Here is a 111,809-nt window from a genome sequence, read left to right as displayed (position 1 = left end):
TTAATTACAGCGCTGAAGAGCTGGATTCTGTTATCCGCGTCCTCGGCGAAAATGGCCAGGAAGCGGTCGGCTCAATGGGTGATGATACCCCGTTTGCCGTGCTCTCCAGCCAGCCACGCATCATTTACGATTATTTCCGCCAGCAGTTTGCGCAGGTGACCAACCCGCCAATCGATCCGCTGCGCGAAGCGCACGTGATGTCGCTGGCCACCAGTATCGGTCGCGAGATGAACGTCTTCTGCGAAGCCGAAGGCCAGGCGCACCGCCTGAGCTTTAAGTCGCCGATTCTGCTGTACTCCGATTTCAAACAGCTCACCACCATGACTGAGGAGCACTACCGCGCCGACACGCTCGATATTACTTTCGACGTGACCGAAGCGAGCCTCGAAGAGACGGTGAAAGCCCTGTGTGATAAGGCCGAGCAGATGGTTCGTAACGGCACCGTTCTGCTGGTGCTGTCTGACCGTAACATCGCTAAAAACCGTCTGCCGGTTCCGGCTCCGATGGCGGTGGGCGCCATTCAGACCCGCCTGGTGGATAAGAGCCTGCGCTGCGACGCCAACATCATTGTTGAAACGGCAAGCGCCCGTGACCCGCACCACTTCGCCGTGCTGCTGGGCTTCGGTGCGACGGCTATCTATCCGTACCTGGCTTACGAAACGCTGGCGAAACTGGTCGACGGCCATGCCATCGAGAAAGATTACCGTACCGTGATGCTGAACTACCGTAACGGCATCAACAAAGGTCTGTACAAGATCATGTCCAAAATGGGCATCTCGACCATCGCCTCTTACCGCTGCTCGAAACTGTTCGAAGCGGTCGGTCTGCACGATGATGTCGCAGATCTCTGCTTCCAGGGCGTGATCAGCCGTATCGGCGGTGCCGGATTCTCTGACTTCCAGCAGGACCTGCTGAACCTGTCCAAACGCGCATGGCTGGCGCGCAAACCGCTGGATCAAGGCGGTCTGCTGAAATACGTTCACGGCGGCGAATACCACGCTTACAATCCGGACGTGGTGCGCACCCTGCAACAGGCGGTTCAGAGCGGCGAATACAGCGATTATCAGCAGTATTCCAGACTGGTTAACGAGCGCCCGGCGGCCACGCTGCGCGATCTGCTGGCGGTGAATCCAAACGGCGAAACCGTCAGCATTGATGACGTTGAACCGGCCAGCGAACTGTATAAACGCTTTGATACTGCGGCGATGTCCATTGGCGCACTCAGCCCGGAAGCCCACGAAGCGCTGGCCGAAGCGATGAACAGCATCGGCGGTAACTCGAACTCCGGCGAAGGCGGTGAAGATCCTGCACGTTACGGCACCAATAAAGTATCGCGCATTAAGCAGGTGGCTTCTGGTCGCTTTGGCGTGACGCCAGCGTACCTGGTCAACGCCGACGTGATTCAGATTAAAGTCGCGCAGGGTGCGAAGCCGGGCGAAGGCGGTCAGTTACCGGGTGATAAAGTCACGCCGTACATCGCCAAACTGCGCTACTCCGTCCCGGGCGTAACGCTGATCTCTCCTCCGCCGCACCACGATATTTACTCTATCGAGGATTTGGCGCAGTTGATTTTTGACCTGAAACAGGTCAACCCGAAAGCGATGATCTCCGTGAAGCTGGTTTCCGAACCGGGCGTGGGCACGATCGCCACCGGTGTGGCAAAAGCCTACGCGGACCTGATCACCATCGCAGGTTATGACGGCGGGACAGGCGCAAGCCCACTCTCCTCCGTGAAATACGCGGGTTGTCCGTGGGAGCTGGGCCTTGTGGAAACGCAACAGGCGCTGGTGGCTAACGGTCTGCGTCACAAGATCCGTCTGCAGGTGGATGGCGGCCTGAAAACCGGTCTCGACATCATCAAAGCCGCGATTCTCGGCGCAGAAAGCTTCGGCTTTGGCACCGGGCCAATGGTGGCGCTGGGCTGTAAATACCTGCGTATTTGTCACCTGAATAACTGCGCTACCGGTGTGGCAACTCAGGACGAAAAACTGCGTAAGAACCATTACCACGGTCTGCCGTTCAAAGTGACTAACTACTTTGAATTCATCGCCCGCGAAACTCGCGAGCTGATGGCACAGCTGGGTGTGAAGCGTCTGGTCGATCTGATTGGCCGTACCGACCTGCTGAAAGAGCTGGAAGGGTTTACCGCCAAGCAACAGAAACTGGAGCTGTCCCGTCTGCTGGAAACCGCTGAGCCGCACGCAGGCAAAGCCGTTTACTGCACCGAGAACAACCCGCCGTTCGACAATGGCGTGCTGAACGCGCAGCTGCTGCAGCAGGCGAAATCGTATGTTGATGACAAACAGAGCAAAACGTTCTGGTTTGATATTCGCAACACCGACCGCTCCGTAGGCGCTACGCTCTCTGGCTATATCGCGCAAACCCATGGCGATCAGGGGCTGGCTGCCGATCCCATTACCGCGCACTTCAGCGGTACGGCGGGTCAGAGCTTCGGCGTCTGGAACGCCGGCGGCGTTGAGCTGTACCTGACCGGCGATGCCAATGACTACGTTGGCAAAGGCATGGCGGGCGGTCTGCTGGCGGTGCGTCCTCCGGTTGGTTCTGCGTTCCGCAGCCACGAAGCGAGCATCATCGGTAACACCTGTCTGTATGGCGCGACGGGCGGACGTCTGTTTGCCGCAGGCCGTGCGGGCGAGCGTTTTGCAGTACGTAACTCCGGTGCCATCACGGTGGTTGAAGGTATCGGCGATAACGGCTGTGAATACATGACCGGCGGGATTGTCTGCGTAATGGGCAAAACCGGCGTGAACTTCGGCGCAGGCATGACGGGCGGTTTCGCCTATGTCCTGGACGAAGACGGTGAGTTCCGTAAACGCGTTAACCCGGAACTGGTAGAAGTGCTGGACGTTGAAACACTGGCGATCCACGAGGAACATCTGCGCGGTCTGATTACCGAGCATGTGCAGCATACCGGTTCTTCGCGCGGCGAAGAGATCCTGGCGAACTGGCCAGCATTCTCGGCGAAATTCGCGTTGGTTAAACCGAAGTCCAGCGATGTTAAAGCACTGTTGGGTCACCGTAGTCGTAGCGCAGCAGAGCTGCGTGTGCAGGCGCAGTAAGGGGTAGCAATGAGCCAGAACGTATACCAGTTTATCGACCTGCAGCGCGTTGATCCGCCAAAGAAACCGCTGAAGATCCGTAAAATTGAATTTGTTGAAATTTACGAGCCGTTTTCAGAAGGCCAGGCCAAGGCGCAGGCAGATCGCTGCCTGTCCTGCGGCAACCCGTACTGCGAATGGAAATGCCCGGTCCACAACTACATTCCGAACTGGCTGAAGCTGGCCAACGAAGGGCGTATTTTCGAGGCCGCCGAGCTGTCGCACCAGACCAACACCCTGCCGGAAGTATGTGGCCGCGTGTGTCCGCAGGATCGTCTGTGCGAAGGTTCTTGTACGCTGAACGACGAGTTTGGCGCGGTGACCATCGGTAACATCGAGCGCTATATCAACGATAAAGCGTTTGAGATGGGCTGGCGTCCGGACATGACCGGCGTGCGTCAAACGGACAAACGCGTGGCGATCATCGGCGCAGGTCCGGCAGGTCTGGCATGTGCCGACGTGCTGACCCGCAACGGCGTCAAAGCCGTGGTGTTCGATCGTCATCCGGAGATCGGCGGGCTGCTGACCTTCGGTATTCCGGCCTTTAAGCTGGAAAAAGAGGTCATGACCCGTCGTCGCGAAATCTTCACCGACATGGGTATTGAGTTCAAACTGAACATCGAAGTCGGCCGTGATATCCAGATCGACGATCTGCTGAAGGATTACGATGCCGTGTTCCTCGGCGTCGGCACCTATCAGTCGATGCGCGGTGGGCTGGAAAACGAAGACGCTCCGGGCGTGTTTGACGCCCTGCCGTTCCTGATTGCCAACACCAAGCAGATGATGGGCTTCGGTGAAACCCCTGCTGAGCCGTACGTCACGATGGAAGGCAAACGCGTGGTGGTGCTGGGCGGCGGTGATACCGCGATGGACTGCGTGCGTACCTCAATCCGTCAGAACGCGACGCACGTTATCTGTGCCTACCGTCGTGACGAAGAGAACATGCCTGGCTCGAAACGCGAAGTGAAAAACGCGCGTGAAGAGGGCGTTGAGTTCCAGTTCAACGTTCAGCCATTAGGCATCGAAGTGAATGCAAACGGCAAAGTCAGCGGCGTGAAGATGGCGCGTACCGAAATGGGTGCACCGGATGCCAAAGGCCGTCGTCGCGCAGAAATCGTGGCAGGCTCCGAGCATGTGGTTCCGGCAGATGCGGTCGTGATGGCATTTGGTTTCCGCCCTCACAGCATGGAGTGGCTGGCGAAACACAGCGTTGAGCTGGATTCCCAGGGCCGCGTGATTGCGCCAGAAGGTAGCGAAAACGCCTTCCAGACCAGCAACCCGAAAATCTTCGCCGGCGGCGATATCGTTCGCGGTTCCGATCTGGTGGTTACAGCAATTGCCGAAGGCCGTAAAGCGGCGGATGGGATCATGAACTACCTGGAAGTGTAAAAGCGAACCGGATGGCGATGCCATCCGGTTTTTTTTATGCGCCGACCAAACTGGCGCGCACTTTCACCACCACTTTCTTAATCTCTTCAATTTCCTTCACTCTACACCCTGGTTTATGCGGTTCGCCGGGCATAAAGATGGCGTACATACCGGGTTTCAAATCAAGCTGCTGCACACCTTCAATGACGCTACACAGCTGATAATCCTCCTCAATATGCCTTTCCTCGCACTGTCGCGCAGAGCCAGCTACGCCGTACAGGATGCGTTCGTCGCCCGCCAGCAACAGCTGGATATCGATATACTGCTCGTGCAGCTCCGCTTTTTTCTGCTCTGGTTCCTGCGTGGCGAACGTCATCACGTTCATAAAGATATCGTCGCCTTGCAGTTCATAACGCCCCGGCGCTTTGTCCTGCGGCCAGGCCGCGATGGCCTGTGTCAGCGCCTCCGCCAGCACGGGATGTAATCCCGGCAGCGCGCTCGCTTTGCCCATCATCATGATGTTGCTCCTGTAGCCAGTCTTGCCGCGCCCAGCAAACCGGCATCGTGGCGATAATACGCCGGGCGAAGTTCGACGTGATAAACCGCAGGCTCCTGCGCAAGAAACTCAGCGACCTGCGATAAATATCCCTCAGCCAGCCCGACGCTGCCACCAACGACAACGGTCTGACAATCCTTTACTGCTTTGACATCGGCGATGAGTCGCGCCAGCGTTTGGGCCGAATGAGCGACCAGCGCGCGGGCGGGCTGATGCCCGCGCTGCGCATGGTCGAAGATCGCCTTCGCATCGAGACCCGCCAGCTCGCCCTGCGCCCGGGCAGCAATCGCCCGTCCGGAGGCAATCGCTTCCACACACCCTGTACGACCGCAGCCGCAGACTGGACCCTGAGGATCGGCCAGCGTATGCCCCAGATGCCCGGCAAGCCCGCCCGCCCCCGTCTGCAACTTGCCATTAAGTACCACGCCCCCGCCGACCCCTGTAGAGACGGTGATGAAAACCATATCCGGCGCATTGATGCCAGGCGCATGGTACTCCGCCCACGCCGCAGCCTGCGCATCATTCACCGCCATTGCGGGCAGTCCGGTTATCGACTCCAGCGTCTGTACCAGCGGGAAATGCAGCAGGCCGCCAAGATTGTGAGGATTAATCGACAGCAACGTGCCTTCGCGGATAATTCCCGTTGAGGCGATTGCCACCCGCTGCGCCGCTGACATTATCGGTTCCACCAGCGATTTTAGCGCTGCGCGCAGGGCGTCCGGCGTTTTGCTGGCAGGTGTCGGCTGTTCGCGCCGCTCGCGGATCTGAAAGTCATCGTCGATCAGCGCAGCGGCCAGTTTGGTGCCGCCAATATCGATCGCCAGCGTCGTCATTTCACCGCCTCACGCTCGTTTTTAATACTGCCAAATGGAACGGCGCCGCTGAAAGGTTTACCGTCGATAGCATCGTGAGTACGCAGGGCTTCCGGACGGATCCAGCGCTGCACGCGGGATGGCATATCCAGACCAATCAACAGGATCACCACAAACGTCAGGCCGAATGACAGGGTTCCCAGCGCGGTACCCAGCTCAAGCCGCTGTGCCAGCAGAGCGCCGATAATCGGGGCAATCGCGCCGCCCAGGGCGCCGACGTTGTAGGTAAAGCCCAGCCCGGCAGCACGCTGATCCGTATCGAAATAGCCACCAATCAGCTTCGGTAAAATCCCGGAAATCCCCTGCCCCAGCATCTGCTGGAAGAAGAGCAGCAGGCCCAGCACCCAAATATTTGACCCGCCGATGGCGAACACCGGAATAATCAGCAGCTGAGAGGCCAGCAGGCTGCAAACGTACGCTCTGCGGGTGCCCAGCCAGTCGCCGAGGAAGCCGCCGACGCAGCAGCCCACCGCCGCACCAAAGCCGCTAAAGAACAGCACATGGGCGACCGTCATCGGATCGTACGCCAGATCCGTTTTCAGATAAGTGGGCAGCAGCGCCTGAATAGGCCACGAGTAGAGGAATGCAAAGAGCACCACGACCATCAGGGTGACACCCGTCGGCCAGCGCTTACCGCTGCTTTGCACCATAAAGCTGATAAAGACGCAGGCGCATAACAGCCCAAGAATCACCACCAGCCCGGCGTTGTTTAGCTCACCGGCAAAGCAGAACCATAGCGCGATACCAGCAAATAGCGTCATGACGATATTGATCAGGCGGTGCTTGCCGCGATAGAGAATGTCGACCATCGTGCGCACCGGCGCTTTGCCTTCGTGCTTCGCTTTCCAGTCTTCCGCTTCCGGGATATTTTTACGCAGCCACAGGGCGAAAATGATTGGCAAAATACCGATAAGGAACAGCGCTCGCCAGCCCCACGCGGGAACAACCACGCTGTAAACCTGCGCCGCAACCACGGCACCGACAGAAAAACCGGAGATTAAAAAGCCGCTGGCTTTATTACGCAGATGCTTCGGCCAGCTTTCAATCACATAGGTTGCACTGGAGCCGTATTCGCCCGCCATACCCATGCCGATCACCATACGGGCAATAAACATGGTGACGTAGCCTGGCGCAAATCCGCATGCCAGCGTGCCACAGGAGAAGAGAACGATACTGGTGATCATGGCCAGTTTGCGACCGTAGCGATCGCCCATCGCGCCCAGCAGCAAGCCGCCAAACCAGCGCGAGATAAAGGCGGCCGAAATCAGGCTGGCTGCTTCGACCGTCGTTAAACCAAATTCACTTTTGACTTCTGTTAATACCAACGCCATCAATACAAAATCAAAGCCATCAAGCAAATACCCCAGCCAGGCGGCGGAGAATGCGCGCCACTGTGGGCGGGTCAGATGGCGGTACCACGGGATGCTTTGGGTAGAAATACTCATAACACTCTCCCGACGATTTTTTGTCGTATTGCCGGATGGCGGGTTCACCATCCGGCTTACATATCGTGTTTTGTCTTTGCCGGATGCGCTTCGCTTATCCGGCAATGCATTAGCGGTTCTCAGCCAGCAGCTGTTCTGCGAGGGTCTTCAGCTCCGGCAGATACTGCTCTGCCACCGGAGCAAAAGGCTTACGGCATAGCGGAACGGAGACCACGTCCATGTAGTGCAGGACGGTTTTCAGGCCACGGAACACGCCGACTTTAATCAGCAGATCGATAACCTTGTTGCACTCGCTTTGCAGATGCTGCGCGGTTGCGTTGTCCCCTTCGCGGATCGCTTTGGCGATCGCCTGATAGCGCGCGCCCATGATGTTGTAAGTGCTGCCGATCCCGCCGTCTGCGCCTGCCAGTAAACCGGAAGCGAAGATCTCGTCGTAGCCGTTATAAAGCACCAGATCCGGATGCGCCCGGCGGATCTGCTCCATCTGGAAGAGATCGCCAGAGGTCTGTTTCAGGGCACCTACACCCGGCAGCGTCACCAGCGTATTGATTTGATCGAGGGATAACTTCACGCCGCTCAGCGCCGGGATGTTGTACACCACCATCGGCAATCCATCCGATGAATCAATGATTGCACGGTAGTGGTCACAATGTTCTTCGAAGCTGAAGGGATAGTAGAAGGGTGTGACCGCCGACACAGCGTCGAAGCCGATCCGGCTTGCCGCCGCCGCGAGCTGCTGGCTTTCCGCTGTGCTGACGCAGCCGACATGGGCGATCAGCGTCACTTTGCCCTTCGCCTCTTCCGCCACGATCTCCAGCACCTGCTCGCGCTCGGCGAGGCTTTGTACGAAGGCTTCACCCGTTGAGCCGCCGACATACAGACCGTCGATTCCCTGTTGAATGTTGAACTGCACCAGGCGGCGCAGACTTTCTTTATCCAGCGCCTGCTGTGAATTAAACGGAGTCAGGAGTGCGGCCATCACGCCACGTAATTGCTTTGCCATAGATACCTCAAGTGGTTATTGATCTGCTTTTTGATATACCTTTATACCTGTTATACCAGATCAAATAAGCAGCACCCCATACAGAACGCTTATATTGCGATCTGCTTCACTAAAGGATCGTTATTTTTTCTTTTGGGATCCCTGGCCGAATGCGTGCCAGGTTGCGGAAACGCTGTTGAGATGGGTTTGCAGCGCCCGATCGGCTTCATCAGGATCGCGGCGGCGGATGGCGTCAACAATAGCAATATGCTGCTGATAGCTGACATCGTTGTGCTGGTACAGCTCAGCGTCGGAGACTTTCGGACGAGCGGCTATCAGCCAGTCGAGCAGTGCGACGTGGATCGCCATAAAGATTGGGTTGCCGGGGATCTCCGCCAGCACACGGTGGAAATCGACATCCGAGCGGATGAAAAGCGCGTTATCGCTGAGGGACTGGCTGTTAATTTCCAGCGCTTTCGACAGGCGCTCAACCTGTTCGTCCGTGGCGTATTCTGCCGCGTAACGCACCAGGCTGGATTCGAAAAACAGACGCAGCTGTTCAAAGTGGGTAATGCCGCCCGGCTGGGTGAGGAAATCTTTCGCCATGCCGGAGAGTTCACTAATGATGGTATCGGCCGAAGGCATCGAGACGCGGGCGCGTTCGCCGTTGTTGATTTGCACCAGGCCTTTTCGCTTCAGGGCGGCCAGCGCTTCACGTACCGATGGGCGGCCCACGTTGAAGAACTCCATCAGCTCACGCTCGGAAGGGAGTTGTTCGCCCTGGGCAAACTCCTGACGACGGATCATCTGCTCCAGCTCTTCTTCCACCATATCGGAAAGTTTTTTACGCGCCAGCGGGCGACGACGCAAACTGCGACCAAGGGTTTCGGTTGAATTTTCCGCCTGAAGATCAAATGGTTTCATAAAGACTCGGGTCAGAAGAGTGACAATCAGTGACAACGACTCATCATAACACAGGATTTTTGGCTGGGCGAAAAGCCCTGAATAGCAAAACAGGCCCATCGGGCCTGTTCAATTATTTCACAACGCGTAACGCTGGACGGCCACCGCGCGGCGGCGGATCGTCATCAGGGTCGTTGTCATTGTCGTGATCGGGCTTATCGCCGTCGATAATGGACATCACCGTTTCGCTTTCGCTGGCGGTAGAACCGTCTTCATCGTTGAGGCTGGCGACATCTTCGTCATACGCCGCTTCCGGCTCAAACATCGTACCTGCACCGTTTTCACGCGCATAGACTGCCAGCACGGCAGCGAGCGGAACAGAGACCTGACGCGGTACGCCGCCGAAACGCGCGTTGAAGCGCACTTCGTCGTTTGCCAGCTCAAGATTACCCACCGCGCGTGGCGCGATGTTCAAAACGATCTGACCATCACGCGCGTATTCCATCGGAACGCTCACGCCCGGCAACGTCACATCCACTACCAGGTGCGGCGTAAGCTGGTTGTCCAGCAGCCATTCATAGAAGGCACGCAGCAGATACGGACGGCGTGGAGATAGCTGTGACATTTCCACAATCGTTAACCTCGACCAAGACGCATTTCGCGTTCCGGTTCTGTCAGAGAAGCAAGGAAAGAGTCGCGCTCAAATACGCGAGTCATGTAGCCTTTCAGCTCTTTCGCGCCAGGACCGCTGAACTCTACGCCCAGAGCCTGCAGACGCCACAGCAGCGGAGCCAGGTAGCAATCTACCAGACTGAACTCGTCGCTCAGGAAGAACGGCTTTTGACCGAATACCGGCGCAATGGCCAGCAGTTCTTCACGCAGTTGCTTACGGGCAGCGTCTGCTTCTGAGGATGAACCGTTCACAATGACGTTCATCAGGGTGTACCAGTCTTTCTCGATACGCTGCATGTACAGGCGGCTTTCACCACGCGCAACCGGATAAACCGGCATCAGCGGCGGATGAGGGAATCGCTCATCCAGATATTCCATAATGATGCGGGATTCCCACAGGGTCAGCTCGCGATCCACCAGCGTTGGTACGCTCTGGTTCGGGTTGAGATCGATCAGATCCTGAGGTGGGTTATCCTTTTCCACATGCTCGATCTCAAAACTGACACCTTTCTCGGCCAGCACGATACGAACCTGATGGCTATAAATGTCAGTAGGACCAGAAAACAGCGTCATTACCGAACGTTTGTTGGCAGCGACAGCCATGAAAACCTCCAGGTATATTCAGAATATTACTGCTACCGGCCCGTGGGCCAGCCAGATGATTTGTTACCCATCCCAGGAACAAACTCAATCGCTCAAAAATCGAACAAAAGTGGTGTATTCACTGACATTTGGGCAGAAAATTGGATGATAGTTTACCAGATTTTGCAGGGTTTGTGGTGAGGGGATTCTGGAAATGCTGAAAAAGAGCTGATAATCAAATAAATACTGTGGATAACCGTCGGATTATCCATAAAAAAAACCCGCCGAAGCGGGTTTTTCGCCAATCTTTCTGCCGAAGCAGAAAATAGATTAACGTTTGGAGAACTGAGGACGACGACGTGCTTTACGCAGGCCGACTTTCTTACGTTCAACTTCACGAGCATCACGAGTAACGAAGCCAGCTTTACGCAGTTCGCCACGCAGGGACTCGTCGTACTCCATCAGAGCGCGGGTGATACCGTGACGGATCGCACCAGCCTGACCAGAAGTACCACCACCTTTAACGGTGATGTACAGATCGAATTTCTCAACCATATCAACCAGTTCCAGCGGCTGACGAACTACCATGCGGGCAGTTTCACGACCGAAGTACTGTTCCAGAGAACGTTGGTTGATTACGATTTTACCACTGCCCGGTTTGATGAACACGCGAGCGGCGGAGCTTTTGCGGCGACCAGTGCCGTAGTATTGATTTTCAGCCATTGCCTATAATCCCGATTAGATGTCAAGAACTTGCGGTTGCTGTGCCGCGTGGTTGTGCTCGTTGCCTGCGTAAACTTTCAGTTTACGGTACATAGCACGACCCAGCGGGCCTTTTGGCAGCATGCCTTTAACCGCGATTTCAATCACACGCTCAGGACGGCGGGCAATCATCTCTTCAAAGGTCGCTTCTTTGATACCACCGATGTGGCCGGTGTGGTGGTAATACATTTTGTCTTCGCGCTTGTTGCCGGTTACAGCAACTTTTTCTGCGTTCAGAACGATGATGTAATCACCAGTATCAACGTGCGGAGTGTATTCCGCTTTGTGCTTACCGCGCAGGCGACGAGCCAGTTCGGAAGCAAGACGACCCAGAGTTTTACCGGTCGCGTCAACAACATACCAGTCGCGTTTTACGGTTTCTGGTTTAGCTGTAAAAGTTTTCATTAAAAGCTTACCCAAATAATAAGTTACACGTTGGTGAACACCCAAACGTTTAGTCAGTTGAGGCTCACACGACAAAGTCCGGCAAACCTACCCCTTCGAATAGCCTGTGCCAGCACATAGAAAGTTTTGGGAAAAAAACCTTCTCGTAACGTGGGGTCGCAAGATTATAGAGAAGTCGAGGTCAAAGATCGACCCTTAAATGTGATTAGTCGCAAGGTTTTCGCTGGGGAATTGCCGGGTGGCGACAACGCCTTCCCCGGCCTGCGGCACGGTGCGGCATTTACGGCATGTGCGCGCGTTTCAAATACTCTTCGCTCTGCATTTCCTGCAAACGCGACAAACAACGCTGGAATTCAAACTTCAGCCGCTCGCCCTGGTAGATCTCATAGAGCGGCACGGCGGCACTCACCACCAGCTTCACATGGCGTTCGTAAAACTCATCTACCAGTGCGATAAAGCGGCGGGCTTCACTCTCCATCAGCGGCGTCATCACCGGCACATCAAACAGCATTACCGTATGAAACAGACGCGAGAGCGCAATGTAGTCGTGCTGGCTGCGGGCATCGACGCACAGCGTGGCAAACGAAACCGCCAGCGTCTGGTTTTCAACCCCCAGGGTTGGCAGAGGACGATGATTAATTTCCAGCTCTGGGGCTGTAACGCGCCTGGCGCCCGCCAGAGCCAGCCAGAGATTGTTCATCTTACCGCGCGTCTCTTCATCTAAGGGTGAGAGCCACAGATGCGCCTGGGTCAGCGTGCGCAGACGATAATCTACGCCCGCATCGACATTCATAATGTCGCAGTGTTCTTTGATCGCCTCGATTGCCGGCAGGAAACGCGCGCGCTGCAAACCGTTGCGATAGAGATCGTCCGGCGGAATGTTAGACGTCGCCACCAGCGTAATGCCCCGCGCAAACAGCGCTTTCATCAGGCCGCCCAGCAGCATGGCGTCGGTGATATCCGAGACGAAAAACTCATCGAAACACAAAACGTCGGTTTCGGCTTTAAAACGCTCGGCGATGATATCCAGCGGATCGGTATGACCTTGCAGCGCGTTAAGCTCTTCGTGGACGCGCAGCATAAAGCGGTGGAAGTGCAGACGCTGTTTACGCGTGCCCGGCAGGCTCTGATAAAACATGTCCATCAGCCAGGTTTTCCCCCGGCCCACGCCGCCCCACATATATAAGCCGCGAACGGGCGCTGCGGTCTGTGGCTCTTTTTTTCCCAACAATCGGCCAAATGCCGCTTTCAGTCCGCCGCTCTGTGCGGGGGCGGGCATCTGCTGAGTCAACTCCTGGTAGATCACATTCAGGCGATTAACGGCTTCACGCTGAACGTCGTCGGGCTGATGAGTGCCCTCATCAAGGGCCTGTTTGTAACGCGATGTGGGGGACAGATTTTGCATAATCTTGTTGTTATTCCTTCAATTAAACCTCACCAGCGGGCGCGACTGGCGAAAAAAAGGCCGTTCTACAGTACGCGATGATGCGTCAGGATTCCACTTCTGAAGAAATAGCGGTTATAGTGGCATAATCAGGCACAGGCAGGAGCCGAGCCACTACCCTACGGAACAACAAGACAACGGGAGAAGTTCATGACCTGGGAATATGCGCTAATTGGTTTAGTCGTCGGTATCGCCATCGGTGCCGTGGCCATGCGTTTTGGTAATCGCAAATTGCGTCAGCAACAGTCGCTGCAGTATGAACTGGAAAAGAACAAAGCTGAGCTGGAAGAGTATCGTGAAGAGCTGGTCAGCCACTTTGCCCGTAGCGCCGAACTGCTGGACAATATGGCGACCGATTACCGTCAGCTTTATCAGCACATGGCAAAAAGCTCCAGCAGCCTACTGCCGGAACTGAGCGGTGACACCAACCCGTTCCGCAACCGTCTGGCGGAGTCTGAAGCCGGTAACGATCAGGCACCGATTCAAATGCCGCGTGATTACTCTGATGGTGCATCAGGCCTGCTGCGCGGTGGCGTAAAACGCGATTAATCGCACATCTACGATTTATTTCACGGGCGCACACCTCGCGCCCGTCCTTTCTTTCCCTTCCCAGCTATTATTTAGTCAATTACCTCATTGTTCAGTGGTTTGAAATTCAATAACATCAGACTGTTTTTGGGCCGATTTTCCTTTACTCCAGGCAACGAGAGCCAGCATCAATGAAGAAAAAAAACCAGCTGTTAAGCGCGATAGCGTTAAGTGTCGGGTTATCTTTGACGGCGTCCTGGCCTGCGGCCGCGGCGCTTCCTTCGCAAGTGCCTGGTGCGGCTGCCATTCCGAGCCTGGCGCCGATGCTTGAAAAAGTGCTGCCTGCGGTGGTGAGCGTGAAGGTGGAAGGCACCGCCGCGCAAAGCCAGCGCGTGCCGGAAGAGCTAAAAAAATACTTTGGCGAAGAAGGCCCGGACCAGCCAGCGCAACCTTTTGAAGGGCTTGGCTCCGGCGTGGTGATCGACGCGGCGAAAGGCTACGTGTTGACCAACAACCACGTCATCAGCCAGGCCGACAAAATCAGCGTGCAGATGAACGATGGTCGTGAGTTTGACGCCAAACTGATTGGCGGCGATGACCAGAGCGACATCGCGCTGCTGCAAATACAAAACCCCAGCAATCTGACGCAAATTGTGATCGCCGACTCCGATAAACTGCGCGTCGGAGATTTTGCCGTGGCCGTCGGTAACCCGTTTGGTTTAGGCCAGACCGCGACTTCCGGGATTGTCTCGGCGCTTGGCCGCAGCGGGCTGAACCTTGAAGGGCTGGAGAACTTTATCCAGACCGACGCCTCCATTAACCGCGGCAACTCCGGCGGTGCCCTGCTGAACCTGAACGGCGAGCTGATCGGGATTAACACCGCGATCCTCGCACCGGGCGGCGGCAGCATTGGCATCGGTTTCGCCATCCCCAGCAATATGGCGAAAACCCTGGCGCAACAGCTGATTGAGTCCGGCGAAATCAAACGCGGGCTGTTGGGTATCAAAGGCATGGAGATGAGCGCTGATATTGCGAAAGCGTTCAATCTTAACGTCCAGCGCGGGGCGTTCGTCAGCGAAGTGCTGGCCAATTCCGGCTCGGCTAAGGCGGGCGTGAAATCGGGCGATGTGATTGTAAGCCTGAACGGTAAACCGCTGAACAGCTTTGCGGAATTGCGCTCGCGCATCGCCACCACAGAGCCAGGCACCAAAGTGAAACTCGGCCTGCTGCGCGACGGTAAACCGCTCGACGTGGAAGTGACGCTGGATAAGAGCACCTCTGCATCGGCCAGCGCCGAGCTGATCGCCCCTGCCCTGCAAGGCGCGGCGCTGAGTGACGGGCAGCTCAAAGACGGCACCAAAGGCATCACCATTGAAAGCGTCGAGAAGAGCAGCCCGGCCGCACAGGCTGGCTTGCATCAGGATGACGTGATCATCGGCGTGAACCGCAACCGCGTGCAGTCGATTGCAGAAATGCGCAAAGTGCTGGAGAGCAAACCGACGGTGATTGCGCTGCAAATTGTTCGCGGCAACGACACGCTTTACATCTTATTACGCTAAGCACTGACCCCGGACATCACCGCTGCGTGTGATGTCCGGATAAGTCATGTTATGCTGCAACCGTTTCTCAATTAACGACGCCCGCATCATGGTTCTTAAGCTATTTCGCTCCGTCGCCATCGGATTGGTCGTTGGCGGTTTATTACTGGCTGCAATGCCCTCATTACGTCAGTTCAATAAGCTGGCGGCGCCTCAGTTCGACAGTACGGATGAGACGCCAGTGAGTTACAACCAGGCCGTTCGCCGGGCGGCACCCGCCGTAGTGAACGTCTATAACCGCGGCCTCAACAGTTCCGCCAATAATCAGCTGGAGATCCGCACCCTCGGATCCGGCGTAATTATGGACGAGCGCGGCTACATCATTACCAACAAGCACGTTATCAACGACGCCGATCAGATTATTGTGGCGTTGCAGGATGGCCGCGTTTTTGAAGCCCTGCTGGTCGGTTCGGATAGCCTGACGGATCTGGCGGTATTGAAAATTACCGCCAGCGGTGGCTTACCGGTGATTCCAATTAACCGCAAGCGCACGCCGCATATCGGCGACGTGGTGATGGCAATCGGTAACCCCTATAACCTGGGCCAGACCATTACCCAGGGGATTATCAGCGCCACCGGTCGTATTGGCCTGAACCCGTCAGGACGACAGAATTTCCTGCAGACGGATGCCTCCATCAACCACGGAAACTCCGGCGGCGCGCTGGTGAACTCCCTCGGCGAACTGATGGGCATCAACACCCTCTCCTTTGATAAGAGCAACGACGGCGAAACGCCGGAAGGCATCGGTTTTGCGATCCCGTTCCAGCTGGCGACCAAAATCATGGACAAGCTAATCCGCGACGGTCGCGTGATCCGTGGCTACATTGGAATTGGTGGACGTGAAATCGCGCCGCTGCATACGCAGGGTGGCGGTATCGATCAGATTCAGGGCATCGTCGTGAACGAAGTCACCCCAGGTGGCCCGGCTGCGGCGGCAGGACTGCAGGTTAATGACGTGATTGTGTCGGTGAACGGTATCCCGGCAGTATCCGCGCTGGAGACAATGGACCAGGTGGCAGAGATTCGCCCGGGTTCTATCATTCCGGTGGAAGTCATGCGTAATGATAAGAAGCTGACCATTCAGGTCACTATTCAGGAATACCCGTCCACCAACTAAGCGGCATAAAAAAACCGGAGCCATGGCTCCGGTTTTTTATCGCCTGGCATTCGTTTATTTGTTAACGAACTCTTCGCCCAGGGTAATATCTTTCTTCAGCGTATCGAGCATGCCTTCCATCGCTTGTTGTTCAAACGCGCTCAGCTTGCCGATTGACTGACGTTCTTCAACGCCGTTTTTACCCAGCAACAGCGGCTGTGAGAAGAAACGGGCGTGCTCGCCGTCACCTTCCACATACGCACATTCCACTACGCCTTTCTCGCCTTGCAGCGCGCGAACCAGAGACAGACCAAAACGTGCAGCCGCCTGGCCCATAGACAGGGTTGCAGAACCGCCACCCGCCTTCGCTTCCACCACTTCGGTGCCCGCGTTCTGGATGCGTTTGGTCAGGTCAGCCACTTCCTGCTCGGAGAAGCTCACGCCTGGGATCTGGGACAGCAGTGGCAGAATTGTCACGCCAGAGTGACCACCGATAACCGGCACTTCGATGTCGGAAGGCTGTTTGCCTTTCAGTTCAGCCACGAAGGTGTTGGAACGGATGATGTCCAGCGTGGTCACGCCAAACAGTTTGTTCTTATCGTAAACGCCGGCTTTTTTCAGCACTTCTGCTGCGATAGCAACCGTGGTGTTGACCGGGTTAGTGATGATACCGATACAGGCTTTCGGGCAGGTTTCTGCGATCTGCTGGACCAGGTTCTTCACGATACCGGCGTTGACGTTGAACAGATCGGAACGGTCCATACCAGGCTTACGTGCAACACCCGCGGAGATCAGCACGACGTCTGCGCCTTCGAGCGCCGGGCGTGCGTTTTCACCGGAGAAGCCTTTGATTTTCACAGCTGTTGGGATGTGGCTCAGGTCAACCGCCACACCTGGGGTTACCGGAGCAATATCATACAGAGAGAGTTCTGAGCCTGAAGGCAGTTGGGTTTTCAGTAGTAGGGCAAGCGCCTGGCCGATACCACCAGCAGCGCCGAGGACTGCAACTTTCATCCTAAACTCCTTATTATGGTTAACTTTAATATCTGTTACTCCGTTGCGGCGACATTAATTCAGCAGGTAAATAATTACAATTTTCGTAGCTAAAGAATTTGAGGTCACGCGTCTTTCACCTTTGCCAGAATGCTTCCAGCAAACTGCGGCAACGAAGTAGCCAATCAAGACGGTGGTTACAATACACCCTCACTCGCCAGCAAAACAACATCATTTTGATAACATTTAGTTTACTTTTGAGGTTATTTACGCGCCGTGATGTAGGCATGTTTTCTGATAACGAAATTTGATAAAATCACTCCCTTTCATAACATTATTTCAGCCTGGTTCAGGGCAGAATATTTGCATAAAAATTCATCCACATGCATAATAATGTTGTTTCTATCGTCATATTCCGGGTGACTTATGCGAAGCTCGTCAAAACAAGAAGAATTAGTGAAGGCGTTTAAAGCGCTGCTCAAAGAAGAGAAATTCAGTTCTCAGGGAGAGATTGTTCTGGCTTTACAGGAACAAGGTTTCGAGAACATTAATCAGTCGAAAGTCTCCCGTATGCTCACCAAGTTTGGCGCGGTGCGTACTCGCAACGCCAAAATGGAAATGGTTTACTGCCTGCCAGCCGAGCTGGGCGTGCCGACCACCTCCAGCCCGCTGAAAAACCTGGTGCTGGATATTGATTACAACGACGCGGTGGTCGTGATCCATACAAGTCCGGGTGCGGCGCAGTTAATCGCCCGCTTGCTCGATTCACTGGGTAAAGCGGAAGGGATCCTCGGCACCATCGCGGGGGATGACACCATCTTTACTACGCCGGCGAACGGTTTTTCCGTTAAAGATCTCTACGAAGCTATCCTGATGCTGTTCGAACAGGAGCTGTAATCCCCTTCCCTGCTGCTCAGGCAGCGGGGAATGTTCTGCCCCCCGCCTTGTTTACGTCCCCATTCTGTTGTGCTTACTTTTGCAAATAGTGCTTTTACCTGCCTCTTTTCATTCATCCAGCGAATGATCTATCAACAGATCGCACAAAAAATCAAAGTTCGTTATGTCTATGATTTACTTATAGATCGACTAGCATTGTGACCAAAAAACGGTCAATTCTATGCATTTTAGTTATAAAAACGTGACCAGTTAACACGTAATTACCCATGAAACAATTAGCGTGGTATTAATATTTAGCGTGATTAGTGTATACTTGATTTTGTGATGAGGGTCACGAAACGAAAGACCCCAATAAATTCGACGAGGTAAACAATCATGAAAATCAAAACAACTGTAGCGGCTCTGAGCGTCCTGTCTGTCCTGTCATTCGGTGCATTTGCTGCCGACTCTATCAACGCTGATCAGGCACAATCTCGCCAGGCCATCGGCACCGTTTCCGTAGGTGCAATCGGTACGTCTCCGATGGACATGCACGAAATGCTGAATAAGAAAGCCGAAGAGCAGGGTGCGTCTTCTTATCGCATCATCGAAGCGCGTTCTGGTGACCACTGGCACGCAACGGCTGAGCTGTACAAATAAGTTTTATCAATAGTAAGTAGTAACGACATTATCAACTCAACGGCACCAGGCATAAAAATAGCGGTATAACCCTTCTCGCCGTCGAGGAAACACATTCAGGAGTACGACTATGAACACCAAATTAATCATCGCGACCCTAGGCTTAGCTTCCGTTCTCTCTTTCGGTGCCAGCGCAGCTGTGCATCAGGTGAATGCTGAGCAAGCGCAAAACCTGCAATCAATGGGTAGTGTATCCGTATCTTCCGTCGCGGGTTCTCCGATGGATATCCGCCAGGAGCTGGCGGCTAAAGCTGAAAAAGCAGGCGCAAGCAGCTATCGTGTCACCGAGCTAAATCAGGGTGACCACTGGCATGCAACGGCTGAGCTGTACAAATAAACCCTCGTCGTATCTCATCATACGACTTGCCCCTGACGCTTTGTCAGGGGCTTTTTTATGTCTAAATCAGTGACGAACGTTAAAGCGTAGTTGCCCTTCCAGCTCTTCTTCCGCCTCATCAAACAGCAGAACCAGTGCGCCAAAGCGTCGACGTAGCTTATCCGGCAGGTGGATAAACTCCAGCTCCAGCGGCATGGGTAAGAGGTCGCCAATCACCACGTCCCACAGCGAATCCAGATCCGTTACCTTTGCCTGTTCTAATCCAAATGTGCGACAAAATTCGCGGTAAAAGTCTTCCTGACTGTCGATTTCATCAAAATCAAACGTATAGATATTCATTGCCCGCCACCCCGTCCAGAAAGGCGGCCTGCGCCGCCCTGACGATAATTATAATCCCCCGATATGCAGGGTTTTAACTTCCAGAAACTCTTCCAGCCCAAGAACCGATCCTTCCCGACCCAGTCCCGACTCTTTCACACCGCCGAATGGGCCGAGCTCGGTCGAGACCGCACATTCGTTAATGCCGATCATGCCGCTCTCAATCGCCTGCGATACGCGGAAAACGCGCGAAAGATTTTGCGTATAGAAGTAAGCCGCCAGGCCAAACGGCGTGTTGTTAGCACGCTGGATCACCTCTTCTTCTGAAGTAAAGCGGAAACAGGCGGCAACCGGGCCAAAGGTCTCTTCCTCAGCCAGTTTCATCCCTTCGTGACACTCGCCCAACACGGTTGGCTGCCAGAAATTACCACCGAGCGAATGCGCTTTACCGCCCGCCAGCACCGTTGCACCTTTTGCGACCGCATCCTCAACGTGTTCGCGCACTTTATTCACCGCAGCAGGTTCAATCAGCGGCCCCACCACCACGCCCTCTTCCAGGCCGTTCCCCACTTTCAGGGCGTTTACCGCATCAGCGAGTTTGGTCACAAAGGCGTCGTAGACGGATTCCTGAATATAGAACCGGTTCACGCTGACACACACCTGCCCGGCGTTGCGGAATTTATTGGCAATCGCCCCTTTCACGGCAGCATCAATATCAGCATCGTCAAAGACGATATAAGGCGCATTGCCGCCCAGCTCCATGGAGACTTTTTTCATAGTTTCTGCGGCATTACGCACCAGCGTTTTGCCCACGGCAGTCGAACCGGTAAACGAGATTTTCCGCACATCATGGCTGGCCATGATGGCATCGCTGATCTCGTGGGTGTTCCCGGCGACGGCGTTGAGTACGCCATCAGGGACACCGGCTTTTTTCGCCAGCGTCAGCAGCGCAAAAGCGCTGAGCGGTGTGTTGTTAGCGGGTTTGATCACACCGGTACAGCCTGCGGCCAACGCCGGGCCGAGTTTGCGGGTCAGCATCGCCATCGGGAAATTCCACGGCGTGATCGCCGCCACCACGCCGATGGGTTCGCGGGTCGCCAGAATGCGTGAGCCGGGTTTGATGGGGGGGATGATTTCCCCGTTAGCGCGTTTCGCCTGCTCGGCAAACCACTGGATAAAGCTGGCGGCGTATTCGACTTCGCCTTCCGCCTCTTTTAGCGGTTTACCTTGTTCGGTGGTCATCAGCCGTCCGAGCCAGCTTTTGTTCTCAATAATTAGTTCGTACCAGCGGTACAGGATCGCCGAACGCTCTTTCGCCGTTTTCGCTCGCCATGCCGGGAAGGCGCGACTGGCTGCCGCGATAGCCTCTTCGGTCTCTTTTTTACCTGCTTTTGCGACTTTCGCGACGACATCACCCGTGGCCGGGTTGAGCACATCAAAAGTGGTATCCAGCGTTTTCCATATGCCGTCTACCAGATATCCGGTTTGAAAAAGCGCATTGTCCTGGAGTGCCTGGGTGGTCATGTGTCCTCCTGATCTGGGTTTAAGAGCCTGCCAGAATAAGTATAGCCACAAAAAAACCGACGCTTTTGGCGTCGGTTTTTACGGTGTGTTTGTCGGCTGAGCAGAGCCAACTAGCTGTCGGTAAGTGTATTCTGATACCGATGCAGCACATCCGTCAGTCGCTGTACTGGTTCCGTCACTTGCCGCGGCGCTTCCCAGACCCGCAGTTTCTCCTGGTAGATGTTTAGCTCTTCCAGTAACTGGCCAAAGTAGCGGCGGCGCTTATCGTCCGACGAGGCCGAAATCACATGATCCGCCGTGCGACGCAGCTGGCGGTGAAATGCCGACAGATCGTCGTTGATCGGAATGGGCGCATTGCGCAGACGCTGGTGCGCGATGATCATCGTCAGCGCCAGGCGGAACTTGGCAATATCGCCAGGGAATTTCGTCAGCAGTAAAAACAGCTGCTGATACAGGGCCGGCAGATGGTTCTCTTTGCGACGCGCGGTATTGGTGGTCATCGCAGATACCGCCGCCGAGACAAACTGGTTCAGGAGTACACGTCCGGTGCGCGCATGGGAGTTATCGCGCACCAGCAGGATGACCATCATCGCCAGGAAACACCCCACCAGCTGGCCTAACGCGCTGTCGAGGAACTGACTGAAGTGGAAGGTCATCGGGTTATCCAGCACCAGAATGTTGATCGTACTGGCGAGTGCGCCCAAAGATCCGAGACGACGCTTTTGCACTTCAATCCCGATAAAGAACGCCAGCACCGCAAGACTGATACACAGCAGCAGCATACTTTGCTGGGTGGAGGGCAGCACCACCAGGAAATAGAACGCCCCGATGGGGAGCGCCGCGAGCGCGCCATACAGAAAATCAACCGCCACCATACGTGGATTTGGCAGACGCATCGCCAGCGAAGTCACCACTGCAATCATTACCATCGCGCTCGCACCCGATGTCCAGCCCGTCCACAGCCAGAAGAGCGTGCCGAGCACACACGCGATAGTCGTACGCCAGAAGTTCACCATCGCATGGTGGCGCTCTGCCGACTCGGCTTTGATGACCACTTCGCTTCGTAGAATCTCCTCTTCAATAGCGCTGATTTTGGTATTACTGATGACGCCGCGTTTGAGGAGCAGATAGCGTGTCGCCGCACCTACCCAACTGTAAATGGTGACAGGCGTGTCGCGCTCACCGGTCCAGACAATGACTCGTCGCATTCTCTTCAGCTGTTTGCGCACATCCTGCACCGTTTCGACGGGTTCTGCGAACAGTTCACGGAAGGTATCCGTGACCGCCTCGGGACGGGTATTTTGAATCAGGTAGGTTTCGCAGGCCTGGGTGATCAGCGTCAGGGAGACGGTATTGAGCGCTTTAAGGCGTCGGTTAGCGCGCGCCCAGCGGGAGGATTCCATATTCAGATTGCTGCGCATTCCTTCCAGCGCCGTGCTGCGGCGCACCAGCGCGCTCCAGGCGTTGTCCACCTCTTCGCTGTCGCCGTGTTTAATACACAGCTGCATCAGTTGATATTGAGCAACAATCAGCGCATCCAGCTCGCGATCGACTTCCTGCTTGATGGAGCGCGGCGAGAAAAGCAGATCGGCAACGATCGCACAGACAATCCCGATGACAATCTCACTGCAACGCTCAAGAGCAAACTGCGGCGCAAGCAGGGGTTCACTCTGAATGGTAATCACAATGATCAGCGCGGTATAGCCGGATAAGCCCCAGGCGTAGGAGTTCTCTACCTTCACCAGCGAGGAAACCCAGGTACAAAAGCCCGCCCAGATACAGCACACCATCAGCATCATCAGCGGGGAGCGGATCATGGTGATAATGATCGTCAGCGCTGCGATACAGCCGATAAATGTCCCGGCGATACGCAGCATCCCGCGATAACGGATAGCGCCAGAGTAGGGTTCGCCGCCCGCCGCGAAGGCCGGACCCGCAGCAACAATCGCCGCCGTCAGCACCGCCCAACGCGGGGTTTCAAGCTGGAAGTGAAAACCGACAAACAGCGCCAGCACAATGGCGCACGCCAGCTTAATGGCGAAGCGAACGTGCTGGGTGGCGATGGTGAAAATGCCCATCACAATTAACCAATCTCACGCAGACGATGCGCGATTTTACGGAACAGGGAGTCGTTGTTGCCGTTACGGTCTTTCTCACCGGTGATCACCACCGTCGCCGTGGTGCCGGCCGGCCACAGGTTGCCCTGCTCGTCATCGAGACGAATACGCACCGGCACACGCTGCGCCAGACGAACCCACTCAAGATTAGAATCAACCGTTGCCATCCCTTTGGTATCGCGAGTGGCGCTGGAGTTGGTGACGCCTGCGGCCACGCTGTCCACCGTGCCTTTAAGCACACGGTTGCTGCCCAGCGGCGTGATTTCGGCGCGATAGCCTGGACGTACCCCTTCCAGTTTGGTCTCTTCCATATAGGCGAGAATATAGAAAGAGTGCTGTTTCACCAGCGCCACGGCGGTGGAGCCGCGAGTGATAAATTCACCGGTATAGACGTTGAGGTTGGTCACCCAGCCGTCAGACGGCGCACGGATCACCGTACGTTCCAGATCCAGTTTCGCCAGGTCGCGCGTCGCTTCGGCTTTTGCCTGCTGATGCAGAACGGTTTGCAATACGTTGTTAGACTGGTCAATCTCTTCACGAGACATGGCCTGTACGCCCAGCTGGTTACGTCGTCCGGCTTCACGGCGTTTTTCCGTGGCCAGCGCCCGATAGTAGGCGACGTCTGCTTCAGCCTCTTCGAGGGCTTTCTGGTAGCGAGGCTGATCGATGGTGAAAAGCACCTGATCTTTTTTCACCAGTTCGTTATCACGCACGTTAACCGCGGTAATAAGCCCGGCGACGTCAGGGGCAATGGCCACCACATCCGCGCTGAAACGCGCGTCACGCGTCCAGGGTGACTCGGTGTAAAACACCCAGGCGCGGAAAATTGCGATGAACGCCAGGACCACCAGCGCCACGGTGATGGCGGTACGGGAGATATTTCTTGTTAGTGTTTTCACATCTACCTCAGACAAACATGCGCGATACAAGCCAGAACAGGCAGCAATACAGCGCGGTATTAAACAGTGCAGGGTGCCAGACAAAATCGTAGATGCCGGTTGGAACCAGCATCTTGCGCACCAGCCAGAAAATCGCCAGTGATAAAATTAGTTCGAAGAAAATCGGTGGGAACGATAAACCGAACACCACGATAACGGGAAACAGACTCATGTTGACCTTGATTTGAACGCGTGCAGGCGACAGTTTTTGTTTAGCTCACACCATCGCAGAAGGGCAAGAAAAGCCGGGCGGGAATGGTGAAGCTGTTATGTCAGTAATAATATATTAACGTAACTGTTATGCTGTTATCTATAATATGTGATCTAAATCACTTTTAAGCCAGAGTGAACAATGGAACGTTTAAAGCGCATGTCTGTGTTTGCCAAAGTCGTCGAATTTGGCTCCTTTACCGCCGCTGCCCGACAGCTTCAGATGAGTGTTTCATCCATCAGCCAGACGGTGTCAAAACTGGAAGATGAGCTTCAGGTCAAGCTGCTCAACCGCAGCACCCGCAGCATTGGGCTGACGGAGGCGGGTAAAATTTATTACCAGGGCTGTCGTCGGATGTTGCACGAAGTCCAGGACGTGCACGAGCAACTCTATGCCTTCAATAACACCCCCATCGGCACACTGCGGATCGGGTGTTCTTCAACTATGGCACAAAATGTCCTCGCCAGTATGACGGCGGAAATGCTTAAAGAGTATCCAGGTCTGGCGGTAAATTTGGTCACCGGCATCCCTGCGCCAGACCTGATCGCCGACGGTCTGGACGTCGTGATCCGCGTCGGTGCGCTGCAGGATTCCAGCCTGTTCTCTCGTCGCCTGGGCAGTATGCCGATGGTTGTCTGCGCCTCTAAAAACTATCTGGCGCAGTTTGGCGTGCCGGAAAAACCAGCCGATTTGAGCAATCACTCCTGGCTGGAGTACAGCGTGCGTCCGGACAACGAGTTTGAGCTGATTGCCCCGGAAGGGCTGTCGACCAAACTGCTGCCGCAGGGGCGGTTCGTGACGAACGATCCCATGACCATCTCCCGCTGGCTGGTCGCCGGGGCAGGCATCGCCTACGTGCCGTTGATGTGGGTGATCAATGAGATCAACAGCGGTGAGCTGGAGATCCTCTTCCCGCGCTACCAGTCCGATCCCCGCCCGGTGTATGCCCTCTATACGGAAAAGGACAAACTGCCGCTTAAGGTCCAGGTCTGTATTAACTATCTGACGGACTATTTTGTGGAAGTGGCGGAGCTTTATCAGGGAATGCGGGGCAGAAGAAAAGAGTAAGCCGCCCCGTAAATGCAGAGAGGTCAAATGATTATTGGAATTTGGCCTCTGCCCTCCTGTCAGAGATAAATACCCCCCAGTCCGTTCCGGCGCAATTAAGATATTCCACTGAGTTCTATTAATAATGGCGAATTGACATATTTGCCTTGTGACCTTTATCGTACTCATTGTCTGAAACCTGTTCTATGCAAATATCAGACGGTTATAGAGTTGTTAAATAAATACTTCATAAAAATAACGTTTCTCAGGATTTTGTTTAAACAAGGAATAAATATGAATCTATTCGAACAAACACCGCCTTCACGCAGGCGCTACGGACTCGCCGCGTTCATTGGGCTGATCGCCGGGATTGTCTCCGCCTTTGTCAAATGGGGCGCCGAAGTTCCTCTTCCTCCGCGCAGTCCAACCGATTTATTCAGCGCCGCATGCGGGCCAGAGCAATTAATCAGAGCCGCCAGCCAAATTGATTGCTCACGTAATTTCCTGAATCCACCCTATGTATTTCTCCGCGACTGGCTGGGCGTCGTCGACCCTAACGCTGCGGTTTATACATTTGCCGGACATATATTCAACTGGGTTGGCGTGACACATATTATTTTCTCAATCGTGTTCGCCGTAGGCTATTGCGTTGTTGCGGAAGTCTTTCCGAAAATAAAGCTCTGGCAGGGTTTATTCGCCGGGGCATTAGCGCAGCTATTTGTTCATATGATTTCGTTCCCGCTGATGGGGCTGACACCGCCACTGTTTGATCTTCCGTGGTACGAGCACGTTTCCGAGATAGTGGGTCACCTGATCTGGTTCTGGTCGATTGAAATTATCCGTCGTGATTTACGTAACCGCATCACTCGCGAGCCCGATCCTGAGGTGCCGCTAAACAGCGCGCGATAAGCGTCGCAAAAAAAATGGCGCGCCTTTTCAGACGCGCCATTTTTTCAATAAGACTTCAGGTCAGGCGGTACCGCCGACGGTCAGATTATCCACTTTCAGCGTCGGCTGACCGACGCCTACCGGCAGGCTCTGGCCTTCTTTACCGCAGACGCCCACGCCTTTATCCAGCTTCAGATCGTTACCCACCATCGAAATCTGCTGCATCGCCTCGATACCGGAGCCTATCAGCGTAGCGCCTTTCACCGCTTTGGTGACTTTGCCTTTTTCAATCAGATAGGCTTCGGACGTCGAGAAGACAAACTTGCCGGAGGTGATATCCACCTGGCCACCGCCGAAGTTTGGCGCGAAGATCCCGTAATCCACGGATTCGATGATCTCCTGCGGCGTCGATTTGCCTGCGAGCATATAGGTGTTGGTCATACGCGGCATCGGCAGATGTGCGTAGGATTCGCGACGCCCGTTCCCGGTTGGCGCAACGCCCATCAGACGCGCGTTGAGTTTGTCCTGCATGTAGCCTTTCAGAATGCCGTTTTCGATCAGCACGTTGTACTGCCCCGGCGTGCCTTCATCATCGATAGAGATAGAACCGCGACGATCGGTCATGGTGCCATCATCCACAACGGTACACAGTTCAGAGGCCACCAGCTCGCCCATCTGACCGCTGAATACGGAGGTGCCGCGACGGTTGAAATCGCCTTCCAGACCGTGACCGACCGCTTCGTGCAGCAGCACGCCAGGCCAGCCTGCGCCCAGTACAACCGGCAGCGTACCGGCTGGGGCCGCTACCGCATTGAGATTCACCAGAGCCATGCGTACGGCTTCTTTCGCCCACGCATCTGCGCGAACATCGCCGTCTTCATCGGCCAGGAACCAGTCATAACCAAAACGACCGCCGCCACCGCTGGAGCCGCGCTCGCGTTTACCGTCATCTTCCACCTGCACGCTGACAGACAGACGTACCAGCGGGCGCACATCAGCGGCCAGCGTACCGTCGGTAGCAGCCACCAGAATGAGTTCATACACACCGCTCAGGCTGGCTGACACTTCTTGAACGCGTTTATCCGTCGCGCGAGCCACTTTGTCCACGCGGCGCAGGATATCCAGCTTCTCCTCGCGGGTCATGCTTTGCAGCGGATCGATGCTGGTATAGAGCGCAGAATGCTGCACTTCGCCGAGGGTTTTCACACGACCATCGCCCGCTTCACGCACGATAGTCCGCGCTGCCTGGGCACTCTGCTCCAGCGCAGTCAGGCTAATCTGATCGGCATAGGCAAAGCCAGTTTTCTCACCGCTTACGGCGCGAACACCGACGCCCTGGTCGATGTTATAAGAGCCATCTTTAATGATGCTGTCTTCTAAAACCCAGGATTCGTGGTAGCTCGACTGGAAATAGAGATCGCCGTAATCGAGGCGACGCTCGGTTAGTTGGGCAAGAATGGAAAACAGGTCCTGATGACTCAGGCCGTTCGCTGCGAGCAAATGTTCACTTACCAGGTTCAGACTCATCGTTTTGCTACTCGTTCGTTGCCGCCCAAGGGCGGTAAAAAAATTCATTATTTATGAGAGTGGGGCAATTACTCGCCCGCGTCAAATCATTGCTGTGCATCTTTGCGCGCCTGACGGAGCACCTCATTAATCTGCGGCTTATCGACCGGGCCGGTAATGCGATAGCGCAGGATTGAGACCTTACTCCACAGCGGCCCAAGCACCTTACTGGCGGCAAACACCGCTGCGCCCACAATCGGGTTGACCACGAATGCCGCAGCGACACCGACGGTCGCCGAGATCTCCGGCGCAACAACCGCTTCCATATCCAGTTCGCGACGCACCAGATTCACTGAGCCTTTCATGGCGATATCGGCTTCGAGGCCATCCACCAGCGTGTCATCCGTATGCAGAACGCCGTCTTTGATCCACGCCGTACTGCGAATGGAGTCGTAATAGAACCCTTCGCTGAAAGTATCGCTGAAGTCAAAACGCAGTTTGCGCAGCAGCGCGTCAAAGCTCAGTAAACGTAAAAGCTGCCCGGCGTGGCCAGTGCTGACGTCGGCGATTTCGCCTTTGCCCAGATTGGTTTTGAGGATGCCGTTCAGCGTAGCTTCGTCCGGTTTCCACGGCTCAGCGCGCCAGTGCAGATCGTAATTAACATCGAAGGAAGAGCCGCGCAGCGGTGTGCTGACGCCAAAGAAATTCGCCGCCGCATCCAGCTTGTTGCCCTTGATTCTACCTTTCAGGGAGGTGCGCTGTTCGCCCGCGCCATTCACCCACTCTCCGTCCGCCGTCAGACGCCCAAAGCCGGTATCAATCAGGCCGCCCGCGAGGCTCAGGGTGTTGCCCTTCACGGCAAAATCACCGTCGATGCGGCCATATTTCTGGCCCCACAGCCAGCACTCCGCGCAGCGCAGTTGTAAATCCGGCCAGCCGCTGAATTCCACTTTTGAAACCTCGGCTAACGGCGAAGCCGCTCCCGTTTGCCCTTTCGTGGCCGTCGTCGGGTTGTAGTAAAGATAACGAATTGCCGCCTGCCATGGCGCATTGTCACGCATTGTGAGCGTGGCGTTAATCTCGCGGCCCTGCGCTTCCACCGTCGAACCGTTGAGGGTTGGCTCAGAGACAATGCTGAGGTTATTCCACTGCTGCCCGCCCAGGGTCAGAGACGGCGTACGGACGGTCACGCGCTGCGGGAACTGGGCGGCTTCATCCACATTTTGCCCAACGCCCTTGTTAAACATCGCCAGCCACTCGGCGCCATCCATCGCGGGCAGGTTCAGCTCAACGCCTGGCTGCTCAGGGAGTGGCGGAATGGTGCGGCTGTCCGTGGTCCAGATGGCCCGGTCAAGAGTCAGTTTGCGACTGAGCAACCAGCGGCTGTTAAAGTGATTTGTACCATTCGCATTGCCGGTGAGAGCGAAGCTGTTCAGATCGCCTTGCACGTTGATGTTCATCGGCAGTGGCTGCCCGGCTTTTTTATCCAGCGGTGCAGGTAAGTGACTGCTTACATTCTTCAGATCGCCGGTCACGTCGACTTTGTAGTGCGCACTTCCACGATAAGGCAGGTCGATGGCCACTTTACCGTTCCAGGCAACCGTTCCGTCAATAGATTCGGCCACCGGCTTTGGAAGCACGTCCATCCGCGCGGGCTGCCAGTTAGCATCCATATTGACGGCGACCTGATAGGCTTTTTCACCTTCGGTGGTGCTGAAATCCACGTTAATCGGTTGATTAAACCAGTTGGCTTTCAGCGGCCCGCTTTTCAGATTGCCATTCACAAAGCTGAATTTGCCGCTCAGGTTCTTGAGCGTACTATCTAGCGGCTTGATGAACAGGCTGTTATTGTTCAGCACCACATCGCCTTCGGCGGTGGTCATCTCGCCATCCAGCGGGATGTCGAGATGCAAGCGGGCATTCACATCGCCATCGATTTGCAGCTCTTGCAGCGCAGCGCCCAGCGAATCATCCAGCGGTGTCTCTTCGAAATAAGGCCCGACGGCTTTGCCCGGCCCGTTAATGTCCGCGTCGATCAGCAGCTTCTCTTTCGAGTAATCCGGAATCACCGCTCTCAAATTACTGGCGGTTACGCCGCCCAGCGCGACGCTGTCAGATTTCATCCACAGCCCGTCGTTCAGGAAATTCAGTTCGATATTGAGGTTTTTCAGCGCTGGCCAGTCGGGCTGGAAGGCGAAAGTCGCATTGCGCAGCGGCACCAGAACCTGGAACTGGCCTTCGTTGTGTTTGTACGGGAACAGGTGCGGATTGCCGCCATAAACCAGCGTGGCATTATCGGCCTGACCGCCCTGAATCGCGCCGCTCAGGTAGTCAACCAGCGCTTTGCCCATCAGGTTTTCCGGGAAATAGCGCCATGCCTGGCCGCCATCGTCAGTGCTGATACCGGCCAGAATCCCCAGCCATGGCTCATCACCTTCCGGCTGCAGATAGCGGAAATTACCGCGCGCGTGAACGCCGGTGGCTTTTACGTCGATATCACGGCCATCGAGCTGAAAACCTTTCTCGTTATTCAGCCAGTTAAGAATGGCAGTGCCTTTTTCAATCTCCAGCGGCGCACGGAAAACCGTTTCGTACGGCATTTTGGCGTCATTCATTTCCGCCGTCAGTCTGCCGTTTTCAACGCTGCCCTCAAGCTTTCCGCCAAAGTGTTCGGCACCGGGCAGCAGCTTCCACTGCTTCCAGGAGAGCGCTTTCCACGAGGCCTGGAAACGGGTTTTTTCTGTGGCCTGCAGAGGGATATCCAGCGCCAGGGTGTCGATCTGGCCGCTCGGCTGTGTGGCTTCCCAGACTTCGCCGAGCGCAGTTGATATGCGGTTCGCGATAGGCCGTAAACCGTCGAGACTCGCCAGATCGAGATTGCTGGCGCGGATACGCAGCTCATCACTGCGTTTGTTGTTCACGCCGCCCACTTCCTGCTCAGGTACCCACGCCATCGTTAATGCGCCGCGCGGCCAGGCTTTGCCGTCCATGGTGATGCGGGTATCGGGAATGGAGAATTGCCAGCTGTCGCCCTGACGGGTGACGTGTGCCGTCAGGTTATCGACTGACATATCATGGGATTGCGTATCCCCTTTCCACGCCGCGCCGCCCTGCTTCAGCCACACATCCCCGGCGGAGATATCACCGTCGGCCAGCGTCAGCCAGCCTTCAAGACTGAAGCGCGCTCTTTGTAGCGCCACGTTATCCTGCATCCATTTGCCCAGCCAGGGTTTGACATCCACATCGTCGGCCTGCAGCCAGACTTTGCCTTTGTTCAGCAGGCCGTTGTCGTCGCGCAGATCCATGCGCACCTGCATGATGCCGTGCTGCCCGTTCAGGCTGGAGAGATTCACCTGCCCTTCGGCGCGATGGCGATCTTTGCCGTTAAGCCAGGTGAGTTGCGGGATCGCCAGTTCGGCCCGTTGTCCGGAGAGGGTAATGAAACTGATTTCGCTGTCGCGCAGATCGAAATGATCGAACTGGCGCAGAAAAAGATCGCTGAAGCGGTTGGTCTCGATGCCTTTGCTGTTATCGCCCTGGTTTAGAGGCGTGTTGGTCAGAAACTGAAGCTGCCAGAAGGTGAGATCGCGAAACTGCCAGCGCATGTGCAGCAAACTTTGCCAGACATCCAGCGCCAGCGTCACGCGTTTGATTTTGAGATGACCGCCGTCTTTCAGGCTCGCGTTGATATCGCGGACATCCAGCGTTGGGCCGAAATTTTGCCAGCTGGCACTCAGCTGGCTGACGTCAACGGGAATGCCGGTGGCGCTTTCGATCTTTGCCAGCACCTGCGGGCGCCAGCTGTCGAGATGCGGTAACACGAGGCGCAGCCCGCTCACGAGCAACGCGACAATGACGACAAGCGTTGCCCCTGTAAGCAGTAAAATTCCTGGCAATCGCCTCACGCATCTCTCCTTGTCAGCCGTTCTCTTGCAGCATTGCTGCCTCTTACATCATCACCACGTCAAACTGCTGCTGGTTATAGAGTGGTTCGATTTGTACTTTTACCTGCTTGCCGACAAAGATTTCCACTTCCGCCAGCGCGTGCGACTCTTCGCCTTTCAGTGCTTCTGCCACCGCAGGGGAAGCATAGACCAGAAAACGGTCGGAGTCGTAGGCGTGATGGACGCGGACAATTTCACGCATGATTTCGTAGCACACTGTCTCCACGGACTTTACCGTGCCGCGTCCGTGGCAGGTTGGGCATTCGTTGCACAGCACATGTTCAACGCTTTCGCGTGTGCGCTTGCGGGTCATCTCCACCAGACCAAGCTGAGAGAAACCGTTGATACTGGTTTTCACCCGATCTTTGCTTAGCGCCTGCTCCAGGGAGTGCAGCACGCGGCGGCGGTGATCTTCATTATTCATATCGATAAAGTCGATGATGATAATGCCGCCAAGATTGCGCAGACGGAGCTGACGCGCGATGGCCTGCGTCGCTTCGATGTTGGTATTGAAGATGGTGTCGTCGAGGTTGCGGTGGCCGACAAATGCCCCGGTGTTGATATCCACGGTGGTCATCGCTTCGGTCTGATCGATGATCAGATAGCCGCCGGATTTCAGCTCCACTTTGCGCTCCAGCGCGCGCTGGATTTCGTTCTCGACGTCAAAGAGATCAAAGATCGGCTGGCGGCCGGTGTAATGCTCCAGCAGGCCAGGCATCTCTGGGATGTATTCGGCGGTGAATTCGAGCAGCGCGTCGTAGGTCAGACGCGAATCCACGCGGATGCGATCGAGCTGCGCATCAGCGAAATCGCGCAACACGCGCTGGGCCAGTGCCAGCTCTCCGTACAGTTGATAGCGGGTCTGGTTGCGTTTTTTACGCTCCATGACTTTGGTCCAGACGCGTTTCAGGTACGCCGCATCGGAGGCTAGGTCTTCTTCGCTGATCCCTTCTGCCGCGGTACGGATAATAAAACCGCCCTGCTCGTCGCAGTAAGCGCCAACCACCTTTTTCAGGCGTTCGCGCTCGCTTTCACTTTCGATACGCTGAGAAACGCCGACGTGTGAAGCGCCCGGCATAAAGACCAGGTAGCGAGAAGGTAAAGTGATGTCGGTTGTCAGACGGGCGCCTTTGGTACCGAGGGGATCTTTCACCACCTGGACCATCAAATCCTGTCCCTGGCGGACCAGCTCGGAGATATCGCGAACGGTAAACTGCTTTTGCTCTTCACCCGCGACACATTCGGTGTGCGGCATGATATCCGAGGCGTGCAAGAACGCTGCTTTATCAAGGCCAATATCTACAAATGCCGCCTGCATACCCGGTAGTACACGACTGACACGACCTTTGTAGATATTGCCTACTATTCCGCGTCGCGCTTCGCGCTCAATATGAATTTCCTGAAGAATGCCGCCATCAATATAGGCCACTCGGGTTTCCGATGGCGTTACGTTTACCAACAATTCAGCCGTCATAATTATCCCTTCCCTCACGCAGTGAGTTAAAATTGCTCAGCAACTCATACGTTTCCACCAGCGGTAAGCCGACTACGGCGTGATAGCTGCCATTAATCTTCCTGACGAAACAGCCACCCAGCCCCTGAATACCGTATGCACCTGCTTTATCCATAGGTTCACCGCTGGCGATATAACCGGCGATCTCCTCATCGGTAAGCACTCTGAACGTGACATCCGTGACTACCAGACAATCCAGCACCTGCTGGCTATCTGCCAGTGCAACCGCCGTCATCACCTGATGCGTTTGTCCGGATAATTTGCGCAGCATTTGCGCCGCATGTTCACCGTCATGCGGTTTCTCGAGCACTTCACCGTTGAGAATCACGATGGTATCTGCCCCCAGCACCGGCAAATCACGCGGGGTTTGCGCCACGCCAGCCAGGGCTTTTTCCCGGGCCAGACGAGACACATACTGCTGCGCGCTTTCGCCATCGCCCCGTTTTTCTTCAATACCGGTGACGATACGTTCAAAAGAGACACCCAGTTGAGTGAGTAACTCCTGACGACGCGGGGAACCAGAGGCAAGAAATAAAGACGTCATAGAAACCTTTTATTGCACGGCAAACTGCTGGCGAACTTTACGCATCAGCAGGAACAGCCACGGCCAGAGCACACCGTTTACTACACTACTCCAGAACACTTCCGGTCGGAAAGAGACGTTGATCACTAAAAACTCAGCCCAGAAAACAATGATATCCGCGGCGAGGGACAACAACATCACCACCAACGCCTGTTGCCAGAGCGCGAGGTTACGGAAAAGCTGGAATTTCAGTGCGACGAGGTACGCAATAATACTCATCGACAGGGCGCGCACGCCGAGCGTTGAGCCACTGATGAGATCCAGTATGGCACCCATCACAAAACCCGTGCCCACATTTACGCGGTGCGGCAGGGCGAGGGTCCAGTAGAGTAAAATGAGCAGCACCCAGTTTGGCCGGAAAACGAGAATGTCGTCCGGCCAGGGCATGACTTGCAGCAATAACGCGATGAAGAACGAGAGCCAGATTACCCAGCGTCCCTGGCTACGATAGCTCGCCACTACTGCCCTCCCGAGGAGATTTGTGGCGGCAGCGGTGCATCCGGAGGAGGCTGCGTTAATCCCGTAGCAGGTGCAGGCACTGGCGCAGGCGGCCCCATGGAGTCCGGCGCAGGCAGAACCTGCGGCATCATCTGCATTAAGCGTTCATTGGCCACGCGATGCACCTCTTCTGGCGTCATCGGGTTGATACCGTTACGATCGGCGCCCCACAGCAGCAGCAAATAGCGCAGACGCTGTAAGCCCGCAGTTGGACGAGCCTGAATCACCGTGTACGCACGTTGCGTATCCAGTTTCACCGACGAGACAACCGCCACCGGATAACCTTCAGGGAAACGCCCGCCGAGACCGGAGGTGACCAGAACATCACCCACACGAATATCGGTGTTGGCTGGCAGATGCTCCAGCTGCAGATCGTCCGTACAGCCGTTACCGGCCGCAATAATACGGATATCATTACGCAGTACCTGAATCGGCAGCGCATGGGTGGCATCACAGATCAATAAAACGCGGCTGGTGAGCTTAGCAACAGCAACCACCTGGCCCACAACGCCTTTATCACTGATGACCGGCTGGCCTTCGTAAACACCGTTCACGCTGCCTTTGTCGATGACCACCTGATCGCTGTACGGATCGTTAACGGTGGAGATCACCTGAGTCACCATTTTCTGCTCGTCCTGACGCAGCGGCGATCCCAGCAGCTCACGCAGACGGGCGTTTTCCTGGCGATACTGACCCAGCATCAGCAGCTCGCTGTTTTTCAGCAGCAATTCCTGGCGCAATGCACGGTTTTCAAGCTCGAGTTGGTCGCGTGATGACAAGGTTTGAGAAACACTGTCGAGTAATTCACGGGGACCATTTGATACAAAGTAGAAAGGACTGACGGCGGTATCCATGTATGTTCGGATCTGGCTGAACATACCGAGGCGGCTATCGGCGATGATGACTCCAAGCGCTACCAGCACCCCCAGGATCAGGCGAAACTGCAGCGACGGGCCACGGCTAAAAATTGGCTTCATAGGCTATGCGTATTCTCGTGTCAGAGAGAAAGGGTAGCCTTCGCTACCCTCTCAAACCGACTACTCTTCGCTGAACAAGTCGCCGCCGTGCATGTCGATCATTTCCAGCGCCTTGCCGCCACCACGGGCTACGCAAGTCAGTGGATCTTCTGCAACTACGACAGGAATACCTGTCTCTTCCATTAACAGGCGGTCGAGGTTACGCAGCAGCGCGCCACCACCGGTCAGAACCATACCGCGCTCTGAGATGTCGGAAGCCAGTTCTGGTGGGCACTGTTCCAGCGCAACCATCACCGCGCTCACGATACCGGTCAGCGGCTCTTGCAGCGCTTCGAGGATTTCGTTGGAGTTCAGGGTAAAGCCACGCGGAACGCCTTCAGCCAGGTTACGGCCACGAACTTCGATTTCGCGGACTTCGTCGCCAGGGTAAGCAGAACCGATCTCGTGCTTAATACGCTCTGCGGTGGCTTCACCGATCAGAGAGCCGTAGTTACGGCGCACATAATTAATGATGGCTTCATCAAAACGGTCACCGCCGATACGCACGGAAGAGGAGTAAACCACACCGTTCAGAGAGATGACGGCCACTTCAGTGGTACCACCACCGATATCCACCACCATGGAACCTGTTGCTTCAGAAACCGGCAGACCCGCACCAATTGCAGCAGCCATCGGCTCTTCGATCAGGAAGACTTCGCGCGCACCTGCGCCCTGAGCGGATTCACGGATCGCACGGCGTTCAACCTGAGTTGCACCGACTGGCACACAGACCAGCACGCGCGGACTTGGGCGCATGAAGCTGTTGCTGTGAACCTGCTTGATGAAGTGCTGAAGCATTTTTTCAGTCACGAAGAAGTCAGCGATAACGCCGTCTTTCATTGGGCGGATCGCGGCGATGTTGCCTGGGGTACGACCCAGCATCTGCTTCGCATCGTGTCCTACGGCTGCCACGCTTTTCGGGGAGCCGGCACGATCCTGACGAATGGCCACAACGGAAGGCTCATTCAATACGATGCCTTGTCCTTTTACATAAATCAGGGTATTCGCGGTACCCAGGTCAATGGACAGGTCATTGGAAAACATGCCACGAAATTTTTTCAACATACTAAGGGATAATCCTGAAAGCTGGGGCGGAAAAATTAAAATCCGCTTACTTTACCAACCACACGTAGCAGCGACAAGGCGCAAAAATCATCTGCTACGGTGAAAATTAGTGCAGCACGTTTCCTTATGTTACAAATTTATTTCCTGACTCCATCAGGGCTGAGTTAACAGCTGCGTCACTCGCTTTCATTTGTAACCCGTCCAGGTAAACGACTGGCGTTTTGCTCGTCATACTCAAAGCTACAGGCGCGATATTCTACGTGAAAACAAATTAAACGGCAGGTCAAACAGAGTATCTTTGCAAATATTTTTTCACATTGCTGTCAAGCGGCTGAGAGGTAGCAATAAAATCCCCCTGACCACCCGCGACACCGCGCTCCGTCAACATCTGCCATTCGCTGCGTGAACGTATGCCTGTGGCGAAGACTTGCGTTTGCGTTCCCTTGCACGCTTCCACCAGACTCTGAACCAGCAGCTGGTTTTCCGTGCGCTTTTCAATATTCCTGACCAGCCCCGGATGCAGCTTTAACAGCTCCACATCCAGCTCCTTGATCCAACTGGTACTGACCAGCGTTAAACCCGCCTGAGTCACTGCCACGCGAGCACCGAGTGCATTCATCAAACGGACGACCGGCTGTAAACGGCTGATATGTTGACAAACATCTGCCTCTGCAAGTTCAAAAATAATACGTTTCCGCTGCGATTTTTCACATTGCATCAGCACATCACGCAGCCAGCGCTGAAAACGCGGGCGAATCAGCGATTCTACCGTTACCTGTAATGCCAGATTTTCCTCCGGCCAGAAAGATAAAAATGGAATAAGGCGCGTAATTTGCTGCCGGTCGTACTCTTCCGACAGACCAAACTGCAGCACCATCGGCAGATATTCGGCGGAGACAACCTCTTCCGAGCCGTCGAAGATACGGCAAAGTAACTCGCGGTGATGCACCTGGCCGTTACGCAGCACGGCCGGTTTTTGATAAATTCGTGGCCCGCCGCGGCTCAGCATCTGTTCAATGAGCGTTCGCCAGCGCACGTTGCCGCGCCCTTTTTCCGGCAGAGAATCATCGTAAACCGCCCAGCCATTTGCCCCCTGCAGCACCGCATTACGCGTGGCCGCTTCGGCATGCTCCATCACCTGTTGAGTTTGCTGGCCGCCGCGCCAGGCGCAAATGCCGATATGAACCATATCATCCCGGTCGAGCATTTTGGTTGGTGGCAGCGCATCGACCGCTTTCAGCAGCTGACTGGCGATACTTTCCGATTCTTTCAGCGTCCGATGCGGCAGCAACACGGCAAAATCACTGCGGTGGTAGCGCGCCAGTAGCGCACCGGGATAACGCATAATAAATGTCGATAACAAATTGATGAGCGTAAAGAGATGCTCTTCCGCCACCGAGCGGCCCCAGGTATCGCGTAACAGATCGAAATCGGGCAGTCGGATAACCATCACCACCCCGTGAGTACCCACCTTTTCGGTATCTTCCAGCAGCGTGGCCAGTTGATTATCAAAGAAAAGGCGGTTATTCAGCCCGGTTTTATTGTCCTGGGCGGCGTAGGACCTAATCAGCGTATCCATACGGCTGCGCTGATCGCTGGCGAACTGGATTTCTGAAAGCAACACATCCAGCGCGCTGCTGGTCCGCGATGGCCATTCATAAACAGACCCGCGCACCTTAGCACCTCGTTCACCGTTTAAAATACGTACAGATCGCGATTCCAGGAGTTCCTGTCCGGAAAGCTGGCGTCGAAGCCAGCGCACCGCCAGAAAGATCAGCACCACAATAAAGCCCACCGCAACGGTGAGCGGCGCAGTGGTCATCAGTGAACGGAAATAGTTCGCCATCGGGTCCTGATAGACCAGCCTGATGGTCACCCCAGGGCTTTTCAGGGAGTGAATCGTCATCTCGCGGTATTGTGCCAGCGTCCCGGCTGGGCGATAGCTGCTCTGACGCGCATGGCTCAGGAGGACTTTGCTACCTTGTAGAATGTCGATGTGTACAATATCCACCGGCACCATCAGCTCATCCAGTTGCTGAGACAGCGCGGGCAACGTTGACGTAACCAGTCGCGAATCAATGACCGAAGCCACGGACTGCACGCGGTTGGTCAGTTTGTCCTGAATGGCATTATAAAAGCTTAGCGAGCACCCCATCAGGGTGACGAAGATAGTCAGCCCCGTCAGCAGCGTAATAAAAGCTGAAAATTTCGTCGTTAATCGCATCCTTGAGATCACTCCGTTGGTTGATGGGGAGGCAGTTAAAGTGCAAGTAAGTGCTAACTTGCGTTTAGCAGGGGCATACTACCAAACCTGGTCTATCTGGCAATTTATTGCGTTAAATCGGCATAGCGTTTCAATGAGCGAGTATAGTCTTCAGAAATTATTTTCCAATCATCATGCTTAGTGAGGACATCTGTATGCAGGCTTTGATCTTAGAACAGCAAGACGGCAAAACTCTGGCGTCGGTTCAATCCGTTGAGGAAAACCGTCTCCCGGAGGGGAACGTGACTGTGGATATCGACTGGTCCAGCCTGAACTATAAGGATGCTCTTGCCATCACAGGCACCGGGAAAATCATCCGCAATTTTCCGATGATTCCGGGAATTGATTTCGCAGGTCACGTGCATTCCAGCGAAGATCCGCGCTTTCACCCAGGACAGCAGGTGCTGTTGACCGGCTGGGGCGTGGGTGAAAACCACTGGGGCGGCCTCTCCACGCAGGCGCGCGTCAACGGCGACTGGCTGGTGCCCATGCCAAAAGGTCTCGATGGCCGCAAAGCGATGATCATCGGCACCGCCGGTTTTACTGCGATGCTGTGCGTGATGGCGCTGGAAGAGGCTGGCGTTCGCCCGGACTCCGGTGAAGTGGTCGTGACCGGCGCCAGCGGTGGCGTGGGCAGTACCGCAGTGACGCTGCTGCACAAACTCGGATATCAGGTTACTGCCGTTACCGGGCGCGAAAGCACACATGATTACCTGCGTTCACTGGGCGCAAACCGTATTCTGGGACGCGAAGAGTTCAGCGAAACCCGTCCACTGGAAAAACAGGTCTGGGCGGGTGCGGTGGATACCGTGGGCGATAAAGTGCTGGCAAAACTGCTGGCACAGATGAACTACGGCGGATGCGTGGCGGCCTGCGGTTTGGCGGGTGGTTTTGCGCTGCCAACAACCGTGATGCCATTTATCCTACGTAATGTGCGTCTGCAGGGCGTGGATTCCGTGATGACGCCAGCGGCGCGTCGCACGCAGGCATGGAAACGTCTGGTGCGTGATTTGCCGGAGTCCTTCTTCAGCCAAAGCGCCACCGAAATTACGCTGGACCAGGCTCCGGAGTATGCCGAAAAAATCATTAGCAACCATTTCCAGGGCCGGGCGCTGGTGAAAATTGCTTAATCTTCAAATTTTCGTGACATATTCGCGATAACCCGACTCCTCCGTCATGCTTAGAAAAATGCATGCCGGAGGATGCCATGAAAAACAGAAAACTGACGGAAGCCGATGTAACGGCCGAATCTGTCTTTATGCTACAGCGCCGCCAGATCCTGAAGATGCTTGGTATCAGCGCTACCGCCCTTACCCTTACCCCCAACGCCCATGCCGACCTGCTTGACTGGTTTAAGGGTAACGATCGTCCAAAAGCCCCCTCTGGCCAGCCGCTAACCTTTACCAAACCCGTACAGTGGCAGAATAAACTCGCGCTGACGCCGGAAGATAAAGTGACGGGCTATAACAATTTCTATGAGTTTGGTCTCGATAAAGCCGATCCCGCCGCCAATGCCGGGAGCATGAAAACCGATCCCTGGACCTTAAAAATTGAGGGCGAAGTCGCCAAACCGCTCACTTTTGACCATCACGATCTCACGACCCGTTTCCCCCTTGAGGAACGTATTTACCGGATGCGTTGCGTTGAGGCGTGGTCGATGGTGGTGCCGTGGATCGGTTTCCCGCTGCACAAACTGCTGGCGATGGCCGAGCCCACCAGCGATGCCAAATATGTCGCTTTCCAGACGCTTTACTCGCCAGAGCAAATGCCAGGGCAGAAAGACCGCTTTATCGGTGGCGGGCTGGAGTATCCGTATGTCGAAGGGCTGCGCCTCGACGAGGCCATGCATCCGCTGACGCTGCTGACCGTCGGGGTATATGGCAAAGCGCTGCCGCCGCAAAACGGTGCCCCCATCCGTTTAACGGTGCCATGGAAATATGGCTTCAAAGGGATTAAATCGATTGTCAGCATTAAGCTCACCAAAGAGCGTCCGCCGACCACCTGGAACCTTGCCGCGCCGGGCGAATATGGCTTTTTCGCGAACGTTAACCCGCACGTCGATCATCCGCGCTGGTCTCAGGCGACCGAGCGCTTTATCGGTTCCGGCGGCGCACTGGACGTGAAACGCCAGCCAACGCTGCTGTTCAATGGCTATGCCGACGAAGTGGCCTCACTCTATCGCGGGCTGAATCTGCGGGAGAATTTTTAAGTGCGCTTAACCGTAAAACAGATCACCTGGCTAAAAGTGCTGTTACATCTGGCCGGTTTGCTTCCTTTTATATGGCTGTTCTGGGCCGCCAGTCAGGGCTATTTCAGCGCCGATCCGGCCAAAGATATTCAACACTTTACCGGTAGGATGGCTCTGAAATTTTTGCTGGCAACCTTGCTGGTTTCCCCCCTGGCGCGCTACGCTAAACAGCCATTATTGATACGAACACGACGTCTTTTAGGGCTATGGTGTTTTGCCTGGGCGACGGTCCATCTCACCAGCTACACGTTGCTGGAGCTGGGCATTAATAATCTGGCATTGTTAGGCAGCGAGCTGGTATCGCGTCCGTATCTGACGTTAGGGATTATCAGCTGGGTGATTTTACTGGCGCTGACGCTCACATCAACGCAGTACGCACAGCGAAAACTGGGCCGACGCTGGCAACTTTTGCATAACTTCGTCTATCTTGTGGCGATCCTGGCCCCGATACATTATCTGTGGTCGGTGAAGATTTTATCCCCTCAGCCTATTATCTACGCGATGCTGGCTCTGGCGCTGCTGATATGGCGCTACAAGAAGTTCCGCCAGTGGTGGCGATAGTTCGCGAAACTGTGCGTATTCCCGCAGATTACTTATCAACCGCGCTTCTTTTATCAATTGCGGTTGATAATCTTCCCTGATAAGACCAGTATTTAGCTGCTAAATGCTACGAAATCGTTATAATGTGCGACCTTGGTTTTCCTGGAGGGGTTTTTCATCCTCTGAAAGGGTGACAATTGCGCATCGAAGGTATATTTTGTTTTTTACCCGAGAATCGCAGGAGATAGCGGCACAATGACTGGAAAGTTGCACATCTTAGTTTTGAACGGACCGAACCTGAACATGCTCGGTACCCGCGAACCCGAGAAGTACGGCACGCTGACATTAAGCGAAATTGTTAACCGTCTTGGAACGGAAGCAGCTGCGCTTAACGTGAGTCTTGACCATTTTCAGTCTAATGCGGAGTACGCACTCATCGACCGTATTCATCAGGCTAAAGACACTGTGGACTATATCCTGATTAATCCGGCCGCGTTTACGCACACCAGTGTTGCTATCCGCGACGCACTGCTTGCGGTAAGCATCCCGTTTATCGAGATCCACCTGAGCAATGTGCATGCCCGAGAGCCGTTCCGCCACCATTCGTATCTGTCGGATATCGCTGCTGGCGTTATCTGCGGACTGGGTGCTGACGGTTATTCATACGCTTTACAGACAGCGGTAAAACGCCTGTCACAATCACACTAAACAAGAGTACGGAACCCACTCATGGATATTCGTAAGATTAAAAAACTGATCGAGCTGGTTGAAGAATCAGGCATCTCCGAACTGGAAATTTCTGAAGGCGAAGAGTCTGTACGCATCAGCCGTGCAGCGCCAGCCGCTAGCTTCCCGGTCATGCAGCAGGCTTATGCTGCACCTGTGATGCAGCAGCAGCCTGCTCTGTCTAACGCAGTTGCCCCGGCAGCAGAAGCGCCGGCTGCAGCAGCCGCAGAAATCAGTGGTCACATCGTACGTTCCCCGATGGTTGGTACTTTCTACCGCACGCCAAGCCCGGACGCTAAAGCGTTCTGCGAAGTGGGTCAGAAAGTCAATGCAGGCGATACCCTGTGTATCGTTGAAGCCATGAAAATGATGAACCAGATCGAAGCTGACAAGTCAGGCGTTGTTAAAGCGATTCTGGTCGAAAGTGGTCAGCCGGTAGAATTTGACGAGCCGCTGGTCGTCATCGAGTAACGAGGCGAACATGCTGGATAAAATTGTCATCGCCAACCGTGGCGAGATTGCACTGCGTATCCTTCGTGCCTGTAAAGAACTGGGCATCAAGACCGTCGCTGTGCACTCAAGCGCGGATCGCGATTTAAAACACGTATTACTGGCGGATGAGACGGTCTGTATTGGCCCGGCTCCGTCCGTAAAAAGTTATCTGAATATCCCGGCAATCATCAGCGCCGCTGAAATCACCGGCGCGGTGGCAATCCATCCGGGTTATGGCTTCCTCTCTGAGAACGCCAACTTTGCTGAGCAGGTTGAGCGCTCTGGCTTTATCTTTATCGGCCCGAAAGCTGACACTATTCGCCTGATGGGCGACAAAGTATCCGCAATCACCGCGATGAAGAAAGCAGGCGTTCCAACAGTACCAGGCTCCGACGGCCCTCTGGGCGACGATATGGATGCTAACCGCGCACATGCTAAACGCATTGGTTATCCGGTTATCATCAAAGCGTCCGGCGGCGGCGGCGGTCGTGGTATGCGCGTTGTTCGCAGCGATGCAGACCTGGCACAATCCATCTCCATGACCAAAGCTGAAGCGAAAGCTGCGTTCAGCAATGACATGGTTTACATGGAAAAATACCTGGAAAACCCACGCCACATCGAAATTCAGGTGCTGGCTGACGGTCAGGGTAACGCAATCTATCTGGCAGAACGTGACTGCTCCATGCAGCGTCGTCACCAGAAAGTCGTCGAAGAAGCACCAGCACCGGGTATTACTCCGGAACTGCGTCGCTACATCGGCGAGCGTTGCGCCAAGGCGTGCGTCGATATCGGCTATCGCGGTGCAGGTACGTTCGAATTCCTGTTCGAAAACGGCGAGTTCTATTTCATCGAAATGAACACCCGTATTCAGGTTGAACACCCGGTTACCGAAATGATTACCGGCGTTGACCTGATCAAAGAGCAGCTGCGTATCGCTGCGGGTCAACCGCTGTCCATTAAGCAGGAAGAAGTCGTGGTGAAAGGCCATGCGGTCGAGTGCCGTATTAACGCCGAAGACCCGAACACCTTCCTGCCGAGCCCGGGTAAAATCACGCGTTTCCACGCGCCGGGTGGCTTTGGTGTGCGTTGGGAATCTCATATCTACGCGGGCTACACTGTACCGCCGTACTATGACTCAATGATCGGTAAACTGATCTGCTACGGCGAAAACCGTGACGTGGCGATTGCCCGCATGAAGAACGCCCTGCAGGAGCTGATCATCGACGGCATCAAAACCAACGTTGATCTGCAGGTTCGTATCATGAACGACGAGAACTTCCAGAATGGTGGAACGAACATCCACTATCTGGAGAAAAAACTCGGCCTTCACGAAAAGTAAGACCGCATACGCGTTAAAAGGCCGGATATTCCGGCCTTTTTTATTTCTGGGGATCGCCTGTGTCCCATCATGTACAATCCCCGCTTTCTTCATCCACAAGGGACTTAAAATGGACAAGCGTTTTGTTCAAGCCCATAAAGAAGCGCGCTGGGCGCTGTGGCTGACCCTTCTCTATCTCGCTGCATGGTTAGTAACCGCTTACTTACCTGGTTCGGCTCCCGGAATTACCGGCCTGCCGCACTGGTTTGAAATGGCCTGTCTGCTGTTGCCTCTGGTATTTACGCTGCTGTGCTGGCTGATGGTGCGTTTTATCTTCCGCGATATCTCTCTGGAGGATAGCGATGCAAACTGAAATCATCGCCGTTCTGGTTATCTATCTCTTTATTGTGTTTGGCCTCTCCGCTTACGCCATGCGCAAGCGCAGCACCGGTTCGTTCCTCAGCGAATATTTCCTGGGAAGCCGCTCGATGGGCGGTTTTGTCCTGGCGATGACGCTGACCGCCACCTATGTCAGTGCCAGCTCATTTATCGGCGGGCCAGGTGCGGCGTACAAATATGGTCTCGGCTGGGTACTGCTGGCGATGATTCAGGTGCCAACGATCTGGCTCTCGCTCGGGATTCTGGGCAAGAAATTCGCCATTCTCGCCCGACGCTATAACGCCATTACCCTCAATGACATGCTCCAGGCGCGGTATCAGAACCGGGCGGTAGTCTGGATCGCCAGCGTCAGTTTGCTGGTCGCCTTCGTCGGTGCGATTGCCGTGCAGTTTATTGGCGGCGCGCGGTTGCTAGAAACGGCGGCGGGAATTAAATATGAAAATGGCCTGTTGATCTTCGGAATTACCATCGCGCTCTACACTGCGTTTGGCGGCTTCCGTGCCAGCGTGCTGAATGACACCATGCAAGGCATGGTTATGCTGATTGGCACCCTGGTGCTGCTGGTTGGCGTGATCTATGCAGCGGGCGGTTTGCATAATGCCGTTGAAACCCTGGAGCAGATTGACCCTAAACTGGTCAGCCCGCACGGGGCCGACGATATTCTGACCCCGGCGTTTATGACCTCGTTCTGGGTGCTGGTCTGCTTTGGCGTCATCGGCCTGCCCCATACGGCTGTGCGTTGTATCTCCTATAAAGACAGCAAAGCGGTGCATCGCGGGATTATAATCGGCACGATCGTGGTGTCGCTGTTAATGCTGGGAATGCATCTGGCGGGGGCTTTAGGCCGCGCCATTCTTCCGCATCTGACTGTGCCGGATCAGGTCATTCCGACATTAATGGTGCAGGTCTTGCCGCCATGGGCCGCCGGGCTATTCCTGGCCGCGCCGATGGCAGCGATCATGTCGAACGTTAATGCGCACCTGCTGCAGGCCTCGGCAACAATCATTAAAGATCTGTGGCTCAGCGCGACGCCGACTAAAATGCGTAATGAGCATCGCCTGAAGCGCATTTCGACCTGGACCACGCTGGTACTCGGCATTCTGATGATGCTGGCCGCCTGGCGTCCACCGGAGATGATCATCTGGCTGAACCTGCTGGCATTCGGCGGGCTGGAAGCGGTGTTCCTGTGGCCGCTGGTGCTGGGCTTGTACTGGGAGCGCGCGAATGCTGCGGGCGCGCTGAGCGGGATGATTGTCGGTGGCGTACTTTACGCGGTACTCGCCACCTTTAAGATTCAGTACCTGGGCTTCCATCCGATTGTGCCTTCGTTACTGTTAAGTTTGCTGGCGTTTGTGGTGGGGAACCGTTTTGGTCAGCCCGTCCCACAGGCCGCCGTCATTTCTACTGATAAATAAAGAGTTTTGCCATGCCGTGGATCCAACTAAAACTGAACACTACCGGTGCCAATGCCGAAGAACTGAGCGATGCGTTAATGGAAGCGGGTTCAGTTTCCATTACTTTCCAGGACACGCATGACACGCCGGTGTTTGAGCCGCTGCCAGGCGAAACCCGTCTGTGGGGCGATACCGATGTCATTGGTCTGTTTGATGCCGAAACTGACATGAAAGAGGTCGTAGCGATCCTGGAAAATCACCCGCTGCTGGGCGTTGGGTTTGTGCATAAAATCGAGCAGCTGGAAGATAAAGACTGGGAGCGCGAGTGGATGGATAACTTCCACCCGATGCAGTTCGGTAAACGTCTGTGGATCTGCCCTAGCTGGCGCGATGTGCCTGACGCGAACGCCGTGAACGTAATGCTCGACCCGGGCCTGGCGTTTGGTACCGGCACCCACCCGACCACCTCCCTGTGCCTGCAATGGCTTGATGGGCTGGATCTGGAAGGCAAAACCGTGATCGACTTCGGTTGTGGCTCCGGGATCCTGGCGATTGCGGCGCTGAAACTGGGCGCGGCCAAAGCTATCGGGATCGACATCGATCCGCAGGCGATCCAGGCCAGCCGCGATAACGCGCAGCGCAATGGTGTTTCCGATCGTCTGGAACTGTATCTGCCGGATAGCCAGCCAGAGGTCATGAAAGCCGATGTGGTGGTCGCGAACATCCTGGCAGGCCCGCTACGTGAACTGGCACCGTTAATCAGCGTGCTGCCCGTTGAGGGCGGTCTGCTGGGTCTGTCCGGTATTCTGGCAAGCCAGGCTGAAAGCGTATGCGAAGCCTACGCCGATCTCTTTACTCTTGATCCTGTCGTAGAGAAAGAAGAGTGGTGCCGCATCACCGGCAGCAAAAAGTAATTCTGACTTTCCGGCGTGGGTCTCTTCCCACGCCGTTTCTGCGCTCTCTCTCCCCCCAGCATTACAGTGGTTAGCCGGTGACATGTCAGCGGTGAAATGGGACTTCTACACTTATCTGCATAAACTTCTGTCGAAGAACCACACCTGTTGGCGTCTTAAGCAACGTAGCTGAAGTTCACTCATACGAGCATCACGAAAATACCCCTCCGGTACAGTCGCTCAACGGTCGCATTGCGGTTAAATTATGTTCTGCAGGCAAACTGCGATCATGTTCTAAAATGAGACGTAGATCGCAAAGAAGACCGATAATCTGCTGCTTAAAACAGCAGATTATCCCGATTAAGTGATTCATTTATTCAGAAATGATGAGAAGTTACGGGAAATTGTAAGCGCCCATAAAATAACCGTAACGGCATAACTTAATGATTTAAATGATTAATAATTCCCTTCAACCCTGCTGAGCAGCAATTCCTTGATCTGTAACAGCGGATTGTTCAAAGTTTGGCCTTTCATCTCGTGCAAAAAATGCGTAATATACGCCGCCTTGCAGTCACAGTATGGTCATTTCTTAACTCATGCGCATCGGACACTACCAGCTTAGAAATCGCCTGATCGCAGCCCCTATGGCAGGTATTACTGACCGGCCTTTCAGGACGCTGTGCTACGAGATGGGAGCAGGATTAACCGTTTCCGAGATGATGTCGTCTAACCCGCAGGTTTGGGAAAGCGACAAGTCCCGTCTTCGGATGGTGCATATTGACGAGCCAGGTATTCGAACCGTGCAAATTGCCGGAAGCGATCCTGAAGAAATGGCGGAAGCCGCGCGTATTAACGTTGAAAGTGGCGCCCAAATTATTGATATCAATATGGGTTGCCCGGCAAAGAAGGTGAATCGCAAGCTGGCAGGTTCAGCTCTTCTGCAATACCCCGATCAGGTGAAGTCGATCTTGTTGGGGGTGGTTAACGCAGTGGACGTTCCCGTTACGCTGAAAATTCGCACTGGTTGGGCGCCGGAACACCGTAACTGTGTAGAAATTGCCCAACTGGCCGAAGACTGTGGTATCCAGGCCCTGACCATTCATGGACGCACTCGCGCCTGTTTGTTCAACGGCAATGCGGAATATGACAGCATTCGGGCAGTTAAGCAGAAAGTTTCCATTCCGATTATCGCGAATGGCGACATAACTGACCCGCTTAAAGCCAGGGCTGTGCTCGACTATACAGGGGCAGATGCTCTGATGATAGGACGTGCGGCTCAGGGAAGACCCTGGATCTTTCGGGAAATCCAGCATTATCTGGACACTGGAGAGTTGCTTGCTCCCCTGCCTCTGGCAGAGATTAAGCGCTTGCTTTGTTCGCATATTCGGGAACTGCATGACTTTTACGGTCAGGCAAAAGGGTACCGAATTGCGCGTAAACACGTATCCTGGTATCTCCAGGAGCACGCTCCAAATGACCAGTTTCGGCGCACATTCAACGCCATAGAGGATGCCAGCGTACAGCTGGAGGCGTTGGAGGCATACTTCGAAAATTTTGCGTAAACAGAAATAAAGAGCTGACAGAACTATGTTCGAACAACGCGTAAATTCTGACGTACTGACCGTTTCTACCGTTAACTCTCAGGATCAGGTAACTCAAAAACCCCTCCGTGACTCGGTAAAACAGGCACTGAAGAACTATTTTGCTCAACTGAATGGTCAAGATGTTAATGATCTGTATGAGCTGGTATTGGCTGAAGTTGAACAGCCACTGTTGGACATGGTGATGCAATACACCCGCGGTAACCAAACCCGCGCAGCCCTGATGATGGGTATCAACCGTGGTACTCTTCGTAAGAAGCTGAAAAAGTACGGCATGAACTAATTTCGATTAGCTAAATGCTTGTTTAAAAAGGCGCTACTCGGCATGGGGATGCGCCTTTTTTATTGCCGCAATTTGAACCGTCAAGGCTTTGTAAACCTTGCGTGACCCCGCTTTTAAACGCCCGCTTTTCGTGTATATTTCCCCCACCTCACTGGACCTCTTCCTGAACACGGAACGACACAATGATTCGTAAATACTGGTGGCTGGTTGTCTTTGCTGTCACGGTTTTCCTCTTTGATACACTGCTGATTCAGTGGATCGAATTGCTGAGCACCGAAACCGACAAGTGTCGCAATATGAATTCCGTGAATCCGCTTAAATTGGTGAACTGCTCAGAGCTGGAATAAGCCGCGAATATCATTAAAAAGCACCTTAACACCCATTAAAAACGGGGATTTAAATCCCTTTTCGTCATTCCGTTCCGGTGATAATGTCACTGCCCTTTCAGGCGCTTTCGCATAACCTCTCACTGAGAATGAGTTAAACCCACCATGCTGGTTAGCCAATACAACCAAATCCTCGTTGTCGTCTCCTTCGTTGTTGCCATCCTTGCTGCCTATACCGCGCTCAACATGGCCGCGCGCGTTGCAGGCAGTCAGGGTATCGCTGCACGCGTGTGGCTGGCGGGCGGCGGCGTGGCGATGGGAATCGGCGTGTGGGCGATGCATTTCATTGGCATGCTGGCGATGGATCTCTCCATGCGCATGAGCTATAGCCCGACCCTAACGGTGCTCTCAATGATCATCGCTATCGGCTCGTCGATGTTTGCACTTTGGCTGGTCAGCGGCGAGCAGCTGCGGTTACGCCGTCTGCTGCCGGGCGCTTTAGTGATGGGCACAGGCATCGTCGCAATGCACTACACCGGTATGGCCGCGCTGGAAGTCACCCCAGGCATTATCTGGGACAAGACCTGGATTGCGATCTCGGTAGTGATTGCGCTGGCGGCCTCACTTGCGGCGCTGTGGCTGACCTTCCGGCTGCGCCATGAAGCCGCGCAGGTCGCGCTGATGCGCCTGGGTGCAGCGATAACGATGGGCATTGCCATCGCGGGTATGCACTACGCGGGAATGAAAGCGGCGCAATTCCCGCTCTCCACTGAGATGCATCACCACGGAATAAACGGCAGCTGGCTGGCCGTGCTGGTTAGCGTAGTTGCACTCTCTATCCTTGGGATCACGTTGCTGGTGTCCATGCTCGATGCTCGCCTGCAGGCTCGAACCGCTCTGCTGGCCTCATCCCTGGCTGAAGCCAATCGTGAGCTGGCCCAACTGGCGCTTCACGATACGCTGACCCGTTTACCGAATCGCGTTTTGCTGGAAGACCGTCTCGATCAGGCAATCAGCAAGGCCGACCGCGAAGGGACCCATTTCGCACTGATGTTTATGGACCTGGATGGTTTTAAAGCGGTGAACGATGCCTATGGCCATGACACGGGTGATAAGCTATTAGTCGCAGTCACCGAGCGGCTGCTGCTTCCGCTAAAAGGCCAGTTCACCCTCGCCCGCATCGGCGGCGACGAGTTTGTTTTGCTCGCAGAAGTCGGTGGCCCCGACGATGCCGCTTCGCTTGCCAGTGCGCTGGTTCGCGCCATTGACAGCCCTTTCAATGTCGAACTTTACGAGCTGGTCGTGACCGTCAGTATCGGTATTGCGCTTTATCCTCACGACGGAAAATCCGATCGTGAGCTGATGTTCAACGCTGACGCGGCGATGTATCACACCAAACATATGGGCCGTAACGGTTATCACTTTTTCCAGCCGTCGATGAACACACTGGCGCAGACGCATTTACAGCTGATGAACGATCTGTGGCTGGCGATCGATCGCGATGAGCTGCGCCTGCACTATCAGCCGAAATTCCACGCGCCGGCCGGGCCGATTCTGGGCTTTGAGGCCCTCCTGCGCTGGGAGCATCCGAAACAGGGGCTGCTGAGTCCCGACATGTTTCTGCCACTGGCCGAAAAGACCGGGCTTATCATCCCGATAGGCAACTGGGTGATCAACGAAGCCTGCCGTCAACTGCGCGAGTGGCACCTTCAGGGGCACAAGGCGTGGTCGATGGCAGTCAATCTGTCTACGCTCCAGTTCGAACAACCCACACTGGTTAAAACTGTGCTCGACTGCCTGGCGCAGCACCATTTGCCGCCAGAATCACTGATTCTGGAAGTGACAGAAACCACCGCAATGCACAATCCGCAAGAGAGCGTCAGGATCTTAACTGAACTGACGAATGCAGGCGTGAAAGCCTCTATCGATGATTTTGGTACCGGCTATTCGAGCCTGCTCTATTTGAAGCAACTTCCCGCCTGCGAGCTGAAAATCGATCGCGCGTTTGTGAAAGATCTCAGCGGGAAAAGCGATGATGCCACTATCGTCTCCGCCATTGTCGCGCTGGCGAAAACGCTGAATCTGAAAGTGGTCGCTGAAGGCGTGGAAACGGAAGCCCAGCAGCAATTCCTCACCGAGCTTGGCTGTAATACGCTTCAGGGATATCTGTTAGGCAAACCTGTGACGGCACAGACCGTCGAGGAGCTGTGCAACAACGCCGATGAATTCAAAAACTACCTGCCTTCATGAGGCAACAGAATAATTTTCCGGTAACGTGCGAGTCATATTGAGCGTCGCCAGAATATTGTCCACCAGCGCCGGAGCTTGCTGGTAAAGATTGAAATTCTCACTGTTCATTAACCAGTTTTTAATTAACCCGCTAAAAAAACCGTGAAAAACAATCAATGTCATGTCGATATTTATAAGTGGGGAGATGATGCCATTCGCCATCCCTTTCTCCAGCAACACGCGGACGTTTTCATAATTAAAACCAATACGCTGACGAATTTCGCACTCTGATGTCATTTCATTATTAAATTCACATTTGTGATACAGAATTTGTAAGAGTGCACGCTGTCGGGGGCTTCGGGAAATATATTGCAACGCCGCGACAAACTTTTCGCGTAGAACACATAAAGGGTCGTCATTCCCTGACAAGGAAAGTTGCTCATGAATTAAATCGCATAAAGGTATCTGTTGCTCCCAAATCGCATTGAAGATTTCCGCTTTGCTGGAGAAGTGCCAGTAAATCGCGCCACGGGTTACGCCTGCGGCATCTGCGATATCAGTCAGCGTGGTGCTCGCCACACCGCGCGTCGAAAACTGGGTAATGGCGGCTTCGATCAGCTGCTGTCTCGTTTTCTGTGCATCTTCTTTCGTTTTACGCGCCATCGCCTCTTACCCATTACCTGAACAGTTCGCCACGTAACCAGAAATACCTCGTCGCGGAAGTATTCCCTAACGGGGGATTTTATTCTGATCAAAAAAAGTCAATTGCGTTAATCAATAATTACAACGAATGAATTAAGATCATTAAATTCATAAACTATATTAGTAACGCTGGATGATATTTAAACCTGAGTGCTTCGCACCATTACTATATCGTTGATTCGCCACGCCAGACTCTGGTTTTTATCTGAATAACCTGTTCGCCGCACTTATAAATTAAAAAGCATCAACGTACCTCATTATGATGTGCGCTGGATTTCTGACTCTTTGCCCCGCGATCCTTTTCACAACCTCACGGCAAATATCAGTTTATTGTTTTTAAAGGAACAGTAATGAAGAAACACTTCAGGCTTTTACCCTTATCCGGTTTTATTGTCTGCTCCGCACTGCTTGCTGGCTGTGATGGTTCTGATAATGCGCAGCAAGGCGCGCAGGTGCCCCAGGTCACTGTCTTTGTCGTGAAAAGCGCGCCACTGGCAGTCACCACGGAGCTGCCGGGGCGCACGGATGCGTTTCGCGTCGCTGAAGTCCGCCCGCAGGTGAGCGGTATTATCCTGCGCCGTAACTTTGTCGAAGGCAGCGATGTGAAAGCGGGCGATTCCCTGTATCAGATCGATCCGGCGTCCTATCAGGCCGCCTATGACAGTGCGAAAGGCGAGCTGGTGAAAGCTGAAGCGGCGGCAAACATTGCCCATTTGACCGTGAAACGTTATGTCCCTCTGGTGGGCACACAATATGTCAGCCGACAAGAGTATGACCAGGCAGTCGCCAACGCCAGACAGGCCGATGCCAGTGTAACGGCTGCGCAAGCGGGCGTCGAAACAGCACGCATCAATCTCGCCTATACCAAAGTGTCATCACCGATTAGTGGACGAATTGGGAAATCCAGCGTCACCGAAGGCGCTCTGGTGACAAACGGCCAGGCTTCCGCACTGGCAACCGTGCAGCAACTCGATCCGATCTATGTGGATGTCACCCAGTCGAGCAATGACTTTATGCAGCTGAAGCAGTCCAGCCTGCAAAAAGGCGACGGCACCAGCAGCGTGCAGCTGTTGATGGAAAACGGCCAGCCTTACGCCGAGAAAGGTACGCTACAGTTCTCTGATGTCACGGTGGACGAAAGCACCGGCTCAATTACCCTGCGTGCGGTTTTCCCGAATCCTAAACATATGCTGCTACCGGGCATGTTTGTGCGAGCCCGCATTGATGAAGGCGTCCAGCCGAATGCCATTCTCGTTCCACAGCAGGGCGTCACGCGTACTCCTCGTGGCGATGCCATCGTACTGGTCGTGAACGCCAAAGAACAGGTTGAAACGCGTAGCGTGGTGGCACCTCAGGCCATTGGCGATCGTTGGCTAATCACGAACGGGTTGAAGGAGGGCGATCGCGTCATCATCAGCGGCCTGCAAAAAGTGCATCCTGGGGCCACGGTAGTTGCCACGCCTGATTCCGCCGCGACGAAAGCCAGTTAAGGGAATAATCAATGGCTAACTTCTTTATTCAAAGGCCGATTTTTGCCTGGGTACTTGCCATCATTCTGATGATTGCGGGTGGGCTGGCGATTCTCAAATTGCCGGTGGCTCAGTATCCCACGATTGCGCCACCCGCTGTTGCCGTCACAGCTGTTTACCCTGGTGCGGATGCACAAACGGTGCAGGATACGGTGACGCAGGTTATCGAACAGAACATGAACGGTGTCGATAATCTGATGTACATGTCCTCCACCAGTGATTCCGCGGGAAACGTGACCATTACCCTGACCTTCCAGTCAGGCACCGATCCTGATATCGCGCAGGTACAGGTTCAGAACAAACTTCAGCTGGCGATGCCGCTGTTGCCGCAGGAAGTGCAGCAGCAAGGGATCGGCGTGAAGAAATCCAGCAGCAGCTTCCTTCTGGTCGCGGGGTTTGTGTCTGATAACAAAAGCCTGACCCAGGACGATATTTCAGATTACGTTGCGTCTAACGTGAAAGACACCATCAGCCGAACTTCCGGTGTGGGCGATGTTCAGATGTTTGGCGCGCAGTACGCGATGCGTATCTGGCTCGACAGCAATGCCCTGAATAAGTATCAGCTGACACCGCTGGATGTAATTAATCAGCTCAAAACCCAGAACAACCAGATTGCGGCCGGTCAGTTAGGCGGAACGCCGTCGGTTCCGGGCCAGCAGCTTAACGCCTCCATCATTGCGCAAACGCGCCTGAAAACACCGGAAGAGTTTGGCAAGGTCACACTGAAAGTGAACCAGGACGGCTCAATGGTGCATTTGAAAGATGTGGCCCGTATTGAGCTTGGCGGCGAAAACTACAATATGGTGACCAAGATTAACGGCCAGGCGGCTACTGGTCTGGGTATCAAGCTGGCGACAGGCGCCAACGCGCTGGACACTGCCGCCGCCATTAAATCAAAACTGGCCGAACTGCAGGCCTTCTTCCCGCAGGGGCTGAAGGTTGTCTACCCTTACGATACCACGCCGTTCGTGACAATTTCGATTCATGAAGTGGTCAAAACCCTGTTCGAAGCGATTATCCTCGTCTTCCTGGTGATGTATCTATTCCTGCAAAACTTGCGCGCCACGCTGATCCCAACCATTGCTGTACCGGTCGTGTTGCTGGGTACCTTTGCGGTGTTGGGCGCATTTGGGTTTTCCATCAATACCCTGACAATGTTTGGCATGGTGCTGGCGATAGGTTTGCTGGTCGATGACGCCATCGTCGTCGTGGAAAACGTCGAACGTGTTATGGCGGAGGATAAGCTGCCGCCGAAAGAAGCAACGCAGAAGTCGATGGAGCAGATTCAGGGCGCGCTGGTTGGTATCGCGATGGTGCTTTCAGCGGTGTTCGTGCCGATGGCCTTCTTTGGTGGTTCCACCGGTGCTATCTATCGTCAGTTCTCCCTGACCATCGTTTCGGCAATGGCGCTTTCCGTCCTTGTTGCCCTGATTCTTACCCCTGCCCTCTGCGCCACGCTGCTGAAACCCGCAGCGGAAGAGCACCACGCGAAAGGCGGTTTCTTTGGCTGGTTCAATAACGTCTTCGATAAGAGCGTGGACCATTACAGTAACAGCGTGAGCGGCATTTTACGCAAAACCGGGCGCTATCTGGTGATTTATGTGCTGATTGTTGCTGGTATGGCGGTATTGTTCCTACGTTTACCAACCTCCTTCTTACCCGACGAGGATCAGGGCGTATTCATGACCATGGTCCAGCTGCCCGCGGGTGCCACGCAAACCCGAACGCAGCAGATCCTGGATCAGGTGCAGCAGTACTATCTGACCAAAGAGAAGGCCAACGTTGAATCGGTCTTTACGGTTAACGGCTTTAGCTATAGCGGCCAGGGGCAAAACTCCGGCATGGCGTTTATCAGCCTGAAACCCTGGGATGAACGCCCGGGGGCTGAAAATGGGGTCGCCGCGATTGTCGGTCGCGCATCGAAAGCCTTCAGTCACATTAAGGATGGGATGATCTACCCGTTCAACCTGCCTGCAATTATCGAACTGGGCACGGCTACAGGGTTTGACTTCGAACTTATCGATCAGGCAAACCTTGGGCATATCGAGCTGACAAAAGCGCGTAATCAGCTGCTTGGTATGGCGAAAGAGCACCCAGACCTGCTCGGACGTGTGCGCCCTAACGGGCTGGAAGATACCCCGCAGTTCAAACTGGATGTGGACCAGGAGAAAGCGCAGGCGCTGGGAGTCAGTCTATCTGATATCAACCAGACGATTTCAACCGCGCTCGGCGGGACTTATGTGAATGACTTTATCGATCATGGTCGTGTGAAGAAAGTCTATGCGCAGGCCGACGCCCCGTTCCGTATGTTGCCGGGTGATATCAATAACCTGTACGTTCGCAGCACCAACGGCGAAATGGTGCCTTTCTCCGCGTTTAGCACCTCGCGCTGGATTTCAGGTTCACCGCGCCTTGAGCGCTACAACGGTATGCCTTCGATGGAAATTGTGGGTGAATCCGTGCGGGGTAAGAGCTCGGGTGAAGCGATGGCGATGATGGAAAGTATGGCGCAAAAACTGCCTTCCGGTATCGGTTACGACTGGACTGGGATGTCATATCAGGAACGTCTCTCTGGCAACCAGGCACCTGCGCTATACGCCATTTCGCTGATTGTGGTGTTCCTGTGTCTGGCTGCGCTCTATGAGAGCTGGTCGATTCCGTTCTCCGTTATGTTAGTCGTGCCACTGGGGGTGATTGGTGCGCTGCTTGGCGCCTCGTTAAGCGGGCTGAACAATGACGTCTATTTCCAGGTTGGGCTTCTCACTACCATCGGGCTCTCCGCGAAAAACGCCATTCTGATTGTAGAGTTTGCGAAAGACCTGATGGAGAAAGACGGTAAAGGGGTTATCGAAGCCACCCTTGAGGCATCCCGTATGCGTTTGCGCCCCATCCTGATGACATCACTGGCGTTTGTGCTCGGTGTACTGCCGCTGGTTATCAGCCGTGGCGCGGGCAGTGGCGCGCAAAATGCCGTGGGCACAGGGGTCATGGGCGGCATGCTCTCGGCAACGCTTCTGGCTATCTTCTTCGTTCCCGTATTTTTCGTGGTCGTCAGACGACGGTTTAATCGAATCAAGAAGTAAAACAAAGATAAAGGCGTCATCCGGCGCCTTTTCTTATTCTTTTACACAGAACATTAGCACGCAAATTATCATTGTATTATTATGCCTGTGAATAATCGTTAACTTCCTCGCGGCGTAAAATCTATTATTCGTTCCATACTTCCTCCATAAATTCATGCCATTCTGTTTTTTTCTCCATGATTTTTACAATCCACATAATTTGAGATTATTCACCCTGCTGTTGTGGATAGTTGTAGTGGTAAAATGACCATCAGCTCGATAAATACTCTATTGGTTTTATAGCGAGCCAGTTTTAATTCTGAGGTAACATCATGAAAAGATTCATTTGCGTTGCAACTCTCGCTGCGCTTCTTGCCGGTTGTGCGCACGACTCTCCGTGTGTGCCGGTGTATGACGATCAGGGCCGTCTGGTTCATACCAACACCTGTATGAAGGGCACAACCCAGGATAACTGGGAAACTGCAGGGGCAATCGCCGGTGGTGCCGCCGCTGTCGCTGGTCTGACACTGGGTATCGTCGCATTAACGAAATAATGCTTTCCTGCAAAAGCGCGGTGCTCCCGCGCTTTTGCTTCAAACCGGTGCAATGATTTCCTGATACGTTAAAAAAACTCCCCTTTTCCAACTGTCTATCCTTATTAATATCTGATTCTTCTCACATCTTTTTTGTCGCCTCTTTTTAATTACATATTCCAGCGTGATACTTTTCACAATTCAATTACATTAAATATCCTGCCAATATTCACGCCAGAAACTACCATCCTGAATTAACTCACGTGCTAACAACTTTTGCTCTGATTTGTGGCGTAGGTTGTGATTTCGCACCATTTCGGGGCGCTCGATTTATTTATCCCTGTCTACACTCTGCATTATGCGTTCAATTCTCTCTTTTTCAGCCGAACGCAAAACTGGCATTACGTTTGCTTTATAAACGTCGGCCAACGCCACAGACAGGTAAAAGCGTTTTAAAACGACTTTCTATAACGATAAATTTCGCCACACAGGATGCATTATGAAAAAGACGATGTTAGCCAGCCTGGCCGCAGCGGGCATGTTGTTTGCTGTAGCGGGACAAGCTCATGCCGGCACAACGCTGGATGCCGTTAAAAAGAAAGGTTTTGTACAGTGCGGTATCAGTGATGGGTTACCGGGCTTCTCCTATGCCGATGCGAACGGAAAGTTCACCGGTATTGATGTCGATGTATGCCGTGGCGTTGCAGCAGCCCTCTTCGGGGATGACACCAAAGTAAAATACACCCCTCTGACGGCGAAAGAGCGCTTTACCGCTCTGCAGTCTGGCGAAGTGGACATGCTTTCTCGTAATACCACCTGGACTTCATCGCGTGACGCGGGCATGGGAATGTCCTTCACCGGCGTTACCTATTATGACGGTATCGGCTTCCTGACCCACAACAAGGCGGGACTGAAGAGCGCCAAAGAGCTCGACGGGGCGACTGTTTGTATTCAGGCAGGCACTGACACCGAGCTGAATGTCGCCGACTATTTCAAAGCCAACAACATGAAATACACGCCAGTCACCTTCGACCGCTCTGATGAATCCGCTAAAGCGCTGGAGTCTGGCCGTTGCGATACGCTGGCGTCAGACCAGTCTCAGCTGTATGCCCTGCGCATCAAGCTGAGCAATCCGGCGGAATGGATTGTTCTGCCAGAAGTCATCTCGAAAGAACCTCTCGGCCCGGTCGTACGCCGTGGCGATGAAGACTGGTTCTCCATCGTTCGCTGGACGCTGTTCGCTATGCTGAACGCCGAAGAGATGGGCATCAACTCGAAAAACGTCGATGAAAAAGCCGCTAATCCATCAACGCCGGATATGGCGCATCTTTTGGGTAAAGAGGGTGATTTCGGCAAAGATCTGAAACTGGATAACAAGTGGGCTTATAACATCATTAAACACGTCGGTAACTATTCAGAGATCTTCGAGCGCAACGTGGGATCGGAAAGTGCATTGAAGATCAAACGTGGCCAGAACAACCTCTGGAACAACGGCGGCATTCAGTACGCTCCGCCGGTACGTTAAGTTTTTAGCTGTAACGGGCACCGCATCTGTGGTGCCCAGTCCAGAGTCATGGTTACCGAGGTTTCTTTATGTCCCATCGCCGCTTAGCCGTAAAAGGAAAACTTTCCTTTTCTCATCCCGCGGTCCGCGCCTGGCTATTCCAGATAATCGCTGTTGTCGCCGTCGTGGTCGTCGCGGTTTATTTAATTCATAACACTGTTACCAACCTGAGCAATCGCGGCATTACTTCGGGCTTTGCCTTCCTGGATCGCAGCGCTGGTTTTGGCATTGTGCAGCACTTGATTGATTATCAAGAGGGAGACACATACGGAAGAGTGTTTCTGGTCGGCCTGCTGAACACGCTTCTGGTCTCTGCGCTGTGTATTGTGTTTGCTTCGTTTCTCGGCTTTTTCCTCGGACTTGCGCGTCTTTCGGAGAACTGGTTATTACGCAAACTCTCGACGATTTATATTGAGACGTTTCGCAATATTCCGCCCCTCCTGCAGATCTTCTTCTGGTATTTCGCCGTACTGCGCAATTTACCCGGCCCGCGCCAGGCCGTTGATGCCTGGGATCTCTTTTTCCTAAGTAATCGCGGTCTCTATATTCCCTCGCCGCTGGCGGGCGAAGGGCTGTACGCGTTCTTGGCAGCCATCGTTGTTGCTATCGCCATTACGATTGGGCTTTTTCGCTATAACCACACACTTCAGATTAAAACCGGGCAACTTCGCAGAACATGGCCAGCAGGCGTTGCATTGATCGTGGGATTACCGCTGCTCGCACACTGGACTTTCGGTGCTGCGTTGCACTGGGATATTCCACAGCTGCGTGGTTTTAACTTCCGGGGTGGGATGGTGCTGATCCCAGAGCTTGCGGCGCTGACGCTGGCGCTGTCGATTTATACCTCCGCATTTATTGCCGAAATCATTCGTTCCGGTATTCAGGCAGTACCCTATGGGCAGCACGAAGCCGCGCGATCACTCGGATTACCAAATCCGGTGACCCTGCGTCAGGTGATCATCCCGCAAGCCTTGCGCGTGATCATCCCACCGTTGACCAGTCAGTATCTTAATATTGCCAAAAACTCCTCGCTGGCGGCGGCCATCGGTTATCCCGACATGGTTTCCCTTTTCGCCGGAACCGTGCTTAACCAGACCGGACAAGCTATCGAGACTATCGCCATCACCATGTCCGTCTATCTGATTATCAGCCTGACGATCTCACTGCTGATGAATATCTATAACCGTCGCATCGCCCTGGTTGAGCGCTAAGGAACCATGATGACAAAAGCCGTATTGTCACAGCCCTCGCGCCCGTCCAGCGACGGAAGCTGGCGCTTCATCGCCTGGGCACGCAAGAATTTGTTCTCCTCATGGAGCAACAGTCTCCTGACGATCGTCAGTTTATGGTTGATTTGGGAGCTGATTCCTCCCCTGCTGAACTGGGCGTTTTTACAGGCAAACTGGGTGGGCTCTACGCGAGCTGACTGCACCAAAGCGGGTGCCTGCTGGGTGTTTATCCATGAGCGTTTCGGGCAGTTTATGTATGGTCTCTATCCACATGATCAACGCTGGCGCATCAATCTGGCGCTGGTTGTCGGCCTGCTGTCGATCGCACCGATGTTCTTTAAACGCCTGCCGCGTCGTGGTCGCTATATTGCCTGCTGGGCAGTGGTGTATCCGCTGATTGTCTGGTTGTTGCTGTACGGGGGAATACTGGGGCTGGAGCGTGTTGAGACACGCCAGTGGGGCGGGCTGACATTAACCCTGATCATCGCTTCTGTTGGGATCGCAGGGGCGCTGCCGTTGGGTATTTTGCTGGCACTTGGCCGTCGTTCAACGATGCCAGTGGTACGCATTCTGTCGGTGATCTTTATCGAGTTCTGGCGCGGTGTACCGCTGATTACCGTTCTGTTTATGTCCTCGGTGATGCTGCCGCTGTTTATGGCGGAAGGCACCACGATCGACAAACTGATCCGCGCCCTGGTGGGGGTGGTGTTATTCCAGTCAGCATATGTTGCAGAAGTGGTTCGCGGCGGGCTTCAGGCGCTGCCAAAAGGTCAGTATGAGGCTGCTGAATCGCTGGCACTTGGTTACTGGAAAACCCAGGGACTCGTGATCTTACCCCAGGCGCTCAAGCTGGTTATTCCGGGGCTGGTGAACACTATCATCGCCCTGTTTAAAGATACCAGCCTCGTGATCATCATTGGATTGTTTGATCTTTTCAGTAGCGTTCAGCAGGCCACAGTCGACCCGGCCTGGCTGGGAATGTCTACCGAAGGCTATGTTTTTGCTGCACTTGTTTACTGGATTTTCTGTTTCAGTATGTCGCGCTATAGCCAGTATCTGGAAAAGCGCTTTAATACCGGGCGTACGCCGCATTGAGGAATTTATGAGCAAAATAACGATGACCCCCGCTGACGCGATGATTACGCTGGAAAACGTCAATAAATGGTACGGGCAGTTTCATGTTCTGAAAGATATCAATCTGAAGGTAAAGCAAGGTGAACGTATCGTCCTGTGCGGCCCGTCAGGTTCAGGTAAATCTACGACGATTCGCTGTATTAACCATCTTGAAGAGCATCAACAAGGGCGCATCGTTGTTGATGGAATTGAGCTGGATGAAGATATTCGCAATATCGAACGAGTCCGCCAGGAAGTGGGTATGGTATTCCAGCATTTCAATCTGTTCCCCCATTTGACGGTATTACAGAATTGCACACTGGCGCCTATTTGGGTTAGAAAGATGCCTAAAAAAGAAGCTGAGGCGCTGGCGATGCATTATCTGGAACGGGTACGCATTGCTGAACATGCGAATAAGTTCCCCGGACAGATATCGGGGGGGCAGCAGCAGCGTGTCGCTATCGCGCGATCCTTGTGCATGAAACCTAAAATTATGCTGTTCGATGAACCGACTTCAGCGCTCGATCCAGAGATGGTTAAAGAGGTGCTGGATACGATGATTGGTCTGGCACAATCGGGAATGACAATGCTCTGTGTCACGCATGAAATGGGCTTTGCCAGAACAGTGGCAGACAGGGTGATCTTCATGGATCGCGGGGAAATTGTCGAACAGGCTGCACCGGAAGAGTTTTTTGCTCATCCGAAATCTGAAAGAACGCGAGCATTTTTGTCACAGGTGATTCATTAATCAATGATAGTTGCCCGGTGGCATTTGGTTGCCGGGCAAAAGGTGTCTGGCAACGTTCTCGTCTGATATTTCGATGTATAAACGCAAAAAGGCCATCCGCAAGGATGGCCTTTTCACTTATTTGATGTCTGGCAGTTCCCTACTCTCACATGGGGAGACCCCACACTACCATCGGCGCTACGGCGTTTCACTTCTGAGTTCGGCATGGGGTCAGGTGGGACCACCGCGCTAAAGCCGCCAGACAAATTCTTTTACTATTGCCGAACTTCAACCACGTATAAAGTGGTGCTGATACCCAGAGTCGAACTGGGGACCTCACCCTTACCAAGGGTGCGCTCTACCAACTGAGCCATATCAGCACGCTAAATTTGATGCCTGGCAGTTCCCTACTCTCACATGGGGAGACCCCACACTACCATCGGCGCTACGGCGTTTCACTTCTGAGTTCGGCATGGGGTCAGGTGGGACCACCGCGCTAAAGCCGCCAGGCAAATTCTGTATCAACACGCATTCCTGCGCATTAATTAATCTGTATCAGCTGAAAATCGACTGTCTCTGCTTCGCCAAAACATCTTCGGCGTTGTAAGGTTAAGCCTCACGGTTCATTAGTACTGGTTAGCTCAATACATCGCTGCACTTACACACCCAGCCTATCAACGTCGTAGTCTTCAACGTTCCTTCAGGACTCTCAAGGAGTCAGGGAGAACTCATCTCGGGGCAAGTTTCGTGCTTAGATGCTTTCAGCACTTATCTTTTCCGCATTTAGCTACCGGGCAATGCCATTGGCATGACAACCCGAACACCAGTGATGCGTCCACTCCGGTCCTCTCGTACTAGGAGCAGCCCCCCTCAATTCTCCAGCGCCCACGGCAGATAGGGACCGAACTGTCTCACGACGTTCTAAACCCAGCTCGCGTACCACTTTAAACGGCGAACAGCCGTACCCTTGGGACCTACTTCAGCCCCAGGATGTGATGAGCCGACATCGAGGTGCCAAACACCGCCGTCGATATGAACTCTTGGGCGGTATCAGCCTGTTATCCCCGGAGTACCTTTTATCCGTTGAGCGATGGCCCTTCCATTCAGAACCACCGGATCACTATGACCTGCTTTCGCACCTGCTCGAGCCGTCACTCTCGCAGTCAAGCTAGCTTATGCCATTGCACTAACCTCCTGATGTCCGACCAGGATTAGCTAACCTTCGTGCTCCTCCGTTACTCTTTAGGAGGAGACCGCCCCAGTCAAACTACCCACCAGACACTGTCCGCAACCCGGATCACGGGTCTACGTTAGAACACCAGCCATTAAAGGGTGGTATTTCAAGGTTGGCTCCACGCAGACTGGCGTCCACGCTTCAAAGCCTCCCACCTATCCTACACATCAAGGACCAGTGTTCAGTGTCAAGCTATAGTAAAGGTTCACGGGGTCTTTCCGTCTTGCCGCGGGTACACTGCATCTTCACAGCGAGTTCAATTTCACTGAGTCTCGGGTGGAGACAGCCTGGCCATCATTACGCCATTCGTGCAGGTCGGAACTTACCCGACAAGGAATTTCGCTACCTTAGGACCGTTATAGTTACGGCCGCCGTTTACCGGGGCTTCGATCAAGAGCTTCGCGTTGCCGCTAACCCCATCAATTAACCTTCCGGCACCGGGCAGGCGTCACACCGTATACGTCCACTTTCGTGTTTGCACAGTGCTGTGTTTTTAATAAACAGTTGCAGCCAGCTGGTATCTTCGACTGGTTTCAGCTCCGTCCGCAGGGACTTCACCTACACACCAGCGTGCCTTCTCCCGAAGTTACGGCACCATTTTGCCTAGTTCCTTCACCCGAGTTCTCTCAAGCGCCTTGGTATTCTCTACCTGACCACCTGTGTCGGTTTGGGGTACGATTTGATGTTACCTGATGCTTAGAGGCTTTTCCTGGAAGCAGGGCATTTGTTACTTCAGCACCGTAGTGCCTCGTCATCACACCTCAGCGTTAAAAAGGTACCGGATTTACCTGGAACCTCCGCCTACATGCTTAAACCGGGACAACCGTCGCCCGGCTAACATAGCCTTCTCCGTCCCCCCTTCGCAGTAACACCAAGTACAGGAATATTAACCTGTTTCCCATCGACTACGCCTTTCGGCCTCGCCTTAGGGGTCGACTCACCCTGCCCCGATTAACGTTGGACAGGAACCCTTGGTCTTCCGGCGAGCGGGCTTTTCACCCGCTTTATCGTTACTTATGTCAGCATTCGCACTTCTGATACCTCCAGCATGCCTCACAGCACACCTTCAACGGCTTACAGAACGCTCCCCTACCCAACAACGCATAAGCGTCGCTGCCGCAGCTTCGGTGCATGGTTTAGCCCCGTTACATCTTCCGCGCAGGCCGACTCGACCAGTGAGCTATTACGCTTTCTTTAAATGATGGCTGCTTCTAAGCCAACATCCTGGCTGTCTGTGCCTTCCCACATCGTTTCCCACTTAACCATGACTTTGGGACCTTAGCTGGCGGTCTGGGTTGTTTCCCTCTTCACGACGGACGTTAGCACCCGCCGTGTGTCTCCCGTGATAACATTCTTCGGTATTCGTAGTTTGCATCGGGTTGGTAAGCCGGGATGGCCCCCTAGCCGAAACAGTGCTCTACCCCCGAAGATGAGTTCACGAGGCGCTACCTAAATAGCTTTCGGGGAGAACCAGCTATCTCCCGGTTTGATTGGCCTTTCACCCCCAGCCACAAGTCATCCGCTAATTTTTCAACATTAGTCGGTTCGGTCCTCCAGTTAGTGTTACCCAACCTTCAACCTGCCCATGGCTAGATCACCGGGTTTCGGGTCTATACCCTGCAACTTAACGCCCAGTTAAGACTCGGTTTCCCTTCGGCTCCCCTATACGGTTAACCTTGCTACAGAATATAAGTCGCTGACCCATTATACAAAAGGTACGCAGTCACCCCATAAAAGAGGCTCCCACTGCTTGTACGTACACGGTTTCAGGTTCTTTTTCACTCCCCTCGCCGGGGTTCTTTTCGCCTTTCCCTCACGGTACTGGTTCACTATCGGTCAGTCAGGAGTATTTAGCCTTGGAGGATGGTCCCCCCATATTCAGACAGGATACCACGTGTCCCGCCCTACTCTTCGAGTTCACAACGTGTGCATTTTTGTGTACGGGACTTTCACCCTGTATCGTGCGACTTTCCAGACGCTTCCACTAACACACGCGCTGATTCAGACTCTGGGCTCCTCCCCGTTCGCTCGCCGCTACTGGGGGAATCTCGGTTGATTTCTTTTCCTCGGGGTACTTAGATGTTTCAGTTCCCCCGGTTCGCCTCATGCCACTATGTATTCATGACATGATAGTGTGTCGGAACACACTGGGTTTCCCCATTCGGGTATCGCCGGGTCAAAGGTTCATATCACCTCGCCGACGCTTATCGCAGATTAGCACGCCCTTCATCGCCTCTGACTGCCAGGGCATCCACCGTGTACGCTTAGTCGCTTAACCTCACAACCCGAAGATGTTTCGTAAAACACCCTCGTGTCGCGAAAATTTGAGAGACTCGAACACACCGTCATCCTGTTCTTATTACGGAGAACAGACGCAGCGTGTCGTTTCAATTTTCAGCTTGATCCAGATTTTTAAAGAGCAAATATCTCAAACATGATTCCTGAGAATCAGTTTTGAGATATTAAGGCAGGTGACTTTCACTCACAAACCAGCAAGTGGCGTCCCCTAGGGGATTCGAACCCCTGTTACCGCCGTGAAAGGGCGGTGTCCTGGGCCTCTAGACGAAGGGGACACTGAAGTCTCAATCGCAAGACGCCTTGCTATTTACTTTTCATCAGACAATCTGTGTGGACACTACAAAGGCAGGTTCTTTCAGGTAAGGAGGTGATCCAACCGCAGGTTCCCCTACGGTTACCTTGTTACGACTTCACCCCAGTCATGAATCACAAAGTGGTAAGCGCCCTCCCGAAGGTTAAGCTACCTACTTCTTTTGCAACCCACTCCCATGGTGTGACGGGCGGTGTGTACAAGGCCCGGGAACGTATTCACCGTAGCATTCTGATCTACGATTACTAGCGATTCCGACTTCATGGAGTCGAGTTGCAGACTCCAATCCGGACTACGACGTACTTTATGAGGTCCGCTTGCTCTCGCGAGGTCGCTTCTCTTTGTATACGCCATTGTAGCACGTGTGTAGCCCTACTCGTAAGGGCCATGATGACTTGACGTCATCCCCACCTTCCTCCAGTTTATCACTGGCAGTCTCCTTTGAGTTCCCGGCCGAACCGCTGGCAACAAAGGATAAGGGTTGCGCTCGTTGCGGGACTTAACCCAACATTTCACAACACGAGCTGACGACAGCCATGCAGCACCTGTCTCACGGTTCCCGAAGGCACTAAAGCATCTCTGCTAAATTCCGTGGATGTCAAGAGTAGGTAAGGTTCTTCGCGTTGCATCGAATTAAACCACATGCTCCACCGCTTGTGCGGGCCCCCGTCAATTCATTTGAGTTTTAACCTTGCGGCCGTACTCCCCAGGCGGTCGACTTAACGCGTTAGCTCCGGAAGCCACTCCTCAAGGGAACAACCTCCAAGTCGACATCGTTTACGGCGTGGACTACCAGGGTATCTAATCCTGTTTGCTCCCCACGCTTTCGCACCTGAGCGTCAGTCTTTGTCCAGGGGGCCGCCTTCGCCACCGGTATTCCTCCAGATCTCTACGCATTTCACCGCTACACCTGGAATTCTACCCCCCTCTACAAGACTCTAGCCTGCCAGTTTCGAATGCAGTTCCCAGGTTGAGCCCGGGGATTTCACATCCGACTTGACAGACCGCCTGCGTGCGCTTTACGCCCAGTAATTCCGATTAACGCTTGCACCCTCCGTATTACCGCGGCTGCTGGCACGGAGTTAGCCGGTGCTTCTTCTGCGAGTAACGTCAATCACTGTGGTTATTAACCACAATGCCTTCCTCCTCGCTGAAAGTACTTTACAACCCGAAGGCCTTCTTCATACACGCGGCATGGCTGCATCAGGCTTGCGCCCATTGTGCAATATTCCCCACTGCTGCCTCCCGTAGGAGTCTGGACCGTGTCTCAGTTCCAGTGTGGCTGGTCATCCTCTCAGACCAGCTAGGGATCGTCGCCTAGGTGAGCCATTACCCCACCTACTAGCTAATCCCATCTGGGCACATCTGATGGCAAGAGGCCCGAAGGTCCCCCTCTTTGGTCTTGCGACGTTATGCGGTATTAGCTACCGTTTCCAGTAGTTATCCCCCTCCATCAGGCAGTTTCCCAGACATTACTCACCCGTCCGCCGCTCGTCACCCGAGAGCAAGCTCTCTGTGCTACCGCTCGACTTGCATGTGTTAGGCCTGCCGCCAGCGTTCAATCTGAGCCATGATCAAACTCTTCAATTTAAGTTTGATGCTCGTGAATTAAACTTCGTAATGAATTACGTATGTTCACTCAGAGACTTTGGTATTCATTTAGCGTCTTTCGACGTTTAGAATCCATGTCACTTTGAGTGCCCACACAGATTGTCTGATAAATTGTTAAAGAGCAGTGCAACGCGGCTTTCGCTCACCGTTGCGAGGTGGCGTATATTACGCTTTCCTCTTTCAGAGTCAACCCTGAATTTCAGGATTTTTTCTCTTCAACCGAACCGGCTGTTTGTGTGAAGTGATTCACATCTGCCGTGTCGATGGAGGCGCATTATAGGGATCCCAGTTTTTAGCACAAGCGTTTTTTAGATCTTTTTTCCTGACAGCTGCTTTTCCACGCTTTTCGATGAGATCCTGCCCGATCTGCTTAAAAATTGACGCATTTAACACCCCTCCATGCTGCATAATATGATCAAAATCTTCTGTATAAGCTCACCAGTCGAGGTTGATATGTCTGCAGTACTCCGTCCCTATAAAGATCTGTTCCCGAAAATGGGGGAACGCGTGATGATCGATCCCAGTAGCGTACTCATCGGCGATGTCAGAATGGATGATGATGTCAGCATCTGGCCGCTCGTCGCGATCAGGGGTGATGTGAATTACGTGAATATCGGCGCGCGCACCAATATTCAGGACGGTAGCGTTTTACACGTTACCCATAAGTCGTCCTATAACCCAGAAGGTAATCCCCTCATTATTGGAGAAGAGGTCACTGTCGGTCATAAAGTGATGTTACACGGCTGCACTATTGGCAACCGGGTACTGGTGGGGATGGGATCTATTCTGCTGGATGGGGTAGTTGTAGAAGACGATGTGATGATAGGCGCCGGGAGTCTGGTCCCGCAAAACAAACGCCTGGAAAGCGGCTATCTCTATTTAGGCAGCCCGGTAAAACAGATCCGTCGGTTAAAAGAGACGGAAATCGAAGGGCTGAAATATTCGGCGAATAACTACGTCAAATGGAAAGACGACTACCTGGATCAGGAAAACCACACCCACCCTTGATCGTCCTCCAGCTCGTTATGGATCATATCGCTGGCTTCTTCTTCAAGATCCCAGCGATGATCCCTAAAGACCTCCAGCGGTATCGTCCCGCCAAAACGTCTTAGCAATAACTTGCCCGTAATAGCGCAGGTCATCTGCATACCGTTAAACAGTACGGGAAAACAGACTGCCTGTTTGCTGTCGTCCCAGACTTCCCTGTCTGGAAAATGAATCGCCTGGTTCATGCCAGCAATTCCTGTTTCAGTTTTTCAATAACGGGTTCTACTGCGGGTAATACGCCATGCCAAAGCAGAACAGCATGTGCCGCTTGCCCCACCAGCATGCCCAGGCCATCGGCCAGATGCTTCGCGCCGCGTTCTTCACACCAGCTCAGGAAAGGCGTTTTGCCCTTTTGATAGAACATGTCATAGACATAAATGTGAGGACTGATTATTGAAGAAGGGAGCGCTGGTACAGCGCCACCGATCCCGCTGGATGTCGCATTAATGATGAGATCAAATTCATGCTCACCCAGATCTTCCATTGCCACCACGTTCACGCTGCCCGTATGGGCAAAGAGCGTAGCCAGTTCTTTTGCGCGGGAGAACGTGCGGTTAGTGATCGTGACAGCACAATCCATAGAAAGAAGTGGCAACAATACGCCGCGAGAGGCACCGCCCGCGCCAATCAAAAGAATACGAAAACCCTTCTTAATAAAAGAGAGCCTTTCGAGATCGCTTAATAAGCCAATACCATCGGTGTTGTCACCCAGCAGGCGTCCGTCCTCCAGACGCTTGAGGGTATTCACCGCCCCGGCAAGGGAGGCGCGCTCGGTTAACTCATCCGCCCGGGCGAATGCCTCTTCTTTAAAGGGCACGGTGATGTTAGCCCCTTTGCCGCCCGCGTCAAAAAAAGCATTCAGCGTCGGTACAAAATCATCGACGGGCGCCAGAACGCGGCCATAGGGATGATCGATTTGCAGCTGTTCAGCAAATTGCTGATGAATGAACGGTGACTTGCTGTGAGCTATTGGATTACCAAAAACCGCGTACTTATCCATCCTATTACCCCTGGCGAAAGCGCTCGCCGGTTAACGCATCGCGAATTTCCGATGGATTCTGACGACCACCCGTTTCACCGATAACCACCGGGAAATCATCACCAAACTGGGCAAGCACTTCTTGCGATGTGCGGCAAGGTGGCAGCCCTGTCAGATTGGCACTGGTAGAAACCAGCGGCTTACCAAATGTCTGGCACAGCTCAACCACCAGCGGATGATCGGTAACACGCACTGCAAGGGAATCAAAGCGCCCCGTCAGCCAACGCGGCGTGGTCGGCAGCGCCGGGAAAACAAAAGTGACTGGACCAGGCCATGCCGCAGAAATAGTCTCTCGCTGCGCCTCGTTCAACATCGAATCATCAATGTAAGGCTTGAGTTGCTCAAAGTTTGCAGCAATCAGGATGAGTCCCTTTTCGACCGGTCTTTGCTTCAGTTCTAATAGACGCGTAACGGCCAATTCGCTGTCAGGATCGCATCCGACCCCAAATACAGCTTCCGTTGGATAGGCGATGACTTCTTCTTTTCTCAAGACTTCCAGCGCACGGGCAATGGAGTCCGATGTTAATTTATTCTTCACAGGTTTAATCCGCCGAAACCGGCTTTCCACATTGTTTACTGGCACAGAACAGTTTTATGCCCTGTGCCGTTTTCTTCTCGATGAGCAGCGGATAATCGCAGTGAGGGCAAATCCCCGCTACTGGTTTGAAATTGATAACGAACTGGCATTCAGGATAGCGATCGCAGGAATGGAACGTTTTACCGAAACGGGAACGACGCTGTACCAGCTGTCCCTGTTGGCACTGGGGACAAGCAATCGCGGTCTCATCTGGTTTATCAATTTGCTCGGTATGGCTACATTCAGGGTAGTGGCTACAGCCGATAAACATACCGAAGCGCCCCTGACGTAATGCCAGAGCAGCACCACAGACCGGGCATAGCTGCCCCTCCAGAATTTTGACGATATGCCCGTCCGCCTGACTCTTCAGGGGACGGACATAATCACATTCTGGATAGTGTGAACAACCGAGAAACGGACCGTGTTTCCCGGACCGGATGACAAGATTAGCCCCACACTGTGGGCAGGGCTCGTTATTAGACACCGTAAACAGTGCTGATTTGGCCATAACAACTCTTGGAGCTACATAGATGAATTAATGCAGCATACCTTCATTCACTTCAAAGAGTAATTCTTCCATTTGCTGATAGGCATTTTCACAGCCCGGAATATTAAACAGAACCATCAGAATCACCCATTTTAGATCTTCCAGTTCAAATTCTGCCGTATCCAACGCCATGACGCGCTCTATCACCATCTCTCGGGTTTCGAGGTTTAGCACCTGAATCTGTTCCAGGAATAAGATAAATCCCCGGCAACTGGCATCCAGCCTTTCACACTCTTCAGCCGTAAAAATACGAACAGACAGCGGATCAGAAGCGAGCTGCATGGGTTCGACAAGGCCTTCCTGATAATCAGCCAGCTTTTCTAACCACATTAAGGCGTTATAGATATCTTCCCGTTCAAATCCTGCATCGGTAAGATCCCGCGTCAGCCGATCCTGATCCACGCGCATTTCAGCTTCGTTATGGATGTAAGTCTCAAACAAATACATCAGTACGTCGAACATGGCTTGCCCTCCTCAATCGGACATAGCCGCCGGGTACAGCTGCGATCCATCCTGCTAACTCCAGTTCGAGTAGCTGTGCTACCGTCACAGGCACAGATTGGCCGGCACGTTCAGCGACAACGTCAACAGGTGTTACCTCATCTCCTACGTTAGCCAGGAGCTCAGGAAATGGCAATGCCACCTCCTCCTGATCTGATGAATAAAGTGATTTTTCAGGCTCATCTGGGATCCAGGTTAGCCCATATTGCAAATTTTCCAGGATTTCCTCTGGGCTGGTCACAGGCGTCGCGCCTTGCTTGATGAGCCAGTGCGGCCCTTCACAACCGGGATTGCCAATGGGGCCGGGCAACGCAAATACTTCTCGCCCCTGCTCCATGGCACATCGAGCGGTGACCAGCGACCCACTCCGTTGCGCCGCCTCAACAACCAGTACGCCCTGACTCAGGCCACTAATAATGCGATTACGTCGGGGGAAATTAGCAGGCCACGGCGAAGTGGCAAGCGAAAACTCAGATATCACCGCGCCCTCAGCGTCAATAATGCTCTGTGCAAGAGAGACATGACGAGGGGGGTAAACACTGAACAGGCCATTGCCAAGAACGGCAATACTTCTCCCCTGAACAGAGAGCGCTGCCCGATGAGCAACACCATCAATCCCGCGCGCCAGTCCGCTGGTGATAGTGAATCCACATCTTGCCAGATGCTCACAGAAAATCTTGCCCCATCTCTCACCATACCAGGAAGGTGAACGGCTACCGACCACCGCCAGTTGAACGCTTTTCAGCGCATCAACATTGCCTTTAACGAATAAAGCGCCTGGGTAGTCCAGGGTTCGTAACCGCTGAGGATAGTGTGGGTTATCTGCGCAAATGAGATAATGCCCCGGAATTTCGAGCCATTTAAGCGAGCGTTCAAGGTCAGCTTCTTTCATGCTCATAAATTTACTGGCCTGCTTCTTCGTCAGGCCCGCCTCTGTCAGTACTGCTTCATCAATATTCTCTCGTCGCGTCAAACGTTGCGCAGCCATCAACATCGTATCACCACACAAATCCCCAATGTTGATTAGGCGTAACCATATCTCAGTGGAAGTCATCCTATTCCCTGCCATAAGCGGCTCCAGCAATCCTTGCGATTGGTCACCGATGCTGTCAATCAGAGGGGGATTTGTCTAGAATAGAGGTAATAATCTTTTCAACTCCTGAACAACGGCTCTGGAAATTTATGGCAGTTTTGCAAGTGTTACATATCCCGGACGAGCGCCTTCGCATTGTTGCTGAACCGGTCAAAGAAGTGAATGCAGAAATTCAACGTATCGTCGATGATATGTTCGATACGATGTACGCTGAAGAAGGCATCGGCCTCGCGGCGACCCAGGTGAATATCCACAAACGTATTATCGTGATTGATGTTTCAGAGAATCGCGAAGATCGTCTGGTGTTGATCAACCCGGAACTGCTCGAGAAGAGCGGCGAAACAGGAATCGAAGAAGGCTGTTTGTCCATTCCTGAACAGCGTGCGCTGGTGCCTCGCGCCGAGAAAGTGAAAATCCGCGCGCTTGATCGTGACGGCAACCCATTTGAACTGGAAGCAGACGATCTTCTGGCAATCTGTATTCAGCACGAGATGGATCATCTGGTCGGTAAACTGTTTATCGATTACCTCTCTCCACTGAAGCAGCAGCGTATTCGTCAGAAAGTCGAGAAACTGGATCGTATGCGCACTCGCGCATAACGTGCCCCCCGGATACAAGGAATAACGTGTCTAAAAAGTTACGCATTATCTTCGCGGGAACCCCGGACTTTGCAGCGCGTCACCTGGACGCGCTGTTATCATCGGGTCACCAGGTTGTCGGAGTGTTCACTCAACCGGATCGTCCTGCAGGCCGTGGTAAGAAACTGATGCCAAGCCCGGTTAAAGTACTGGCCGAAGAGCATGGCTTGCCCGTTTTCCAGCCTGTATCTTTACGTCCTCAGGAAAATCAGCAGCTTGTCTCAGAACTGAATGCCGATGTCATGGTTGTCGTGGCCTACGGATTAATTCTCCCAAAAGCGGTTCTGGATATGCCGCGTCTGGGCTGCATCAATGTGCATGGTTCTCTTCTCCCACGCTGGCGCGGGGCCGCACCTATTCAGCGTTCGCTCTGGGCGGGAGATAACGAAACCGGCGTCACCATCATGCAGATGGACGTAGGATTGGATACGGGAGATATGCTGTACAAACTGGCATGCCCTATCACTCCAGAAGATACCAGTGCAACGCTGTACGACAAGCTGGCTGATCTCGGTCCACAGGGGCTTATTGAGACGTTGCAGCAACTGGCCGATGGCAAAACCCAGCCTGAAGTTCAGGATGAATCACTTGTCACCTATGCTGAAAAGCTCAGTAAAGAAGAGGCGCAGCTCGACTGGTCACTTTCTGCTGCCCAACTTGAACGTTGCATCCGCGCATTTAACCCGTGGCCCATGAGCTGGCTGACCATCGACGAGCAGCCAGTGAAAATCTGGAAAGCATCGGTCATTGATGGCGACTCCCGCGCGGAACCTGGCACAATCATTGATGCAAATAAACAGGGTATTCAGGTTGCAACGGGCGAAGGGATCCTGAATCTGGAGTCGCTCCAGCCCGCCGGTAAAAAAGCAATGAGCGCACAGGACCTCCTGAATTCCCGTCGTGAGTGGTTTACGCCGGGTAAACATCTCGGCTAAACACATTTAATCCAAAAGCCCGGAGTTTCCGGGCATTTTTATTTTTGCGGTTATGAAAAAACTAAATCTTCGCAGCATGGCTGCACAGGCCATTGAGAAAGTGGTCGAACAAGGTCAATCGCTGAGCAATATCTTGCCGCCGCTTCAGCAGAAAGTGTCTGATAAAGACAAAGCTCTTCTCCAGGAACTGTGCTTTGGCGTACTGCGTACGCTCTCGCAGCAGGAGTGGCTAATTAACAAGCTGATGTCCCGACCAATGACGGGTAAACAGCGCACTATCCACTATTTGATTATGGTCGGATTCTACCAGCTGCTTCATACGCGCATTCCCCCTCACGCCGCCCTGGCAGAGACCGTTGAAGGCGCCGTGGCGATTAAGCGTCCGCAGTTGAAGGGGCTGATCAACGGTGTATTGCGCCAGTTCCAGCGTCAGCAGGAAGAACTGGAGGCAGAGTTCAACCAGTCCGAACAGCGTTTTCTGCATCCGGAATGGCTGCTTAAGCGCCTGAAAAAAGCCTATCCGCAGCAATGGGAATCCATTGTTGACGCCAACAATCAACGCCCGCCAATGTGGCTACGAGTGAACCGCATCCACCATACTCGCGATGAATGGTTGGCTCTGCTTGAACACGCTGAAATGAGCGGTTTTACGCATGACGCCTACCCCGATGCAGTGCGTCTGGCATCCCCTGCCCCTGTGCAGGCATTGCCTGGTTTTGACCAGGGTTGGGTTACCGTTCAAGACGCCTCCGCCCAAGGGTGTATCACCTGGCTTGCGCCACAAAACGGCGAACGTATTCTCGATCTGTGCGCCGCTCCAGGTGGTAAAACGACGCATATTCTTGAAGCTGCGCCACAAGCTAAAGTATTGGTTGTCGACGTGGACGAGCAGCGACTGTCCCGTGTATATGACAACCTGAAACGCCTGGGTCTGAAAGCGGAAGTCAAGCAAGGTGACGGACGTACCCCTTCCCAATGGTGCGGCGATGAACAGTTTGATCGTATCCTGCTGGACGCCCCTTGCTCGGCAACTGGTGTGATTCGTCGTCATCCTGATATCAAATGGCTGCGCCGGGATCGCGATATCAATGAGCTGGCTCAGCTGCAAAGCGAAATCCTTGATGCAGTCTGGCCGCATCTGAAGTCTGGCGGAACGTTGGTTTATGCAACATGCTCCGTTCTTCCGGAAGAAAACGCCCAGCAGATTGCCGCATTCCTGAAACGTACTCCTGATGCTGCGTTACACATGACGGGCACAGCCGATGTTCCGGGAATCCAAAACCTACCGGGAGCGGAAGAAGGTGATGGCTTCTTTTACGCTAAGCTAATCAAAGCGTGATGTTGAAAACGGGTCGCAAGCTATGAAGATAATCATTCTGGGCGCAGGACAGGTCGGCGGCACGCTGGCTGAAAACCTGGTGGGCGAAAATAACGACATCACGATCGTCGACACCAATGGCGATCGGCTGCGGGGATTGCAGGATAAATTCGATCTACGCGTAGTGCAGGGGCACGGTTCGCACCCGCGCGTACTTCGCGAAGCGGGTGCTGACGATGCGGACATGTTGGTCGCGGTGACCAGTTCGGATGAAACAAATATGGTCGCCTGCCAGGTCGCCTATTCGTTATTCAACACCCCGAACCGAATTGCACGTATTCGCTCACCGGATTACGTCCGAGATGCAGAAAAGCTCTTCAATTCTGAAGCGGTGCCGATTGATCATCTTATCGCCCCAGAACAACTGGTTATCGACAGTATTTACCGTTTGATTGAATATCCTGGCGCCCTGCAGGTTGTGAACTTTGCCGAGGGGAAAGTCAGCCTGGCGGTTGTGAAGGCTTACTACGGCGGCCCGCTGATTGGTAATGCACTCTCCACCATGCGCGAGCATATGCCCCATATTGATACGCGTGTGGCGGCAATATTCCGTCATGACCGTCCCATTCGCCCGCAAGGCTCCACCATTGTCGAAGCTGGAGATGAAGTGTTCTTCATTGCTGCCTCGCAGCATATCCGCGCCGTAATGAGCGAACTCCAGCGTCTGGAAAAACCTTATAAGCGCATCATGTTGGTAGGCGGCGGGAATATTGGTGCTGGTCTGGCGCACCGGCTTGAAAAAGATTACAGCGTGAAGTTGATCGAACGCGATCAACAGCGCGCTGCAGAGCTGGCAGAAAAACTACAGAATACGATCGTGTTTTATGGCGACGCATCGGATCAGGAATTGCTGGCGGAAGAACATATTGATCAAGTTGATCTGTTCATTGCCGTTACCAATGACGATGAGGCCAATATCATGTCGGCCATGCTGGCAAAACGCATGGGTGCCAAAAAAGTCATGGTGCTCATTCAGCGCCGGGCCTATGTCGATTTGGTACAAGGCAGCGTCATTGATATTGCCATCTCACCACAGCAGGCAACCATTTCAGCGCTGTTAAGCCATGTCCGTAAAGCGGATATTGTCGGCGTTTCCTCCCTCCGTCGTGGCGTTGCCGAGGCAATTGAAGCCGTCGCTCACGGAGATGAAACCACCTCTCGCGTTGTTGGCCGAGCCATTGACGAAATTAAACTACCGCCAGGCACAATAATCGGTGCCGTGGTGCGCGGGAATGATGTCATGATCGCTAATGATAATTTGCGCATCGAACAGGGCGATCACGTCATTATGTTCCTGACAGATAAAAAGTTTATTACCGACGTCGAACGTCTGTTCCAGCCAAGTCCATTCTTCCTGTAATGGTGAAAGGCGCTCATTCGGGCGCCTTTTTTATTAACCCTCTATTTTATAATGGTTAATTTTTCATAACGAATATTTATCCTCAATGGAAATTGGCTAATGATTTGTTAAACTTAGGATCGTTAGCTGGCTCAAGGAGAATAAAATGAGTGTAATTAAAGAATTTCGCGAATTTGCGATGCGCGGGAATGTAGTAGATTTGGCAGTGGGTGTGATTATTGGTGCAGCATTCGGCAAGATTGTTTCATCTCTGGTTGCCGATATCATTATGCCACCGTTAGGGCTGTTAATTGGTGGTGTCGATTTCAAACAATTTGCTTTCACTCTCAGAGATGCACAAGGCGATATCCCTGCAGTCGTGATGCACTATGGCGTATTTATTCAGAATATTTTCGACTTTTTGATCGTTGCCTTCGCAATCTTTATGGCGATTAAGCTGATTAATAAATTGAACCGTAAAAAAGAAGAACCGGCAGCTGCACCACCGGCACCGACAAAAGAAGAAGTTTTACTGACTGAAATTCGCGATCTATTGAAAGAGCAGAACAGTCGCCCGTAATCAGGCGCATAAAGCCAGAAGGCCAGTGGTAAAAAAGTGAATCACTTTCTTGCCACTGGCCTCCCAGTTACCCCGTTTGCCATGTTTTCCTTTTCGCAGATAACTTCCCTTCCCTTTTTTATTCTTTTCGACCCGCTGGCGAAACAGTGGATCATGTAACAAAGCCTCAATGGCATTATCCTGAATTTGCCCCTTCGTATGCTGATAGCGGCTCATAATATCTCCAGATTGTAAGTAAAATCGGCGCGAGTGTAGATCCACTCATTTTAAAAATCAACAGCCACGCGGTATGCCACTGGCGCCTTGTTCCAGTGTTTCGAGTATTGAACAGTAGAGGCTGCTATGTGCCGTACCGCAACACGCATCATTAAGACGCTGCAGTGAACGCTGCATGGTTTGTAGCTCTTCAATTCTCGCTTCCACCTCCGTTAACCTGGCCTGAACGATGCTTTTCGATTCCTGACAGGTGTGGTGTTCAGGATCGATACGGATCGAAAGCAGTTCTCTGATCGATTCCAGCGTAAAACCGAGCTGCCGCGCATAGCGGATGAACTTGAGACGCTGAAGATCCTTTTCAGTGTAAAGCCGAAAGCCACCCTCCGTGCGAACCTCATGTTCCATCATCTGCTGCTTTTCATAGTAGCGGATAGTGTCTGGCGTAACGTCGGCAAGCTTCGCGAGTTCCCCAATGCGATACATTAGTAATCTCCTATGATTGTTTTAAACAAACGATCCGAATATTCACCATGCAGGAAATCGGTATTCACTCCGGCTTGCTGCAATTTAAGCTCAACAAGCGCCAACCGGCGACGGATTTCCTGCGCTTCAGGATCACCAGGTTCAATGCCTTTAAGCAAATCAGCAAGAGCCAACGCATCCTTACGATTTTCGAGCTCTGGAGGAAGGCAACCGGCATTTTTTAATAATCGATAGCCCGACCGTAATTCAGCGGGAACCAGGGTATCATCATCAAGTGTAAGCGGTTGGCCAGCGCCTGGAAGATCGCGAAACTCGCCTTTACGTTGGGCATCCAGGATATGACGTTCTGCCCATTGATCAAGCAGCCACATCGTAAAACTCCGAAGTATAAGAGTGGATTCAGACAGTGTAGAGAAAGGATGATTCAGGGGATATAAAAAAACCCGCCGAAGCGGGTTCTTTTACGTTACTGCAGATTACTCTGCAGCAGCTTCTGCTTTCGATTCAGAACGATCAACCAGCTCGATGTATGCCATCGGAGCGTTGTCGCCTGCACGGAAGCCACACTTCAGAATACGAGTGTAACCACCGGCACGGCTCGCGAAACGCGGGCCCAGTTCGTTAAACAGTTTTGCCACGATCTCGTTATCACGAGTACGGGCGAATGCCAGACGACGATTAGCAACGCTGTCAGTCTTGGCAAGAGTAATCAGCGGCTCAACTACGCGACGCAGCTCTTTCGCTTTAGGCAGGGTCGTCTTGATGATCTCATGACGAACCAGTGAACCTGCCATGTTGCGGAACATAGCCTGGCGATGGCTGCTGTTACGGTTCAGTTGACGACCACTCTTACGATGGCGCATGACCTTATCCTTCTCAGTAAAACCTTAACCTGTGATCCGGTTACTCGTCAGCAATGCTTGCTGGTGGCCAGTTTTCCAGGCGCATACCCAGAGACAGACCACGTGAAGCCAGCACGTCTTTAATCTCAGTAAGAGATTTTTTACCCAGGTTAGGCGTTTTCAGCAACTCAACCTCGGTACGCTGTACCAGATCACCGATATAGTGGATAGCTTCTGCCTTGAGGCAGTTAGCAGAGCGGACAGTCAATTCCAGATCGTCAACAGGGCGCAGCAGGATCGGATCGAACTCTGGTTTCTCTTCTTTAACTTCCGGCTGACGAACATCACGTAAGTCAACGAAAGCTTCAAGTTGTTCTGCCAGAATGGTTGCCGCACGACGAATCGCCTCTTCAGGATCGATTGTGCCGTTGGTTTCCATTTCGATGACCAGCTTGTCCAGGTCGGTACGCTGTTCTACACGCGCTGCTTCAACATTGTAGGCAATACGCTCTACAGGGCTGTAACATGCGTCGACCAGCAGACGGCCGATTGGGCGCTCATCTTCTTCCGAATGAATTCGGGCAGAAGCCGGCACATAACCACGACCGCGCTGAACTTTGATACGCATGCTAATAGCTGCGTTCTCATCGGTCAGGTGGCAGATCACGTGCTGCGGCTTGACGATTTCGACATCACCATCATGGGTAATGTCGGCTGCAGTCACAGGGCCAATGCCAGATTTATTCAGAGTAAGAATAACTTCATCTTTCCCCTGAACTCTCACCGCCAGCCCTTTCAGGTTGAGCAGGATTTCAAGGATATCTTCCTGAACGCCTTCTTTGGTGCTGTACTCATGAAGTACACCATCAATCTCAACTTCGGTCACCGCGCAACCCGGCATCGATGAGAGCAGAATACGGCGCAGTGCGTTACCCAGAGTATGGCCAAAGCCACGCTCTAAAGGCTCAAGGGTCACCTTGGCGTGCGTCGAACTCACTTGCTCGATATCTACCAGGCGCGGTTTTAGAAACTCTGTCACAGAACCCTGCATTGTGTCCTCTCTTTGGTACTAAGCTTTACTTGGAGTAAAGCTCGACGATCAGGTGTTCGTTAATGTCCGCAGACAGATCAGAACGTTCTGGCTGACGCTTGAACGTGCCTTCCATCTTGCCAGCATCAACTTCCAGCCAGGTTGGCTTTTCACGCTGCTCAGCCAGCTCCAGAGCGGCTTTCACGCGAGATTGCGTTTTCGCTTTCTCACGAATGCTAACAACGTCGTTCGCTTTAACCTGATAAGAAGCGATGTTAACAACACGACCGTTTACCATGATTGCTTTATGGCTAACCAGTTGGCGTGATTCAGCACGAGTAGCGCCGAAGCCCATACGGTAAACAACGTTGTCCAGACGACCTTCCAGCAGAGCCAACAGGTTTTCACCGGTGTTGCCTTTCAGACGTGCTGCTTCTTTATAGTAGTTACGGAACTGACGCTCCAGCACACCGTAGGTACGGCGAACTTTTTGCTTTTCACGCAACTGCACACCATAGTCAGACAGACGCGGTTTACGCGCACCGTGCTGGCCAGGAGCTTGTTCAATTTTACACTTGGTATCGATCGCGCGAACGCCAGACTTAAGGAATAAGTCGGTGCCCTCACGACGGCTCAGCTTGAGCTTAGGACCCAAATATCTTGCCATTTTCTATCTCCAACAATCCTAGAAAACGTAAGCGTTATACGCGACGTTTTTTCGGCGGACGACAACCGTTATGAGGGATCGGAGTCACATCAGTAATATTAGTGATGCGGAAACCAGCGGCGTTCAGAGCACGAACAGTTGATTCGCGACCCGGACCCGGACCTTTAACCATAACTTCCAGATTCTTGATGCCGTATTCTTTTACGGCTTCTGCACAACGCTCTGCTGCAACCTGGGCTGCGAACGGAGTAGATTTGCGAGAACCACGGAAACCGGAACCACCGGCTGTTGCCCAACCCAATGCGTTACCCTGACGATCAGTAATAGTAACGATGGTGTTGTTAAAAGAAGCATGGATATGAGCCACGCCGTCAGAGACTTGTTTTCTTACACGTTTACGTGCACGAATTGGTGCCTTTGCCATTATTCAATCACCCCGATTATTTCTTGATCGGTTTGCGCGGACCCTTACGGGTACGTGCGTTGGTCTTGGTGCGCTGACCGCGAACCGGGAGACCACGACGATGACGCAAACCGCGATAGCAACCAAGGTCCATAAGGCGCTTGATGCTCATGCTAACTTCACGGCGCAGATCACCTTCAACGACAAATTTGGCAACTTCGTCACGCAGCGTGTCGATTTGTTCTTCAGACAGCTCACTGATCTTAACATCTTCAGCGATACCCGCTGCAGCCAGAATGGCTTTGGAACGGGTCTTGCCGACGCCATAGATCGAAGTTAATGCGATCACAGCATGTTTCTGATCAGGAATGTTAATGCCTGCTATACGGGCCACTATGCACTCCTACTATTTAATATGTACGCACCATGCTGAAAAGCCCGTTTTCAGGATACTCAAATGGAAACGTACAGACATACAAAAGATTGGCTGGCTAATCTAGCCAGCTCAACCCAACTTTGCAAGAAAAAAATGCGAAATAATCAGCCTTGACGCTGTTTATGTTTCGGCTCGGCACTGCAAATCACGCGGATGACGCCATCACGCTTAACGATTTTGCAGTTACGGCATAATTTCTTGACGGAAGCACGAACTTTCATTTTTACTCTCCGTAACTTCTCGGGCGACCAATTAACGGCCGTAGCCTTTCAGGTTCGCCTTCTTCAAGGCAGACTCATACTGACTGGACATCATCAGAGTTTGCACTTGAGCCATAAAGTCCATAATCACGACAACAACGATAAGCAGTGAGGTCCCACCGAAGTAGAACGGTACTTTCATTGCATCACGCATGAACTCCGGGATCAGGCAGATAAAAGTAATATACAACGCGCCAATCAAAGTCAGACGAGTCATTACTTTATCGATATACTTCGCCGTTTGCTCTCCCGGACGAATTCCTGGTACAAATGCACCGGACTTCTTCAGGTTATCTGCTGTTTCACGCGGGTTGAAGACCAACGCCGTGTAGAAGAAACAGAAGAATATGATTGCAGACGCATAGAGTAACACATAAAGCGGTTGCCCAGGCTGCAAATACAGCGAAATTGTTGTCAGCCAGTTCCAACCGGTTCCGCCCCCGAACCATGACGCGATGGTTGCTGGGAACAGAATGATACTGGAAGCGAAGATCGCTGGGATAACCCCGGCCATATTCACTTTCAGCGGTAAATGTGTGCTCTGTGCAGCATAGACACGACGACCCTGCTGACGTTTCGCGTAGTTCACCACAATGCGGCGTTGACCACGTTCAACGAAGACAACAAAGAACGTCACTGCAAATACTAATACTGCAACCAATAGCAACAGGAGGAAGTGCAGGTCGCCTTGACGCGCTTGCTCGATCGTATGGGCAATGGCTGGCGGGAGTCCCGCAACGATACCGGCGAAGATAATGATTGAGATACCGTTACCGATACCTCGCTCAGTAATCTGTTCGCCGAGCCACATCAGGAACATAGTCCCTGTGACCAGACTTACAACAGCGGTGAAATAGAATGCAAAGCCCGGGTTAATAACCAGGCCCTGCATACCAGGCATATTCGGTAAACCGGTAGCAATACCGATCGACTGAAATATTGCCAGCACCAGAGTGCCGTAACGGGTGTACTGGCTGATCTTACGACGACCAGACTCCCCTTCTTTCTTCAGCTCTGCCAGGGCCGGATGAACGACCGTAAGCAGTTGGATAATAATAGATGCCGAAATATACGGCATGATACCCAGTGCAAAGATAGAAGCACGGCTGAGAGCACCACCAGAGAACATGTTAAACATCTCAATGATGGTGCCTCGCTGTTGCTCAAGCAGTTTAGCAAGTACAGCGGCATCGATACCAGGGATCGGAATAAAAGAGCCAATACGGAAAACGATCAGCGCACCAACTACAAACAAAAGTCTGCGTTTCAGTTCGCCAAATCCACCCTTGGCACTTTGAAAATCTAATCCCGGTTGCTTAGCCATCTGCTACTTATTCCTCAATTTTACCGCCAGCAGCTTCGATAGCAGCACGAGCGCCTTTAGAAACACGCAGGCCACGAACAGTTACCGGAGTAGTTACTTCACCAGCCAGGATCACTTTCGCGAACTCGATCTGGATACCGATAATGTTTGCTGCTTTCAGCGTGTTCAGGTCTACAACGCCGCCTTCAACTTTCGCCAGGTCAGACAGACGGATTTCCGCTGTAATCGCTGATTTGCGAGAGGTGAAACCGAATTTCGGCAGACGACGGTACAGTGGCATCTGGCCACCCTCGAAACCGCGACGTACGCCACCGCCAGAACGAGAGTTCTGACCTTTGTGACCACGACCACCGGTTTTACCGAGGCCAGAACCGATACCACGACCAAGGCGTTTACCCGCCTTTTTAGAGCCTTCGGCTGGAGACAGAGTATTTAAACGCATCTCTTACTCCTCAACTTTAACCATGAAGTAAACCGCGTTGACCATACCACGTACAGCGGGAGTATCCTCACGCTCAACGGTATGACCAATACGACGCAGACCCAGGCCAAGCAGCGTTGCCTTGTGTTTCGGCAGACGACCGATTGCACTGCGGGTTTGAGTGATTTTAATAGTCTTTGCCATGGTCAATTACCCCAGAATTTCTTCAACGGATTTACCACGCTTGGCAGCGACCATTTCTGGAGAATTCATATTTTCCAGGCCATCAATAGTTGCACGAACCACGTTAATCGGGTTGGTAGAACCATATGCTTTAGCCAGAACGTTATGAACTCCAGCGACTTCGAGAACGGCGCGCATTGCACCACCGGCAATAATACCGGTACCTTCTGAAGCCGGCTGCATGAAGACACGAGAACCCGTGTGAACACCTTTAACAGGGTGTTGCAGGGTGCCGTGGTTCAGCGCGACGTTAATCATATTGCGACGGGCTTTTTCCATCGCTTTCTGGATCGCTGCTGGAACTTCACGCGCTTTACCGTAACCAAAACCAACGCGACCATTACCATCACCAACAACAGTCAGAGCTGTGAAGGAGAAAATACGACCACCTTTAACGGTTTTAGATACGCGGTTAACCGCGATCAGCTTTTCCTGCAGTTCGCCAGCTTGTTTTTCGATGTGAGCCATCTTACACCTCTACCTTAGAACTGAAGGCCAGCTTCACGGGCAGCATCTGCCAGTGCCTGGACACGACCATGATATTGGAACCCGGAACGGTCAAAGGACACGACTTTGATGCCTTTTTCCAGAGCGCGTTCAGCAACAGCTTTACCGACAGCTGCAGCAGCGTCTTTGTTACCGGTGTACTTCAATTGTTCAGTAATAGCTTTTTCTACAGTAGAAGCAGCTACCAGAACTTCAGAACCGTTTGGTGCAATGACCTGTGCGTAAATATGACGCGGGGTACGATGTACCACCAGGCGAGTTGCACCCAGCTCTTTGAGCTTGCGGCGTGCGCGGGTCGCACGACGGATACGAGCAGATTTCTTATCCATAGTGTTACCTTACTTCTTCTTAGCCTCTTTGGTACGCACGACTTCGTCGGCGTAACGAACACCCTTGCCTTTATAAGGCTCAGGACGACGGTAGGCGCGCAGGTCTGCTGCAACCTGACCGATCAGCTGTTTATCCGCGCCTTTCAGCACGATTTCAGTCTGAGACGGACATTCTGCAGTGATACCAGCAGGCAGCTGATGCTCAACGGGGTGAGAGAAGCCCAGAGACAGGCCTACTGCATTCCCTTTGATAGCTGCACGATAACCTACACCAACCAGCTGAAGCTTTTTAGTGAAGCCTTCGGTAACACCAACAACCATTGAGTTCAGCAGGGCACGCGCGGTACCAGCCTGAGCCCATCCATCCACGAAACCATCACGCGGACCGAAGGTCAGAGCATTATCTGCATGTTTAACTTCAACAGCATTGTTGAGGGTACGAGTCAGCTCGCCGTTTTTACCTTTGATCGTAATAACCTGACCGTCGATTTTTACATCAACGCCGGCAGGAATGACGACCGGTGCTTTAGCAACACGAGACATTCTTTCCTCCGATTAGGCTACGTAGCAGATAATTTCGCCACCAAGACCAGCTTGGCGCGCTGCACGATCAGTCATAACACCTTTAGAGGTAGAAACAACTGCGATACCCAGACCAGCCATAACTTTAGGCAGCTCATCTTTTTTCTTATAGATGCGCAGGCCTGGGCGGCTGACACGCTGAATGCTTTCTACAACAGCTTTACCCTGGAAATACTTAAGAGTAAGTTCCAGTTCCGGCTTGGTGTCGCCTTCAACTTTAAAATCTTCGATAAAACCTTCTTCCTTCAGCACATTGGCAATTGCCACTTTCAGCTTGGCGGAAGGCATGGTGACCGCAACTTTGTTCGCGGCCTGACCGTTACGGATACGGGTCAGCATATCCGCGATCGGATCTTGCATGCTCATCTGTCTTTACTCCCGTGATTCAATTGGTGACAATTACCAGCTAGCCTTTTTCAGACCCGGGATTTCACCGCGCATAGCGGCTTCACGGACCTTAATACGGCTCAACCCGAACTTCCGCAGGAAAGCGTGCGGACGACCAGTTTGACGACAGCGGTTACGCTGACGAGACGGGCTGGAATCACGCGGCAGAGACTGCAGCTTCAGAACTGCGTTCCAACGATCTTCGTCGGAAGCGTTCACATCAGAAATGATCGCTTTCAGTTCAGCGCGTTTAGCGAAGAATTTATCAGCTAAAGCTACGCGCTTTACTTCGCGTGCTTTCATTGATTGCTTAGCCATTCAGTAACCCTACCTTACTTGCGGAACGGGAAGTCAAAGGCAGCCAGCAGAGCACGGCCTTCTTCGTCAGAGTTCGCAGTAGTGGTAATGGTAATATCCAAACCACGCACGCGGTCGACTTTATCGTAGTCGATCTCTGGGAAGATGATCTGCTCACGGACACCCATGCTGTAGTTACCACGACCATCGAATGACTTAGCGGACAAGCCACGGAAGTCACGGATACGTGGAACAGCAATAGAGATCAGGCGCTCAAGGAACTCCCACATGCGTTCGCCACGCAGAGTTACTTTACAGCCGATCGGATAGCCCTGACGGATTTTGAAGCCTGCAACAGATTTGCGTGCTTTGGTGATCAACGGCTTTTGACCGGAGATTGCTGTCAGATCAGCTGCTGCGTTATCCAGCAGTTTCTTGTCAGCGATCGCTTCACCAACACCCATGTTCAGGGTGATCTTCTCGACCCGAGGGACTTGCATGACAGAATTGTAGTTAAACTCAGTCATGAGTTTGCTAACTACTTCGTCTTTGTAGTAATCATGCAGTTTCGCCATCGTACTACTCCAAATTACTTGATAGTTTCGCTGTTAGACTTGAAGAAACGGACTTTTTTGCCGTCTTCGAATCTAAAGCCTACACGGTCAGCCTTGCCGGTTGCCGCGTTGAAGAGTGCAACGTTAGAAACCTGAATTGCAGCTTCTTTTTCAACGATGCCACCTGGTTGGTTCAGGGCCGGAACCGGCTTCTGATGTTTCTTAACCAGGTTGATACCTTCAACAATGATCTTGCCGGAAGACAGAACATTTTTTACTTTACCGCGTTTACCTTTATCTTTACCGGTTAACACGATAACTTCGTCATCACGACGGATTTTCGCTGCCATGATTCGCTCCTTAGAGTACTTCTGGTGCCAGAGAGATAATTTTCATGAACTTTTCAGTACGAAGTTCACGAGTTACCGGCCCAAAGATACGCGTGCCGATAGGCTGCTCGCTGTTATTGTTTAAAATAACGCATGCATTACCATCGAAGCGAATGACAGAACCGTCAGGGCGACGAACACCCTTCCTGGTGCGCACCACTACCGCTTTCAGCACATCACCTTTCTTGACCTTACCACGTGGAATTGCTTCTTTGATGGTGATCTTGATGATGTCGCCTACGCCTGCGTAGCGACGGTGCGAGCCACCCAGAACCTTGATACACATTACGCGACGTGCACCGGAGTTGTCGGCGACGGTCAGCATAGTCTGTTCTTGGATCATTTTAGTGCTCCGCTAATGTCAACTACTACCTGAGACCCTAAAATCAGAGTCGTCGAAAAGCCCCATATCGAGGGCGCGGCATTATAACACCGGTTCTACAATATGGGTAGAAAAAATACACGGCTCATTACTGAGCCGTGTATTCGTATTGAGAGGCCTAACTGTATTACAGAACGGCTTTCTCTACAACGCGAACCAGCGTCCAGGACTTAGTCTTGGACAGCGGACGGCATTCGCGGATTTCAACCACGTCACCGATACCGCATTCGTTGTTCTCGTCATGTACGTGCAGTTTGGTCGTACGCTTGATGAATTTACCGTAGATCGGGTGTTTCACAATGCGTTCGATAGCAACAACAATGGATTTCTCCATTTTGTCGCTAACAACACGACCTTGCAGAGTACGGATTTTATCGGTCATTACGCACCCGCCTTCTGAGTCAGTAAAGTCTTAACGCGTGCAACATCACGACGCACTTGCTTCAGCAGGTGAGTCTGTTGCAGCTGGCCACTTGCAGCCTGCATGCGGAGGTTAAACTGCTCACGCAGCAGGTTCAGCAGCTCAGCGTTCAGCTCTTCAACGCTTTTTTCACGCAGCTCATTTGCTTTCATTACATCACCGTCTTAGTTACAAAGGTGGTTTTAATCGGCAGTTTCGCTGCTGCCAGGCCGAATGCTTCACGGGCTAGCTCTTCCGGTACGCCGTCCATTTCATACAGGACTTTACCCGGCTGAATCAAGGCAACCCAATACTCCACGTTACCTTTACCTTTACCCATACGAACTTCCAGCGGCTTCTCGGTAATTGGTTTGTCCGGGAATACACGGATCCAGATTTTACCTTGACGCTTAACTGCACGGGTCATTGCACGACGTGCTGCTTCGATCTGACGTGCAGTCAGACGACCACGGCCAACAGCTTTCAGACCGAAAGTGCCGAAGCTAACATCCGTACCCTGCGCCAGACCACGGTTGCGGCCTTTATGCACTTTACGGAATTTTGTACGCTTTGGTTGTAACATCAGCGACGCTCCTTATTTACGGCCTTTACGCTGCTGCTTTTTAGGTTGCGCAGCCGGTTTTTCCGGTTGTTCAACAGCAGCCATACCACCCAGGATCTCACCTTTGAAGATCCATACCTTAACGCCGATTACACCGTAAGTGGTGTGCGCTTCAGAGGTGTTGTAGTCGATGTCAGCACGCAGAGTGTGCAACGGTACGCGACCTTCGCGGTACCATTCGGTACGTGCGATTTCCGCGCCGCCGAGACGGCCGCTAACTTCAACTTTGATACCTTTAGCGCCCAGACGCATTGCGTTCTGTACAGCACGCTTCATAGCACGACGGAACATAACACGACGTTCCAGCTGTGAAGTGATGCTATCAGCAACCAATTTAGCGTCCAGTTCAGGCTTACGAACTTCAGCGATATTGATCTGTGCAGGAACGCCAGCGATATCCGCTACGACCTTGCGCAGTTTTTCTACGTCTTCGCCTTTCTTACCGATAACGATACCCGGGCGAGCGGTGTGAATAGTCACACGAATGCTCTTAGCCGGACGCTCGATAACGATACGAGATACAGACGCTTTAGCCAGTTCCTTAGTCAGGTACTGACGTACTTTAAAATCGCTGTCCAGGTTGTCAGCGAATTCTTTGGTGTTCGCAAACCAGGTTGAATTCCATGGTTTTACAATACCCAGGCGAATACCATTAGGATGTACTTTCTGACCCATTGCTAGTCTCCAGAGTCTCAGCGATCGGACACAACCACAGTAATGTGGCTGGTGCGCTTCAGGATGCGATCTGCACGACCTTTCGCACGCGGCATAATGCGCTTCATGCTTGGGCCTTCATCTACGAAGATTTTCGCAACTTTCAGATCGTCAATGTCAGCGCCATCGTTGTGTTCAGCGTTAGCAATGGCAGATTCCAGTACTTTCTTGACCAATACCGCAGCTTTCTTGTTGGTATAGGTCAGGATGTCCAGGGCCTGCGACACTTTCTTACCGCGAATCAGGTCAGCAACAAGGCGAACCTTCTGAGCAGAAGAACGAGCATGGCGATGTTGAGCTAAAGTTTCCATCTCTTCCTCCTACCTTATTTCTTCTTCGCTTTTTTATCAGCAGCATGGCCGCGATAAGTACGAGTCGGTGCGAATTCACCCAGTTTATGACCGACCATTTCGTCGGAAACAAAGACTGGAACGTGCTGACGACCATTATGGACAGCGATGGTCAAACCGATCATGTTAGGAAAGATCGTTGAACGACGGGACCAAGTGCGCAGGGGCTTCTTGTCTCCGCTTTCCACCGCTTTCTCTACCTTCTTCAGCAAGTGCAGGTCAATAAAAGGACCTTTCTTGAGAGAACGTGGCATGGCTTATCCTCTAAAATTATTTGCTACGGCGACGTACGATAAATTTATCAGTACGCTTGTTGCTGCGGGTCTTCTTACCTTTGGTCTGAACGCCCCATGGAGTTACAGGGTGCTTACCAAAGTTACGACCTTCACCACCACCATGTGGGTGATCGACTGGGTTCATCGCAGTACCGCGAACGGTAGGACGAACACCACGCCAGCGTGCAGCACCTGCTTTACCCAGAACGCGCAGCATATGCTCAGCATTGCCAACTTCGCCCAGAGTTGCACGGCAGTCTGCTTCTACTTTACGCATTTCACCAGAACGCAGACGCAGGGTGACATAAGCACCATCACGAGCAACGATCTGAACGTAAGTACCAGCGGAACGTGCCAGCTGACCGCCTTTACCTGGTTTCATTTCTACGTTATGAACGGTAGAACCAACCGGGATATTGCGCATCGGCAGGGTGTTACCTGCTTTGATTGCAGCATCAACGCCAGACTGAATCTGGTCGCCAGCTTTCAGGCCTTTAGGGGCCAGGATGTAACGGCGTTCGCCATCTTTGTACAGAACCAGCGCGATGTTCGCGGAACGGTTCGGATCGTACTCAAGACGCTCAACAATTGCCGGGATACCGTCTTTGTTGCGTTTGAAGTCAACAATACGATAAGCCTGCTTGTGACCACCACCGATGTGACGAGTGGTGATACGGCCATTGTTGTTACGACCACCGGATTTGCTGTTTTTTTCAACCAGCGGAGCAAAAGGTTTGCCCTTGTGCAGCTCTGGGTTGACCACTTTAACGACGTGGCGACGACCCGGAGATGTCGGTTTACATTTAACAACTGCCATTGTATTACTCCTCCGACTTACTCAGCGCCGCCGACGAAGTCCAGATTCTGGCCTTCCTTCAGGGTGACGTAAGCTTTTTTCCAGTCGCTACGACGACCGATACGCTGTCCGTGACGTTTAACTTTCCCTTTAACGACCAGGGTGTTAACGACTTCGACTTCGACTTCAAACAGTTTCTGCACAGCAGCTTTGATTTCTGCTTTGGTCGCGTCTTTAGCAACTTTGAGAACGATGGTATTTGTTTTTTCCATCGCAGCAGACGCTTTTTCAGAAACGTGCGGTGCACGAAGCACCTTCAGCAGACGTTCTTCACGAATCATGCCAGCATCTCCTCAACTTGCTTAACAGCATCAGCAGTCATTACGACTTTGTCGAAGGCGATCAGGCTAACCGGGTCGATACCAGTTGCATCGCGTACGTCAACCTTGTGCAGGTTGCGCGCAGCCAGGAACAGGTTTTCGTCCAGCTCACCGGTGATGATCAGCACATCTTCCAGAGCCATGTCTTTCAGTTTCTGTGCCAGCAGCTTAGTTTTAGGCGCTTCTACAGAGAACGTCTCGACAACGATCAGACGATCCTGACGTACCAGTTCGGACAGAATGCTTTTCAGCGCGCCGCGGTACATCTTTTTGTTTACTTTTTGACTGTGGTCCTGCGGGCGAGCAGCGAAGGTCACGCCACCGGAACGCCAGATCGGGCTCTTGATAGAACCTGAACGCGCACGGCCGGTACCTTTCTGGCGCCACGGCTTTTTGCCGGAACCAGTTACTTCAGCACGAGTCTTCTGAGCACGAGTACCCTGACGAGCACCAGCTGCATAAGCAACTACAACCTGGTGAACCAGCGCTTCGTTGAAATCACGACCGAAGGTAGTTTCGGAAACAGTCAGCGCGCTCTGCGCGTCTTTCAATACTAATTCCATTGCTATCCCCTTACGCCTTCACAGCTGGTTTAACGATCAGGTCGCTACCGGTTGCACCGGGAACAGCACCTTTAACCAGCAGCAGGTTGCGCTCAGCGTCAACACGTACTACGTCCAGGCTCTGAACAGTTACACGTTCGTTACCCAGCTGACCTGCCATTTTCTTGCCTTTAAACACTTTGCCCGGAGTCTGGTTCTGACCGATAGAACCCGGAACGCGGTGAGACAAGGAGTTACCGTGGGTAGCGTCCTGGGTACGGAAGTTCCAGCGCTTAACGGTACCAGCAAAACCTTTACCTTTAGAGGTACCGGTTACGTCAACTTTTTTAACTTCAGCAAACAGCTCAACGCTAATGTCCTGACCTACGGTGAACTCTTCGCCTTCAGCAAGACGGAATTCCCACAGACCACGGCCAGCTTCAACGCCAGCTTTAGCGAAGTGACCAGCCTCCGGCTTGGTTACACGGTTAGCTTTTTTAGCACCGGTAGTAACCTGAACAGCACGGTAGCCATCGTTAGCCAGGTCTTTAACCTGAGTAACGCGGTTTGCTTCAACTTCGATTACGGTTACTGGGATAGAAACGCCATCTTCAGTGAAGATGCGGGTCATACCCACTTTTTTACCGACTAAACCAATCATTGTTTCAACCTCTCAATCGCTCGATGACCTGATTAACCCAGGCTGATCTGCACGTCTACACCGGCAGCCAGATCCAGACGCATCAGAGCATCAACGGTTTTCTCAGTTGGCTCAACGATGTCAACCAGACGCTTATGAGTACGAATTTCGTACTGATCACGCGCATCTTTGTTAACGTGCGGAGAGATCAGAACGGTAAAACGCTCTTTGCGGGTCGGCAGCGGGATCGGACCACGGACTTGCGCACCAGTGCGCTTAGCAGTCTCGACGATTTCCGCGGTTGATTGATCGATAAGACGATGATCAAACGCTTTCAGGCGGATACGGATTCTTTGGTTCTGCATGAGACCAGAGCTCCAATTATTTTATAAACGAAAATGATTACTACTCAAACCCATTACGATTGATGGGAGAGTGTAACCGTTCTTACGTAGCCCCCAATTGGGAGCATTGTTGAGTAACGAAAAACAGTGTTACTCAGGTTCAGATTGAACCAGCTGTCAATTACGACAAGCCCGCGCATTATACGTAAATCTGACCACAACGCAAGTGCAGTTTATAAAACAGACTCTCGTGGTGGGTTTTGCGTAGCCGCTCGACATCGGGTTGCAACGCGTGTCGAGCTAGCGTGATTCGCTGGAAGGCTTCACGCAAAGACAACTTTTGCTGTTTGCCCTGCAATAACGCCCGGAAGAGGATAGCGCTGCGATCCTTTCTGAGGCTTAAACCATGCTAACCGCCCTTCCCTTTCTGATGCTCTATGCAGTCTTGACCTGTCTTCTGGTGCGCGAAGATATCCGCTCAGGCCTTTTACCCGACAAATACCTTTGTCCATTACTTTGGACAGGCCTTCTTTTCCATCTCATGATCCATCCTGATTTTCTCGCCAGCGCCGTAATGGGTGCGATGGCGGGATACATCGGCTTTGCCTGTATTTATTGGGGTTATCGTATGGTGTTTAAACGAGAAGGGCTAGGATATGGAGATGTGAAGTATCTTGCTGCGTTAGGCGCCTGGCACGGCTGGTGCGTTCTTCCGGCGATGGCCTTGTCTGCTGCAATTCTGGCAATAAGCTTTGTGCTGATTCAGATGGTCATGAAACCGGGACAACAGATACATAAAAACCCACTACCGTTTGGCCCATTTCTGGCGGCAGCAGGTTTAGTGTCGGGTTGGCAGAGCTTACTTAATCTGCCACTTTAATCTGAGATTGCAGGTAGTTTTGCAGACCAATTTTTCCGATGAGGTCCAGCTCAGTTTCCAGCCAGTCGATATGGCCCTCTTCGTCAGCCAGAATGGTGATCATCATGTCACGGCTGACGTAATCATGAACGCTGTCAGCGTAGGCAATGGCTTCACGAAGATCCTTCGCCCCTTCAAGTTCAAGACGGAGATCGGATTGCAGCATTTCTTCTACATCTTCACCAATACCCAGCTTCCCGAGATCCTGCAAATTCGGGATACCTTCGAGAAATAAAATACGCTCGATGTATTTATCGGCATGTTTCATCTCATCGATGGATTCATGGTATTCGACATCATTGAGGCGCGTCAGGCCCCAATTTTTGAACATTCTCGCATGGAGAAAATACTGATTGATTGCGACAAGCTCATTTCCCAATAATTTATTGAGATAACTTATGATTTTAACATCACCTTTCATTATATAGTCCCTCCGCTTCCACTTATTGAAGCGTAGATGGGGCTACAGGGATGTCAAAAAAAAGATAGAGCCTCAGGCGATCTCTTTGTATTCCGGGATCTGCGTCAATTCGTCCTGCATTATCTCGCGTGCCGCGCGAACGCACTTACCGCATTGATTTCCTACTGGAACAAATTTTCGAAGCTGCTGGAAAGACTGAGGGTGAAACTGGCGAACGGCCTGACGTATTTTTTTGTCACTCACACCATTACACAAACAAACGTACATAAAAACTCCCGCTCAATTTATGATCAAAGTGTAAGTGAGAATAATTATGATTACAATAGCACATCCGTTCCTGGACGCGCCGGCAGCTAACAAAAAATGCGAATAATTGTGACGGGCAATGAATTCAGGACACAAAAAAGGGCGCCGAAGCGCCCTTTTTTTATTCAACACTAATTAACGAGTAATTAGCCCAGAACTTTAGCAACAACGCCCGCACCAACAGTACGGCCGCCTTCACGGATTGCGAAACGCAGACCGTCATCCATCGCGATTGGGTGGATCAAGGTAACAACCATTTTGATGTTGTCGCCTGGCATTACCATCTCTACGCCTTCTGGCAGTTCGATGGTACCGGTCACGTCAGTTGTACGGAAGTAGAACTGTGGACGGTAGCCTTTGAAGAACGGAGTATGACGGCCGCCTTCATCTTTGGACAGGATGTAAACTTCAGATTCGAACTTGGTGTGCGGCTTGATAGAGCCTGGCTTAGCCAGTACCTGACCACGTTCGATTTCTTCACGTTTGATACCACGCAGCAGAACACCAACGTTCTCACCAGCACGGCCTTCGTCCAGCAGTTTGCGGAACATTTCAACGCCAGTACAGGTAGACTTAGCAGTCTCTTTGATACCAACGATTTCAACTTCTTCGCCAACTTTAACGATACCGCGCTCTACACGACCGGTAACAACAGTACCACGGCCGGAGATGGAGAATACGTCTTCGATAGGCAGCAGGAACGGCTTGTCAATCGCACGCTCTGGTTCTGGGATGTAAGAATCCAGGAAGCCAGCCAGCTCAACGATTTTAGCTTCCCACTCTGCTTCGCCTTCCAGCGCTTTCAGAGCAGAACCACGGATGATTGGAGTATCATCACCTGGGAAGTCGTACTGGGACAGAAGTTCACGAACTTCCATTTCAACCAGTTCCAGCAGCTCTTCGTCATCAACCATGTCGCATTTGTTCAGGAACACGATGATGAAAGGAACGCCAACCTGACGACCCAGCAGGATGTGCTCACGAGTCTGAGGCATAGGGCCGTCAGTCGCAGCAACAACCAGGATTGCGCCATCCATCTGAGCAGCACCGGTGATCATGTTTTTAACATAGTCGGCGTGGCCCGGGCAGTCTACGTGTGCGTAGTGGCGAGTCGGGGTGTCATATTCAACGTGGGAAGTGTTGATGGTGATACCACGAGCTTTTTCTTCTGGTGCGTTATCGATCTGATCGAATGCACGAGCAGAACCACCGTAGGTTTTAGCCAGAACGGTAGTGATTGCAGCAGTCAGGGTAGTTTTACCATGGTCAACGTGGCCGATAGTACCAACGTTGACGTGCGGTTTTGTACGTTCAAATTTTTCTTTAGACACGGCTATATTCCTTACTATAGTGCCCCCTCACCGAGGGGACACGGGATTTTGGTTTTTAAACCTGAGGCTTATTTGCCACGGGCTTCGATTACGGCCTGAGCAACGTTGTTCGGCGCATCATCATACTTCAGGAATTCCATGGAGTAAGATGCACGACCTTTAGTCAGAGAACGCAGCTGAGTTGCGTACCCGAACATTTCTGACAACGGAACTTCAGCATGAATCTGAACGCCAGTAGCGTTAGATTCCTGACCTTTCAGCTGACCACGACGACGGCTAAGGTCACCGATAACGTCACCGGTGTTCTCTTCCGGAGTCTCTACTTCAACCTTCATGATAGGCTCAAGCAGAACTGGTTTCGCTTTCTTAAAGCCATCTTTGAAGGCGATAGAAGCGGCCAGTTTAAACGCCAGTTCAGAGGAGTCAACGTCATGGTAAGAACCGAAGTGCAGACGCACGCCGAGATCTACTACCGGGTAACCTGCCAGAGGGCCAGACTTCAGCTGCTCCTGGATACCTTTATCAACGGCAGGGATGTATTCGCCAGGAATTACACCACCTTTGATGTCGTTGATGAACTCGTAACCTTTCGGATTTGAGCCCGGCTCCAGTGGGTACATGTCGATAACAACATGACCGTACTGACCACGACCACCAGACTGCTTAGCGTGTTTACCTTCAACATCGGTAACTTTCGCACGAATCGCTTCGCGGTAAGCAACCTGAGGTTTACCCACGTTAGCTTCAACGTTGAATTCACGCTTCATACGGTCAACGATGATGTCGAGGTGCAGTTCACCCATACCAGCGATGATGGTCTGGTTAGATTCTTCATCAGTCCATACGCGGAATGATGGGTCTTCTTTAGCCAGACGGCCCAGAGCCAGACCCATTTTTTCCTGGTCAGCTTTGGTTTTTGGTTCAACGGCGATAGAGATTACTGGCTCAGGGAACTCCATACGCTCCAGAATGATCGGGTGATCTGGGTTACACAGGGTGTCACCAGTAGTCACGTCTTTCAGACCGATAGCCGCAGCGATGTCGCCTGCGCGAACTTCTTTGATCTCTTCACGTTTGTTCGCGTGCATCTGTACGATACGACCGAAACGTTCACGTGCAGCTTTCACGGAGTTCAGGATGGTGTCACCGGAGTTAACCACGCCAGAGTACACGCGGAAGAACGTCAGGTTACCCACGAACGGGTCGGTAGCGATTTTGAACGCCAGTGCAGCAAACGGCTCGTCATCACTTGCGTGACGTTCAGCCGGAGTGTCTTTACCGTCGTCCAGGATACCGTTGATCGCAGGAACATCTACTGGAGATGGCAGGTAATCAATTACCGCATCCAGCATTGCCTGAACACCTTTGTTCTTGAACGCAGAACCACAGGTTACCAGGATGATTTCGTTGTTCAGAACGCGCTGACGCAGAGCTTTCTTGATCTCTTCTTCAGTCAGTTCTTCACCACCCAGGTATTTCTCCATCAGCTCTTCTGAAGCTTCAGCAGCGGACTCGATCAGGTTCTGGTGCCATTCGTCGGCCAGGTCCTGCATGTCTGCTGGAATATCTTCATAAACGAAGGTGACGCCTGCATCTTCTTCGTTCCAGTTGATGGCTTTCATTTTCACCAGGTCAACAACACCGGTGAAACCTTCTTCAGCACCAATTGCCAGCTGAAGCGGAACCGGAGTCGCGCCCAGACGGGTTTTGATCTGACCAACAACTTTCAGGAAGTTAGCACCCATACGGTCCATTTTGTTAACGAACGCGATGCGTGGAACTTTGTATTTATTAGCCTGACGCCATACGGTTTCAGACTGTGGCTGAACACCACCAACTGCGCAGTAAACCATTACTGCACCATCAAGAACACGCATGGAACGTTCAACTTCGATGGTGAAGTCAACGTGCCCCGGGGTGTCGATGATGTTTACGCGATGCGGTTCATACTGCTTAGCCATACCTGACCAGAATGCAGTAGTCGCTGCGGAGGTGATGGTAATACCACGCTCCTGCTCCTGTTCCATCCAGTCCATGGTAGCTGCGCCGTCATGAACTTCACCGATTTTATGGTTTACACCGGTGTAGAACAGAATACGTTCGGTAGTAGTGGTTTTACCGGCGTCGATGTGCGCACTGATACCGATGTTACGGTAGCGTGCGATGGGTGTTGTACGAGCCATTTGATTCCTCGTTTGATTCTTTGGCGTTCAGTTAAGTAACCCAGAGCGGGCGGCTTCTCTGAAGCGCCCGCCTGGTGACTATGACTCCGAAGGGATTACCAACGGTAGTGTGCGAACGCCTTGTTGGCTTCTGCCATACGGTGAACGTCTTCACGTTTCTTAACTGCAGTACCTTTGTTGTCTGCAGCATCAGAAAGTTCGTTCGCCAGACGCAGAGCCATGGATTTATCACCGCGTTTACGAGCAGCTTCAACGATCCAACGCATTGCCAGAGCATTACGACGAACCGGACGAACTTCAACTGGAACCTGATAAGTAGAACCACCAACGCGGCGGGACTTAACTTCTACGGTTGGGCGAACGTTGTCGAGAGCGACTTCGAAAGCTTCCAGTTCATTTTTACCAGAACGCTGAGCCAGGGTCTCCAGCGCGCTGTATACGATTGCTTCTGCAGTAGATTTTTTACCATCTACCATCAGGATATTTACAAATTTTGCCAGCAGTTCTGATCCGAACTTAGGATCTGGAAGGATTTTACGCTGACCAATGACGCGACGACGTGGCATGGGAATACTCCGTTGTTAATTCAGGATTGTCCAAAACTCAAAGAGTTTAGTTTGACATTAAGATAAATCAGTTTGGCCTTACTTAACGGAGAACCATTAAGCCTTAGGACGCTTCACGCCATACTTGGAGCGAGCTTGCTTACGGTCTTTAACGCCGGAGCAGTCGAGCGCACCACGAACGGTGTGATAACGAACACCCGGAAGGTCTTTTACACGACCGCCACGGATCAGGATCACGGAGTGTTCCTGCAGGTTGTGACCTTCACCACCGATGTAGGAAGTCACTTCAAAACCGTTGGTCAAACGCACACGGCATACTTTACGCAGTGCGGAGTTTGGTTTCTTAGGAGTGGTGGTATATACACGAGTACATACGCCACGTTTCTGCGGGCAGGCTTCCAGCGCAGGCACGTTGCTTTTTGCAACTTTGCGAGCGCGTGGTTTGCGTACCAGCTGGTTAACTGTTGCCATTAAATAGCTCCTGGTTTTAGCTTTTGCTTCGTAAACACGTAATAAATCGCCTCATACAATATGAGGACGCGAAATTTTAGGGCCACGCCGAAAAGGTGTCAAGAAATATACAGCGATCTCACCTCACCAACTCATTTGAGTTGTGTGTTTCAACGAGAGATTGACGAAATCAGTATAGCTAACCACGTCGATTTTGGATGAAATTTGAGCAGTAAGGCCGCGTGCATCAATGTCTTCCTTTAGCGCAGAGACAGTAATGGGGGCATTATTGAGCATTTCAACAAAGCGGCTGCCTTCAATTGCAGCCAGCACGCCGTCCTGAATCAGCAGCAGGTCGTCGCCGTCGGCCAGCATTCTCAGCAACCCGTCGATATCGCACTGCCACGGAGAGTGGCTCAAGGTATGGAGCATGACGGCCTCAGAAAGTCAGAACAGTATGATATTGAGATAGTTGTTCGCGTAACACCTCGGGCGCGACGACGGTCACATCCAGAACCATAGCGGTGTTTTTATCCAGCCCGCGCTCTTTTAGCGATGCCGCACAGACCCAGAAAGTCTCGATGTCGTACAGGGGCAGAACTTTGAAGGTCGCAATATAGTCCCGCGCCAAAATCTGCTGAGGCTGTTGCCCGGCCAAAAGCTGGAGCACGCCATCACCGATAAAGAAGACACCGATATCGTCCGTCAGAGCCGAGGTCGCTAAAAGCGCATCAAGCCCTTCCCTGCCGGCTGCACTGCCGTGCGGGGCAGAAGTAAATACAAAGGCAACGCGGTTCATCAGAATTGTACCATCCGATCGCAGGTCAACGCCGCTTGAGCCAGCGCGCCTAAGCCACTGAGGGAAAAGCCGGGCTGGAGATTCGCCCCGGCAAGGCCAAGACGCTCGGCTTCTGCTTCATCCGTCACACCGCGACGCAACGCCGCCGCGACACAAATGTGCAGCTCGACGCCCTGTAACTCATTAAGTTTCTGCCAGCCACGCACCAGATCAAACTCATCCGACGCAGGCGAGGTCAACTGGTTAGCGTTGTAGACCCCTTCCCGGTAGAAAAAGACACTGCTCAGCTGATGCCCGGCAGCCAACAACGCCTCGGAAAATTGGAAAGCGCTACTGGCCTGCTGAGTACCGTAAGCCGGGCCTGTCACCATGATGGCAAAACGCATTACTTCTCTTGTCCCAGGAAATCACCGCTTTTGAACTGGCGGATGTAGAGATAAACCGTGTGCTTGGAAATGTTCAGGCGATCTGCCACCTGGTTAATCGCATCTTTAATATCGAAAATGCCTTTTTCATAGAGGTTCAGCACGATCTGACGGTTCTTAGCGTTGTTCGATACGTTGCGATCGGCATTGACCTCTTCGATGGTGAACTCCAGCGTCTGGGTGACGAGGTCTTCAACGGAAGACGCAAAGTTCACCGACGAGTTCACTTCCGGCGTTTCAGGCGGAATAAAGGTGCTCATGATTTGAGAGAACGGCACATCAAGGTTCATGTTGATACACAGCAGTCCGATTACGCGATGCTCGCGGTTACGGATGGCGATCGTTTCTGATTTCATCAGAACGCCGCTTTTGGCACGAGTGAAATAACATTTGGAGACGCTGCTGTCCGCGCCGGTCATGTCGTGCAGCATACGCAGTGCAAGGTCGGTAATTGGCGATCCAATTTTGCGGCCAGTGTGCTCACCATTAGCAATGCGGATGGCGGAACATTTCAGATCTTGCAGGGAGTGCAATACGATTTCGCAGTGGGAGCCAATGAGCATCGCTAACCCGTCCACCACCGCTTCGTAGGATTTGAGAATATCGAAGTCGGTCTGGTCGAAAGGACGTTGATCCAGCAAATCGAGTTCACTGGTTTCGTTGGTTAAAAGCGACCTGGACATGAAAAAAACACTCCTTTTCAGGAGCCTGTCATTAGGTTGTCAGGGCAGGCTCATATTTACACGGACAACTAAATTAATACAGCGTAGGTAACGCTTTCCAGTGTTAATTATATCTGCCCCACAATAAAAAAACCGCCGCCTTAAAGGCGGCGGTTTTCAGCGTTTTACTTCTTCGCTGCGTCTGCAGCTTTATCATCTGCTGCAGCATCTGGTTTGGCATCTGCCTTCGGTGCTGGTTTGATGTCCAGCAGCTCAACATTGAAGACCAGAGTGGAGTTAGCCGGAATACCCGGAACGCCCGTTTTGCCGTAAGCCAGATCCGGTGGGATTACCAGCTGAATTTTGCCGCCTTTCTTGATGTTTTTCAGGCCTTCGGTCCAGCCTGGGATAACACCGTCAAGACGGAAGGAGAGCGGTTCACCACGGGTATAAGAGTTATCGAACTCTTTACCGTCGATCAGGGTACCTTTGTAGTTCACAACTACGGTATCGCTGTCTTTAGGCGCATCGCCAGTACCGGCTTTCTCTACTTTGTACAGCAGACCAGTAGAAGAGGTTTTCACACCCTTCTCTTTAGCAAAAGTATCGCGGTAGGCTTTGCCTTTCGCTTCGTTGTCTTTTGCGTCTTGTTCCATCTTGCCCTGAGCAGCACCTTTCACGCGAGCTTCAAAAGCCTGCAGGGTCTGTTCGATTTCCTGGTCAGACAGTTTGCTCTTGTTTGCAAACGCATCCTGAACCCCGGCGATCAGCTGGTCTTTATCCAGTTTGATGCCCAGTTTCTCTTGCTCTTTGAGAGAGTTTTCCATGTAACGGCCCAGAGATGCGCCCAGCGCATAGGCTGATTTCTGGTCGTCATTTTTGAACGCAGCTTTACTGTCTGCGCTTGCAGCAGGCTTCGCAGCGGTATCAGCAGCGAAAGAGAGCGGCGCATTCAGTGCGACGGCCATTGTGGTCGCCAGCAGCGTTACTTTAAACAGTGATTTCATCCATTTCTCCAGGACCGGGGCCTCTCACCCCAGCGTTAAACGTATATGAGAAGCGTACTATAGAACGTTGAAGAAGAAATCTACAGACAGACTCTCCCTAAACTCGCTTCTTTTCAGACTATTTTTGTTTAAATAAGTTTCTTGCATTAAGGCAGGATGCTTTACAGAGGAGTAAACTCGGGTAAAATTCGCCGCCGCCAACGCCCCTGGCGTGCGAAATCACAGAGAGGTCAATCATGCAAAATACGACATTGGAAGCGCGGCTGGCCGAGCTGGAAAGCCGCCTGGCTTTTCAGGAAGTGACCATCGATGAGCTTAACCAGACGGTGACGGCTCACGAACTGGAAATGGCCAAACTGCGCGATCTTCTGCGCCTGCTTACGGAAAAAGTGAAAGCGACACAGTCGTCACACATCGCCTCACAGGCAGAAGAGACGCCCCCACCTCACTATTGAGGCATAAAAAAAGCGGGAATATTTCCCGCTTTTTTGTGCCTGCGACACCGCTAAATTACCCGGTCATACGCGTTGCAGAAAGGTGACTGGTTAGAACATCCCGAGAGCATAGAACACTCTACAACCGGGACTGGAAAACGCAGTCAACGCCTCTGCGGCTCGAAAGACGCCGGTGATTTAGTGGCAGCCGCAACCACCGTTGCCACCACAACCGCCTTTGCCGTGCTCATGACCGTGGTCATGATCGTGGCCGTGACCACCGCAGCAACCGTCATGGTCGTGATCGTGGTCGTGACCATTTGCACCGTGAACGTGGCCATGAGCCAGCTCTTCAGCAGTCGCTTCACGAATCGCGATAACTTCAACGTTGAATTTCAGGTTCTGGCCAGCCAGCATGTGGTTACCGTCAACCACAACGTGCTCGTCTTCAACTTCTGTGATTTCAACAGGTACTGGACCCTGGTCAGTTTCAGCCAGAAAACGCATGCCAACCTGCAGCTCGTCAACGCCCATGAACACGTCTTTAGGAACGCGCTGAACCAGATTATCGTCGTACTGACCGTAAGCGTCATTCGCGCCTACAGCAACATCAAATTTGTCGCCAACAACATGACCTTCCAGCGCGTTTTCCAGGCCGGAAATCAGGGAACCGTGACCATGCAGGTAGTCCAGCGGCGCACTCACCGGAGACTCATCAACCAACACACCGTCTTCTGTACGTACCTGATAGGCCAGGCTGACCACCAGGTCTTTTGCTACTTTCATGATATCTCCTGAGCGTGGGAAAATTGCTGGCGCAGATTGTAGCGGAAATCTGCACCCGTGTACCCTTTAGCTTAAAAAATCTGAGGGCATATCGCTAGTCCGGATGAAAAATGCCGATCACTTGCTCTTCTTTGCGAACATGCTCGCGAACCTCTTTGTCCGCCTCGCGCATCTGGTGCCCACACTTAACACACTCAACAATATCGATATTATTCTCGCGCCACATGGCCAGGGTATCTTGCGCCTGGCAGGACGGGCATTTTGCGCCTGCAATAAAACGTTTACGAACTGCCATACTTTTTCCCCTATTCAAATTCATCCCAGCCATCCAGCTGACGCCGTTCCTTCTGCATCTCACGCTGGAAGATCTCTTCCAGCTCACGGCGAGCTTCCCGCACGCGGGAGATTTGCGCCGTATCGCTATGGACGGGCATTAACTCGCGCAGCATACGCATATCAAGCCTGCGGAAATGCAGCTGGGCGCGCAGCGCCTGGTGCGGATGCATCCCCAGCGAAACCAGCGTCTTACGGCCTAGCTCAAGGGCGCTGGAAAACGTCTCACGCGAGAAGTTTTTCACCCCCGCCTGCAACAGCTCATGGGCTTCAACGCGCCCTCTGGCGCGCGCCAGAATATGCAGATGCGGGAAATGCTGCTGACACAGCTCCACCAGCTTCATCGTATCTTCTGGTTCATTACAGGTGATGACGATAGACTCTGCGGCCTCGGCACCTGCTGAACGCAGCAGCTCAAGCTGCGTCGCATCGCCGTAATAGACTTTATAACCGTATTTGCGCATCAGATTTACTGCGCTGATATCACGCTCCAGCACCGTAATGCGCATCTCATTGGCCATCAGCAAGCGGCCAATCACCTGCCCAAAACGGCCAAACCCCACCACAATCACCTGTGGTTTATCGTCTTCCACCCACGGTGTTTCCGCTTCGTCTTCCGGCGGATTAAAGCGGCGCGACAGGGATTTATCAATCAGCTTCATCAGCAGCGGCGTGGTCATCATCGACAGAGTGACCGTCACCAACAGCAGCGCCATCTGATCATCCTGAAATAAACGCTGGGACGATGCTGTGGAGAAGAGCACAAATGCGAACTCTCCCCCCTGACTTAGCACGCCCGCGAACTGCATGCGCTCAGAACTTCTGAGACCGTAAATCCGCGCCAGTGCATAAAGCACGCCGGTTTTCACCGCCACCAGCACCGCGACGCTGATCACCACCCACAGCAGATGGGTGTACAACACGCCAAGGTTGAGCGCCATGCCTACAGAGATAAAGAACAGCCCTAACAGCAGCCCCTTAAAGGGATCGATGGCAATCTCCAGCTCGTGACGATATTCACTCTCTGCCAGCAGGACGCCCGCTATAAATGTCCCCAGCGCCATCGACAGCCCCAGCGCATCCATAAACAGCGCGGAACCCAACACCAGCAGCAGCGTCGCCGCGGTAAACACTTCCCGCACGCCGGACGCCGCAATAAAGCGAAACACCGGACGCAGCAGGTAACGCCCGCCAATCAGCATGCCTGCAAACGCCAGCACCTTCATGCCAACTTTCATCCAGTCGAAATGATCGTCGCCAGATCCTGCGAGCAGCGGCACTAGCGCTAACGCGGGGATCACCGCTAAATCCTGAAACAGCAAAACGGAAAAACCGAGCTGTCCCGACTCGTTGCGATTCATCCCCTTATCGCGCATCAGCTGCAGCGCCATCGCCGTCGAAGACATCGCCAGACCAATCCCGCCGATCACCGCTGCCTGCCACTTGAACTCGGTCAACATCAGCAATCCAGCGAGGATCACCGCGCTGAACAGCACCTGTGCGGCGCCAACGCCAAAAATCGAGCGCCGCAGGTGCCAGAGCTTCGCCGGATTCAGCTCCAGCCCAATGATAAACATCAGGAAGACCACACCCAGCTCGGAGAAGTGGAGGATTTCATCCACGTCGCTAATAAACCCGAGCCCCCACGGGCCAATCGCGATACCTGCCAGCAGATAGCCCAGCACCGCGCCGATACCCAGCCGGGAGGCCAGCGGCACGGCCACAACCGCCGCGAAGAGGAACAACACGCCTGCCAGTAACAGATCAGAACCTTCCATCAGCGGCCTCCTGTCAGAATCGGTGAGGCCAGCCAGTCGCCATAGGCTTTGGCATGATTCGCCAGCTCTTTTGAGGGCTGGCGGCGCGCCCAATAGACCACAATCGGGCTCATCCACTGCATCCGGCACATGGCCGCCGTCAACTCAAAAGGGCGCAGAATATCGCTCATGGGATAGCGGTTTAGCCCGTCGTGACGATAAGCGCTCTCGGGTTCTCCGGTCGTGATGACACTCCGCCAGTACTTTCCCGCCAGCTGGTTTCCCCCTGGTCCACTGGAAAAGCCGCGGGTCAGCACCCGGTCCAGCCACTCTTTCAGCAACGCCGGACAGCTGTAGGTATAAAGCGGATGCTGGAACACAATCACGTCATGCTGACGCAACAGTTCCTGTTCGTGTGGGATATCAATAAAAAAATCAGGATAGTGCGCGTACAGGTCGTGCACCGTCACATTGCTGAGTTGTCGAGCCGGTTTGAGCAAAACCCGGTTAGCGACCGAGTCCTGTGATTCCGGATGGGCATACAGCAGCAGCACTTTTGCTGTCTGGGACATCATTCCCCTCCCGGGTCGTCATCATTGCCATTTTGGGCTAACATGGCACTCCCGCGTCAGGCGCGGTACAACATTTAACTCCATTATAATGACAACTTAACATAGTCGGAACACACGGCGCTCTATGATTGTTTTCTCCTCGTTACAAATTCGTCGCGGCGTACGCGTCCTGCTGGACAACGCTACAGCCACCATTAACCCTGGGCAAAAAGTCGGTCTGGTGGGCAAAAACGGCTGCGGCAAATCCACTCTGCTGTCGCTTCTGAAAAACGAGATGAGCGCCGATGCAGGGAGCTTCACCTATCCGGGAAACTGGCAGCTGGCCTGGGTTAACCAGGAAACCCCTGCCCTGAGCGTTCCGGCACTCGACTATGTCATTGATGGCGACCGCGAATACCGCAAGCTGGAAGCCGAGCTGAACGCCGCCAACGAGCGTAACGACGGCCACGCCATCGCCACCGTTCACGGCAAGCTCGATGCCATCGACGCCTGGACCATCCGCTCGCGCGCCTCCAGCCTGCTGCACGGTCTGGGCTTCAGCAACGAGCAGTTAGAGCGCCCGGTGAGCGATTTCTCCGGCGGCTGGCGTATGCGCCTGAACCTCGCGCAAGCGCTGGTCTGCCGCTCGGATCTGCTGCTCCTCGATGAACCGACCAACCACCTCGATCTCGATGCGGTGATCTGGCTGGAAAAATGGCTGAAAAGCTATCAGGGTACGCTGATCCTGATCTCCCACGACCGCGACTTCCTCGACCCGGTCGTCGATAAAATCATTCATATCGAACAGGAATCGATGTTCGAATATACGGGCAACTACAGTTCGTTCGAGCGCCAGCGCGCTACGCGCCTGTCACAGCAGCAGGCGATGTACGAAAGCCAGCAGCAGCGCGTTGCCCATCTGCAAAGCTTTGTTGATCGCTTTAAGGCCAAAGCCTCCAAAGCCAAACAGGCCCAGAGCCGCATCAAGATGCTCGAGCGCATGGAGATGATTGCCCCTGCGCACGTGGATAACCCGTTCCACTTTAGCTTCCGCGCCCCGGAAAGCCTGCCTAACCCGTTGCTGAAAATGGAGAAGGTCAGCGCCGGCTACGGCGAGCGCATTATTCTCGACTCCATCAAGCTCAACCTGGTGCCCGGTTCGCGCATCGGTCTGCTTGGGCGTAATGGCGCGGGTAAGTCCACACTGATTAAACTGCTGGCGGGCGAACTGAACCCGGTCAGCGGCGATATCGGGCTGGCGAAGGGCATCAAACTGGGCTACTTCGCCCAGCACCAGCTGGAATTTTTACGCGCAGACGAATCGCCAATTCAGCACATGGCGCGTCTGGCACCTCAGGAAATGGAGCAGAAGCTGCGCGACTACCTCGGCGGTTTCGGCTTCCAGGGCGATAAAGTCAGCGAGAACACCGAGCGCTTCTCCGGCGGGGAAAAAGCCCGTCTGGTGCTGGCGCTGATCGTCTGGCAGCGTCCGAACCTGCTGCTGCTCGATGAACCGACTAACCACCTGGATCTCGATATGCGTCAGGCGTTGACCGAAGCGCTGATCGAATTCGAAGGCGCCCTGGTTGTGGTTTCGCACGACAGGCACCTGATCCGCTCCACCACCGATGACCTCTATCTGGTGCACGATGGCAAAGTCGAACCGTTCGACGGCGATCTGGAAGATTATCAGCAGTGGCTAACGGACGTGCAGAAGCAGGAAAACCAGCCTGCCGATGACGCGAAAGATAACGCCAACAGCGCTCAGGCGCGTAAAGACCAGAAACGTCGCGAGGCAGAACTGCGCACGCAAACCCAGCCGCTGCGTAAAGAGATCGCGCGTCTGGAAAAAGAGATGGAAAAACTGCACGCCCAGTTGGCCACGGTGGAAGAGAAGCTCGGCGACAGCGGCCTGTACGATCAGGCGCGCAAAGCCGAGCTGACCGAGTGCCTGCAGGTACAGGCCAAAACTAAATCTGGCCTGGAAGAGTGCGAAATGGCGTGGCTCGACGCGCAGGAACAGCTGGAAGAGATGCTGCAAACCGATTAAGGGATCAGGAAGGTTATGACTATCGACATCACGAGCGACATCACATTTCGCAAACTGAGTATTTTCATGACCTTCATGGAAAAGGGCAATATCGCCCGCACCGCCGAGGCTCTGGGCCTGAGCGGTGTCAGCGTGCACCGCGCCCTGCATACCCTTGAAGAGAACGTTCGCTGCCCGCTGTTCACCCACAAAGGACGCAATCTGATTGCGTTGCCTTCCGCCTGGACACTGCTGGAGTACTGCCAGGAAGTGATGCAGGTAATGGAGCGCGGGCTGGAAGAGTCGCGCAAAATCGCCGGGATAGGACAGGGGCGCCTGCGCGTCGGTACGCTTTACTCCCTGACGATGGAAACCGTCCCACGGCTGATTATGGGGATGAAGCTGCGCCGTCCGGACCTGGAGATGGACCTGACGATGGGCTCTAACGACACCCTGCTCCATCTGCTCGATGAAGGCGCGCTGGACGCAATCCTGATTTCCATCTCCGAAAGCGATATCGACCGAAATACCCTCGAAGTACTGCCCCTGTTCCACGACGACATTTTTCTCGCCGCGCCCGCGTCGGCCAAACTCAACAGCAACGGCCTGGCCGATCTGCGCGATTACAAAGATCAGAAGTTCGTCTCGCTGGCGGAAGGGTTTGCCACCTATGCCGGTTTTCAGGACGCGTTCCAGATCGCCGGTTTTGAGCCGGAAATCGTCACCCGTGTGAATGATATCTTCTCGATGTTAAGTCTGGTGCAGGCGGGTGTGGGCTTTACGCTGATGCCCGGCAGGATGAAAAAGGTCTACGAGAACTCCGTGCAGTTGCTGAAGCTGGCGCAGCCGTACCAGATGCAACAGCTGATCGCGATTGTCTTTGCCCGCAACCGCGAACAAGACCCGAGCCTGCGGGCATTAGCTGCAGAGGGGCGAATGTACGCCCGCAGTTTGCAGGACGGTAGCTGATGCTTTGCCGGGTGTAACTCCGCGTTATCCGACCCAGGTTTTTGCAGGAACAAAAAGCCCGGCGCCAACAGGCAAAAACTATCCGCGAAGACGTTTTGCCAGATGCACCGCCACATCCACGCCGCTACGCTCGAGCGAAACCGCTTCACCTTCCCACCCCGCCTGTCGCGTCAGGCACGTCAGCACACCGCCGGGAGGCATCTCTATCGCCAGTCGCGCCTCACGCTCGTTGGCGGAAATCACCGCCTCCTGCCAGCGCACCGTACGCGCCATGTTCATGGCTAAATCGTCGGCAATTTTCTCCGGCGCCCATAATACGCGTCCGGTACTGCCACTGAGCCAGGCACAGCGCGGGCGAGAAAGGGTCACACGGCTGAACGCCTCCGCCAGTTTCTGCGCCGGTGCCGCCAGCAGTTCACAATGCGAAGGCACACTCACCGCCAGCCGATGAGCTTTATTCGCGCCCTTTTCCAGCGCGCGTTTTGCCACTTCGGCCATTCCCTCATCGGTGCCGGCAATCACAATCTGCGTTTCGGCGTTGAGGTTGGCGATGTACGTGCCAGTGCCCGCAAGCAGCGCCTCCACCTGTGGCAGCGTCAGCCCGATGATGGCCGTCAAACCGTAGCCGTGGGGATACGCCTGCTCCATCAAATCACCGCGCAGGGCCACCAGCCGAAGCGCGTCGGTAAACGTCAGTGCACCGGCGATCACGGCAGCAGGATAAGCACCAATCGACAGGCCGCTGACAATATCTGGCATCACGCCGCGTCGTTCCAGTTCTCGCGCCCAGGAAACGCCAGCGATCAGAAGAGACAGTTGCACCGCGCGGGTGTGTTTCAGCGCGTCGGGGGAATCCAGCCGATCCGCTTCTTCACCCAAAACCTCGCGTGCTACCGCTCTCTCTGTACCCGGCAGGTCCTGCAGCATGCCTGCACGCTGCGCCCCCTGTCCCGGGAAGGTAAACAGAATTTTCATGACTCCTCCCTGCCCCACGGGTCGGCTACCAGGCGCGGCCCACGATGCGTTTTTAGCAGCGCTCTCCCCTCGCGCAGCCACTCGTTCAGCGCGAATCCGCCCGCAGGGGTTTCCACCTGCGTATCCACGCGGCACAACGCACTACCGAGCTGCGCCGCCCAGCGCTGGAACGCTTCCTGAGGAAGCGGCACGGGCGCCCGGATCAGCAGATCCAGATCGCTCTCGGCATGGATCACCGGAACGCCGGTTGCCAGCGCGTAGCCAGTACTGCCGGTTATCCCCCACGTCCAGGGCCACACCTGCTGCGCAACCTGAAATGCCACCTGCACGGGCGGCTGGGTGATAAACGGCGAGCGCAGCAAATCGGTCGCGACGCTTAAATCTTCCGGAGATACCACGCGGGTCACGCGCTCGGGGTTAACCCAACCGGCGGCGCGTTGTTCGCGCTTCAAACCGCGCACGCCGACGGGGATCCGTCCGGTACCATCAACATCACGCCGCACCACCACAGGCAGACCGGTATGCCACACGCCATCCACCCAGGATTCGGTGATACCTTCCAGCGCGTCGCGCGCGTTAAGCCAGATAAGATCGTGCGGGCGTAATGTTGGGATCATAATTACATTCCTGAAGTCAGCGAGATAAACAGCGGCAGAGACAGGATACACAGGACCGAGCTTAACAGCAGCACCGCTTCTGCATCAGGAGACTGCACGCCAAAACGGTTGCCGAAGACCACGCCAAAGAAACCTGCGGAGAGCGCAATCATCAGAATTGCCGTGATCGCCACAGATCCATGCAGACCGAAAATCAGCACCAGACCCCAGGCAATGGCAGGCTGAATCAGCAGTTTGGCGATAGTGGAGGTGATCACCATGGTGTTGATTTGCAGTTTACGCGCAGAGAGGATCACCCCGGTCAGGAACAGCGCTGCCGCCGTAGCCGCCAGACCCAGCGGTTTAATCGCCGCCAGAACCAGTTCCGGCATTTTGATACCAATTGCCGACAGAATCACCCCGAGCAGCGGGCCCATCACGATCGGTTTTTTGATAGAGCGCCACATCAGCACCGGCAACATCGCCAGAGTCGAACCGCTATTGCCGCCTTCGGCACGCGCTTTTTCGCGCTCCAGAATCAGCAGGCAGAACGGCGTCATCAGGACAGAACCACAGGCGATGGAGACCGCCACGGAGAGCGAGGTGGACGAACCTTCTCCGAGCACGCTGCCGAGAATGGGCAGACCGAGCGCCGCATAGTTAGGCAGGGCCACCGTCAGGGTCAGTACGGCCGCATCCTGCGGGGATTTTTTAAAGACCTTGGTGGCCAGGAAATAGATCGCCGCGTAGGTGATCCACATAGCCAGCGTCAGCACCAGAATCAGCGGCGACTGGGCGAGGATCCCCGTCCACGGGGTTTGTACTGTGGCACTAAACAGCGCCGCAGGCAGCGCAAAATCCATCACAAAGATATTCAGCAGGGAGACATTTTTGTTATCGACCATCTTGGCCTTACCGGCCCAGAATCCCAGCAGCATGATGACAAAAATCGGAGCAAGAGCATGAACAATTACGTAAGTCATAAATCACCTGTAATTTAAAAAAAGAGATAGCACTGGCGCGATGATTATTATTTTCAGGATGCAGGTTCCCGCGCAGGCGCAGCGAGTGCGCCCACGTGGCCCTGCATCTGGCAGGACTTTTTTTTAATTACCAGCTTGCTCGCATACGTTCGCGTACCAGAGCAGAGCTGCGGCGGTTGTCAGCACCCAGACGGCTTTTCAGCGTGGTGTCCTGACGTGCGTCGTTGATGGCCTGTTGCAGAGTGGTTTTCACCTGCGCCAGATCGCTGTCGGAAGGGGCGTCCGGATTGCTGATATCCAACAGTTCGGCGAGCAGCCCGAGCGTGGCGTAGTTACTGATGTCGTACGCCATTGGCGGGATGGTGGCCGCCAGTTTTTCCAGCGCGTCGACGGTGCGCAGGGTGATACGTGCGGCAGACTCTTTGCCCATCGCATGAATCAACACGCCCTTGTCGTTAAAGGCAATCAGGCGGTTTGCCTGGTAGCCGTGTGCCAGGAAAGCACCCGACATCGCTTTACCGACGATGAGGCCGATGACCGGATGACCGGCCAGACGCGCATTGGCATACGCCGCAGCTGCACCGGCCAGCGCCTGATGGATGCCGAACGCCTCTTCGCGACGGCCATACGCCTGGCTCGGTACGTCAATCACCGCCACAATAGGGCGTTTAACGGCTTTATCGGCATCAGCGGCAATGGTTTCGCTCACCACTTTAGCCAGCGTCCAGCCCTCCAGCAGCCCCACTTCACCCTGCGCGGCGCGCGGGAAATGGTTGTTCGCATCCGGGACCACGGCAACGAAACGTACGGTCTCACCGTTCAGTTCACCGTCAGCGGCCTGCACGGACGGGCATAGCCCTGACAGACGTTGGGCATGTGGGGCGAGCGTTTGCAGCCAAAGTTCGCCGCGGCTGATTGTAGTAGTCATCATTTCACCTCCCGGGCAAAAAGCGCATGGATCTGTTCGGTATCCGCCTGTTTGCGGGTGTCGAAATGGCTCAGACGATCCAGGTAATCATCATAGTTATCGGTGCGATGCGCAGCCGGAACCCCTTTGGCAATGGCCTCGTTCATCGCCTGTTTCACCGCGTTCACGCCGTCGCCCACCAGCGCATCCACCAGACCACTTTCATAGCGGATTTCGCCGCCGGTCATGCTCCAGATAAACGGACGGTCGCGGGAGTCGTACTCATCAATTCCGGCTTCCTGCTCGATAACCTGCGGGCCGTTAAGACCGAGACGTGCTTCGCGGGTGACAATGAGATAGCTGCAAAGGGCCGCCGCAATCGACATCCCACCGAAGCAACCGACGGTCCCTGCGACAATCCCGATGACCGGCGTATAGCGACGTAAATCGACAATCGCCGCGTGAATATCAGCAATCGCCGCCAGGCCGAGATTCGCTTCCTGCAGACGAACGCCGCCAGTTTCGAGGCAAAGCACCGCCTGGGTCGGGATACCGTTGCGGTTATCTTCTGCCGCCAGCTCCAGCGCGGCGGCCATTTTGGCCCCTGAGACTTCGCCCATACTGCCGCCCTGGAACGCACCTTCTATCGCCACGACCACTGCGGGCTGACCGTTAATGGTCCCTTTTGCGACCACCATCCCGTCGTCGGCCTGCGGCACGATACCCTGTGCGCCGAGCCACGGAGAGGTAATGCCTTCAAACGGGTCCAGCAGTTCACGGTAGCTGCCATCGTCCAGCAGCGCGTGCGCACGCTGGCGCGCTTTTAATTCGATAAAACTCAGATCGTCACGCATGGCTCACCTCTTCAAAGACCTGTTCAATACGAATGCGCGCCACGCCAG

123 protein-coding genes, 2 tRNA genes and 4 rRNA genes (2 of these 129 running past the window's edge) are annotated in these 111,809 nt (G+C 53.4%); 40 read left to right on the top strand and 89 right to left on the bottom strand.

Going from position 1 to position 111,809, the window contains the following annotated elements:
- On the top strand, positions 1 to 3,080 hold the 3' portion of the coding sequence (gltB, locus tag DAI21_RS07105) for a glutamate synthase large subunit (protein WP_100778710.1). Its footprint begins 1,381 nt before the window's first position; 3,080 of the gene's 4,461 nt are visible here — the last part of the coding sequence; its start codon lies off the left edge, out of view; its stop codon occupies positions 3,078 to 3,080.
- Between the two features lie 9 nt (positions 3,081 to 3,089).
- Positions 3,090 to 4,508, top strand: a complete 1,419-nt coding sequence (locus DAI21_RS07100) for a glutamate synthase small subunit (protein WP_102105504.1) — start codon at positions 3,090 to 3,092, stop codon at positions 4,506 to 4,508.
- A 34-nt stretch (positions 4,509 to 4,542) separates the two neighbouring features.
- Here the strand turns inward: DAI21_RS07100 and nanQ are convergent, their stop codons facing one another.
- From nanQ to zapE, 10 genes are all read right to left on the bottom strand, one after another.
- Complete coding sequence (gene nanQ, locus DAI21_RS07095; protein ID WP_107702756.1) at positions 4,543 to 5,004, bottom strand: N-acetylneuraminate anomerase; 462 nt, start codon at positions 5,002 to 5,004, stop codon at positions 4,543 to 4,545.
- Positions 5,001 to 5,876 (bottom strand): N-acetylmannosamine kinase, encoded by an 876-nt coding sequence (locus DAI21_RS07090; protein WP_107702755.1) that lies wholly within the window; start codon positions 5,874 to 5,876, stop codon positions 5,001 to 5,003. Before DAI21_RS07090 ends, nanQ begins: the two co-directional genes overlap by 4 nt.
- Entirely contained in the window at positions 5,873 to 7,360 is a 1,488-nt protein-coding gene (locus DAI21_RS07085) for an MFS transporter (protein WP_100778706.1), read from the bottom strand. Before DAI21_RS07085 ends, DAI21_RS07090 begins: the two co-directional genes overlap by 4 nt.
- A 109-nt stretch (positions 7,361 to 7,469) precedes the next feature.
- Positions 7,470 to 8,363 carry an N-acetylneuraminate lyase gene (gene nanA, locus DAI21_RS07080; RefSeq protein ID WP_107702754.1) on the bottom strand — a complete coding sequence of 298 codons (894 nt, stop codon included), beginning with the start codon at positions 8,361 to 8,363 and terminating at the stop codon, positions 7,470 to 7,472.
- A gap of 120 nt (positions 8,364 to 8,483) precedes the next feature.
- Complete coding sequence (gene nanR, locus DAI21_RS07075; protein WP_100780809.1) at positions 8,484 to 9,266, bottom strand: transcriptional regulator NanR; 783 nt, start codon at positions 9,264 to 9,266, stop codon at positions 8,484 to 8,486.
- Between the two features lie 112 nt (positions 9,267 to 9,378).
- Entirely contained in the window at positions 9,379 to 9,876 is a 498-nt protein-coding gene (sspB, locus tag DAI21_RS07070; protein WP_100778704.1) for a ClpXP protease specificity-enhancing factor, read from the bottom strand.
- 5 nt (positions 9,877 to 9,881) lie between these two features.
- Entirely contained in the window at positions 9,882 to 10,520 is a 639-nt protein-coding gene (gene sspA, locus DAI21_RS07065; RefSeq protein WP_100778703.1) for a stringent starvation protein SspA, read from the bottom strand.
- Between the two features lie 309 nt (positions 10,521 to 10,829).
- A complete protein-coding gene (gene rpsI, locus DAI21_RS07055) occupies positions 10,830 to 11,222 on the bottom strand; it encodes a 30S ribosomal protein S9 (protein ID WP_064543072.1) in 393 nt (130 codons plus the stop codon).
- Between the two features lie 15 nt (positions 11,223 to 11,237).
- Positions 11,238 to 11,666: a 50S ribosomal protein L13 gene (gene rplM, locus DAI21_RS07050; protein WP_004868222.1), complete on the bottom strand. Its 429-nt coding sequence runs from the start codon at positions 11,664 to 11,666 to the stop codon at positions 11,238 to 11,240.
- Positions 11,667 to 11,946: 280 nt separating this feature from the next.
- On the bottom strand, positions 11,947 to 13,071 hold the full coding sequence (gene zapE / locus DAI21_RS07040) for a cell division protein ZapE (protein ID WP_107702753.1): 1,125 nt from the start codon (positions 13,069 to 13,071) through the stop codon (positions 11,947 to 11,949).
- 189 nt (positions 13,072 to 13,260) lie between these two features.
- Here zapE and zapG point away from each other — a divergent pair, with 189 nt between their 5' ends.
- The 3 genes from zapG (at position 13,261) to degS (ending at position 16,353) form a co-directional block, all read left to right on the top strand.
- Positions 13,261 to 13,659, top strand: a complete 399-nt coding sequence (zapG, locus tag DAI21_RS07035; protein ID WP_100778701.1) for a Z-ring associated protein ZapG — start codon at positions 13,261 to 13,263, stop codon at positions 13,657 to 13,659.
- A gap of 170 nt (positions 13,660 to 13,829) precedes the next feature.
- Positions 13,830 to 15,197: a serine endoprotease DegQ gene (gene degQ / locus DAI21_RS07030; RefSeq protein WP_107702752.1), complete on the top strand. Its 1,368-nt coding sequence runs from the start codon at positions 13,830 to 13,832 to the stop codon at positions 15,195 to 15,197.
- 88 nt (positions 15,198 to 15,285) lie between these two features.
- Positions 15,286 to 16,353, top strand: a complete 1,068-nt coding sequence (degS, locus tag DAI21_RS07025) for an outer membrane-stress sensor serine endopeptidase DegS (protein WP_100780807.1) — start codon at positions 15,286 to 15,288, stop codon at positions 16,351 to 16,353.
- Positions 16,354 to 16,407: 54 nt separating this feature from the next.
- Here the strand turns inward: degS and mdh are convergent, their stop codons facing one another.
- Positions 16,408 to 17,346 (bottom strand): malate dehydrogenase, encoded by a 939-nt coding sequence (gene mdh, locus DAI21_RS07020; RefSeq protein WP_100778699.1) that lies wholly within the window; start codon positions 17,344 to 17,346, stop codon positions 16,408 to 16,410.
- A gap of 405 nt (positions 17,347 to 17,751) precedes the next feature.
- Here mdh and argR point away from each other — a divergent pair, with 405 nt between their 5' ends.
- The 3 genes from argR to yhcN (DAI21_RS07000) all read left to right on the top strand — a co-directional run bounded on the left by argR (position 17,752) and on the right by yhcN (DAI21_RS07000) (position 19,237).
- Positions 17,752 to 18,222, top strand: a complete 471-nt coding sequence (gene argR, locus DAI21_RS07010) for a transcriptional regulator ArgR (protein ID WP_100778698.1) — start codon at positions 17,752 to 17,754, stop codon at positions 18,220 to 18,222.
- Between the two features lie 375 nt (positions 18,223 to 18,597).
- Complete coding sequence (gene yhcN / locus DAI21_RS07005) at positions 18,598 to 18,861, top strand: peroxide/acid stress response protein YhcN (protein WP_047347671.1); 264 nt, start codon at positions 18,598 to 18,600, stop codon at positions 18,859 to 18,861.
- A gap of 109 nt (positions 18,862 to 18,970) precedes the next feature.
- Positions 18,971 to 19,237, top strand: a complete 267-nt coding sequence (gene yhcN, locus DAI21_RS07000) for a peroxide/acid stress response protein YhcN (RefSeq protein WP_100778697.1) — start codon at positions 18,971 to 18,973, stop codon at positions 19,235 to 19,237.
- Positions 19,238 to 19,303: 66 nt separating this feature from the next.
- On the opposite strand, the gene DAI21_RS06995 is transcribed toward yhcN (DAI21_RS07000), so the two are convergent.
- From DAI21_RS06995 to aaeX, 5 genes are all read right to left on the bottom strand, one after another.
- Positions 19,304 to 19,576, bottom strand: coding sequence for a hypothetical protein (locus tag DAI21_RS06995; protein ID WP_107702751.1), 273 nt, complete (start codon positions 19,574 to 19,576; stop codon positions 19,304 to 19,306).
- 48 nt (positions 19,577 to 19,624) lie between these two features.
- Positions 19,625 to 21,079, bottom strand: coding sequence for an NAD-dependent succinate-semialdehyde dehydrogenase (locus tag DAI21_RS06990; protein WP_107702750.1), 1,455 nt, complete (start codon positions 21,077 to 21,079; stop codon positions 19,625 to 19,627).
- 110 nt (positions 21,080 to 21,189) lie between these two features.
- Entirely contained in the window at positions 21,190 to 23,157 is a 1,968-nt protein-coding gene (gene aaeB / locus DAI21_RS06985; protein WP_100780806.1) for a p-hydroxybenzoic acid efflux pump subunit AaeB, read from the bottom strand.
- A 5-nt stretch (positions 23,158 to 23,162) separates the two neighbouring features.
- Positions 23,163 to 24,095, bottom strand: coding sequence for a p-hydroxybenzoic acid efflux pump subunit AaeA (aaeA, locus tag DAI21_RS06980; protein WP_102105514.1), 933 nt, complete (start codon positions 24,093 to 24,095; stop codon positions 23,163 to 23,165).
- Between the two features lie 7 nt (positions 24,096 to 24,102).
- A complete protein-coding gene (gene aaeX, locus DAI21_RS06975) occupies positions 24,103 to 24,306 on the bottom strand; it encodes a p-hydroxybenzoic acid efflux pump operon protein AaeX (RefSeq protein WP_100778693.1) in 204 nt (67 codons plus the stop codon).
- 180 nt (positions 24,307 to 24,486) lie between these two features.
- Here aaeX and aaeR point away from each other — a divergent pair, with 180 nt between their 5' ends.
- Positions 24,487 to 25,413, top strand: coding sequence for an HTH-type transcriptional activator AaeR (gene aaeR, locus DAI21_RS06970; RefSeq protein WP_095283622.1), 927 nt, complete (start codon positions 24,487 to 24,489; stop codon positions 25,411 to 25,413).
- Positions 25,414 to 25,686: 273 nt separating this feature from the next.
- Positions 25,687 to 26,301, top strand: a complete 615-nt coding sequence (locus DAI21_RS06965; RefSeq protein WP_102105516.1) for a YagU family protein — start codon at positions 25,687 to 25,689, stop codon at positions 26,299 to 26,301.
- Positions 26,302 to 26,361: 60 nt separating this feature from the next.
- Here the strand turns inward: DAI21_RS06965 and tldD are convergent, their stop codons facing one another.
- The 8 genes from tldD to csrD all read right to left on the bottom strand — a co-directional run bounded on the left by tldD (position 26,362) and on the right by csrD (position 38,629).
- Positions 26,362 to 27,807 carry a metalloprotease TldD gene (gene tldD / locus DAI21_RS06960; RefSeq protein WP_100778690.1) on the bottom strand — a complete coding sequence of 482 codons (1,446 nt, stop codon included), beginning with the start codon at positions 27,805 to 27,807 and terminating at the stop codon, positions 26,362 to 26,364.
- A gap of 86 nt (positions 27,808 to 27,893) precedes the next feature.
- Positions 27,894 to 31,691 carry an AsmA2 domain-containing protein YhdP gene (gene yhdP / locus DAI21_RS06955; RefSeq protein WP_107702749.1) on the bottom strand — a complete coding sequence of 1,266 codons (3,798 nt, stop codon included), beginning with the start codon at positions 31,689 to 31,691 and terminating at the stop codon, positions 27,894 to 27,896.
- Positions 31,692 to 31,734: 43 nt separating this feature from the next.
- Positions 31,735 to 33,204 (bottom strand): ribonuclease G, encoded by a 1,470-nt coding sequence (rng, locus tag DAI21_RS06950; protein WP_107702748.1) that lies wholly within the window; start codon positions 33,202 to 33,204, stop codon positions 31,735 to 31,737.
- Entirely contained in the window at positions 33,194 to 33,787 is a 594-nt protein-coding gene (locus DAI21_RS06945; RefSeq protein ID WP_107702747.1) for a nucleoside triphosphate pyrophosphatase, read from the bottom strand. The genes rng and DAI21_RS06945 overlap by 11 nt, the downstream gene beginning before the upstream one ends.
- A 9-nt stretch (positions 33,788 to 33,796) precedes the next feature.
- Positions 33,797 to 34,285, bottom strand: coding sequence for a rod shape-determining protein MreD (mreD, locus tag DAI21_RS06940; protein WP_095283628.1), 489 nt, complete (start codon positions 34,283 to 34,285; stop codon positions 33,797 to 33,799).
- On the bottom strand, positions 34,285 to 35,301 hold the full coding sequence (gene mreC / locus DAI21_RS06935) for a rod shape-determining protein MreC (protein WP_100778686.1): 1,017 nt from the start codon (positions 35,299 to 35,301) through the stop codon (positions 34,285 to 34,287). The genes mreD and mreC overlap by 1 nt, the downstream gene beginning before the upstream one ends.
- 60 nt (positions 35,302 to 35,361) lie before the next feature.
- A complete protein-coding gene (gene mreB, locus DAI21_RS06930; RefSeq protein ID WP_000913396.1) occupies positions 35,362 to 36,405 on the bottom strand; it encodes a rod shape-determining protein MreB in 1,044 nt (347 codons plus the stop codon).
- Positions 36,406 to 36,688: 283 nt separating this feature from the next.
- Entirely contained in the window at positions 36,689 to 38,629 is a 1,941-nt protein-coding gene (gene csrD / locus DAI21_RS06920; protein ID WP_102105519.1) for an RNase E specificity factor CsrD, read from the bottom strand.
- 194 nt (positions 38,630 to 38,823) lie between these two features.
- On the opposite strand from csrD, the gene DAI21_RS06915 reads away from it, so the two are divergent.
- The 13 genes from DAI21_RS06915 to DAI21_RS06850 all read left to right on the top strand — a co-directional run bounded on the left by DAI21_RS06915 (position 38,824) and on the right by DAI21_RS06850 (position 51,138).
- Entirely contained in the window at positions 38,824 to 39,798 is a 975-nt protein-coding gene (locus tag DAI21_RS06915; RefSeq protein WP_107702746.1) for an MDR family oxidoreductase, read from the top strand.
- A gap of 77 nt (positions 39,799 to 39,875) precedes the next feature.
- Positions 39,876 to 40,877, top strand: coding sequence for a protein-methionine-sulfoxide reductase catalytic subunit MsrP (gene msrP / locus DAI21_RS06910; RefSeq protein ID WP_107702745.1), 1,002 nt, complete (start codon positions 39,876 to 39,878; stop codon positions 40,875 to 40,877).
- On the top strand, positions 40,878 to 41,477 hold the full coding sequence (gene msrQ / locus DAI21_RS06905) for a protein-methionine-sulfoxide reductase heme-binding subunit MsrQ (RefSeq protein ID WP_107702744.1): 600 nt from the start codon (positions 40,878 to 40,880) through the stop codon (positions 41,475 to 41,477). It abuts the gene before it with no gap.
- A 234-nt stretch (positions 41,478 to 41,711) separates the two neighbouring features.
- Positions 41,712 to 42,164, top strand: coding sequence for a type II 3-dehydroquinate dehydratase (gene aroQ / locus DAI21_RS06900; RefSeq protein WP_100778681.1), 453 nt, complete (start codon positions 41,712 to 41,714; stop codon positions 42,162 to 42,164).
- A 21-nt stretch (positions 42,165 to 42,185) separates the two neighbouring features.
- Positions 42,186 to 42,653 carry an acetyl-CoA carboxylase biotin carboxyl carrier protein gene (accB, locus tag DAI21_RS06890; RefSeq protein ID WP_100778680.1) on the top strand — a complete coding sequence of 156 codons (468 nt, stop codon included), beginning with the start codon at positions 42,186 to 42,188 and terminating at the stop codon, positions 42,651 to 42,653.
- Positions 42,654 to 42,663: 10 nt separating this feature from the next.
- On the top strand, positions 42,664 to 44,013 hold the full coding sequence (gene accC / locus DAI21_RS06885; protein ID WP_100778679.1) for an acetyl-CoA carboxylase biotin carboxylase subunit: 1,350 nt from the start codon (positions 42,664 to 42,666) through the stop codon (positions 44,011 to 44,013).
- A 109-nt stretch (positions 44,014 to 44,122) separates the two neighbouring features.
- Positions 44,123 to 44,365, top strand: coding sequence for a YhdT family protein (locus DAI21_RS06880; protein ID WP_102105524.1), 243 nt, complete (start codon positions 44,123 to 44,125; stop codon positions 44,363 to 44,365).
- Entirely contained in the window at positions 44,355 to 45,806 is a 1,452-nt protein-coding gene (gene panF, locus DAI21_RS06875) for a sodium/pantothenate symporter (RefSeq protein ID WP_100778677.1), read from the top strand. The genes DAI21_RS06880 and panF overlap by 11 nt, the downstream gene beginning before the upstream one ends.
- Positions 45,807 to 45,817: 11 nt before the next feature.
- Positions 45,818 to 46,699, top strand: coding sequence for a 50S ribosomal protein L11 methyltransferase (gene prmA, locus DAI21_RS06870; protein ID WP_100778676.1), 882 nt, complete (start codon positions 45,818 to 45,820; stop codon positions 46,697 to 46,699).
- Between the two features lie 575 nt (positions 46,700 to 47,274).
- Positions 47,275 to 48,240, top strand: a complete 966-nt coding sequence (dusB, locus tag DAI21_RS06865) for a tRNA dihydrouridine synthase DusB (RefSeq protein WP_100778675.1) — start codon at positions 47,275 to 47,277, stop codon at positions 48,238 to 48,240.
- Positions 48,241 to 48,265: 25 nt separating this feature from the next.
- Positions 48,266 to 48,562, top strand: a complete 297-nt coding sequence (gene fis, locus DAI21_RS06860; protein WP_000462905.1) for a DNA-binding transcriptional regulator Fis — start codon at positions 48,266 to 48,268, stop codon at positions 48,560 to 48,562.
- 182 nt (positions 48,563 to 48,744) lie between these two features.
- The gene (locus DAI21_RS06855; protein WP_100778674.1) at positions 48,745 to 48,909 is read left to right on the top strand and encodes a DUF2556 family protein; all 165 of its coding nucleotides are present in this window, start codon (positions 48,745 to 48,747) and stop codon (positions 48,907 to 48,909) included.
- A gap of 144 nt (positions 48,910 to 49,053) precedes the next feature.
- Complete coding sequence (locus DAI21_RS06850; protein ID WP_107702743.1) at positions 49,054 to 51,138, top strand: bifunctional diguanylate cyclase/phosphodiesterase; 2,085 nt, start codon at positions 49,054 to 49,056, stop codon at positions 51,136 to 51,138.
- Here DAI21_RS06850 and envR read toward each other — a convergent pair.
- Positions 51,133 to 51,780, bottom strand: a complete 648-nt coding sequence (envR, locus tag DAI21_RS06845; protein WP_107702742.1) for an acrEF/envCD operon transcriptional regulator — start codon at positions 51,778 to 51,780, stop codon at positions 51,133 to 51,135. The two genes, DAI21_RS06850 and envR, sit on opposite strands and share 6 nt — an antisense overlap.
- A 389-nt stretch (positions 51,781 to 52,169) precedes the next feature.
- Here envR and DAI21_RS06840 point away from each other — a divergent pair, with 389 nt between their 5' ends.
- The 7 genes from DAI21_RS06840 (at position 52,170) to DAI21_RS06810 (ending at position 61,597) form a co-directional block, all read left to right on the top strand.
- Positions 52,170 to 53,309, top strand: a complete 1,140-nt coding sequence (locus DAI21_RS06840) for an efflux RND transporter periplasmic adaptor subunit (RefSeq protein ID WP_107702741.1) — start codon at positions 52,170 to 52,172, stop codon at positions 53,307 to 53,309.
- An 11-nt stretch (positions 53,310 to 53,320) separates the two neighbouring features.
- On the top strand, positions 53,321 to 56,431 hold the full coding sequence (locus tag DAI21_RS06835; RefSeq protein WP_107702740.1) for an efflux RND transporter permease subunit: 3,111 nt from the start codon (positions 53,321 to 53,323) through the stop codon (positions 56,429 to 56,431).
- A 311-nt stretch (positions 56,432 to 56,742) separates the two neighbouring features.
- Positions 56,743 to 56,964: a lipoprotein gene (locus DAI21_RS06830; RefSeq protein ID WP_015960684.1), complete on the top strand. Its 222-nt coding sequence runs from the start codon at positions 56,743 to 56,745 to the stop codon at positions 56,962 to 56,964.
- A 478-nt stretch (positions 56,965 to 57,442) separates the two neighbouring features.
- Positions 57,443 to 58,468 carry an amino acid ABC transporter substrate-binding protein gene (locus tag DAI21_RS06825; protein ID WP_107702739.1) on the top strand — a complete coding sequence of 342 codons (1,026 nt, stop codon included), beginning with the start codon at positions 57,443 to 57,445 and terminating at the stop codon, positions 58,466 to 58,468.
- 68 nt (positions 58,469 to 58,536) lie between these two features.
- Positions 58,537 to 59,718, top strand: a complete 1,182-nt coding sequence (locus DAI21_RS06820; protein ID WP_107702738.1) for an amino acid ABC transporter permease — start codon at positions 58,537 to 58,539, stop codon at positions 59,716 to 59,718.
- 9 nt (positions 59,719 to 59,727) lie between these two features.
- Positions 59,728 to 60,831 (top strand): amino acid ABC transporter permease, encoded by a 1,104-nt coding sequence (locus DAI21_RS06815; protein ID WP_100778667.1) that lies wholly within the window; start codon positions 59,728 to 59,730, stop codon positions 60,829 to 60,831.
- A gap of 7 nt (positions 60,832 to 60,838) precedes the next feature.
- Positions 60,839 to 61,597 carry an amino acid ABC transporter ATP-binding protein gene (locus tag DAI21_RS06810; protein ID WP_100778666.1) on the top strand — a complete coding sequence of 253 codons (759 nt, stop codon included), beginning with the start codon at positions 60,839 to 60,841 and terminating at the stop codon, positions 61,595 to 61,597.
- A 126-nt stretch (positions 61,598 to 61,723) separates the two neighbouring features.
- Here DAI21_RS06810 and rrf (DAI21_RS06805) read toward each other — a convergent pair.
- From rrf (DAI21_RS06805) to DAI21_RS06780, 6 genes are all read right to left on the bottom strand, one after another.
- Positions 61,724 to 61,839, bottom strand: a 5S ribosomal RNA gene (rrf, locus tag DAI21_RS06805).
- 41 nt (positions 61,840 to 61,880) lie between these two features.
- Positions 61,881 to 61,956: transfer RNA gene (locus DAI21_RS06800), tRNA-Thr, on the bottom strand.
- Positions 61,957 to 61,970: 14 nt separating this feature from the next.
- Positions 61,971 to 62,086: ribosomal RNA gene (gene rrf, locus DAI21_RS06795) — 5S ribosomal RNA — on the bottom strand.
- A gap of 95 nt (positions 62,087 to 62,181) precedes the next feature.
- A 23S ribosomal RNA gene (locus tag DAI21_RS06790) occupies positions 62,182 to 65,088 on the bottom strand.
- A 219-nt stretch (positions 65,089 to 65,307) separates the two neighbouring features.
- Positions 65,308 to 65,383: transfer RNA gene (locus tag DAI21_RS06785), tRNA-Glu, on the bottom strand.
- Between the two features lie 85 nt (positions 65,384 to 65,468).
- Positions 65,469 to 67,008 (bottom strand): 16S ribosomal RNA (locus DAI21_RS06780).
- Together the 16S, 23S and 5S rRNA genes with 2 tRNA genes alongside form the textbook arrangement of a ribosomal RNA operon.
- Before the next feature lie 474 nt (positions 67,009 to 67,482).
- On the opposite strand from DAI21_RS06780, the gene DAI21_RS06775 reads away from it, so the two are divergent.
- Positions 67,483 to 68,037: a gamma carbonic anhydrase family protein gene (locus DAI21_RS06775; protein WP_107704223.1), complete on the top strand. Its 555-nt coding sequence runs from the start codon at positions 67,483 to 67,485 to the stop codon at positions 68,035 to 68,037.
- Here the strand turns inward: DAI21_RS06775 and DAI21_RS06770 are convergent.
- Genes DAI21_RS06770 through dprA form a run of 6 tightly spaced genes read right to left on the bottom strand, consistent with a single transcriptional unit; the run spans position 68,013 to position 71,794 of the window.
- Positions 68,013 to 68,261: a DUF1488 domain-containing protein gene (locus DAI21_RS06770; RefSeq protein ID WP_107702737.1), complete on the bottom strand. Its 249-nt coding sequence runs from the start codon at positions 68,259 to 68,261 to the stop codon at positions 68,013 to 68,015. The genes DAI21_RS06775 and DAI21_RS06770 overlap by 25 nt on opposite strands.
- On the bottom strand, positions 68,258 to 69,076 hold the full coding sequence (aroE, locus tag DAI21_RS06765; RefSeq protein WP_107702736.1) for a shikimate dehydrogenase: 819 nt from the start codon (positions 69,074 to 69,076) through the stop codon (positions 68,258 to 68,260). Before aroE ends, DAI21_RS06770 begins: the two co-directional genes overlap by 4 nt.
- A 4-nt stretch (positions 69,077 to 69,080) precedes the next feature.
- A complete protein-coding gene (tsaC, locus tag DAI21_RS06760; RefSeq protein ID WP_102105789.1) occupies positions 69,081 to 69,653 on the bottom strand; it encodes an L-threonylcarbamoyladenylate synthase type 1 TsaC in 573 nt (190 codons plus the stop codon).
- 4 nt (positions 69,654 to 69,657) lie between these two features.
- Positions 69,658 to 70,200 (bottom strand): type I DNA topoisomerase, encoded by a 543-nt coding sequence (locus DAI21_RS06755; protein ID WP_100778662.1) that lies wholly within the window; start codon positions 70,198 to 70,200, stop codon positions 69,658 to 69,660.
- Positions 70,201 to 70,227: 27 nt separating this feature from the next.
- Positions 70,228 to 70,701: a DUF494 family protein Smg gene (gene smg, locus DAI21_RS06750; RefSeq protein ID WP_102105788.1), complete on the bottom strand. Its 474-nt coding sequence runs from the start codon at positions 70,699 to 70,701 to the stop codon at positions 70,228 to 70,230.
- Positions 70,673 to 71,794, bottom strand: a complete 1,122-nt coding sequence (gene dprA, locus DAI21_RS06745) for a DNA-protecting protein DprA (RefSeq protein WP_107704222.1) — start codon at positions 71,792 to 71,794, stop codon at positions 70,673 to 70,675. The genes smg and dprA overlap by 29 nt, the downstream gene beginning before the upstream one ends.
- A gap of 128 nt (positions 71,795 to 71,922) precedes the next feature.
- Between dprA and def the strand changes: the two genes are divergently transcribed.
- From def to mscL, 5 genes are all read left to right on the top strand, one after another.
- The gene (def, locus tag DAI21_RS06740) at positions 71,923 to 72,432 is read left to right on the top strand and encodes a peptide deformylase (protein ID WP_100778660.1); all 510 of its coding nucleotides are present in this window, start codon (positions 71,923 to 71,925) and stop codon (positions 72,430 to 72,432) included.
- A gap of 26 nt (positions 72,433 to 72,458) precedes the next feature.
- Positions 72,459 to 73,406 (top strand): methionyl-tRNA formyltransferase, encoded by a 948-nt coding sequence (gene fmt / locus DAI21_RS06735; protein WP_107702735.1) that lies wholly within the window; start codon positions 72,459 to 72,461, stop codon positions 73,404 to 73,406.
- Between the two features lie 52 nt (positions 73,407 to 73,458).
- Positions 73,459 to 74,745 carry a 16S rRNA (cytosine(967)-C(5))-methyltransferase RsmB gene (rsmB, locus tag DAI21_RS06730; RefSeq protein ID WP_107702734.1) on the top strand — a complete coding sequence of 429 codons (1,287 nt, stop codon included), beginning with the start codon at positions 73,459 to 73,461 and terminating at the stop codon, positions 74,743 to 74,745.
- A 22-nt stretch (positions 74,746 to 74,767) separates the two neighbouring features.
- Positions 74,768 to 76,144 (top strand): Trk system potassium transporter TrkA, encoded by a 1,377-nt coding sequence (gene trkA / locus DAI21_RS06725; RefSeq protein ID WP_100778657.1) that lies wholly within the window; start codon positions 74,768 to 74,770, stop codon positions 76,142 to 76,144.
- A gap of 145 nt (positions 76,145 to 76,289) precedes the next feature.
- Complete coding sequence (gene mscL, locus DAI21_RS06720; protein ID WP_100778656.1) at positions 76,290 to 76,703, top strand: large-conductance mechanosensitive channel protein MscL; 414 nt, start codon at positions 76,290 to 76,292, stop codon at positions 76,701 to 76,703.
- On the opposite strand, the gene arfA is transcribed toward mscL, so the two are convergent.
- The 31 genes from arfA to rpsJ all read right to left on the bottom strand — a co-directional run bounded on the left by arfA (position 76,704) and on the right by rpsJ (position 91,539).
- Entirely contained in the window at positions 76,704 to 76,919 is a 216-nt protein-coding gene (gene arfA, locus DAI21_RS06715) for an alternative ribosome-rescue factor ArfA (RefSeq protein WP_100778655.1), read from the bottom strand.
- A gap of 57 nt (positions 76,920 to 76,976) precedes the next feature.
- Positions 76,977 to 77,402 carry a Zn(2+)-responsive transcriptional regulator gene (zntR, locus tag DAI21_RS06710; protein WP_100778654.1) on the bottom strand — a complete coding sequence of 142 codons (426 nt, stop codon included), beginning with the start codon at positions 77,400 to 77,402 and terminating at the stop codon, positions 76,977 to 76,979.
- A complete protein-coding gene (locus DAI21_RS06705; protein WP_107702733.1) occupies positions 77,402 to 77,773 on the bottom strand; it encodes a DUF1992 domain-containing protein in 372 nt (123 codons plus the stop codon). The genes zntR and DAI21_RS06705 overlap by 1 nt, the downstream gene beginning before the upstream one ends.
- Before the next feature lie 105 nt (positions 77,774 to 77,878).
- Positions 77,879 to 78,265 (bottom strand): 50S ribosomal protein L17, encoded by a 387-nt coding sequence (rplQ, locus tag DAI21_RS06700; RefSeq protein WP_001216372.1) that lies wholly within the window; start codon positions 78,263 to 78,265, stop codon positions 77,879 to 77,881.
- A 40-nt stretch (positions 78,266 to 78,305) separates the two neighbouring features.
- A complete protein-coding gene (gene rpoA, locus DAI21_RS06695) occupies positions 78,306 to 79,295 on the bottom strand; it encodes a DNA-directed RNA polymerase subunit alpha (protein WP_002919219.1) in 990 nt (329 codons plus the stop codon).
- 25 nt (positions 79,296 to 79,320) lie between these two features.
- The gene (rpsD, locus tag DAI21_RS06690) at positions 79,321 to 79,941 is read right to left on the bottom strand and encodes a 30S ribosomal protein S4 (protein WP_100778652.1); all 621 of its coding nucleotides are present in this window, start codon (positions 79,939 to 79,941) and stop codon (positions 79,321 to 79,323) included.
- A 34-nt stretch (positions 79,942 to 79,975) separates the two neighbouring features.
- Positions 79,976 to 80,365: a 30S ribosomal protein S11 gene (rpsK, locus tag DAI21_RS06685; protein ID WP_003031137.1), complete on the bottom strand. Its 390-nt coding sequence runs from the start codon at positions 80,363 to 80,365 to the stop codon at positions 79,976 to 79,978.
- A gap of 16 nt (positions 80,366 to 80,381) precedes the next feature.
- On the bottom strand, positions 80,382 to 80,738 hold the full coding sequence (gene rpsM, locus DAI21_RS06680) for a 30S ribosomal protein S13 (RefSeq protein ID WP_003031135.1): 357 nt from the start codon (positions 80,736 to 80,738) through the stop codon (positions 80,382 to 80,384).
- Positions 80,739 to 80,884: 146 nt separating this feature from the next.
- Complete coding sequence (gene rpmJ / locus DAI21_RS06675) at positions 80,885 to 81,001, bottom strand: 50S ribosomal protein L36 (protein WP_000868187.1); 117 nt, start codon at positions 80,999 to 81,001, stop codon at positions 80,885 to 80,887.
- A 31-nt stretch (positions 81,002 to 81,032) separates the two neighbouring features.
- Positions 81,033 to 82,364 (bottom strand): preprotein translocase subunit SecY, encoded by a 1,332-nt coding sequence (gene secY, locus DAI21_RS06670; protein WP_095283665.1) that lies wholly within the window; start codon positions 82,362 to 82,364, stop codon positions 81,033 to 81,035.
- A gap of 7 nt (positions 82,365 to 82,371) precedes the next feature.
- On the bottom strand, positions 82,372 to 82,806 hold the full coding sequence (gene rplO / locus DAI21_RS06665; RefSeq protein WP_100778651.1) for a 50S ribosomal protein L15: 435 nt from the start codon (positions 82,804 to 82,806) through the stop codon (positions 82,372 to 82,374).
- A 3-nt stretch (positions 82,807 to 82,809) separates the two neighbouring features.
- The gene (gene rpmD / locus DAI21_RS06660) at positions 82,810 to 82,989 is read right to left on the bottom strand and encodes a 50S ribosomal protein L30 (RefSeq protein WP_003863301.1); all 180 of its coding nucleotides are present in this window, start codon (positions 82,987 to 82,989) and stop codon (positions 82,810 to 82,812) included.
- Positions 82,990 to 82,995: 6 nt separating this feature from the next.
- On the bottom strand, positions 82,996 to 83,496 hold the full coding sequence (rpsE, locus tag DAI21_RS06655; protein WP_002438697.1) for a 30S ribosomal protein S5: 501 nt from the start codon (positions 83,494 to 83,496) through the stop codon (positions 82,996 to 82,998).
- Between the two features lie 14 nt (positions 83,497 to 83,510).
- Positions 83,511 to 83,864: a 50S ribosomal protein L18 gene (rplR, locus tag DAI21_RS06650; protein ID WP_015960708.1), complete on the bottom strand. Its 354-nt coding sequence runs from the start codon at positions 83,862 to 83,864 to the stop codon at positions 83,511 to 83,513.
- 9 nt (positions 83,865 to 83,873) lie between these two features.
- Entirely contained in the window at positions 83,874 to 84,407 is a 534-nt protein-coding gene (gene rplF / locus DAI21_RS06645) for a 50S ribosomal protein L6 (RefSeq protein WP_100778650.1), read from the bottom strand.
- A 12-nt stretch (positions 84,408 to 84,419) separates the two neighbouring features.
- Positions 84,420 to 84,812: a 30S ribosomal protein S8 gene (gene rpsH / locus DAI21_RS06640; protein WP_006178918.1), complete on the bottom strand. Its 393-nt coding sequence runs from the start codon at positions 84,810 to 84,812 to the stop codon at positions 84,420 to 84,422.
- Between the two features lie 33 nt (positions 84,813 to 84,845).
- Positions 84,846 to 85,151 carry a 30S ribosomal protein S14 gene (gene rpsN, locus DAI21_RS06635; protein WP_015960709.1) on the bottom strand — a complete coding sequence of 102 codons (306 nt, stop codon included), beginning with the start codon at positions 85,149 to 85,151 and terminating at the stop codon, positions 84,846 to 84,848.
- A gap of 14 nt (positions 85,152 to 85,165) precedes the next feature.
- Positions 85,166 to 85,705: a 50S ribosomal protein L5 gene (gene rplE, locus DAI21_RS06630; RefSeq protein ID WP_015960710.1), complete on the bottom strand. Its 540-nt coding sequence runs from the start codon at positions 85,703 to 85,705 to the stop codon at positions 85,166 to 85,168.
- A 14-nt stretch (positions 85,706 to 85,719) separates the two neighbouring features.
- The gene (gene rplX, locus DAI21_RS06625) at positions 85,720 to 86,034 is read right to left on the bottom strand and encodes a 50S ribosomal protein L24 (RefSeq protein ID WP_016538464.1); all 315 of its coding nucleotides are present in this window, start codon (positions 86,032 to 86,034) and stop codon (positions 85,720 to 85,722) included.
- Positions 86,035 to 86,044: 10 nt separating this feature from the next.
- Positions 86,045 to 86,416 carry a 50S ribosomal protein L14 gene (rplN, locus tag DAI21_RS06620; RefSeq protein ID WP_015960712.1) on the bottom strand — a complete coding sequence of 124 codons (372 nt, stop codon included), beginning with the start codon at positions 86,414 to 86,416 and terminating at the stop codon, positions 86,045 to 86,047.
- Positions 86,417 to 86,582: 166 nt separating this feature from the next.
- Complete coding sequence (gene rpsQ, locus DAI21_RS06615) at positions 86,583 to 86,837, bottom strand: 30S ribosomal protein S17 (protein ID WP_006817275.1); 255 nt, start codon at positions 86,835 to 86,837, stop codon at positions 86,583 to 86,585.
- Positions 86,837 to 87,028: a 50S ribosomal protein L29 gene (gene rpmC, locus DAI21_RS06610; protein WP_032614707.1), complete on the bottom strand. Its 192-nt coding sequence runs from the start codon at positions 87,026 to 87,028 to the stop codon at positions 86,837 to 86,839. The genes rpsQ and rpmC overlap by 1 nt, the downstream gene beginning before the upstream one ends.
- Positions 87,028 to 87,438, bottom strand: a complete 411-nt coding sequence (rplP, locus tag DAI21_RS06605) for a 50S ribosomal protein L16 (protein WP_002919759.1) — start codon at positions 87,436 to 87,438, stop codon at positions 87,028 to 87,030. Before rplP ends, rpmC begins: the two co-directional genes overlap by 1 nt.
- 12 nt (positions 87,439 to 87,450) lie before the next feature.
- Positions 87,451 to 88,152, bottom strand: coding sequence for a 30S ribosomal protein S3 (gene rpsC / locus DAI21_RS06600; protein ID WP_000529945.1), 702 nt, complete (start codon positions 88,150 to 88,152; stop codon positions 87,451 to 87,453).
- Between the two features lie 17 nt (positions 88,153 to 88,169).
- Positions 88,170 to 88,502 (bottom strand): 50S ribosomal protein L22, encoded by a 333-nt coding sequence (gene rplV, locus DAI21_RS06595; protein ID WP_002919773.1) that lies wholly within the window; start codon positions 88,500 to 88,502, stop codon positions 88,170 to 88,172.
- A 14-nt stretch (positions 88,503 to 88,516) separates the two neighbouring features.
- Complete coding sequence (rpsS, locus tag DAI21_RS06590; protein ID WP_001138115.1) at positions 88,517 to 88,795, bottom strand: 30S ribosomal protein S19; 279 nt, start codon at positions 88,793 to 88,795, stop codon at positions 88,517 to 88,519.
- Between the two features lie 16 nt (positions 88,796 to 88,811).
- The gene (rplB, locus tag DAI21_RS06585) at positions 88,812 to 89,633 is read right to left on the bottom strand and encodes a 50S ribosomal protein L2 (protein ID WP_042312092.1); all 822 of its coding nucleotides are present in this window, start codon (positions 89,631 to 89,633) and stop codon (positions 88,812 to 88,814) included.
- Positions 89,634 to 89,650: 17 nt separating this feature from the next.
- Positions 89,651 to 89,953 carry a 50S ribosomal protein L23 gene (gene rplW, locus DAI21_RS06580; protein ID WP_004868363.1) on the bottom strand — a complete coding sequence of 101 codons (303 nt, stop codon included), beginning with the start codon at positions 89,951 to 89,953 and terminating at the stop codon, positions 89,651 to 89,653.
- Positions 89,950 to 90,555: a 50S ribosomal protein L4 gene (rplD, locus tag DAI21_RS06575; protein WP_015960716.1), complete on the bottom strand. Its 606-nt coding sequence runs from the start codon at positions 90,553 to 90,555 to the stop codon at positions 89,950 to 89,952. Before rplD ends, rplW begins: the two co-directional genes overlap by 4 nt.
- Positions 90,556 to 90,565: 10 nt before the next feature.
- Positions 90,566 to 91,195 carry a 50S ribosomal protein L3 gene (gene rplC, locus DAI21_RS06570; protein ID WP_016538466.1) on the bottom strand — a complete coding sequence of 210 codons (630 nt, stop codon included), beginning with the start codon at positions 91,193 to 91,195 and terminating at the stop codon, positions 90,566 to 90,568.
- 32 nt (positions 91,196 to 91,227) lie between these two features.
- Positions 91,228 to 91,539, bottom strand: coding sequence for a 30S ribosomal protein S10 (rpsJ, locus tag DAI21_RS06565; protein WP_001181005.1), 312 nt, complete (start codon positions 91,537 to 91,539; stop codon positions 91,228 to 91,230).
- A gap of 385 nt (positions 91,540 to 91,924) precedes the next feature.
- Between rpsJ and DAI21_RS06560 the strand changes: the two genes are divergently transcribed.
- Entirely contained in the window at positions 91,925 to 92,398 is a 474-nt protein-coding gene (locus tag DAI21_RS06560; protein WP_107702732.1) for an A24 family peptidase, read from the top strand.
- On the opposite strand, the gene bfr is transcribed toward DAI21_RS06560, so the two are convergent.
- The 11 genes from bfr to fkpA form a co-directional block, all read right to left on the bottom strand.
- Complete coding sequence (bfr, locus tag DAI21_RS06555) at positions 92,382 to 92,858, bottom strand: bacterioferritin (RefSeq protein ID WP_095283671.1); 477 nt, start codon at positions 92,856 to 92,858, stop codon at positions 92,382 to 92,384. The two genes, DAI21_RS06560 and bfr, sit on opposite strands and share 17 nt — an antisense overlap.
- Before the next feature lie 72 nt (positions 92,859 to 92,930).
- Positions 92,931 to 93,125 (bottom strand): bacterioferritin-associated ferredoxin, encoded by a 195-nt coding sequence (bfd, locus tag DAI21_RS06550; protein WP_015960719.1) that lies wholly within the window; start codon positions 93,123 to 93,125, stop codon positions 92,931 to 92,933.
- A 185-nt stretch (positions 93,126 to 93,310) separates the two neighbouring features.
- Entirely contained in the window at positions 93,311 to 94,495 is a 1,185-nt protein-coding gene (gene tuf, locus DAI21_RS06540; RefSeq protein WP_100778647.1) for an elongation factor Tu, read from the bottom strand.
- 68 nt (positions 94,496 to 94,563) lie between these two features.
- Positions 94,564 to 96,678, bottom strand: a complete 2,115-nt coding sequence (fusA, locus tag DAI21_RS06535) for an elongation factor G (protein ID WP_100778646.1) — start codon at positions 96,676 to 96,678, stop codon at positions 94,564 to 94,566.
- Positions 96,679 to 96,773: 95 nt separating this feature from the next.
- Positions 96,774 to 97,244, bottom strand: a complete 471-nt coding sequence (gene rpsG, locus DAI21_RS06530; RefSeq protein WP_004106370.1) for a 30S ribosomal protein S7 — start codon at positions 97,242 to 97,244, stop codon at positions 96,774 to 96,776.
- 96 nt (positions 97,245 to 97,340) lie between these two features.
- Positions 97,341 to 97,715, bottom strand: coding sequence for a 30S ribosomal protein S12 (rpsL, locus tag DAI21_RS06525; RefSeq protein WP_000246815.1), 375 nt, complete (start codon positions 97,713 to 97,715; stop codon positions 97,341 to 97,343).
- A 123-nt stretch (positions 97,716 to 97,838) separates the two neighbouring features.
- The gene (gene tusB, locus DAI21_RS06520) at positions 97,839 to 98,126 is read right to left on the bottom strand and encodes a sulfurtransferase complex subunit TusB (protein WP_107702731.1); all 288 of its coding nucleotides are present in this window, start codon (positions 98,124 to 98,126) and stop codon (positions 97,839 to 97,841) included.
- Between the two features lie 7 nt (positions 98,127 to 98,133).
- The gene (tusC, locus tag DAI21_RS06515; RefSeq protein WP_107702730.1) at positions 98,134 to 98,493 is read right to left on the bottom strand and encodes a sulfurtransferase complex subunit TusC; all 360 of its coding nucleotides are present in this window, start codon (positions 98,491 to 98,493) and stop codon (positions 98,134 to 98,136) included.
- Positions 98,493 to 98,879: a sulfurtransferase complex subunit TusD gene (gene tusD / locus DAI21_RS06510; protein WP_107702729.1), complete on the bottom strand. Its 387-nt coding sequence runs from the start codon at positions 98,877 to 98,879 to the stop codon at positions 98,493 to 98,495. Before tusD ends, tusC begins: the two co-directional genes overlap by 1 nt.
- Positions 98,879 to 99,601: a transcriptional regulator gene (locus tag DAI21_RS06505; RefSeq protein ID WP_100778642.1), complete on the bottom strand. Its 723-nt coding sequence runs from the start codon at positions 99,599 to 99,601 to the stop codon at positions 98,879 to 98,881. Before DAI21_RS06505 ends, tusD begins: the two co-directional genes overlap by 1 nt.
- Before the next feature lie 164 nt (positions 99,602 to 99,765).
- Positions 99,766 to 100,587, bottom strand: coding sequence for an FKBP-type peptidyl-prolyl cis-trans isomerase (gene fkpA / locus DAI21_RS06500; protein WP_095283677.1), 822 nt, complete (start codon positions 100,585 to 100,587; stop codon positions 99,766 to 99,768).
- Positions 100,588 to 100,823: 236 nt separating this feature from the next.
- Between fkpA and DAI21_RS06495 the strand changes: the two genes are divergently transcribed.
- A complete protein-coding gene (locus tag DAI21_RS06495) occupies positions 100,824 to 101,042 on the top strand; it encodes a protein SlyX (protein ID WP_100778641.1) in 219 nt (72 codons plus the stop codon).
- Positions 101,043 to 101,219: 177 nt separating this feature from the next.
- Here DAI21_RS06495 and slyD read toward each other — a convergent pair whose 3' ends face one another.
- The 4 genes from slyD to kefG form a co-directional block, all read right to left on the bottom strand.
- A complete protein-coding gene (slyD, locus tag DAI21_RS06490) occupies positions 101,220 to 101,807 on the bottom strand; it encodes a peptidylprolyl isomerase (protein ID WP_095283679.1) in 588 nt (195 codons plus the stop codon).
- Between the two features lie 94 nt (positions 101,808 to 101,901).
- Positions 101,902 to 102,102, bottom strand: a complete 201-nt coding sequence (locus tag DAI21_RS06485; RefSeq protein ID WP_100778640.1) for a YheV family putative zinc ribbon protein — start codon at positions 102,100 to 102,102, stop codon at positions 101,902 to 101,904.
- A 10-nt stretch (positions 102,103 to 102,112) separates the two neighbouring features.
- Complete coding sequence (gene kefB, locus DAI21_RS06480) at positions 102,113 to 103,918, bottom strand: glutathione-regulated potassium-efflux system protein KefB (RefSeq protein WP_107702728.1); 1,806 nt, start codon at positions 103,916 to 103,918, stop codon at positions 102,113 to 102,115.
- Positions 103,918 to 104,472: a glutathione-regulated potassium-efflux system ancillary protein KefG gene (gene kefG, locus DAI21_RS06475; protein WP_100778638.1), complete on the bottom strand. Its 555-nt coding sequence runs from the start codon at positions 104,470 to 104,472 to the stop codon at positions 103,918 to 103,920. Before kefG ends, kefB begins: the two co-directional genes overlap by 1 nt.
- A gap of 121 nt (positions 104,473 to 104,593) precedes the next feature.
- Here kefG and DAI21_RS06470 point away from each other — a divergent pair, with 121 nt between their 5' ends.
- Both DAI21_RS06470 and DAI21_RS06465 read left to right on the top strand, forming a co-directional pair.
- Entirely contained in the window at positions 104,594 to 106,498 is a 1,905-nt protein-coding gene (locus DAI21_RS06470) for an ABC transporter ATP-binding protein (RefSeq protein WP_100778637.1), read from the top strand.
- Between the two features lie 15 nt (positions 106,499 to 106,513).
- Complete coding sequence (locus DAI21_RS06465; protein ID WP_100778636.1) at positions 106,514 to 107,446, top strand: LysR family transcriptional regulator; 933 nt, start codon at positions 106,514 to 106,516, stop codon at positions 107,444 to 107,446.
- A 78-nt stretch (positions 107,447 to 107,524) separates the two neighbouring features.
- Here DAI21_RS06465 and mdcH read toward each other — a convergent pair whose 3' ends face one another.
- The 6 genes from mdcH to mdcC form a co-directional block, all read right to left on the bottom strand.
- Positions 107,525 to 108,421 carry a malonate decarboxylase subunit epsilon gene (mdcH, locus tag DAI21_RS06460; protein WP_107702727.1) on the bottom strand — a complete coding sequence of 299 codons (897 nt, stop codon included), beginning with the start codon at positions 108,419 to 108,421 and terminating at the stop codon, positions 107,525 to 107,527.
- Positions 108,418 to 109,038, bottom strand: a complete 621-nt coding sequence (locus DAI21_RS06455; protein ID WP_107702726.1) for a malonate decarboxylase holo-ACP synthase — start codon at positions 109,036 to 109,038, stop codon at positions 108,418 to 108,420. The genes mdcH and DAI21_RS06455 overlap by 4 nt, the downstream gene beginning before the upstream one ends.
- A gap of 2 nt (positions 109,039 to 109,040) precedes the next feature.
- A complete protein-coding gene (locus tag DAI21_RS06450; RefSeq protein WP_100778633.1) occupies positions 109,041 to 110,000 on the bottom strand; it encodes an AEC family transporter in 960 nt (319 codons plus the stop codon).
- A gap of 127 nt (positions 110,001 to 110,127) precedes the next feature.
- Positions 110,128 to 110,928 carry a biotin-independent malonate decarboxylase subunit gamma gene (mdcE, locus tag DAI21_RS06445; RefSeq protein ID WP_107702725.1) on the bottom strand — a complete coding sequence of 267 codons (801 nt, stop codon included), beginning with the start codon at positions 110,926 to 110,928 and terminating at the stop codon, positions 110,128 to 110,130.
- Positions 110,928 to 111,761, bottom strand: coding sequence for a biotin-independent malonate decarboxylase subunit beta (locus DAI21_RS06440; RefSeq protein ID WP_100778632.1), 834 nt, complete (start codon positions 111,759 to 111,761; stop codon positions 110,928 to 110,930). Before DAI21_RS06440 ends, mdcE begins: the two co-directional genes overlap by 1 nt.
- A protein-coding gene (gene mdcC, locus DAI21_RS06435; protein WP_107702724.1) for a malonate decarboxylase acyl carrier protein crosses the window boundary here: on the bottom strand, positions 111,754 to 111,809 show its end. Its footprint extends 244 nt past the window's final position; 56 of the gene's 300 nt are visible here — the last part of the coding sequence; the start codon falls outside the window, past its right edge; its stop codon occupies positions 111,754 to 111,756. The genes DAI21_RS06440 and mdcC overlap by 8 nt, the downstream gene beginning before the upstream one ends.

The organism is Lelliottia sp. WB101 (assembly GCF_003051885.1).
GTDB classification, from domain to species: Bacteria; Pseudomonadota; Gammaproteobacteria; order Enterobacterales; family Enterobacteriaceae; genus Enterobacter; species Enterobacter nimipressuralis.
Note: the sequence above shows the minus strand (reverse complement) of the source record. Positions and strands in the feature narration are given on the sequence as shown.

Coding starts and splice junctions, on each gene's coding strand:
- DAI21_RS07100 (WP_102105504.1), top strand. CDS start 3,090: ATGAGCCAGAACGTATACCAGTTTATCGACCTGCAGCGCGTTGATCCG.
- nanQ (WP_107702756.1), bottom strand. CDS start 5,004: ATGATGATGGGCAAAGCGAGCGCGCTGCCGGGATTACATCCCGTGCTG.
- DAI21_RS07090 (WP_107702755.1), bottom strand. CDS start 5,876: ATGACGACGCTGGCGATCGATATTGGCGGCACCAAACTGGCCGCTGCG.
- DAI21_RS07085 (WP_100778706.1), bottom strand. CDS start 7,360: ATGAGTATTTCTACCCAAAGCATCCCGTGGTACCGCCATCTGACCCGC.
- nanA (WP_107702754.1), bottom strand. CDS start 8,363: ATGGCAAAGCAATTACGTGGCGTGATGGCCGCACTCCTGACTCCGTTT.
- nanR (WP_100780809.1), bottom strand. CDS start 9,266: ATGAAACCATTTGATCTTCAGGCGGAAAATTCAACCGAAACCCTTGGT.
- sspA (WP_100778703.1), bottom strand. CDS start 10,520: ATGGCTGTCGCTGCCAACAAACGTTCGGTAATGACGCTGTTTTCTGGT.
- rpsI (WP_064543072.1), bottom strand. CDS start 11,222: ATGGCTGAAAATCAATACTACGGCACTGGTCGCCGCAAAAGCTCCGCC.
- rplM (WP_004868222.1), bottom strand. CDS start 11,666: ATGAAAACTTTTACAGCTAAACCAGAAACCGTAAAACGCGACTGGTAT.
- zapE (WP_107702753.1), bottom strand. CDS start 13,071: ATGCAAAATCTGTCCCCCACATCGCGTTACAAACAGGCCCTTGATGAG.
- zapG (WP_100778701.1), top strand. CDS start 13,261: ATGACCTGGGAATATGCGCTAATTGGTTTAGTCGTCGGTATCGCCATC.
- degQ (WP_107702752.1), top strand. CDS start 13,830: ATGAAGAAAAAAAACCAGCTGTTAAGCGCGATAGCGTTAAGTGTCGGG.
- degS (WP_100780807.1), top strand. CDS start 15,286: ATGGTTCTTAAGCTATTTCGCTCCGTCGCCATCGGATTGGTCGTTGGC.
- mdh (WP_100778699.1), bottom strand. CDS start 17,346: ATGAAAGTTGCAGTCCTCGGCGCTGCTGGTGGTATCGGCCAGGCGCTT.
- argR (WP_100778698.1), top strand. CDS start 17,752: ATGCGAAGCTCGTCAAAACAAGAAGAATTAGTGAAGGCGTTTAAAGCG.
- yhcN (WP_047347671.1), top strand. CDS start 18,598: ATGAAAATCAAAACAACTGTAGCGGCTCTGAGCGTCCTGTCTGTCCTG.
- yhcN (WP_100778697.1), top strand. CDS start 18,971: ATGAACACCAAATTAATCATCGCGACCCTAGGCTTAGCTTCCGTTCTC.
- DAI21_RS06995 (WP_107702751.1), bottom strand. CDS start 19,576: ATGAATATCTATACGTTTGATTTTGATGAAATCGACAGTCAGGAAGAC.
- DAI21_RS06990 (WP_107702750.1), bottom strand. CDS start 21,079: ATGACCACCCAGGCACTCCAGGACAATGCGCTTTTTCAAACCGGATAT.
- aaeB (WP_100780806.1), bottom strand. CDS start 23,157: ATGGGCATTTTCACCATCGCCACCCAGCACGTTCGCTTCGCCATTAAG.
- aaeX (WP_100778693.1), bottom strand. CDS start 24,306: ATGAGTCTGTTTCCCGTTATCGTGGTGTTCGGTTTATCGTTCCCACCG.
- aaeR (WP_095283622.1), top strand. CDS start 24,487: ATGGAACGTTTAAAGCGCATGTCTGTGTTTGCCAAAGTCGTCGAATTT.
- DAI21_RS06965 (WP_102105516.1), top strand. CDS start 25,687: ATGAATCTATTCGAACAAACACCGCCTTCACGCAGGCGCTACGGACTC.
- tldD (WP_100778690.1), bottom strand. CDS start 27,807: ATGAGTCTGAACCTGGTAAGTGAACATTTGCTCGCAGCGAACGGCCTG.
- rng (WP_107702748.1), bottom strand. CDS start 33,204: ATGACGGCTGAATTGTTGGTAAACGTAACGCCATCGGAAACCCGAGTG.
- DAI21_RS06945 (WP_107702747.1), bottom strand. CDS start 33,787: ATGACGTCTTTATTTCTTGCCTCTGGTTCCCCGCGTCGTCAGGAGTTA.
- mreC (WP_100778686.1), bottom strand. CDS start 35,301: ATGAAGCCAATTTTTAGCCGTGGCCCGTCGCTGCAGTTTCGCCTGATC.
- mreB (WP_000913396.1), bottom strand. CDS start 36,405: ATGTTGAAAAAATTTCGTGGCATGTTTTCCAATGACCTGTCCATTGAC.
- csrD (WP_102105519.1), bottom strand. CDS start 38,629: ATGCGATTAACGACGAAATTTTCAGCTTTTATTACGCTGCTGACGGGG.
- DAI21_RS06915 (WP_107702746.1), top strand. CDS start 38,824: ATGCAGGCTTTGATCTTAGAACAGCAAGACGGCAAAACTCTGGCGTCG.
- msrP (WP_107702745.1), top strand. CDS start 39,876: ATGAAAAACAGAAAACTGACGGAAGCCGATGTAACGGCCGAATCTGTC.
- aroQ (WP_100778681.1), top strand. CDS start 41,712: ATGACTGGAAAGTTGCACATCTTAGTTTTGAACGGACCGAACCTGAAC.
- accB (WP_100778680.1), top strand. CDS start 42,186: ATGGATATTCGTAAGATTAAAAAACTGATCGAGCTGGTTGAAGAATCA.
- accC (WP_100778679.1), top strand. CDS start 42,664: ATGCTGGATAAAATTGTCATCGCCAACCGTGGCGAGATTGCACTGCGT.
- DAI21_RS06880 (WP_102105524.1), top strand. CDS start 44,123: ATGGACAAGCGTTTTGTTCAAGCCCATAAAGAAGCGCGCTGGGCGCTG.
- panF (WP_100778677.1), top strand. CDS start 44,355: ATGCAAACTGAAATCATCGCCGTTCTGGTTATCTATCTCTTTATTGTG.
- prmA (WP_100778676.1), top strand. CDS start 45,818: ATGCCGTGGATCCAACTAAAACTGAACACTACCGGTGCCAATGCCGAA.
- dusB (WP_100778675.1), top strand. CDS start 47,275: ATGCGCATCGGACACTACCAGCTTAGAAATCGCCTGATCGCAGCCCCT.
- fis (WP_000462905.1), top strand. CDS start 48,266: ATGTTCGAACAACGCGTAAATTCTGACGTACTGACCGTTTCTACCGTT.
- DAI21_RS06855 (WP_100778674.1), top strand. CDS start 48,745: ATGATTCGTAAATACTGGTGGCTGGTTGTCTTTGCTGTCACGGTTTTC.
- DAI21_RS06850 (WP_107702743.1), top strand. CDS start 49,054: ATGCTGGTTAGCCAATACAACCAAATCCTCGTTGTCGTCTCCTTCGTT.
- envR (WP_107702742.1), bottom strand. CDS start 51,780: ATGGCGCGTAAAACGAAAGAAGATGCACAGAAAACGAGACAGCAGCTG.
- DAI21_RS06840 (WP_107702741.1), top strand. CDS start 52,170: ATGAAGAAACACTTCAGGCTTTTACCCTTATCCGGTTTTATTGTCTGC.
- DAI21_RS06835 (WP_107702740.1), top strand. CDS start 53,321: ATGGCTAACTTCTTTATTCAAAGGCCGATTTTTGCCTGGGTACTTGCC.
- DAI21_RS06830 (WP_015960684.1), top strand. CDS start 56,743: ATGAAAAGATTCATTTGCGTTGCAACTCTCGCTGCGCTTCTTGCCGGT.
- DAI21_RS06825 (WP_107702739.1), top strand. CDS start 57,443: ATGAAAAAGACGATGTTAGCCAGCCTGGCCGCAGCGGGCATGTTGTTT.
- DAI21_RS06820 (WP_107702738.1), top strand. CDS start 58,537: ATGTCCCATCGCCGCTTAGCCGTAAAAGGAAAACTTTCCTTTTCTCAT.
- DAI21_RS06815 (WP_100778667.1), top strand. CDS start 59,728: ATGACAAAAGCCGTATTGTCACAGCCCTCGCGCCCGTCCAGCGACGGA.
- DAI21_RS06810 (WP_100778666.1), top strand. CDS start 60,839: ATGAGCAAAATAACGATGACCCCCGCTGACGCGATGATTACGCTGGAA.
- DAI21_RS06775 (WP_107704223.1), top strand. CDS start 67,483: ATGTCTGCAGTACTCCGTCCCTATAAAGATCTGTTCCCGAAAATGGGG.
- DAI21_RS06770 (WP_107702737.1), bottom strand. CDS start 68,261: ATGAACCAGGCGATTCATTTTCCAGACAGGGAAGTCTGGGACGACAGC.
- aroE (WP_107702736.1), bottom strand. CDS start 69,076: ATGGATAAGTACGCGGTTTTTGGTAATCCAATAGCTCACAGCAAGTCA.
- DAI21_RS06755 (WP_100778662.1), bottom strand. CDS start 70,200: ATGGCCAAATCAGCACTGTTTACGGTGTCTAATAACGAGCCCTGCCCA.
- smg (WP_102105788.1), bottom strand. CDS start 70,701: ATGTTCGACGTACTGATGTATTTGTTTGAGACTTACATCCATAACGAA.
- dprA (WP_107704222.1), bottom strand. CDS start 71,794: ATGACTTCCACTGAGATATGGTTACGCCTAATCAACATTGGGGATTTG.
- def (WP_100778660.1), top strand. CDS start 71,923: ATGGCAGTTTTGCAAGTGTTACATATCCCGGACGAGCGCCTTCGCATT.
- rsmB (WP_107702734.1), top strand. CDS start 73,459: ATGAAAAAACTAAATCTTCGCAGCATGGCTGCACAGGCCATTGAGAAA.
- trkA (WP_100778657.1), top strand. CDS start 74,768: ATGAAGATAATCATTCTGGGCGCAGGACAGGTCGGCGGCACGCTGGCT.
- mscL (WP_100778656.1), top strand. CDS start 76,290: ATGAGTGTAATTAAAGAATTTCGCGAATTTGCGATGCGCGGGAATGTA.
- arfA (WP_100778655.1), bottom strand. CDS start 76,919: ATGAGCCGCTATCAGCATACGAAGGGGCAAATTCAGGATAATGCCATT.
- zntR (WP_100778654.1), bottom strand. CDS start 77,402: ATGTATCGCATTGGGGAACTCGCGAAGCTTGCCGACGTTACGCCAGAC.
- DAI21_RS06705 (WP_107702733.1), bottom strand. CDS start 77,773: ATGTGGCTGCTTGATCAATGGGCAGAACGTCATATCCTGGATGCCCAA.
- rplQ (WP_001216372.1), bottom strand. CDS start 78,265: ATGCGCCATCGTAAGAGTGGTCGTCAACTGAACCGTAACAGCAGCCAT.
- rpoA (WP_002919219.1), bottom strand. CDS start 79,295: ATGCAGGGTTCTGTGACAGAGTTTCTAAAACCGCGCCTGGTAGATATC.
- rpsD (WP_100778652.1), bottom strand. CDS start 79,941: ATGGCAAGATATTTGGGTCCTAAGCTCAAGCTGAGCCGTCGTGAGGGC.
- rpsK (WP_003031137.1), bottom strand. CDS start 80,365: ATGGCAAAGGCACCAATTCGTGCACGTAAACGTGTAAGAAAACAAGTC.
- rpmJ (WP_000868187.1), bottom strand. CDS start 81,001: ATGAAAGTTCGTGCTTCCGTCAAGAAATTATGCCGTAACTGCAAAATC.
- secY (WP_095283665.1), bottom strand. CDS start 82,364: ATGGCTAAGCAACCGGGATTAGATTTTCAAAGTGCCAAGGGTGGATTT.
- rplO (WP_100778651.1), bottom strand. CDS start 82,806: ATGCGTTTAAATACTCTGTCTCCAGCCGAAGGCTCTAAAAAGGCGGGT.
- rpmD (WP_003863301.1), bottom strand. CDS start 82,989: ATGGCAAAGACTATTAAAATCACTCAAACCCGCAGTGCAATCGGTCGT.
- rpsE (WP_002438697.1), bottom strand. CDS start 83,496: ATGGCTCACATCGAAAAACAAGCTGGCGAACTGCAGGAAAAGCTGATC.
- rplR (WP_015960708.1), bottom strand. CDS start 83,864: ATGGATAAGAAATCTGCTCGTATCCGTCGTGCGACCCGCGCACGCCGC.
- rplF (WP_100778650.1), bottom strand. CDS start 84,407: ATGTCTCGTGTTGCTAAAGCACCGGTCGTCATTCCTGCCGGCGTTGAT.
- rpsH (WP_006178918.1), bottom strand. CDS start 84,812: ATGAGCATGCAAGATCCGATCGCGGATATGCTGACCCGTATCCGTAAC.
- rpsN (WP_015960709.1), bottom strand. CDS start 85,151: ATGGCTAAGCAATCAATGAAAGCACGCGAAGTAAAGCGCGTAGCTTTA.
- rplE (WP_015960710.1), bottom strand. CDS start 85,705: ATGGCGAAACTGCATGATTACTACAAAGACGAAGTAGTTAGCAAACTC.
- rplX (WP_016538464.1), bottom strand. CDS start 86,034: ATGGCAGCGAAAATCCGTCGTGATGACGAAGTTATCGTGTTAACCGGT.
- rplN (WP_015960712.1), bottom strand. CDS start 86,416: ATGATCCAAGAACAGACTATGCTGACCGTCGCCGACAACTCCGGTGCA.
- rpsQ (WP_006817275.1), bottom strand. CDS start 86,837: ATGACCGATAAAATCCGTACTCTGCAAGGTCGTGTTGTTAGCGACAAA.
- rpmC (WP_032614707.1), bottom strand. CDS start 87,028: ATGAAAGCAAATGAGCTGCGTGAAAAAAGCGTTGAAGAGCTGAACGCT.
- rplP (WP_002919759.1), bottom strand. CDS start 87,438: ATGTTACAACCAAAGCGTACAAAATTCCGTAAAGTGCATAAAGGCCGC.
- rpsC (WP_000529945.1), bottom strand. CDS start 88,152: ATGGGTCAGAAAGTACATCCTAATGGTATTCGCCTGGGTATTGTAAAA.
- rplV (WP_002919773.1), bottom strand. CDS start 88,502: ATGGAAACTTTAGCTCAACATCGCCATGCTCGTTCTTCTGCTCAGAAG.
- rpsS (WP_001138115.1), bottom strand. CDS start 88,795: ATGCCACGTTCTCTCAAGAAAGGTCCTTTTATTGACCTGCACTTGCTG.
- rplB (WP_042312092.1), bottom strand. CDS start 89,633: ATGGCAGTTGTTAAATGTAAACCGACATCTCCGGGTCGTCGCCACGTC.
- rplW (WP_004868363.1), bottom strand. CDS start 89,953: ATGATTCGTGAAGAACGTCTGCTGAAGGTGCTTCGTGCACCGCACGTT.
- rplD (WP_015960716.1), bottom strand. CDS start 90,555: ATGGAATTAGTATTGAAAGACGCGCAGAGCGCGCTGACTGTTTCCGAA.
- rplC (WP_016538466.1), bottom strand. CDS start 91,195: ATGATTGGTTTAGTCGGTAAAAAAGTGGGTATGACCCGCATCTTCACT.
- rpsJ (WP_001181005.1), bottom strand. CDS start 91,539: ATGCAGAACCAAAGAATCCGTATCCGCCTGAAAGCGTTTGATCATCGT.
- DAI21_RS06560 (WP_107702732.1), top strand. CDS start 91,925: ATGCTAACCGCCCTTCCCTTTCTGATGCTCTATGCAGTCTTGACCTGT.
- bfr (WP_095283671.1), bottom strand. CDS start 92,858: ATGAAAGGTGATGTTAAAATCATAAGTTATCTCAATAAATTATTGGGA.
- bfd (WP_015960719.1), bottom strand. CDS start 93,125: ATGTACGTTTGTTTGTGTAATGGTGTGAGTGACAAAAAAATACGTCAG.
- fusA (WP_100778646.1), bottom strand. CDS start 96,678: ATGGCTCGTACAACACCCATCGCACGCTACCGTAACATCGGTATCAGT.
- rpsG (WP_004106370.1), bottom strand. CDS start 97,244: ATGCCACGTCGTCGCGTCATTGGTCAGCGTAAAATCCTTCCAGATCCT.
- rpsL (WP_000246815.1), bottom strand. CDS start 97,715: ATGGCAACAGTTAACCAGCTGGTACGCAAACCACGCGCTCGCAAAGTT.
- tusB (WP_107702731.1), bottom strand. CDS start 98,126: ATGCTCCATACCTTGAGCCACTCTCCGTGGCAGTGCGATATCGACGGG.
- tusC (WP_107702730.1), bottom strand. CDS start 98,493: ATGAACCGCGTTGCCTTTGTATTTACTTCTGCCCCGCACGGCAGTGCA.
- tusD (WP_107702729.1), bottom strand. CDS start 98,879: ATGCGTTTTGCCATCATGGTGACAGGCCCGGCTTACGGTACTCAGCAG.
- DAI21_RS06505 (WP_100778642.1), bottom strand. CDS start 99,601: ATGTCCAGGTCGCTTTTAACCAACGAAACCAGTGAACTCGATTTGCTG.
- fkpA (WP_095283677.1), bottom strand. CDS start 100,587: ATGAAATCACTGTTTAAAGTAACGCTGCTGGCGACCACAATGGCCGTC.
- DAI21_RS06495 (WP_100778641.1), top strand. CDS start 100,824: ATGCAAAATACGACATTGGAAGCGCGGCTGGCCGAGCTGGAAAGCCGC.
- slyD (WP_095283679.1), bottom strand. CDS start 101,807: ATGAAAGTAGCAAAAGACCTGGTGGTCAGCCTGGCCTATCAGGTACGT.
- DAI21_RS06485 (WP_100778640.1), bottom strand. CDS start 102,102: ATGGCAGTTCGTAAACGTTTTATTGCAGGCGCAAAATGCCCGTCCTGC.
- kefB (WP_107702728.1), bottom strand. CDS start 103,918: ATGGAAGGTTCTGATCTGTTACTGGCAGGCGTGTTGTTCCTCTTCGCG.
- kefG (WP_100778638.1), bottom strand. CDS start 104,472: ATGATGTCCCAGACAGCAAAAGTGCTGCTGCTGTATGCCCATCCGGAA.
- DAI21_RS06470 (WP_100778637.1), top strand. CDS start 104,594: ATGATTGTTTTCTCCTCGTTACAAATTCGTCGCGGCGTACGCGTCCTG.
- DAI21_RS06465 (WP_100778636.1), top strand. CDS start 106,514: ATGACTATCGACATCACGAGCGACATCACATTTCGCAAACTGAGTATT.
- mdcH (WP_107702727.1), bottom strand. CDS start 108,421: ATGAAAATTCTGTTTACCTTCCCGGGACAGGGGGCGCAGCGTGCAGGC.
- DAI21_RS06455 (WP_107702726.1), bottom strand. CDS start 109,038: ATGATCCCAACATTACGCCCGCACGATCTTATCTGGCTTAACGCGCGC.
- DAI21_RS06450 (WP_100778633.1), bottom strand. CDS start 110,000: ATGACTTACGTAATTGTTCATGCTCTTGCTCCGATTTTTGTCATCATG.
- mdcE (WP_107702725.1), bottom strand. CDS start 110,928: ATGACTACTACAATCAGCCGCGGCGAACTTTGGCTGCAAACGCTCGCC.
- DAI21_RS06440 (WP_100778632.1), bottom strand. CDS start 111,761: ATGCGTGACGATCTGAGTTTTATCGAATTAAAAGCGCGCCAGCGTGCG.